Origin of the sequence: Aureibaculum flavum, from assembly GCF_016406085.1 — a bacterium.
Classification (GTDB): Bacteria; Bacteroidota; Bacteroidia; order Flavobacteriales; family Flavobacteriaceae; genus Aureibaculum; species Aureibaculum flavum.
Genome location: NZ_JAEHFJ010000003.1, coordinates 346,030 through 461,372, shown reverse-complemented (window position 1 = coordinate 461,372; position 115,343 = coordinate 346,030). Strand labels below are relative to the sequence as shown.

Here is a 115,343-nt window from a genome sequence, read left to right as displayed (position 1 = left end):
AGACTGTCCGTATAGTACTGTTTTTCTTGATTGGCAATAAAACCGTAATCATAAGTCCATTTTGAGCTATCAGGTTTCCCTTTATAATTGAACTCATCACTCCAAACCAATGAATAACCGTTACTGACAGGACTTACCTTAACTCTATCAAATAACAACTCAGGTTCGTTGGTAGTAATGTAATCGAATTCATTTGCTATCAACCAATCTAAATCTTCTTGAGAATTTACCGTCCAAGCATTCAATGTTAGCCCTAGTTCTTTGGCACTTTTTATCCACTCCGGATTTTTTTTAAATACTTTTAAATGATAATCTAATCCAGAAATACCATCATCTTTCAATTGTTGCGGTGTTTTGGTCCCGTTTAAATATTGCGTTTGGGCTTTCGGATCAAGTTCAATAATTCTAAGAAGGATATCATATCCAAAACTAATATAAGAATGAATATAGGATTCTGCTTTTAATTCTTTGACTAAAGCCAGAACTTTGTCCGTCATTTTAAGATTATATTCTTTGTCTTTATTTGGTTTTATTTCACATACTAATCCGGTAGTGGTATTGTTTTCCATTCCAGCAAGAATGTAGTTTCTTAATGTCGGTAAAGCTTCTCCGTTAGAAAGTTTAAATTTTGCTAATTCTTCGTAAGTAGACTCTTTAATGAGCAAGTCATTATAATGAGCATCATGATAGATCACCAAAATACTATCAGCGGTCATATGCACATCAAACTCTGAGCCTGTACATTTTAATTCGATAGCATGCTTTAGCGAAGCAATAGAGTTTTCTGGAAGCTGTTCTGCTTTCCAAGCTCCACGATGTGCAACAACTATATTGTCTGCAAAATGAATGTTTTCTTTCATGTTATTGCTACAAGCAAATAAACTTGCAGCTACTAAGATAATAAATAAAAAACGCATTATTTTATACTTTTTATTTTGATTTATACTTTACTTTAATGATACTTACAATTGAAAAAAATCTAAGGACACGAATTGGTCCTTAGATTTTTAAAATACTAACTTAACTCAAATATGTTCAGAACTACAATCATTAAAAAATAATAAATGTAGATTAATTATAACCTTCATTTTGAGGATAATTTGGACCTAATAAATCTAAATCTTCTTGATATATAGGATAATTAATATAATGATCTTGCCAATTAACTCTAGGATCTTTTTCACCATCATAATATTGAGGATAATACTCTCCATCTCCTGCATAGGTTCTCATTTGATAATTAAGCACATCTGAACCTAATCGTTTTAAGAAAAAGAATCGCTCTCCTTCAAATGATAATTCGCGTGCATTTTCATCCATTATTGCTTGCAAAGTTAGCTCTTCTATTGGTGTCGCATTAGCTCTTTCTCTTATTGCATTTAAATAAGGTAAACCATCTCCACCTGTTCTCATTAATGCTTCTGCAGCAATAAGATACGTTTCAGCTAACCTGTATACAATAATATTAGTTTGTTGAAAATAAGTGTCTTGTTCAACATCTGCTTGTGCAAACTTTACACAAGACGGATGCAAACGTTGATAGTATCTTTTATAATCGACACCATCTGGGTTCTCTTCACTAATCGGCTTATAAATATCAATAGTGTCACCTACACTTTTACCATCTGGTAACTTTGCAGCATCATTATAAAAAAAGTTTAATCTAAAATAGGTATTGTCATCTCTAGTATCATTTTCATCCTCTGCTAATAAATCTAACAAATATCGATTAGGCACGACACGAGAAAAACCTTTTCCTCCCTGCTCACTATCAGGTACAATACCTCCTATTTGAAAATATTGAGCAACATAATTAGCATTCATCATATGACCTTTTCCTCCTCCCAACACATTGTCTTGAGACTGTACGGTATATAATTGCTCTGAATTATTTCGTTGATCTTTAAAAACATCTGCCGTTGTTGCTACTAAACTAAACGGGCTTTCCGCGTCTTCAATTACCGATAATGCCTGAGTTTTTGCTTCTTCATAGTCGCCTTCCCACATGGCAACTTTCGCTTTTACATGTTTTGCTGTTCCTTTTGAAACACGACCGAAATCTACATTCCAATCTAAATGGTCTATGGCAAAATTTAAATCGCTGTTTAATAAAGCAAAAATTTCTTCTTTAGAGGATTTGTTTTGAATTAAATCAAAAGCATTATCAACTGTTACCGATGTAGTTGAAACATAAATGTTATTATACATTCTGTATAGGTAAAAATAAGCATGTGCTCTAAAAAATTTAGCCTCAGCAATAATCTGATTTTTAGTTTCTTCATCTACACCTTCAATTACTTCTGCAGCATTAATTAAATCTGTAGCTTTATTAGCTATTTTATAGAAGTTTTTCCAAAATAAAGGTGATGTAAATCGGGATCCAAAGTCTATAGGTGAAACACCTCTTTCATATCTGCCCATATTACCAGTATATCCAGATCTTGAGAATGTCAAATCTGCTCTAGTAGACATTAAAACTGTACCCATATAGTCTTGAATATTGGTTTCATATCGATCTCTATTAAACGTATATAAACTCACAATACCAGATTTTAAACCTTCTTCTGTATTGTAAACATAACCTAAATCAATGAGCGTACTAGGTTGTTCCTCTAAGTAGTCCTCACAAGAGGTGACTAAAAAGATAGTCACTAATAAAAGTAAAGTATTCTTCATTTTTTTATATAAACATTTCGTATTCATAATGTATTTTTTATGTGTTATAAATTAACTTTTACTCCAAATGTAAAACTTGTTGCATCTGGATAACCTGTATCTGCATTAGAAAATGTACTTCTAATATTTACCTCTGGGCTATATCCAAGGTAGTCGGTCTGTGTAAATAAATTGGTTCCTGTTACATAGAAACGAATTTGATCCATATTTACTTTAGATGTCCAAGATTCAGGCATCGTATATCCTAAACTTACTGTTCTCAATCTAATATAAGATGCATCTTTTACAGCCAAAGCACCAATATAGGTAGGAGCCGCTTCAGCGTTTGCTCTTGGGTATGTTGTAGATGGGCTTTCAGGTGTGTAATAGGGTACTTTTAAACCGTTTAATATTCCACGTAAACTACCACCATTATTATATTCACTTATAAATGGATTAACTTTTGTAGCTCCTTCTACTGCATAGAAATCAACCATTAAATCAAAACCTTTATACGATATATTTGTAGATAACGATCCAAACCAGTCTGGATTCGTATCAATAAATACACGATCATCTTCTGTTATTTTTCCATCTTTGTTAACATCACTAACTCTAATATCACCAGCTCTCAGACTTGTTTGAGGATTCGTTGATTCTGCATTGGCTTGAGGAGCATTTGCAATATCTTCACCTTCTTGCCATATACCATCAAATTCATATGTTCTTATAACACCTACGGGTTGCCCTACATAGTAATTGTAAATATCGTCTTCAAGAATTGGCTCACCTATACCATCATTATACAAGTCTATTATTTTATTCTTATTATTTGACCAATTTGTTGAAATAGACCATTTAAAATCTTCCTTATTAAAGAGATTTGCTGTTAAACTTAATTCCATACCCGTATTTTGAAGTTCACCTGCGTTAAAATAGGTGTAGTTATATCCAGTAATTGGTGGGACTCCTCTTTTTAATAATAAATCTTTCGTTCTTGAATCGTAATATTCAATACTACCTGTTAACAATCTTTTAAAGATTGAAAAATCTAAACCAAAATTCAGTGTAGTAATCGTTTCATGCTTTAAACTTAAGTTAGGTAGCACAACAGAAGGAGAATACCCAGAAGCAGTTTGATCATTAAAAACATAATTTTGACCTTCTGCTGTAAACAAAGATGTATAAGGACTCTTCAATGCATTTGCTAAAGAACCATAACTCACTCTTAATTTTAGTTCTTGTATGGCATCAACATCTTCTAAAAAACTTTCTTTATGCATTTTCCATGCAAAAGCAGCCGCTGGGTTATATGTCCATTTAAAGTCTTTTGCATTTACAGAAGCTCCATCTGCTCTATAGGTTGCGGTAAATAAATATTTATCCATCAAATTATATCTGGCTCTACCCATAAAAGAAGCTGTTCTTACTTTTGTTTTATCACGTTCAGCTGTTATAAGACCGATTGCATTGGTAATACCGTCATAACCTAAACTTTCGTTTGGAAATCCAGTTCCTTGAGTAAAAGTTCTAGAATATTTATTCTCATCTATTGCCTGAACCAATGTTATGTTGAAATTATTGTTATCGTTTATAATCTTATCATAAGTTAAAATGTTTTCAACTAAAAAAGCTTCTCTTAATTGATTATCAATTCGTGCAATCCCTCTATCTGCTTCACCACTGGAACTCAAAGAAGACAGGTATTGCCCTCTTTCAGAATTTTTACGAGTCATAGAAGCTTTTAATTGATATTGTAAATTTTTAGAAATTTGATATTTAGGCATAATCGTTACCACAAAATCATTTCCTTTTTCATCGTGATCTTGTTCGCGTAAATTCCATAATGGATTTGTAGCAGACCCTTCATCACCACTTGGAAATTCTGCAATACTACCATCAGCATTATAAGCACTTCCTAATGGTGAAGTAGTAATCACATTTACATTTGCGGCTCTTTCTATGTCATCATTAAGAATTCCAATGTCAAATGTTACCGAAAACTTATCACTAATTTTTTGATCAACATTTAAACGCAGGTTTTTTCTAGTATAACTCGATGTTGGAATGATACCGTCTTCATTAAAGTAACTTAAACTACCATAAACACTTGTGAAATCTGTACCTCCAGAAATTCCAATAGAATGACTATTAACAACCCCATTTCTCATCAATTCATCTTCCCAGTTAACAAAATTATTGTTTGCAATATTTTCTAATTCAACATCAGAAAATATATTAGCATCATCAGAATATTCATCGTTAACATCTGCAGACCTTGCTGCTTCCCTTTTATATTGTGCAAATTCTTGCCCGTTATAAACGTCAAAATTTCTCTCAATGGATTTAGTGGCAACATAGCCATGATAGGTAACACTCACTTTATCTTTTTTACCTCTCTTAGTAGTTACTAAAACCACACCATTCGCTGCTCTTGATCCATATATAGCTTGTGCAGATGCATCTTTAAGAAATTCAATTGACTCTATATCATCAGGACTAATGTCTTCTATGCCTCCATCTCTAACAACACCATCTACGACATATATACCACTTACATTACCTTCAATAGACCCTTGACCCCTAAAAATAATTTCAGAAGTACCTCCTGGTCTTAAACTACCACTTCCTACATCTACTTTCAAACCTGAGATTCTACCTCTCAACATTTCAGTTACATCAGATGTCGGAGTAACCACTGCTTTTGCTAAATCTGTTTTTGCAACGGCACTTACCAAGTCACTTTTCTTTTGAGTACCGTAACCAACTACGACAACTTCATCTAACACACTAGCGTCTGGCTCTAAAGAGACAGAAATGTTTTCTGAAACCGCTACCTCTTTAGTAACATATCCAATAAAGGATACTTGAAGTGTTGTTGCATTGTTGTTTACGTTTAAGGTAAATTTACCATCGAAATCGGTAGATGTACCGTTACTTGTTCCTTTTACAATAACCGAAGCACCTGGCAACGGAGTTCCTGTTTCGTCTAGCACCGTACCTGTTACTGTTTTCTGAGCCTGTAAAGCAGCAAAACTGCTTACTACAAAAGCTAACATGAGCAAGGCTAGGTTTGTCCTTTTTGTAATTAATTTTAACATCATAAGTAATTTGAGTTTGTTTTATTTAAGTTTCCAATATTATGAACAAGCCAATGAACTGAAATGAACCTAATATTAAGTGTTTGTTAAATATAAGTTAACTGTCAAAGTTTACCCAAAAATTGCCCATACAAAAAACATACAATAGAAATACTCAAAAAATGAGGCTTAAATATATCAAATAAGCATTATTACCACTATTAAATAACAAATAATGAATTTTGACATAAAGTGTATAAAAAACAATAAAAAATAAAAATGTAGTGGTAAAGTATGGTTAAAATAGGTCTTTTAAATCAACTTAAATATCCAAAATATGATCAGTGAGGTTAATTTCATGTTTTAGTTTCATTTTCTTTCGCAATCGATAACGTCTAACCTCAACACTTTTTACTGAAATATTCAATAATGGAGCAATCTCTTTTGAAGATAGATTTAATCTTAAATAAGCACAAAACTTTAAATCATTGTGCGTTAAATCAGGGTATAAGCTTTTTGCTCTTTTAAGAAAATCTTTATCAGCACTGTTAAAAGCATCCTTAAATAAATTCCAATCTTTCGTATTTTCTAAGTTTTTATCAATCAATTTAAATACATCATCATCTTTAGATAAGCCAATATTACTTTTCAACTCTTTCTTTACCTTTCGTAACACTTCATTTCTCTTAACAATACTCATGGTTGAAATAGCTAATTCTCTATTTTTACTTTCTATTTCTTGGTTTAATTTTTCATTTCTCAGCTTAATTACCTCTTGCTCGTTACTTATTCGATTAACTTCTATCTGACGTTGATTTTGTTCAATAAGCTCTAAGTGCTGTTTTTTATAATGCCTTTTGTACAAGCGATGCGTTATAAATCCAGAAATTAATATCAATAACAGATATCCTCCAATTGCAAAATTTGATAAATATGTGGGTCTTGCTATTTCAAAAGTATAATTAACAGTATTATCTGAAACTTGATCACCTACTTTAGACCTAACCGAAAAGGTATAACTACCAAATGGCAATTTATCAAAGATTACGTTTGGTGATGCTGTCCAATCACTCCAATCAGGTTGGTAATTATCTAATTTATATTGATAATTGACAAATTCATATTTATTATACCTAGAGGTACTATACTTAAACTGCAATACATTTTCTTTATGACTAAAACTACCATTTTCATTAATTAAAACGTTAAAAACACTATCCTTTGTCTTAACTATTATATCATTTAGAAATATTTTATGAGGTGTTTTATCATATTTATCCAAATCCACCAAAATATAACCGTTTGTTTTTCCAATAATATATAAGTTGTCTTTTAAGTGTGTAATGTTTTCAAAACTAACCGTAGTATTTCTCCAATAGTTTTGAATGGGGATTGATTTTATTTCTATTTTACCAGGAATGGGCCCTTTTTCGGCGTAATTAATATTCGATTTATTAAATGACCATAACCTTTGTTTACTATCTTTTACCAGTTTACCAGAAATATACTCGTCTCTAACTATTAATTTACTCAGTGCCGTATCTTTAACAAAGCTTTCTCCTGAACCAGATAATTTATAGACTCCTTCTTGATAGCTATACAACAAGTCGTCATCATATTTTAAAATACTTGAACCTTTACCCTTCGGCACATCAGAAAATAGAATTACTTTTTCAAAAACAGTGTAATTATTATTTAACCGTAATTTATAAACCCCTTTGTATTCATGATTAATCCATATTTCTGAATTATTTAGAATTTCGAAAAAACGGGCTGAATTTTCAAATCCCTTAATCTTATTTTTTAATATCCATTTATTATTCTTTTTTTCAAGTATGCTCATACCCGAATAATGGCCTTGCAATAATAAATCAGGACGATTTGGAACTTCTCTAAAATTCCATGTACCAGGAATATCACAAATTTGTTCAGACGTATTGTTGTTAATGAGAAAAGTGCCTGAAGTATGCCCGCAGAGCAACTGGTTTTCATACACAAAAAGCGACCAAACCTGTCCTTTTGTTCCTTCTACTAGTTTCAGAGGTTCATTCACTAATGTTGACTTATAAAACAAGCCTTGATTGGTACCTACATACAACTTATCATTATGTATAATTGAACTATAGGTTGTACCAACAGTACCTCCATTATCATTATACTCACGAATAAATGACTGCATATTTAAACAATCTATTCCATTATCTAAAGCCGACCACACGTTACCTGAAGCATCTTCAAACAAGTTTAAAATAGTATTGTTACTCAAACCATTAGACTGATTAATAGTATTAATTAATTTACCTTCTTGTGATAAATGAATAATCCCAGCAGATATTGTTCCTAACATATAGGTTTTATCTAAGAGCTGAACACCACTATAAATCTGATATTCATCTAAAATCTTATCTGCAGCGATAGACCAACCAGTAACAACACCTTTATCAACCTTAAAAAAACCCTTATTTCGTGTTAATAAAATAAGACCTTCACTATCACTTTCAAAAATATTCAAAACAAATTTCACCTCATACTTATCTGGTATATTTGCTATTAATACTTCCTTGCCTATCTCAAGTTTATATAAATTTCCATTATTTTTAAAAATATAAATGGTATTATTTATCTCAAAAATGCGATAATAATTGCCTTTATCTGTAAAATAATTGAGTTCGTTATTTTCTACATTATAAAAATATAATCGATCATAAGATTGAAAAATTATCCAATTATCAAAAGATTTAATATTCCAAATATTTTCATCTTCTAATAATTCATCCCTTATTTTATCCGAAAGCGAAGTGTAATCTAACGACCCTTTGTCATTTCTTTTCCAAAACCCAAATTCCATATATGAACCTGTAAATACTTTATCTTTTACAGCTAGTACCGATCGCATTATGGTGTTATTAGGAGACGGATAAAGCATCCATTGAGCACCATTATACTCTAACAAACCTTCATTATTTGCAATATAAATGAAGTTATCTATATTTTGAGTTACTGCCCAATTTTGATTTTCCGCTTGATAAGTGTTTGATGAAAATTTTAATATAGGAGGTATTTCTTGACCAAAACATGTCAATGATATGAATAACAATAAAAGTAATTGTGTGACTTTCATGTTTAGTGGTTAAACTGTCCTTGTAATTAAGACATTTTGTGTAAAGATAAAAAAGAAAGTCCGATATCCTGAGACTGAAGATTAGCATTTATTCTAAACAGTAGAGAAACCCAATAACAACTATAAGCTTGCTGATAGTACCAACATCAGCAAACCTGCTAATGAGGCTCCAATTATTGGTCCGACAACAGGAATCCATGCATAACCCCAATCATTAGAAGCCTTATTTTTAATCGGTAAAATGGCGTGTATAATTCTAGGTCCCAAATCACGTGCTGGGTTTATTGCATAACCTGTAGTACCACCAAGTGACAAACCAATAACCCAAACTAAAAAGGCAACAGGTAAAGCTCCAAGAGAACCCAGACCGATTGGAGTTTCTGTTTCTGTTAATGATGCATTGGTAAAATAAAGTACTACGAATACCAATACAAAAGTGCCTATGATTTCCGAAATAATATTTGATTTAGGGTTTCTAATCGCTGGAGCCGTACAAAAAATAGCTCGCTTAGCCTCTCCATCTTCAGTAACCTCAAAATGATCTTTATAAATTAACCAAACACCTAAAGCACCTAACATAGCACCGATAAACTGGCCTAAAGCGTAAAGTGGAATCAAATTCCATTCAAATTTTCCTGCAACAGCCAATCCAATACTTACAGCCGGATTCAAATGAGCCCCACTGTATGGCCCTGCTACTACAACACCTACAAAAACAGCTAAACCCCAGGCGGTTGTAATCACCATCCAACCTTGGTCATTTGATTTGGTTTTTTCTAAAACAACATTAGCTACTACACCTCCTCCTAAAAGAATAAGAAAAAAAGTTCCGATAATTTCTGCTACAAATGGCGTCATGTTAATTATTTTTTGTTTCTGAATTATTTCTAGTCCAATACTCTAATGCATCAATTGCCCTATACCACCCTTTTATTTCTTCCTTAATTTGTTTTCTATCTTCAGTAGGTTTAAAATGTTTATCTGTTTGCCAAATTTCTTGAATTTCATCAGGACTTTCCCAATACCCAACTGCCAAGCCTGCCAAGAAAGCAGCACCCATCGCTGTTGTTTCCACCACTTTCGGACGAACAGTTACAGTATTTAGAACGTCAGCTTGAAATTGCATTAACATATTGTTCACTGTTGCTCCACCATCTACACGTAATTCCTGTATAGTAATACCTGAATCGGCTTCCATCGCTTTCAAAATGTCCATAGTTTGATAGGCTATAGATTCTAGTGAGGCTCGTGCAACATGAGCATCTGTACTTCCTCTTGTTAATCCGAAAATTGTACCCTGGGCATGCTGATTCCAATGTGGAGCACCTAGCCCTGCAAATGCAGGAACAAAGTAAACCCCTTCTGAACTATCAACGGAACTTGCCAAATTTTCTACATCAGCAGACATGCGAATTATCTTTAAACCATCTCGTAACCATTGTACAACGGCACCCGCAATAAAAACACTTCCTTCAAATGCATACGTTGTTTTGCCATTGATTTTCCATGCAACAGTTGTCAATAAATTATTTTTTGAAACAATCGGTTTTTCACCAATATTCATCAACATAAAACATCCTGTGCCATACGTATTTTTAACCATGCCTGGCTTCGTACACATTTGACCAAATAAAGCCGCTTGCTGGTCACCGGCAATTCCTGCAATTGGAATTTTTGAATCATAAAAAGTAGACTGTGTGTGTCCATAAACTTCGCTCGACTGTTTTACCTCAGGTAACATGCTTTTAGGTATGGTTAACAATTCTAACAACTCATCATCCCATTCCATTGTGTTTATATTAAATAACAATGTTCTTGACGCATTGGTCACATCCGTAACATGCTTATTACCTTTAGTGAAATTCCAAATTAACCAAGTGTCTATGGTACCCATAATCAAATCACCATCTTCAGCCTTTTTTCTTGCACCCTCTACATTATCTAATATCCATTTTACCTTAGTACCCGAAAAATAAGAATCAATAACTAATCCTGTTTTTTCTCGTATCATTTCAGATTTACCCTGAAGCTTTAATTCATCACAATAATCTGAAGTACGTTTATCTTGCCAAACAATAGCATTGTAGACGGGTTGACCCGTATTCTTATCCCAAACCACAACCGTTTCACGCTGGTTTGTAATCCCTATAGCAGCAATATTTTCTATATCTAATCCTTTTTTGGCAATGGCTTCAGTAGCTACACCTGCCTGAGTTGACCATATTTCAGTTGGATCATGTTCTACCCACCCTGGTTTTGGAAAATATTGTGTAAATTCTTTTTGAGCAATTGAGATTATATTTCCTTTCTTATCAAAAACGATTGCTCTGGAGCTTGTTGTTCCTTGATCTAAAGCCAGTATGTATTTTCCCATAATTAGTGAATTTAATTAGTTAGTGTAGTGTAGTGTAAATGTTTAAAATTATTTTGAGTTATAATACGTATTGTTTGGCTATTGTTGTAAAATCATCAATTTGTTGACGCTCCCAAACCTTATCTTTTCCTAATTCTTTTGCTAATATTTCCGCAACCAATGGTGCCGAACTAATTGCAGCCCTAGCATCTAAAAACAACATACGTACCCGTCTAGCTAGTACATCTTCAATGGTTCTTGACATTTCATTTCTTACAGCCCAAACCACTTCAGCCTTTGTAAAGCCAAGTTTTGGGTGCAATTTTTCACCTAATCCAGGTTCGTTTTTAATGAGTTTCTCAATATGGACCTGATCTGTACCATAAATGTATAAGTGATTAGATCTGTCTACATTTTCTGTAGCTCCATGTATAAGTTGATCTTTTGTTTTGCACATTTCATTGGATAATTTACCAAGACTTATGGCTTTATTTACTGTGTCTTGTGCCATTCTTCTGTAGGTAGTCCACTTGCCTCCAGTAATGGTTATTAATTCTGAACTTGAAACTATAATCTTATGGCTTCTAGATATTTCTTTGGTCTTTTCAGAATTATCTTTTGGAGCAGCCAAAGGTCTTAACCCAGCAAAAATGCTCAATACATCTTTTCTACTTACTTTTTTATTCAAATACCTATTCGCAGTATCTATAATAAAATCTACTTCTTTCTCCAGTGGCTTTGGTTCTAGACTATGACTATCTAACAAGGTGTCTGTTGTACCCACCACAACTTTATCATGCCAAGGCACCAAAAACAATACCCTACCATCATCCGTTTTCGGAATCATAATGGCATCATTTCCTGGTAAAAATGATTTGTCTAAAACCAAGTGGATTCCCTGACTAGGACGGACAATATTTTTTGCCTTATTGTCATCCATTTGTAAAACTTCATCTGTAAAAACTCCAGTTGCATTTATAACAACTCTTGCATTTAATTTGTACGATTTATCCGTTTCAATATCATGAGCAATAACTCCACTTACAATGCCTTCATCATCTTTCAAAAGTCCAGTTACCTTACAATAATTTAGTATTGTAGCTCCTTTTTCAATGCTTGTTTGAGCAATATTTATAGCTAATCTAGAATCATCAAATTGCCCATCGTGATACACAACCCCTCCTTTTAATTTATCAGGTTTTATAGTGGTTAACCTTGATGTTGTTGTTGTTTTGCTAATACCAACAGATTTTCCAAAACTTAATTTACCTGCTAAAAAATCATATAGTTTTAAACCCACTGTATACTTTAATCTATCCCATAAATTATAATTTGGAATAATAAAAGACTGATTACTCACCAAATGTGAAGCATTTTTTAGCATAAGACCTCTCTCATATAATGCCTCTCTAACCAAATCTATATTTCCTTGAGCTAAATAACGCACACCTCCATGAACTAGTTTAGTACTCCGGCTCGATGTGCCTTTTGCAAAATCAATTTGCTCTAATAAAAGCGTTTTATAACCGCGAGTTACACTGTCTAATGCTATTCCTAAACCCGAAGCTCCTCCTCCAATAATAATTACATCCCAATTTTTGGTTGTCTGTAATTGCTCAATTAATGTTTCTCTTTGATATAAACTCACTGCTATATTATTTTAATTTTTTCGTATTGAATTTCAAATATACAATTTTTGTAACAAAACGAAACTAAACGAAATAAATATTTTTATATTATTCTTCATATTCATCAAATATTCTCTTCTATATTTTTCGTTTTCTTTCATTTTAATTACATTTGCAGATATACTATGGTCAGTATATCAATAATAAATTTAAAGATGAATAGACATCAAATTATTTTAGACATTCTAAACAAGGTAAAATATATAGAGGTGTTAGATCTGTGTAAACAATTAAATGTATCAGCGGTAACCATTCGAAAAGATTTAACACTTTTAGAGGCAAAAGGGCTTTTATTTAGAACACACGGTGGTGCTTCTTTAGAAAACCCTTATATCAACGAAAAAGAAGTGAATGAAAAAGAAAAAATTTCAGTTGAAGAAAAAAATGGAATTGCACAAGCTGCAGCAAAATTAATTGATGAAAATGACTCTATAATGATTGCTTCAGGAACCACAGTTCAGGCTTTGGCAAAATTCATTACACCAAAAAATAAATTAACGGCAATAACCTCTTCTTTGCATGTTGTACTTCATTTAATCAAACATAAAAATATAGAAATATTACAATTAGGGGGCTATGTCAGACACAGCTCAGCATCAGTAATTGGAAGTTATGCTGCTCAAATATTAGAGAATGTGTCTTGTAGTAAGTTATTTTTAGGCGTTGATGGTATTGATTTAGATTATGGCCTGTCTACCACAAGTTTAGAAGAAGCACAGCTTAATAAAAAAATGTTGATCTCTGCACAAAAGACAATTGTACTAGCAGACTCTTCTAAATTTGGTAAAAAAAGCTTTGCAAAAATCTGCGGTATTGAACAAGTTGATCAAATTATTACCGATAGTGGCATATCATCATCACTGGTTAAAAAGTTACAAGAAAGAGGTATTATTGTTACTATTGTTGATTAATAACGTAATAATTTTTCATTTTTTAAACAGACTCACTTTACTAAGTATACTATATTTTAATACTTAACGTTATAGTACATATTTTTAATCTATTATTTTATGAAAAAATTAATATTCTTATTCTTATTAGCTCCTTTATACATATTAGCTCAAGAGGATGATGCTACGGGCACTGAAGAAAAGCAAGAAAGTAAAGTAATCATTGAAGAATGTATTTCTGGAAATTGCAAAAACGGAAAGGGCACCATGCAATATCAAACAGGTGTTTATGAAGGATATTGGAAATCGGGACTCCGTGAAGGTGAAGGTAAATATACTTGGACCAATGGAGATGTTTATGAAGGCGAATGGATGCAAGACAAAAGACACGGATTAGGTGTATATGTTTGGCATGATGGCTCTAAATATAAAGGAAACTACAGTTACGGTATTAGAAGTGGTTATGGATTATACTACTATACAAATGGTACTTTATATGAAGGTACTTGGCAAAACAACTTAAAACATGGTATCGCTAATTTTTACAATAAAGAAAGTGTAAATATTGGTGGAAAATATATTAATAACGAATATGTTAGTGGTACTGGTATTAACCAAGACAGCTACAAATTTAAACCTGCTCAATAATTTTTGTAAGGTTTATTAAAATACAACGACATAGTTAACAGTGACTTGTCACTACTTTTCATAGCAATTTCCCGTTTTTAAGAAGTTAAGAACGGGATTTTTATTTACCTTCGCTTTAAAACAGTCCAGTTGCAAAGAATTATTGTTTCAGTTACCAATGATTTGGTTACAGACCAACGTGTACATAAAGTTTGTACAACCTTGGTTCAGATGAAGTATGATGTTATTCTTATCGGAAGAAAATTACCCAATAGCTTACCGCTCACCAGAAATTATCGAACCATTAGAATGAACCTGATTTTTAAAAAAAAGGTATGGTTTTATGCAGAATATAATTTGCGTTTATTTTTTAAACTCTTGTTTCTAAAAAAAGATATTCTTCTTTCTAATGATTTAGATACTTTACTCCCCAACTTTTTAATTAGTAAACTACTTGGTAAAAAACTGGTATATGATAGCCACGAACTTTTTACAGAAATAGGAGAATTAATTGATAGGCCACGTGTACGAAAAGCATGGCTAACCATTGAGAAATTCATCTTTCCTAAACTCAAAAATGTATATACTGTAAATCAAAGTATTGCTGATATTTATTCAAATACATACGCTGTTGATGTCAATATTATCAGAAATATTGCCCCTAAATTGCAACATAAATCTGTTGACTTTTCATTGGCAAACAAAATAAAGGGAGATAAAAAAATGCTAATTTTACAGGGGTCAGGTATCAATATCGATAGAGGAGCTGAAGAAGCTGTAAAAATGATGGCGTTTTTAGAAAATACTATTCTTTACATTATTGGTAGCGGTGATGTTTTTGAAGATTTAAAAAGATTAGTACTATCCTTACAATTGCAAGAAAAGGTAGTCATAAAAGATAAAATGTCTTATCTCGATTTGATGGAATATACAAAAATAGCTGATTTAGGTTTATCATTAGACAAAGCTACCAACCTCAACTACGAATTCAGCCTTCCTAATAAAGTATTTGATTATATACAAGCAGAAACACCTCTATTGGTTTCTAATAGAAAAGAAGTGGCCAATCTAGTTAGAGAAAACAATATTGGTTGGGTAATTGATGATGTAGAGCCCAAAAAATTAGCAGAAAAAATAAAACAAATAGTTGCGAATACTAAAGAGTATGCAACCTATAAACAAAACCTAAAAAAAGCATCAGAAAAATATACCTGGGAAAGTGAACAATCAACGTTAGTTGAAGTTTTTAAAAACTTGAAATAGAGATTACTTTTTATATTTATGAGGGTTCTCTCTAATTCCTTTTTTAAAAATTTTACGAACCCCTTTTCTTAATTGATTATCTAATCTTAATAAAACATCTATCAATTTCTGATTTGACCTCCCTCTAAACGTAGTTATATGAAACTTATCAGAATTATGAATTGGATTCTCAGAAAAATAATAATTTGAAACACAACACCGAACCCCCTCTGTCGTAACCTTATTTACAGAATGCCATGAGTTATTATGCGTAGACATAACCACAAGCCTATTAAATTTACTCGTTATCTCAATTGAAGGTGCCTTTAATCCTTTTGGCCATAACTCTAAACTACCTCCTGATGATTTTTTCCAATCTGGAGTAACATAAAATAATAAATTTAATACTCTCCAATTTTTTAAATCTGCATCATGAGAATTGTCCAAGTGAGGGTTTAAAAAATTCTCTTTACCCATCATCGAAAGCCCACCTGCATATAGATTCTCGTCTGGTAATACAGAATCTAAATCACATATTTCTTTAATTATATTTACTACTCTTTTGTCTTGAAAAGCATAAATAGTTTCTTCCAGCAATGCATCGTAGGCGTTCATTTGATACGCTATATATTTAGATTCTCTTATATTCTTTTTTTGTTTTACCTCTTTCGTAGATGGAAATTTTTCATAAATCTCATTTGTGAGGGCATTAGGTAAAAGGTTATCGAGAATAAAGTGACCAATTAATGGCTTAGAATCAATAAACTGCCTTTTTAAATCTACTTTTTGTTCTGTAAGTCTATTTAATAATAGTGTTGCGATTGTCTCTCTTCTATATTCCACAAAAAGATAAATTAATTATAATTTAAAGGTATTGAAAATATATTAAAAACAATACCTTCGTAAGGTTATTTACTTTTATGAATACGTGCTAATGAAGCAATCCTTACATATAGTTTCCTTTGATGTTCCTTTCCCCCCAAATTACGGTGGCGTAATAGATGTTTTCTACAAAATAAAGGCATTAAGCGAATTAAACGTTGATATTTATTTACACGTATTTGAGTTTGGTAGAGGTAGGCCTGAAAATTTAAAAAAGTATTGTAAACATATCTATTATTATAAACGTAATACTATTTTAAGTAGCGTTTTTTCAACAGTCCCATTCAGAGCGAAATCTAGATACAATAATGTACTGCTTAAAAATTTGAAAAATAGTAATACTCCCATATTATTTGAAGGTTTACATACTACTGTTCCATTACTAAAAAATACTTTTGCAAATAGAATAATACTTGTAAGAGCTCATAATATAGAGCATGAGTATTTAAATGGATTAGCAAAAAGTGAGAAAAACATTTTTAAAAAGATTATCTTTAAACTTGAAGCTATAAAATTTTTATACTTTGAAAAAATAGTAAATAAAACAAATTCAGTTTTAACGATTTCTCCTTTAGAACATGAATATTTTCAAAAAAAATACGTTAACAAAGCTGTCTACATTCCTGCATTTCATAAGAATAATACTATAAAACACTTATCAGAGAAAGGTGATTATATATTGTATTATGGTGACTTAAGAATAGCCGATAACATAAAATCTGCACTTTTTTTAATAGCGGCTTTTAAAGAAATTAATTATCCTATAATCTTTGCAAGCAGTTTTATCAACAAGGATATTTCTAAAAAAATTGACTTACATAGCAACATGAAATTTGTTGTTATTAAAGATGGAGGCCACCTCGATCTCTTATTAGAAAAGGCTCATATTAATGTACTACCAACCTTTCAAAAAACAGGTATTAAACTAAAATTAATCAACGCACTTTATAATGGTAGATTTTGTTTAGTAAATAGTGATATGGTAGAAGGTACAGGACTTAAAGACTTATGTGAAATTGCCAATACAAAGCAACAATTTATAGAAAAAACGAATCAATTGATGGGTGAGCGTTTTTCAATAAAAGAGTTCGAAAAACGGAAGAAATCAAATCATTTAAAAGGATTTAACAACAAGGAAAATGCTCAAAAAATAATTGATTTAATTTCCTAAACCACTTCAAAAACCTTTTCACCATCACATTTAATGGTTTTATGAGGATATTTTAAAATTAAAGCATAATCATGTGTAGCCATCAATATGGTTTTACCTTCTTTATTAATTTCCTCCAGAACGCTCATTACCTCCAAAGAGGTTTTCGGATCTAAATTACCCGTCGGCTCATCAGCTAAAATCAATTCAGGATCATTTAATAACGCTCTAGCAATTGCCACACGTTGTTGCTCACCACCAGAAAGTTGAAAAGGCATTTTAAACCCTTTGGTTCTCATCCCTACTTTTTCTAAAACCTCATCAATTTTAGATTTGCATTTAGAAGAATCTTTCCAACCCGTAGCTTTCAATACAAAAAGTAAATTATCATGTACATTTCTATCATTAAGTAGCCTAAAATCTTGAAATACAACACCCAATTTTCTTCTAAGGAAAGGTATCTCCTTTTCTTTTAATTTTATCAAATCAAAATCTACAATATCTCCCTCACCTTGTGTTAAGGGTAAGTCGCCATATAAGGTTTTCATCAAACTACTTTTACCACTCCCCGTTTTTCCAATTAAATACATAAAATCACCTCTATAAATATCTAAACTAATATCAGATAATATTAAATTTTCTTGTTGAAAAATAAAGGCATTCTTTAAATGTAATACCGGTTTTTGCTCGGACATGGATTTGTAATTATTTTGCTTGACAAATTTAGGGAATAAAATTGAATGTTTAAGGTGTGAAGTGATTTTACCAAAGTCCCTAAAATAACGATTAGAAAATATATTTATGATTTAACTTAGATCATTTTGGCTCAATTTTTGCCATTTGATAATGAATTTTAACACATTTAGTTAACAAAATGTTATATTAATTAACAATTATACAATTTAGAATAATTTGCACGTTGTTTAACTTAGAGTGTGTTATTTTTGATATTTATTACGAATTATTTTTTAAACAATTCACCACAATGAAGCATTGCCAAAATTGGCTTCTCGCCACCATAGTTTTTATTTGCTCAGCTTCTAGCTTTGCTCAAAAAACAGAAATTTATACGCACAATTTAACGGCCTACAATCATGCTGTTGACTTATATAACAACAGAGATTTTGTTGCTGCCAAGCACCAATTTAATTCTTTAAAATCTGATTTTGACGATATTTCTGAGTATAAAGCCAATTGTGCTTATTATGAAGCATTCAGTGCCATTCAAATTGGCGAACGCGATGGCGACAAAATGATGCTAAAATTTGTTGAACGTTTTCCTACAAGTACCAAACAAAATACGGCATTTTTAGAGGTTGGCGATTATTATTTTAAAAATGCCAACTATCCTTATGCCCTAAAATGGTACAAACGTGTAGAAACGCGTAACCTATCTATAAAGCAAGAAGAAGATTTTAATTTTAAATATGCTTATGGTCTATTTGCAGTGAAAAGCTATGAACAAGCCAAAGGTATTTTTCAAAAATTATTGACTTCTCAAGAATATGGCTCTCAAGCGAAATATTACTACGGATTTATCGCTTATCAAGATGATGATTATGACAACGCTGATCGTTATTTAGGCGAAGTTGCTAATGACAAAGAATTAGGTGATGATGTACCATACTACATGGCAAATATCAAATTTAAAACAGGACAGTTTCAAGAAGCTATTGATGTTGCAGAACCATTTCTTAAAAAAGCGGATGTAAACGAGCGATCAGAAATTTCAAAAATTATTGGTGAAAGTTATTTTAACCTTAATAAATATGCTGAAGCCATACCGCATCTAAAAAATTACAAAGGGAAACGTCGTAAATGGAATAATACAGATTATTATTTATTAGGTTATGCCTATTACAAACAAAACGATTATGAAAATGCAATCGCTAATTTTAATAAAATTATTGGTGGAGAAAATTCTGTATCACAAAATGCGTATTACCATTTAGCAGAGTGTTATTTGAAAACGGATCTTAAAACTGAAGCTCTAAATGCTTTTAGAAATGCCTCGCAAATGGAATTCAATGAGGATATTAAAAAAGATGCTTGGTTAAACTATGCTAAACTGAGTTATGAAATAGGTAATCCTTATAAGAGTGTACCTGATGTGTTGCAAGAATATTTAGACCTGTATCCAAAATCTACCGCCAAAGATGAAATTGGTGAATTACTAATTAGTGCTTATATTTCTTCTAAAGATTATGCTGGTGCTTTAGTTGCATTAAAGGGTAAAAACGAGGCACATCATAAAGATTTATATCAAAAAGTAGCTTTATACAGAGGAATTCAATTATTTAATGATGGAGATTATGATGATGCATTGACTTATTTTGACCTTGCTATTGATAGTCCTAGAAACACCTCAACTACAGCAAAAGCCATTTTCTGGAAAGCAGAGACTAATTATTTATCAAATAACTTTAAAGACGCATTAGCTGGTTTTCAAAAATTTCAAAAAATGAACGCTTCTGGCCTTCCAGAGAATGAATTTATTGATTACAACATTGCCTATTCTTACTTTAAATTAAAAGATTATAATCGTGCTGGTGATGAGTTTCAGTCGTTTATTGACACCAATCCGGACGACGAAAACAAACTTAACGATGCCTACTTACGCTTAGGTGATGCATTTTATGTTTCTAGTAATTATAATAAAGCCATAACAGCATATAACAATGTTATCAACAAAAAAGGTATAGATAGGGATTATGCTCATTTTCAAAGAGCGATGAGTTATGGATTTATCCGTAAAAACAATGCTAAAATTGCTGATTTTAATGCCTTTTTAAAAGCGTATCCTAAATCTACCCTTCGTGATGATGTGTATTATGAATTGGGTAATTCTTATGTTGTTGCTGATGATAATGAATCTGCCTTAGCTTCTTATAACAGTCTTTTAAGTGAATATAAAAGAAGTTCTTATGTGCCAAAAGCCTTATTAAAACAAGGGTTAATCTATTATAATATTGAAAGAGATAATGAAGCTTTAGATAAATATAGACGTGTAGTCAAAGAATTTCCTGATACCGGTGAAGCCAAACAGGCTGTTGCAAATGCACGACAAATCTATGTAGATTTAGGTCGTGTTGACGAATATGCTGCGTGGGTAAAAGACCTTGACTTTGTAACTGTAACAGATTCTGATTTGGATAATGACATGTACGAATCGGCTGAAAAACAATACCTCTTAAACAATCGTAAAAAAGCAATTTCAGCATTTAAAAGTTATCTGAAAGAATTTCCAAGTGGCGGGCACGCTTTAAACGCGAATTTCTATCTAGCAGAGGCTCTATTTAATGAAAAACAACAAACAGCCTCTATACCCTATTATAATTATGTAACAGATCAAGAACGTAATGAGTTTACTGAACAAGCTTTATCAAGGTTATCTCAAGCTTATTTAGAAGCTAATAATTGGACGAAGGCAATGCCCATTTTAAAACGTTTGGAAGAACAAGCTGATTTTCCTCAAAACATCACTTTTGCTCAAAGTAATTTGATGAAAGGATATTACGAACAAGAAAATTACGATGCTGCTGTAGCCTATGCTGAAAAAGTTTTATTAAGACCAAAATTAGAAAATAGAGTAAAATCTGATGCTAAAGTAATTATTGCTCGTTCTGCTATTAAAACTGGTGATGAACGTAAGGCTGAAGAAGCATATATCGAAGTTGGTAAAATTGCTACAGGCGAATTAAAAGCCGAGTCTATTTATTACGATGCTTATTTTAAACATCAAGAGGGTAATTACAAAGTGTCAAATACCACAGTGCAAACATTAGTGGCTGATTATTCTGCTTATAAATATTATGGAGCCAAAGGACTTATTGTAATGGCAAAAAACTTTTACGAATTACAAGATGCTTATCAAGCTACTTATATTTTAGAAAGTGTGATTAAAAACTTTTCAGATTATAAAGATGTAACCGATGAAGCCAAATCAGAACTTTCAAAAATTAAGAAGAAAGAAGCTGAAACTAACGAATCTGTCAATCCTGATAATTAGAATAGGATCAATAAATTAAGTACAAAAACAATTTTAAATCTTGAATATAAATTTCAAATTTAATTACAACATGAAAAAATACATTTCAACATTGATTATACTGTTGGTAACCACCTTAACTTTTGCTCAAGTAAGAAGTAAAGATACTATTGGTACGGAAGTTATTAATGTGGTAAAATCATATACCCCAACAGTTTCTGATGCTTTCAAAATTAAATCATCACCTCAAATAGACACCAACGACATTGATATAAAAAAGCCTATTAGTTATAGCATTTTTTCCATTCCTGTAGCTTCTACATTTACGCCCAATAAAGGAAAAGCTAAAGTGCTAAAGGTAAATCCGAGTCCACAAGTGTATGACAATTATGTTTCTGCAGGATTTGGTAATTTCTCTACCCCAGGTGTAGAGTTATTTATTCATGGAAATAGCAATCGTTATAATGACTTTGGAGCCTTTTTTAACTTTATTTCATCCAAAGGAGGTATTAATAATATTGAACTAGATGATAATTATTTTGATACACGGTTAGATCTTTTTTATAAACAAGAAGAACGCGACTTTGACTGGCAAGTAAATGCGGGTGCAAGAATGCAAAAATACAACTGGTATGGTTTACCTGAACTAATTTCTTTTAGTGAAAATACTATTGAAAGTATTGATGAACAACAAAAATATACCGAAATTTATGTAGGCGGTAAAGTGGATTATAAAGATTCCTTTTTTCAAGGTGGCACTGTTGAATCTAATCGTTTTACAGACGACCAAGGGAGTGCAGAAATTCACTTTTTAGCAAAACCAAAAATAGAATTTCCTATTGCATCAGAGTATATCAATGCTGATGTACGCTTAGAATTTTTAAGAGGTAAATTTGAAAGAAATTACGAAGATACAGACGATTTAAAATATACCTTTTTTAATATTGGTTTTAACCCTAGTTTAGAAATTTTACGTAATGACCTTACCGTGAACCTTGGTGTAAAATTATTATATAGTTCAGGTACAGGCAGTGGTAATGAAAGTAAAGGCTATTATTATCCGAACGTTACAGCCTCTTACAAGCTTATAGACGAGGTTTTGACACTTTATGGAGGTGTAACTGGAGATTTACATCAAAACTCCTTTAAAGGCTTTGCAGATGAGAATCCTTTTATTTCGCCTACCTTAACCATGAGACGTACCGATGAACAATATAATGGGTTCTTTGGTTTAAAAGGAAAATTAGCCTCGAATATTGGATATAACTTTAAAGCATCATATAGCAACGAGCGTGATAAGCCTTTATACAAGTTAAATGCTTCTAAAACCCAAGGAACTGATTTAGTTGATTATGGCTATAAAGCCGGAAATTCTTTTGGAGTGGTTTATGATACTATTAAAACTATTAGTGGTTTTGCAGAAGTCACTATAGATGTATCAAAACAGTTAAAATTAGGTGGTAATGCAGAATTCAATCAATACGACACTAAAACCGAAGATAAAGCATGGAACTTACCTGCGTTAAAAATAAGTGCCTTTGCTGATTATAATAATGATAATTGGTTTGCTGGTGCTAACATATTTTATGTGGGTAGTCGCAAAGATGAAATCTCAACACCAATTAACCCAGCAACTAGAGTTACCGTAGGTGATTATGTAGATTTAAACCTTAATGGAGGTTATAAATTTAATGAAAAACTTACTGCGTTTGCTAAGGTAAATAATTTATTAAGTAGCGATTATCAAAAATATACGAATTACTATGTGCAAGGTTTACAAGTTTTTGGTGGATTGACCTATAAATTCGATTTTTAAAAGAACTTAACAGAAGATACTAATGAACCCTTAATGAGTACCGTTTAGCTTACTCCCTTTTGCTAAATGTTACTTATTTCGGGTTTTTTTGTTAATTATCTCTTCTATTTCATTTAAGGCTAACTTACCAACACCCCGATATACTATATTGCGGTTATTATCAATTAATATAAACGTTGGATATGCTGAGATTCTTAAATCTCTTTTAATTCCCTTAGGTGAGGCATCGTTGAATGTATTCTTCCAGCTAATATCGTTTTTCTTTACATAATCCTTAACAGAGGCTATATCTCTATCCGTAGCAATGCCTACTATATTTAAATTTTCAAACGTATCAAAAAGGCTTTTCAATTGCGGAGTTAACGCTTTACAAGGCAAACACCATGTTCCCCAGAAATCTAATAGAACATAATCTTTTTCTTTTAAAGCACTATCAACTGAAAATGGAATAGTATTCAAATCTAACAACTGATAGTCTTTGAGTTTATAACCCATTTTATCACTGAAAAATTCCTTTAAAGAATCAAGTTTTTTTAATTTTAAAGCGAACATATCTTGTTTTATAGTATCTAAAACAAAGTAATCATTATTCAGCTGTATAGTATCTTTTAATTTGTAAGTGAAATTCGCATTATACTCTGAAGACGTTTTGCTAAAAGAAAATGAATCTGGTTTTATAAGAAACGTTAAATAACGAGGATGAAAACCTTGTATGGCTAAATCATATTTTTTGTCTTGGTAACTAAACTTACCTTTCCAATAATCTTTAAATTTAAAATGAATTCTAGATTTATTTATTACCTCATCATTGCTTAAAGAACCCGTATAGTAAGAATATGCACTAGGGTAAATAATAACTTTTCGTTTTTGAAAAATAATACTGTCGTTTATTTCTAATCTTAGATTAAGATTTTGAACAGGTAAATTAGTATCGATTCTCTGATCTTTATACTCTAAATAATAATTTTCATTAAAAGTTAAAACCTGGTCATCTGAAAAATCTTTATTATTATTTTCATCAAAAATAACAGTCTGTTTACCGTTAGAAAAATAGGTTACAATAGCTTGAACGTTCAAAGCTGGTTTCTTCTTTTCAATTAAGCTATCTATTCTGGGAGACAAGCTATCAAGGAAACCTAACTTATATAAGTCATACTTAAATTTATTATAGTCTTGAACTAACGTTGAAATCAATAGTGAATCTACATTAGGTATATTTTTATATTCAAATTGAGATTGGTAAAATTTTGGATTAAAATTATATAATGAAGATACCATTTTTATTGAATAAAAATTATCAAAAGCTATAGAGTCATTATCAGTTTTAGTTAATTCAATTGAAATATCATTTACGTTAGTTTTACTCATTTTACATGAAAATAACACACAAAAACATCCTAAAAGGGTTAAAAATCTATACATTATTACTCTTTTTTAATTCTCCAACAAGTTGAAATAAATTACTTATTTCGGATTTTTATATTGCTCATTACATTTAAAACTGTATCACAATAATAAGTTTCTCCATTAATCACTTTTAATATTACTTCTTGGAACAAATTATGATCAGTACGACCATCTTTTATTAAAAATCCTTCAGGATTAATATTTTTTAAAATTGAATTTATTTCAAGTTCATCGCTATGAGATGTAAAAACAATGATTTTGGTTTTTGGAGCATGCTTTCTTATTAAAACACCCAACTCTCGACCCGATTTCCGTTCTCTTTTTTTTTGCTTTCCGAGATTAATGTCTAAAATCACAGTATTTAAGTCTCCGTGATTTGGAATTTCTAAAATTTTTACCACCGCATTCTCATAGTCCATAGCTTTTTGAATATGAATCGTTGGTAATGAATCTTTTACAGGCAATAATTTTATCATCATTTCAATTGCATCTGATAACAATTGATTGTCTTCAACTATTAATATAGTATTGCAATTTTCAGGAGGATTATCTGTTAAATCATTTTTCATAGTCATCTAAAAGGCAACTTAACAAATAAGAAAGAATATAAGCGATTGGTATTGTAAAATATGTTAAGCGACTGTTACAAATATAGTTAATTATTTTTTAGTAAAAACGAGACTTCACATATATAATAACCTAAAAATTACCTAACAACGTAAAAGAAAAATTACGGCCTGGTGCACTAATACCCGAGGCGAATTCTTTGTAATGGATGTCAAAAATATTGTCAACGGCAACCATAAAATCAAGATTTTTTGTGAGCTTGTATTTTGAATTCATATTTAAGGTTGTCCAAGCTGGTGTACCATAATAAGAATCTGTTTCCGCTAAATAAGGTGTTTCATCATAACGGTCAATATCTTCCGTAATATTATAGTCTTCTGGTCTTTTTCTACCATTAAACTTGAAATCAATACTACTGCTAAACCTGCCTTTTTCATGGCTTAATTCTATCATACCAAAAAGTGGAGGAATTGAAGATAAGGGTTCTTCAGTATCATACGCTTTTCCTTTGGTATACGTTATTGAAGCTCGTGTGCTAAAATACTCAGAAAATGTGCCTTTTATATCAAAAGTTCCCCCATAAATATAGGCTTGGTCTTTATTTACATTGGCTACAATATTCGCTTCTTCTCCTTCATAAATCATCGTTGTGTTTCCGTTTAAAACAAAGCCTTCACGTGTAATATAATTATCTAACAACGTGTAATATACTGTACCACCAACATAGAATTTTTTATTATTAAAATATTTTAAAATACCCAGTTCCGCATTATAGGCAAATTCTGGTTTTAAATTAATATTTGGTACGGTTACATCACCCGACTTTTCGCGTACTTTACCAGTATCGTCTAAATTTGGTGAACGAAATCCTGAAGATAATACACCATTGAATTGCCAATCAGTAACTGGTTTAAAGACGTACCCAAATGTAGCTGTAACCGCTGAATTATCGATAGTGATATCATTATCTGGTAATGTGAAGAAAGTTTCATCTATCCAAGTAGCCGCTAAATTTGTATAGGTAAAACGAATTCCTGAATTTAACGTTGAGGTCTTACTAATATCTTGACGATAATTTACATAGGTAGCAGCTGTAGAATACGTACTTCCGCCATCCGCATACCTAGATTGTACTGCAAAAGCACCTGAATAACCTGTAATTGTATTCCCACTAACAGCCAACGTTTTTCCTTCAGGCTTAGAGCCTACATCGTTATGCGTAAGTTCACCACCATAAGATAAAATACGATCTTTTGTTTTTGTTAAGGGTACAGAAAAGTCTGCATTTAAGCTAAAAATGTCTACATTTTCTGTTTTATAAGACCTATCTAGACTGTTAAACTTTCTGTCGATACGAGATTCTTCTATATCTTGATAAGCCAATGTTATCAAACCATGGTTCATCCATTTTTTTTCTGGGTTGAGCTCCAATTGAGTTGATACCATAAATCTACTTTGCGGCCCATAATACCACTCTGCATATCGCAACTCGCCATCTCTTCTTTCTGTTAATCGATCAAAACGCGGAATATCAGAAGTAGTACTGTATTGTAAATTTAAACTCAAACTTGATTTATCAGTAAGTGGAATAAGTAATTTTTGTAAAAAATCAGTTTGATCAAATCCTGTATTCTTTTGCAAATTGGGATTAGAGTTAGCTATTGGTGTTTCACTATAATAATCATTAGTATTGTTGGAGTATTCAGTTACTTTGCCCCAATCATCAAAACCGTGATTTCTACTTTTACCCATCATTAAATCACCAAACTTACTGTGAGAAATACTCGTGTAACTCGCTAATTTTTTAAAAGAGAGTTCTACTCCCGCCTGTACAGAAAATTCATTGTTTACCGTACTATACCTCATCAAACCAGCTCCATTTATATTAGGCTTATTGCTTAACGTTGGTTTTCTAGTATAATAATGAATTACACCTCCTAAAGCATCAGACCCATAAATAACGGACGAAGGACCAAATATGACTTCAGTTCTGTCTAACATTGTTGGTGATACCGTAATAGAATTTTGTAAATGTCCTTTTCTATAAATGGCATTGTTCATACGAACACCATCAACCACCAATAACACTCTATTTGATTCCATACCTCGTAATACAGGACTTCCACCACCGAACTGTGATTTTTGAACTTTTATACCAGGCATTTCCGCTAACAAATCTGCCGAAGTCTGTGGAGAAATACGTTGAATATCTTTTATTGAAAAAACATCTATTTGTTCCGCAATTCGATTACGTGATTCCTTACTTTTTGATGAGGATAAAAAAACCTCATCTAAAGTATGTTCAGTACTTTTCAAAATAATTATATCAGTAGTAATTTGCCGCTTTAAAACTTCATATTCTATGTACGAAAAATGAGTGAAAGATAAAATATCATTAAATTCAAAAACAGAAAGATCGGCCTGTCCATCCTTATCTGAAACTACATGTTTTGTTTTATTTTCATTAAAAATGGCCACATTAGAAATTGGGAATCTGCTTTCTTCATCTAAAACAGTAATTGTTTGTGCATTTGAAGTAACATAAGAAAAGATTAAAATAAGTAATAAAAAACGCTTCATCTCTATTAATTTTACCAATCTATTTGTTTTAATTCGTTAATATAGATTGATTATAATTTTATTATAGGCCTTTAAAACACCTAGTTAAACACAGCTTTTAAAACTTCTAAAGATCTCGGTTTTCTAAATCCTGGTAAATGTAATTCAAAATATTGGATTAGAATTTCCAGTAACTCGTGTCTATTTGTTTTATTCAGTTTTAGCTCATTCTCTACATCAAAATTTGTGCCGAGTAGTGCTTTAAAATAATCTAAATTTTTACCAGAAATGTATAACTTTGATATTATGTGATTTGTGAATTTTCCTTCATTTAAATCGAAATACAAAAATTGGTTACCTTTTTCAGGATAGAACCCTAAATATTTAGTGAGATTCATCAAAAACACCAAATGAAAATTAGGGGTGTCTGAATGGCTATCTAACCATTGAAAGGCAGTTTCTAAATAACTAAACAACGACTGATTTTCTTCTTCTTCCTTTAAAGCATGAGAGAGTACTTCAGATAAAAAAACCATCATGGTTTGTTTAATAACGTTATTATGAATGGTAATATATGGCGTACTAATTTTAGCCTCCTTTATAAAATGTAACGACCTGTTATTATTGTAATTAGCTGTTATTTCCAATTGCGTTAGGGGTTGAAAAAATGCAGGAGATAACTTGCCTTTTGTTGCTTTAAAGATTCTCTTAACTAAATAAGACCGTAATCCTTGTTCTGTATAGCATTTTACAATAAGATCGTAGTCGCCATATTTAATGGCGTTAAGCACAATTGCTTTACTTGTAATTAGCATATTGTACCAATTTAATTGATTATTGCTATTTTAGTTATTGAAGTTTCTGACCTATCTGGAATTGTTAAAAGCACTATATAAATGCCTGAGGCAACTTTTCTGCCCGCTAAATTAGTTTTGTTCCAAATTACCTTTCCTCCTTTTAATTCCTGTCCTTCAACTACGTTGGTTTCATGAACCAATCGCCCCGAGGCATCTAAAATTTTCACATTAGTTCCTCTTGGTAAATGTGTACCATTTCTACCATCAATAGTAACAAAAGAATGCTCTTTTTTTACAGGATTTGGATAGGCATACACCTCACCCAATTCATCACCAAATGGAGCTACATTATTATTGAAAGCCACCATACCTTTATCCGTTGCAAAAAACACCTTACCGTTGCTATTATCCACTTTAATTTTAATAATTTTATTAGATGGTAAAGGTGAATTATTCTTATTAAAATTGAATAAAGTCTCTTGCCCCGATGAATTTGTACCAAGCACTCCACCCGTATCCGTACCAAACCATTTATTGTCAGCCCCATCTATAGCAATAGAACTTACAGACTGATCTCCTAATAATTTTTTAGCAATACCATCATCATCAATAACTATTGAAGAAGCATCGTAAATAGCATCGTCAAAAACACTACCTGCATTAAAATAAACAACCAAGCCTTTTTTTGTACCAATCCAAATTCTATTATTACGATCAACAGCCAACGTTCTAACATTAGAATCGGGCAAAGAGCCTTTATTAGTTTCTGTAACTAAAGCTCTTTTTCTATCACCTGTTTCATTATAAACTAGCACACCATTACGTCTAGAGCCGATCCAAATACTACCAGTTCTATCAACAATTAGCTCGGTTAACCCGAAAGAACCGCTGGTAATAATTGAACTTAGATCAAACTCACTCCAAGCCCCACTAGGACTTCTTTTTTTTAATCTATTATTTACCCAAGAATTGCTTACCCAAAAATTTCCACGATTATCAAATGCAGTACCATTAATTCTAACACTACTGTAATTAAGATTATCTGGAGCTAAATCTTCTAACCCACTGTTGGTTTGGTTCCAAAAAGTTGCTATTTCATCATTTTCAACTACTAAAATTCCACCCGTGGCACCGAGTTGACCTTCAGATGTTTGTCCGAACGAACTGACATACGCTTTTTCTATATTATCTGGATCTACTGTTACATGCACTAAATCTCTAACAGGAGCTATACTGCTGTAAGGTATATTAACCCAGTCTGAGCCATTAAAATGACTTATCGGACGCTCACTCTGTTGAGGCGTAAAAGCATCGTTATAGCCACCATAAACAACCCAGATGTGATCATTTTCTGAGGTAATCGAAAATATATCGTTTGAAATTGGACCTTGCGGATGGATTTCATTGTGTTCGATACCATTTGAAAAACTACGGTTTAAAATTCCAAATTCTGTTGTGCCTAGATAAATGGAATTACCTTCTGCAAAAGCAGCTTGTAAAGAATAATCATAATCTGCAGTAGCATTGGCAACAACTTCTTGTGATAATGAAGAATTATAAACATAAGCAGATTTTTGAGTTGCCACCGTAATATAATTCTCAGATGCTTTTATTTGTAAAATAGTATCAGGTAAAAAATTGATTAGCTGTAAGCCCATTCCAACAATTTTATAGAATCCACTAAACCTAGCCGTAAAAAGCTCGTTATTAAAGACCTCTATGGTTTTAAAATTGCCCATAAAGTCACCTTGTGGTTGTTGCCAATTATTAAAATCAATTAAACTATTACTATTTACATCAGCGGTATATATACCGTTTTCTGTAGCTGCATAAATCAAATCGTTATATATAGCAATTTGGTTTATATTTTCTGTTGAAGAATTATTACCAATGAAATAGGTATCTTGATATTCTAGTCTTTCAATATCATAAACTACAATTGCAAATGGCGTAGAAAAATAGAGCTTATCATCGTATTCTGTTATGTGATTTATCCCCTTTTCACCTGTAATACTTAGACGTTGAATATCTGTAGCTAGGGTAATTTTACCTTTGTCATCAACTATTTCCAATAAGCCATTTTGATAGCCTATAACCAGTTTTTTATGAATTTTACTATAATAAATACTGGACGTAGTTTCTCCAGACAACCCTTGAACAGATGATAATTTTTCAACTTCCTCAGTTACGGTATCATAAATAAATACGGCATTATCAGTTACCGCATATATTTTTGATTCAACCTTAATAAAATCTTTTACATTGTTGTACGAGTAAAAATCTTCCCAATTTGAACTAAAATCAGTTTGTGACCAACTAGACAAGTTAGACATCAACACAAATAAGAAAATTAATCTCTTTATCATTACGAATAGATTTCCGCCAAAGATATTCAATAATAACTAGAACAAAAACAATTTTGAATTCTTACAACTTTCTAAAAAAGGCATAAAAAAAACCTCAAATTAATAGCATTTTGAGGTTTTTTTGGAATAACTTTAAATCATTCCTTTTCATAGTAATTTTCCCTTATACGAATCAGTCTCTTTATTTTTTTATGGATGTGAAATCACGGCAATGGTTTCCGTTTTTTTAAAAACCCAATCAATCCCTGTTTTTATATACACAATGTTTTGTATTACTTCTTCTTCTTCCAATTTTATTTTAACTGTTCTCACGTATCGCGTCTCATCTGCATTTTGCAATACCATACCTTCATCTACAAAACCTAACATTTTTCCTTTAGTGTCTACATTGCTTAATACGTCAACATCTGATGGCTTAGAGAATGATGTTATAGACATTGGGTTTTCAAGTAATAATATTTATATCTCAAATTTACGCTATGTTTTTGTTTGCCTGAATTAAATTCAATGAATGAACTGAAAAGATTAATAAACGGTAAGATTTTAGCAGTAAATGGTAAATAAAGAATGCAAAATAAGAACAATAATATACCTGAAAACGTTAGTTTGAATTGATTAAAGCCTGTTAAAGTATCTTTTTGGGAAATTTGATGGTAACTTTTGTACCCGTATTATTATGGTCAGAAATATCTTCTATAATTACATATACTTTTTGATTTTCATGTAAGAGCTTTATTCTATCTTCTGAAGCTTTTAATCCAAAAGGTTTTCTATCCGATTTATATTTTGCACGTTTAGCTTGTGATTCCTTTATGCCTACACCATTGTCTATTATTTCACAACGTATATTGTCTTCTTCATCGTAAATGGAAAGGCTAATTCTTTTATAATTTTTTTTTGTATTAAACCCATGCCAAATAGCGTTTTCAATATAAGGTTGCATAAATAACGGTGGTACTTGAATATCTCTTAAATTGATACCCTCATCTATAGTTACAATATAGTCAAAGCCACCAATCATCCGCATTTGTTCTAATTTTATATATAAACCTAAAATGCCTAAATCATCTTCTAATGGTATCGTTAAACTGGTAGAATTTTTGAGTACTTCCCGTATTAATCTAGAAAATTTTGTAATATAATCTGATGCTTTTTCTTTATCGTGTTGTAATACAAAATTATTAATAGAATTTAATGAATTGTACAGAAAATGAGGATCCATTTGAGTTTGTAATATTGTCATTTTTAGATCATTCATTTCTTTTGTTTTTATGACCAGCTCATTCTCAATTTTTACCTTATTTTTTTCATATGTTTTTAACTTATTACCGATTAACAAAGCTGTCATTAACATTTCTATTAATGCACCTAAATACATTAATAATTTGGGTTGCAACCCCATAAAATGTTCATTGTCAAATGCCATTTTTAATAAATATGCTGCAATTGCCAATGTCAAATAAGATACAGACCCAATAATAAAATAAGTAACATGCTTACCCTCTATTTTAGTTAAAACAAAATAGGTAAGAACAGAAAACACAGCAATTATAGGCATTAAAAATATAAATGCCCTATCTTGATAATTATGTCCAAAAAAGAATTGAATTCCAATAAAAACGAATGCTATAATAAATGTAGAACGCATGGCCAAAACAATCATCCGATCCCATTCTGGGATTTTCTTTTTTGTTTCTAAAACATCTCTACCAAAGGCAATATAAGAAGCCAATCCTAAAAGTAATAAAGGGTAATTTATATAATCATAAATTAAATCGAATTTACCATAACTGATATTTTTAAGATAGTATAGAAAAAAACAAAGTAAAAATAAACTGTAATAAAGGTATTGCTTTCTTTTATTTAGAATGAAGAATAAAAAGCTATATAATGCAGCAAACAACAAACCTCCTCTTATCCATGCATATAATTCAGAACTTAATTCAAATAGCATAATGGGGTTTTTATAAATCTAATGGGAAAATTAAATGATTAGAAAAACCTTTCTAACAATTCATTTTTTTTGTTTCTACTAACGGAAGCTTCTAAATTATTAATCAACGTTAAGACATCTCCATCTTTTTTAGAAAATTCTTTAACATGATTCATATTTACCAAATAAGAGGCGTGCACTCGAAAAAACTCAGGATAATTAAATTTCTTTTCAACTTCTTTCAGCGTTTTTGTGACTAATAATGTCCTTTTATCACTTAAATGAACAGTAGTGTAGCTTTTATCTGCTTTTAACATTACAATGTCATCTCTGTCAAACAAAGAAATTTTACCATCAGCTGCAATACTAATCTTATCATTTTTCCTTTTCAAATTTGAAAATAAAGATTGTAATTTATCTTCAATTACATTTTCTTTTCTAGACACTCTTACTTTTTGAACTGAGGTAATTAATTCATCTTTATCTACAGGCTTTAGCAAATAATCAATAGCAGAGACTTTTATTGCTTTTAAAGCAAACTCGTCATGTGCGGTAGTAAATATGAGATCAAAATTGGTGTAGGATAATTGTTGTAATAGAGTAAATCCATCCATTTCTGGCATTTCAATATCTAAAAAAACCAAATCTGGTTTTTCTCTATCAATTGTATTTATGGCTTCTTTAGGATCGTTACATTTGATAATTTCTATGTCATCAATATAACGATTTAATTTCCATTCTAAAGCTTCGAGTGCATTGATTTCGTCATCAACAATTACTGTCTTTAACATGGGTTAGGGGTTGCAATTAGAGTTATTTAATGGCAAGATACTACATTTTCAGTATTTTACATAAAAGTTAATCTGTAATTTCAATTACTCGCTTAATTTCGTTGCCCAATTCATCAACAACAGTAACAATATGTTTCCCTGATTTTGGACGCAATGCCAATTCATGAAAAGTTTGGGTTGTACCCATATAGTTCTCGTCTAAATACCAGAATACTTTTATATCTGGTATATTATGAGCAAGCCTAAAAACCAACTGATTGGTATTTTCGTCAAAATCTTTTGGTAAAAATACTTTAACGGATTCCTTGGGGTAAATAAAATCCATTACCGCCTTATTACTTGATAAACAACCTGGTAAAAATGAAGGTAGGTTCTTATAAGAAGGGTTTTTACTTTGATAATAAAATGCCTCTAAAGGGGGCAAAACAAACCAGGAGGTATGTTTCATTTTATTAATAGGGTAACAAGAGGAGTTTACCTGATGTTGTTCGCTTTCATCTAAATGTACCCATACATGATAGGGACAAGCCTTGGTTTTTAATCCAGCTCGTTGTACAAAAACAGAATCTTTTTGCACACAAATTTCAGAAGCCCTATATCCACTTTGAGCACACACAGGAATTTTTTCTAACTCATCGAATGGCTTGGTAAACCATTTACTTCTAGGTAAGACATCAAAAACATCAAATAAAATTGGAGCAGCAGTTGACACACCTACTAATCCCGGTCGCCCTTCACCATCAGCATTGCCCACCCAAACACCAACAACATAATCTTTGGTTGAGCCAATAGCCCATGCATCTCTAAATCCGAAACTAGTGCCTGTTTTCCAAGCAATTTCTTTGGAGGAATCAAAAAATTCCCAGTTTTCTTCACCTTGAGGCCTGTTTACTTCCTTTAATGATTCGTAAGTCATATAAATAGACCCTGCATCAAATATCGTTTTTTCAGTAGATAATTTTCCAAAATCAACTTCTGTATCTGATAGAAAAGTCGGATTTACAAACTCATTTGTGTAATACTTACCACTGGTTGCTTCGTAATGATTAATGGTTGATGACATGCCAGCATAACTTTTACATAAATCCCATAAATTGCTTTCTGCACCACCTAAAATAAGTGACAATCCATAATGATTGGCATTGTATTTAATATCTGTTAAGCCTAATTTTTTTACGTAATGATGAAACCTGTCCAAGCCGAACTGCTGTAACATTCTAACAGCAGGGACATTTAAAGAACGCGATAGAGCTCTACTCGCAGGGACAGCACCATCATATTCTAAATTAAAGTTTTTTGGGTTATAGCTCGCTATTTGAGTGGGAACATCTGCTACTAATGTATTTGGTAAAATTTCTCCAGCATCAAGCATTGCAGCGTATAAAAATGGCTTTAAAATACTACCTGTACTTCTTGGTTTATCCACAACATCTACATCCTTTTGATGTTCATTATCTGTAGGAGCATTACCCACATATGCCATAACTTTTCTCGTTTTAACATTTAAAACCAATACTCCAATATTATAGATTTGATTTTGTTGTAAGGTATTGTAATTGTTCTTAACAATAGTATTTACCCGTTGCTGTAGGGCTTTATCTACAGATGTTTTAATTCGTTTACCTTTATTTTCTCTATTTACTACTTGCAATAAATGTGGAGCAATTTGTGGTAAGGGAAACGGTTTTTGAGGCAACGCTTCTTGAATAGCCAACTCATACGTCAGTTCATCAATGGTTTGATCTTCAAATAATTTTTTTAGTAACCGATTTCGTTTTTCTAATAACCGTTGTTGATTTTTACCTGGATAGATTAGGCTCGGAGCATTTGGTAAAACAGCTAGTGTTGCACTTTCCGCCCAAGATAAATCATTTGGGTTTCTACCAAAATAACGCCAAGCAGCAACATCTAAACCCACTACATTTCCTCCAAAAGGAGCATTTGCGGCATACAACTCTAGAATATCATCTTTACTATGGCGAAACTCCAAACGCGTCGCTAGAATGATCTCAATTAACTTTTCAAAATACGTTCTTCTTTGACCTTTTCGCGATAAACGAATTACTTGTTGCGTTAAGGTACTACCGCCACGTTTTACACTTCCTGATTTTATATTCTGCCAAAAAGCTTTTGCAATAGAAACTGGATTAAATCCAGGATGTTTATAAAAATAAGCATCTTCAAAAGCAACAATTGAAGCCGAAAATTTTGTAGGAATACTATCTGAGTTTGGAAAACGCCATTGCCCATCCGTTGCAATTTGAGCTCCTAATAGTTGGCCATCTATACTTTCAATAACTGTTGAAGTGGGCTCAGAAAAAAGCTGTTTGGGTAATGAAAAATAATACCAAATTAAAAGTATTACAATAATAACACTCTTGATTTTATGGGTTCTAATTAAGGAAATTATTTTGTTCATTGTGCATTTTCAATTGCAGAAACAAAACCTACAAAGCCAAAAGACCTTGTAGGTTATACTATTGGGTAAAAGTAAGGCAATTATTTAATTACCTGAATCCACTGTCCTTTGTCTCGCACAAAATAGTCATTGTCATACATTGCTTCCGCTTGAATACCTGGCAAGTAATATTTACCTAGATAAGAAGCGTTCAATTGTACGGTAAACGTTTTCGTTTTTTGTCTTTCTAAATCAAAATAGAAATTAACTCTATCATCTCTAATATCTGTGAAATTAGCCTGACTTGTGGTAGAATTACCATAATCAGTAAAGCGAGTATTTATAATTTCCCATCCAGAAGGGAAAATTTCCGTTAACGCGATATTAGCAACATATTCGTATTTTAAATTGCTCACGGTTACTGTAGCTGTAAAATCAGTTCCTTGAGCTAATTTTGTAACATCTATACGTCTTCCGTCAGTATCTTTATATACTACTTGCACACTTAAATTCCGTTTTTCTACCATCTCTTCGCCCAACGGCAAAATTCCAGAATTCAATACGGTAACATAAACCGTATTCGCTTTTTTATTGGTTACTTTTAAACTATTAGCACCATCTACAATTTTCAATTTTCGTTGGGCAATAGATTTTTTTGTACTCACAGCATCACTTTTATTTCCATTATTACTAAACGCTACGTTCAAATCTTTACCTCCACCAATTTCTACCATTTTTGACATTGCCAATAAACTGTACGCTGTTGTTTGCGTACTCATCCATCGATCAGCTGATAATTCTTTTGCTAAATATTCCGACATTTCTCTCGATTTTGGATTGTCAGTCAATAACATAGTTTCCATTGCCATAGCTCTATTTCTATTTGTTGAACCGTAGGTATAATAATCATAAGTATTCGATTCAAAATGGATATTTGCAGTTTGAACTATTTTTTTAGCCACTTCTTTTTGTCCTGCCAAGGCATAGGCCGCAGCCAATCGCCATTTTGCGTCGTTAGAAAGTTCGTTATATTCTCGTAACCTGTTCATTGAACCTAAATCTGCATGACCCGCTAATGCTAAGGTATATAGTCTATATGCTTGTGCTAAATCCGTATTGTATCGTCTAGAATTTGCTCTCCAATTTCTAGCCGCATCTTGCTGATACTTTAACCAATTATTCATAAAGGTTAAAGGCATTACATATCCTTTTTTCTGTGCTTCTAGCATGAAATGACCTGCATAACTTGTTCCCCAATCATTGGCATTGTTTTGTCCCATCCAATAACTTAATCCACCACTTGGAGTTTGATATCTGCCCAAACGTTCTACTGTCTTTTTAATGTTATTATCAATTTCTTGTTTTTTATCAAAAGTCAAGTCCAATATATCTGTCAAATACAATTGAGGGAAACCGCTTGATGTAGTTTGTTCTACACAACCATGCGGGTAACGAATTAAATACTGTAACCTTCTTGTAAAATCCATCGGAGGCAAGGTAGAAAACTCTACGTGAGCAAAGCTTGTTCCTGGCACTCCAAAACTAGTAAAATCAATATTTTGAGATGCATTTGGTTCTAAAACTACTTGTGTTGAACGTGAACTCACCGGGTTGGGATTAACAACATCAATTTCGACTTTATAAGATGATTTCTCTCCATTACCAGAGGCCAATACTTCAATACTACCAATTCCTTGTGCTTTGCTAACATCTAACTCAAAATAAACCATTTTCTCATCTGGTTTATCAAAAGATACTGATTGCGTTTGTTCACCAACAATAGTGATTCCATCACTTAATTTTAAACTGATGTTCGCTCTTTTTACTTTGTCTTCCATTGCAAAAATAGTAACAGGTAATGTTACTTTTTCACCAGGACTTAACTTCCTTGGTAAGGAAGATAATACCATTAATGGTTTACGAACGGGCGTTGTTTCACTAGCACTTCCATAAGCTTCTTTAGAATTGTCACCAGCAATAACCATAGTTCTAACTGAACCAATGTATTTAGGCATCTGTATTTCGTGCGATGCTGTTTTTCCTTTATCTAATGTAAAAGGTCCTAAATACGTAACCACAGGCTTAAATCTATTCGCTTTTTTAGGTTTTTTAGGTCCTGCATCTTCATCACCTCCAATAGCAAATATCTGAGCAATTGTGCCTCCATAAGCTCCAATTACATAATCAAAAATATCCCAAGTTTTTACACCTAAAGCTTCTTTACTATAAAATTCATCCCAAGCATTTGGGGTTTTAAATCGTGTTAAATCTAATAAACCATCATCAACTACGGCTAAGGTATACGTCATTGATTTACCTTGTTTTTCACTCACTTTAACTGTAAATTTTTCTTCAGGTTTCAATACTTTTGGCATTGAAATTTGAGGTTCTAAAATTGTATTCGGATCTTTAACCATCAACGGAATTACACCATACATACGAATTGGCAAGTCATTTGCCGTTGAAGCATGTGGCTGCAACAATGATATGTTTACAAACACATTTGGAGCCATTTCTTTCGTGATATCAATTTCAGTAGTTGTTTCTCCTTTCTGGGTTTTAATCCATCTTTGATCAATTACTTCCGTTCCATTTTCTATACTAATTAATGCCCTACCTACGGTTCCTGATGGGAAGGTAATCTTTGCCTTTTCACCTACATTATAATCGGTCTTATCAGATGAAAACACCAACATTGTAGCACCAGAAGCATCGCTACCAGCAGGCCTTTTCCACCAATCTTTATAAAAATAAGCTGTTCTTCCTGTTGCATGACCACTTTCTGGATCATAAATTCTGATTAAGTATCTTCCACCCTCTTCATCAGGTACATTAATTTTAAAAGTACCCTTACCATTAGCGGAAGTATTAATTACTTTAGTTAAAATTGGTTTGTGATATTGACTACCTACATATGAAGCTAAATCGTCATAAGACGAGTTCCACCACCAACGCCATTCTACTTTATATACTTTTACTTGAACTCCTTTTTTAGCAATAGGGTTTCCTTGATTATTCACGGTTACCACATCAAACTCAACATCTTCATCCGTGAAATAAGAACCATAAGCCTTAGCTTCTGGAGATTGTAAGCCCACAAAAGCATTATAAGGTGCAAAATTCTTTGAAATAACATCAATAGAGAAGTCGCCACCGTTTTCAAATGCTCTCGTTAAAAATGACGCCCTTAACATTCCTGGAGCTTTACTATTAAAACTCAGTTTTTTAGTCAAATTTGCATTCCCTTCAGCATCCAAGTTACCGTCAAATACGGTTACTTCTTCTGGAGTAAATTTCCTAGTAGGGTCAGAAAAAACATAATTTGGATACTTATCAAACGCTGTTGAAGTACTTGTAAATTTGACTTTTACATCAGCTTTCAAATTTTTTGCATCTGCACCATGAAGCCATTTAACGGAAAGCTTTCCGTCAATAGGTTTATTAGCAGTTAAAATTTCATCTTCAAAATCAATAGCAATTTTTAAACGATTTGGCTTTACCGTTTCTACTTTTAATGCTTGATAGAAATTTGCTCCCCCTACACTTATTTTAGCATTCCAATTACCTGTAGCAGCTGTTTCATCCGTGACAACGGTAAACTTATGGAAGCCATTTTTTCCATCAGTATCTATTAATTTATGCGTTAATTTACCATGAGGATCTGTAATTTCTAACTTAACAGGATGGTTTTTTGGGAGCGGATTTGCAACATCGTTTAACACAAAAGTTAAATGAATACTGTCTCCAGGTCTCCAAACACCACGCTCACCATAAATATAACCTTTTAAACCTTTTTGTAATTGTTTACCTGAAACGTCAAACTTACTTAACGACAGTGAATAACCGTCATTTAGTTTGAGATAGGTTTTTTGTCCGGAATTAGAAACCACAGCAAAATGTGCATTTTTATCTGCTTTGAACAAAGCAAAGCCTTGACTGTCTGTATTTACAGTCCCGATTTCTTGTTGTTGAAAATTGTACAATACTATTTTAGCTCCAGAAATTGGATTGGTTGTCAAAATATCGGTTACTGCAAAATGATATGATTTATCAACTCCTTTTTTAGCAATAACACCTAAGTTAGTTGCCATTACATTAGCCGTAGCAATATTATTCTCGTTAAAATAATAAGCCTCCTTACAAGGGTTTTCTCTATCCTCCCAATTATAATATCTGTGGTTTTTATAATTGTAAATCAAGTTATCCCAATATTGTTCTTCGCGTTCTTCTAGTTCATCTTCCGCTAGGTTCGTATCATTATAATCATCCTCTTCAAAATACTCATCGTAATCTTCAGTTTCAACGTTAGTAACCAATTGACTTCCATCACAAGTATTTAAAGCATACTCTTGGGTAAAACTTAATTCAATTCTATAAATAGCCCCAGGATCTGCTTTAATCATCTTAGAAAGGTCTACAGCATAGGTTTTCCATTTACCGTCATTTTCTATATCAGATTTTATCAACGTCATGGTTTGTTTTGCTACACGACGACCCACACGTCTTATACTGTAACTATTAATACCATTGAGATTTTCTTCTTGTAAGAATTGCAAAATATTGTTCTCAAAAATTTTGATTACTCTAATATCTACTGCTTTTAAATTAACGGCTTCAAAATTGAGTTGCAAATTTTTTGAATCTGGCAGAATAACGCCATTACTCATTAATTTAACCGCAGGTTTTAGCTCTTCAAAAGCGATTTGTTCCGAGAATTTTTTCTTGAATTTAAAACCGTATACATTGGTTATACCAGAAAAAACATCTACTTGTACATTACCCTTTAATCGTGTTCCAGGATAAACTTTCAATACATTTCCATCTACTACATATTTTAAATTTTGAGCTCCTGCTATTGCAACCAAACCTTTAAAATTCTGTTGCTTTTTAATTGGATCTGAAAAATTTAATGCTAAATGTTGTTCAGGTGATTGAATTACATCTGCATTCACGATCGAAAAATTGCTAATGCCAGGGATAACTCTTTTTGCTTCACCTACATTATCAATTCCAACTTCTTTACCTGACCATTTTATATCTATTTCTGAATCGTCTTTTAATCGTTGTATACTATCAATTTTAAATTGATATACCGAAGAATTCTGTGATACAGGCAACCATTTTACAGATAATGGTTTGCCATTTTGAGTAACACGAACTAATTTTTCTACCATTTCTAATGGAATTACATCAGCAGAGCGTAAAACACCTTCAATGTATTGCCATTCTTTACTATATGATTGTAAGTTATTTGTATTTAAAGCAAAATTTGGTTTAATTGTTTTAAACTTAAACGTATATTCCTTAAACTCTGATGGAACGTTTAAATACATTTCTGAAAGATTTACCGTGACGGTGTATTCAGTATCTGGTTTTAAATTTTCATCTGGGTTAAAAACAAATGTTCTTGAATTTAATGCCTTTAATTTTCCTTTTACAGCTGGTGAAATCGTAATAAGATCTTCTGAAATTTCTGTATCGGGCTCCCAACCTTCCACTTCCTTCGCCAAACCTATTTGCAAAGATTCAGTAACAGAGACAACACCTGAAGTAGTGTAATAAATATAATCTTTAAATTTAAAAAGGTTATCAGTATCTTCTTGGGGATTTTCTTTTTTACATGATATTACAATTATCAATAATAAGAATAGGCTAAAAATACGATTTAAGAACTTCATTATAAAAGGGTTAAGTTAGAATACTGCGGATACGCTACAATATGACTATATAACCACAAAATTAAATGATTATTGTACAATTTGATACATGAATAGTGGGGTTTATTGCATCCCTGAAAAATGGGGGTTTTTTTCCTTATCTTTGATTAAAACCAATAACCATGGAAAACCTATATAATACAGGTATAAAATTTGCCCCACAGCTTTTAATCTTAGTATTTATTACGATTACCTTTTTACAATCTGGTATCGAAAAAATAACAGATTGGCAAGGAAATGTATCTTTTTTAAAAGATCATTTTGCAAAAACATTTCTAAGAAATAGTGTGCCGCTATTACTAATTATCATTTTGGTAAGTGAAGTAATTGTAGGCTTTTTAAGTATCGTAGGTATTATACAAGTATATATTTCTGAAAGTACTACAATAGGTTTTTTAGCCGCTGTAATAGCCTCAAAAATATTATTAATGTTGTTGTTCGGTCAACGGGTTGCAAAGGATTACGCAGGAGCTATGACCATTGTAGTTTACTTTATGGTAACTGTATTTGGTGTTTATATTTTAAGATAGCGTTAAAACATTTTCCCCTACATCTACCCCGTCAATAAAAATATTAACAGTATATGTTCCTTTAGTGAATTTATGCACTATTTTATCAATGAACATTACGGCTTTAATACTTTGTTTATTGTAGAAAAGCGTAGTTAAATCCGTATAAGATTGATCATCACCGTTTTCTAATGTAAATACACCTTTTTCGTTTACTACTTTTCCTTGAGGAGACTTAATTACTACATAAGCATCTTTGTATCCTTTGATGGCTTTTATGTTCGGTTGAATTCTAAATATTACTCGTAAAGCATTTATCTTTTTGGCATTATAGGTTTCTACATATTTGCCTTTTTTACTTTGCATAGCTTTTACACTGACCTCGCTAGTATTTAGAACTACCTCTTTTTTAGTTGTTGGCTCAATTGCTGCTGTTACTTTTTTTTCTATTTGCTTTACTTCTGATTGATTGATGTCATTTTCCTCAGATTCTCGTTTAGCTTTTAAATCGGCCAACAATTCGTTTGGATCAGTTGTACTAATTGCACTTTTCGTTTGGGCATCTTCACGCTCAAAGTTAAACTTTTCCGCTACTTTTTCTTCAGCCTTAGCAGTGGCAATTAATTTATTAATATCTTCATCTATAGGTTCATTTTTAACTGAGGTTTTCTGATTTTCTTCCGTTATCGTTTCTATTAACTGCGGTTTTTTTTTCTCCGTTTTTTCAGTTTCAATTGAACTATAGTCTTCGTTACTTTTTTCAATTTCCTTATTTAACCATTTTGCTTCTTCACTTAAAGTCTCCTCTTCCTCGGTAGGTTCATTTAAAGGACTTGTTTTTTTTTCTATTTCATTAGTTGTAGTTACATTATTAGTTAATGATTCAGAAACTAATACTTCCTCTTTTTTTTTGTTCTCGATCGTAGATTCATTAATGACTGCATCTTCTCTTAATTTTTCAGTTATAATTGGTTTATCATTTTCGGCTAAACTATTAACTGGAGTAGAAGTTACATTTACAATTTCATTTTCTGGTTCAATTACTTCTTCTATTTCATCACTTTCCTTTATTATCGGTTCTATTTTTTGTGTCTCATTATAACCGGATGTTTCTACAACTTTTTGAATTGGCTCTTTAGCTTTCTCTACGAAAATTTCGGTTTGATCACTTACTGAATTGTTATCAAAATTTTCTATTGAAGCTTGTGGATTTATAAATGCAATTTCAGTTCTTCTATTCTTTTCATGTGCAGCTTCACTACACTCAATTCCATCTATACATTTATTAACCATTTTACTTTCTCCATATCCTTTCGCTTTTATTCTGCCTCTATCAACACCTAGAGATACTAAATAATCAGCTGATGCTCTTGCTCTGCGTTCTGATAGCTTTAAGTTGTAATCACTATTACCTCTTGAATCTGTATAAGATGATAACTCCACATGAATACTCTTATTATTCCTTAAAATATCACCTAATTTATCTAATTCTCTAGCAGCCTTAGATGTAATAATTGATTTGTCAAATCCGAAATAAACAGCTTCAATAGTTGCTTCATCTTCTTCTGCTGAAGTAGCAGTCTCAACTACCTTAGCAATCGTTTCTTCCTTCTCTTCATAAGCCTCCTCTTCTACTGCTTCTTCAATACCATTTTTAACTTCGTTGATTTCCTCAGCTACGGCGATAACTGTTTCTTCATCTTCAATTGCACCTATTAGCGTATTATCATTTTCAATTTCTTCAGCTGATTTCTTAATTAGGAACTTGTTGGCTTCCAACGTTGGTGCTTCTAAATAATTAGCTGTATTCACAATATGATCTTCCGTATTGTAATTTTTAGCTCCTGCTTTAATTGTATATGTTTTGTTACAGTCTAGGGTAATAGAATACATACCATCAGCATCTGTTCTAAACTCTTCAATTTCTGCATTTTCTCCGTCATATAAAGTAATAATTGCATCCTCAATAATTTCTTGTGTACCATTATCTTTTACGATACCTGTAATTTCTTGAACACAAGGACCATCTTCTTTTGTTTTTTCAACTAAAAAAGAATAAATATCATAATTGTTTTGACCTTGTAATCTGTTTGAAGAAAAATAACCTTTATTGTCACTACCATTAATAATAAATGCAAAGTCGTCATTTAAACTATTAATAGGAGCATCTAAATGCTCAGCGATAGCTGTTGGGTTTTTTAAGTCAATGGTATATATATCTAAATTACCTAATCCGTCTTTATGATTGTCAGATGAAAAGTATAATGTTAAATCTTCAGTAATATATGGTGTTACTTCGTTTCCAGAAGTATTAATTTTATTACCCATGTTAATAGGGTCTCCAAAACTACCATCATCATTTATGGCAACCATAAAAATATCTAACCCACCCAATGAAGAAGGCATATCAGATGTAAAATATAACTCTTCACCACTTTTACTTAAAGAAGGTTCTCCAAAAGAATAACGATCATTTGAAAATGGTAATTTTTCAACGTTAATCCAGTTTCCTTCAGCATCAACTTGAGCTTTAAATAATTGCTCTTTATCTTTTCTTTTAGGCGTCTTTCTATATTTCTTAGCTGAATAGTAAACAGTTCTTAAATCAGAACTATAAGAAGCTCCAGTTTTTGTTACCTTATTTGTTGGCAGTCCCTGGATTTGTTTTTTCTCAACAATGTCTCCTTCTTCACCTAAAGTTGCCAAAAATAAATTCGATTCCGACAGCTTCAAGCTATTCGTATTTATTTTTTCAGTGTTTGGAGATTTGTATATAAACTGATTATCACTTAAAAAAGTTACACCATAATCTGGTTGTGTAGTATTGGTTTCTAAATATTTTATTAAATATTTACTCTCAGCAGTTTGTGAAAAAACTGAAAAAGAAAAACACAATAGCGTTGTAAATAATATAAATTTCTTCATTATTAAATCTAAGTTCTGTTAGCTTATTCATAACGAAAGATTTTATAATTAAGTATTTGTTATCAACAACTTATTAACAAAAAAAAGCCTGATAAAATGAATTATCAGGCCTAACGTATTGATTATAAGTAGTTTTAAATTACTCCTTACTTTTGTAAGATTTGTTTAATTGTACTAAAACATCATCTGTAATGTCCGCTTTTTCCTCACCATACATTACTGTTCCGTTACTTCCAGTAGTACCTAATACAAAGTTGTAACCTTTACCCTCAGCATAAGTCTTTACAAAATCATTAATTTCTTTTGACAGTGATTCTAAACTTTCTTGACCTTCAGTTTGTACTTGTTGTTGTATAACTTGTTGACGTTGATTTATTTGCTGTTGCTCTTGCATTAAAGCTTGCTCTTTTTCAGCTCTTGCATTTGCAGACATTTTCTGCATACCTTCTTGATAAACTTTAGCTTTGTTTTGCCAATTAGCAATTAAACCATCTAGTTCAGCCTTTAACTTATCAGACGATACTTTCATCGTTGCTTCCGTTTCCTTGGTGCCCTTATACTCTTTCATTATCTCCTCAACATCTACATAGGCGATTTTTACAGATTGTTGACAAGAAAATAATCCAAGTGCAACAATAACTACAATTACTAAATTCTTCATTCTTTACGTATATTTTAAATTTTGGCAAATATATAAAAATAACCTCGCTCTATATCTAAAATTAATGTTATAAGTATAATTTATAACACTTTAGATACTTATAAGTACTATTTATAGAAAGTGACCTTAAAACACTGTCATTTTAAAGAGTTTCTATGGAAGTTTATAGTGTAACACCAACACTAGCTACAAAATAGCTTAAAACCCCTTAAATTTAATATTAAGCGTTTTTAATAATATAAATTAGCGATGAATACTCTTTAGAGGATCTTGCTTTTCTATTTGACTTTAATCCTACCCAGAATGCCTTTAATAAGTTAGACTTACCTGTTTTGTATTTTTCTGAAAGTAAACTAACATAAAAGGAGTCAAACTTCATTGGTAGTACTTTTTCTACTTTCATGTTTTCTTGTCCAAATAAATCTGAAATTGATTTTCTAGAAAAATGCCAAAGATGTCTTGGCACATCATAAGCCGCCCAAAATTCTTTATAATGATTTGCATCAAAACTTTTAAAATTTGGAACTGCTACAATTAGGGTTCCATTTGGTTTTAAAAGCAATTTTAATTTGGCAATATATTCTCTAAGATTTGGAACATGTTCTAACACATGCCACATGGTTATGACATCATAAGATTCCGAATTTAATTCATAGATATCAGAAAAAATTTGAACTTTAAAACTTCCTAATTTGGAATTCAATATTTCTACCGCTTTTTCGTTTGGTTCCACTCCCGTAACTTTCCATCCGTCAATTTGACAAGCAGCCAAAAAATCACCCGTTCCAGCACCAATATCTAAAATAGTTTTTTCGTCAGCATTGAAAGCGTTAATCAGTTTTACTTTTTTCTTTATGGTATAATTTCTAACTGAATGATATAATTTATCTACAACAGATTTTTTTGTATCTGAATGCGAAATGTAGGATTCACTTTCGTAATATTTACCCAATTCTTCTTCTTTGGGTTGTGGCGTTGTAACTAATAATTCAGACTCTTTATCAATAAAAATTGAAAACGTTTCACGTGAAACTGTATAGTCTTCACACGAAATATAAGGTTCTAAATTGTTATTTTTTATTGGGGATTTTAATATTTGTTTCACGTGGAACTATGATTTTAAAGTATTATATATTCTAACATTTAATAATTTTGAAAGCTCGTTCGCCTTATAAATAGCTTTTTCCTTGTTAGAAGTTTTAAAGACTGTATCTTGTTTTTTACCATGAAAAAACTTTATAACATATAATTTGTAGCGTACTTCACCCAAAACTGTAGGATACCACATCATACCTCCAGCTTCCTTATAACCCTGATGAACTATAGAAATATAAATTGGATACAACAACGTTTTCTTTTGAGAAAAAAAAGAAAAACTAAACATTCTAATTACTAATTTATTTTCAAAATTATTTTTAATTACGTACTTGTAGTTTAAACTTAAAACTGGAATGGATAGTAAACTAAACAATAAAAAATAACTATTGAAAACACTCAACGTCATAACAAAAAACAGAAATGGTAAGAGAATAAAAACCAAACTTAACTTAGATAAGTGCTGTTTTAAAAAAACTTCATTTTTTAAAATCTTAGAGTTTGAATTTGTTTTAGTATTTTGTTTCACGTGGAACCCTTTATAATTATATGGATTAAAAATGATACATCTAATCCTTAATTTTAAATGAATAAGAACAAACAAGCATGTCCATTTAACTATCTACCCATATAAACCAACAATACAGAAACATCACTTGGTTTAACACCAGAAATTCTACTTGCCTGAGAGATACTCGTTGGTTGAATTTTTGTTAATTTTTCGCGAGCCTCAAAAGACAATGATTTCAATTTATGATAATCAAAATCAGAAGGAATAGAAATGTTTTCTAGTCTATTAAGTTTATCAGCATTGTTCTTTTCCTTTTCTATATAACCAGCATATTTTACATGAATTTCTGTTTGCTCAACAATTTCATCGTCAATAATATTATCAATAATAAAATCATTAACACCAGGAAACTGTCTCACATCATCAAAATCTAATTGCGGTCTAGAAGCTAATTTAATCATCTTCATAGATTGATCAACCTCAGCCGTTTTTTTGTTTATCAATATCGGATTTACATCTTTAGGTTTAATACTTGTATCTTTAAGAAAAGCAACAAACAAATCTGTTTTTACTTGCTTTTCATGAACACGATCTAATTGTTCTTTAGACGCTAATCCTATTTCATAAGACATTGGCGTTAATCGTAAATCAGCATTATCTTGTCTTAACAAAGTTCTATACTCTGCCCTTGAGGTAAACATTCTATAAGGTTCTTCTGTGCCTTTTGTGATTAAATCATCTATTAAAACGCCTATATACGCTTCACTACGTTTTAAAATAAATGGCTCACGCTCCTGTATTTTTAAAGCCGCATTTATACCTGCCATTAATCCTTGCGAACCTGCTTCTTCATAACCCGTGGTTCCATTAATCTGACCAGCAAAATATAAATTCTCCACCAGCTTAGTTTCAAGTGTATGTTTTAATTGTGTTGGAGGAAAATAATCATACTCAATTGCATAACCAAATCTAAAAAATTTTACATGTTCGAATCCTGCAACTTTACGTAATGCTTTAGCTTGAACATCTTCAGGTAAAGAAGTTGAAAAACCATTTACATAGACCTCAACTGTATTCCATCCTTCTGGTTCAATAAACATTTGATGCCTATCTTTGGTAGCAAACCTATCTATTTTATCCTCTATAGAAGGACAATATCTTGGACCAATACTTTGTATTCTACCATTAAACATTGGAGACCTATCAAAACCAGTTCGTAACAAGTCATGCACTTCGAGACTCGTATACGTCATATGACAAGACTTTTGGTGTACCAATGGTTTTGTTAAATTTGTATAAGAGAATTTTTCTGGTTTAATATCTCCAGGCTGCTCAGTCATTTTAGAATAATCTAAAGACCTACCATCCACTCTAGGTGGTGTTCCAGTTTTCATTCTACCAGATTCGAAGCCCAACTTAACTAAGTCTTCAGTTATACCTGTTGAAGCTTTTTCACCTGCTCTACCTCCACCAAAGTTTTTTTCACCAATATGTATTAATCCATTTAAAAAAGTACCAGCTGTTAAGATAACTGACTTGCACTTTATCGTTAATCCCAAACCTGTTTTTACACCAGTAATTTTTCCGTTTTCAACAATCAAACCATTGACCATATCTTGGAAGAAATCTAAATTCTCAGTTTGCTCCAACATTTTTCTCCACTCTTCAGCAAATCGCATTCTATCACTCTGAACCCTTGGGCTCCACATTGCTGGTCCTTTTGATTTATTCAGCATTTTAAATTGAATAGCCGATTTGTCAGAAACAATTCCACTATAACCACCCAAGGCATCAATCTCTCTAACAATTTGTCCTTTTGCAATACCACCCATAGCAGGGTTACAACTCATTTGAGCGATGTTTTGTAAACTCATGGTAATCAACAACGTCTTAGAGCCCATATTAGCACTAGCTGCTGCAGCTTCACTACCTGCATGACCACCACCAACTACAATTACATCATATATGTCTTGAAAAATACTCATTGTTTTATGTGATACTAGTTATTATTTTTAATGTCCAGATCATCCCTAAATCAATCATAACTATAAACAAAGCAGATGATGGATGTTTCACGTGGAACAATCTGTTCCTATATTTCCACATGGGTTAATTAATATTACTTATATATTCTCTAATATGCTTAAAATTCATGAATAGAATAGTGTTCATTTTATTTTATACATTCCGAGTTATATTATTTAAAAGTCCGCAAAGATAAGTAATAATCCTCTTTCTCTCGCATTAGTAGTTTCTCCTCTTTTGTCTTGTCTTTATAACCACATAAATGAAGTATACCATGAATCATAACACGATTTAATTCATCATCAAAATTAACAGCATACTTAACCGAGTTTTCTAACACTCGATCAACACTTATAAAAATATCTGAACTTATCAATTTCCCGAGGTTATAATCAAAGGTTATAATATCCGTTAACGTGTTGTGTTCTAAATGTTTAACATTCAATTCTAATAAATATATATCATCGCAAAAGATATAATTAATAGCATCTTCCTTATAATTTTCATCTTTAATAGCCCCTGATAACCAACCACTTATATCATTTGAATTGTTAAATTCAAACTCCTTTTGATAATTAAATTCAATCATTCTTTTACTGTTTCTTTAAAATACTGTTGCACTTTCTTTTTATAATTATTACGTAAAGGCAACGGTTCTCTATTTAAAATTTCATCCTTACTAAAAAAGAGTTTATCACCTTTTATTTCAGGAATTGTTCTTTGTTCAAAGTTTTTTGTATTAATTTCCGACTTTCTTTTCGTATCCTTTCCTTGCTCTAACTGAGCATCCTCCAACTTAAGAAGTTCGTGTTCTAACTGCTGCATCTGTTCTAAAACATCATTACTAAACCCTTTGTCTAATAATTGTTTTTCCAATTGTTCCATTTGTTTTATTGCCTTCTGTCCGTTTACCCCGTTTTTTCCATCTTTACCCATCATTTCTTTTAAAGCCTCCTTCAAAGCATTCTGCTCTTGATAAATTTGATATTGTTCACCACTCATTTGTTCACTCCCACCTTCACCACCTTTAGGTTCACCTTCTTTTCCTTTTTCACCATCCTTACCTTTTTTCTTTTCACCTTCTCCTTTCTTCATACCTTCCTTCATCTTTTTCTGTAATTCTCCTTGCTTTTTAATGATATCTGGGAGACTAAACTCTGGTTTTCCCCCCTTACCCTTACCTTGACCCATACTCGGGTTTTGTAGGCTGTTTAACATATCACTTAACATGTCCGCTAAATTATTTGCAGCAGTCATTGTGTATTGTTGGTTTGATCTTCCCGGAACAATAAAATTTTCAGCAATATTATCTAAAGACTTATTCAAATTATAATGAGCATCAGCCAAATCCTCTTGAATTTTTGTGGTTAATTGTGGTACACGTAATGAAAGGGTATATAAACTATCATCAATATGTTCAAAGTTTTCTTTAATTATTTGTTGTTTTCTAAGCAATTTAGGAAACTCTGCATGGCTTGCATCTATACCATCAAAGGCGTCCAATAATTTTTCTTGATCAAATGAAAATGTTAATAAATTCTCCAAAATTGCCTTAAGATCATCTATGTTCTCTTGAAGCATTTCCCCTTGCATTTCCATCATTGCACCACCCATCTTTTTACTTAATTCTTTTTGTTTTTTTGCAGCTGCCTTTTGATTGGTCTTAGCATCCTTTTTATTTTGATCCTTTTGTTCTGGTTTATTATTATTATTATTTTCTTCAGCATTTTTTTCATCTAAATTTTCTTTAGCTCTTTCCATCAATTCTTCAATCGTCTTTTCTTCCTGTTTCGTATCTGGAAATTTCATAGGTTGAGCTAAATTTTGATTCTGTTTCCTCATTTCATCAAAATCCTTCTTAATCGATTCAAAATCTTTATTTAGTTTTTCTTGATCTTGAATTTTACTCTCCTCTTTTTTCGATTCTTCTTCTTGCTTACTAGACAGTGAATCTAATTTCTGTGTGATTTGAGCTGCCTTTTTCTCAACAAAAAACCGTTTAGATAGTTCCAGCAATCTTTCCAACGTCTTTTTTTCTTGTTTGTTCTGTTCCGTTAGTTTATCCAATTTATTCAACATCTCTTCTTTCTCAAGTTTCTCAGACATTTTTTTTAATTGATCTAACAAATTATTTTTCTCTTGAAGTTCTTGTGCCTCCTCAATTCGTTTTTTTAACTCTTCCTTTTTGTCTTTAATTTCAGTATTTTCATCATTACGTTCTTGCTCATCTAAATTCTCTTTCAAGTTTTCAGTATGTTTTTCTTGCATTTGTTTATACTGCTCTTGTCGCTTTAAAAATTGATCAAACTCCTTTTTATCATTCCAATTTAAGTCAGACTTCTTTCTTAACTTCTTAGAGAACGCATCTAACTCCTTATTTAGTTTTTCACTATTATTATTTATCTTATTAAGCTCTTCTAAATTCTGTTTTTGCTCCTTCAATAAATCATCCGTAATTTCTTGCTGTGTTTTATTATAATAAGTAAACGTTTGACTTATTGTTACCTTACTTCCATTTGTACCGTCATTATCATAAACCTCAAAATACATTTCATAAGCTTTACCCAAATCAATCTTTAATATTTCTGGTGAGAAAATATAGTAAAACTCCTCAAAGGTTGACTTATTAACACTAATCGGTGCTATTTGCAATGCTTTTTTGTTTTTCACATCATAATACACCAATTGAAGCTTTTTAAGTCCGTAATCATCACTCAATTGTCCTACAAATTGTACAGGACCTCTACTTATAGAATCAATATCTGATTTCACTTCAATTTTCGGGTGTTCATCACCAATTACTTGTAGTGTATACTCAAGTTTTTCATAATCTTTTAAACCACGATTGGAAGTTGTTATTTGATAATTCAAAGTATTTCTAACGCGTTTAGAAATAGAAAAATTATTATCAGACTTCAGTGTAAATGCCTTTCTTTTATCGGATACAAAATTCATTGAATCCGTCGCTTTTGTAGTAATATTCCAGGTTACTGTAGATCCTTCAGGAATAACAGCATTACCCGTATTTTTAATAAGTTCATCTTTTTTTCCTGTATATGCAGGATAGTTCATATACATTTCGAACCCCGTAACATTTGGCGTTCTTAAAACATCCAACTGATATGGCCTAGATCGAACATCATTAGCCTCTAAATAAAATTCTATTGGTTCCTTTAGGTTATTGAATTGATGCGTAAAATTACCATTCAAATCCTTCAACATATAACTCTCATTGTTAAAATGAATCGTTATATTTTCAGGAACCACACTTCCTTCGGTTGCAACAATCAAATCAAATGGTTGTCCTTCTACATCTTGCAACTTATCATTTAATACTACAAAAGTAAAAAGAGCTGGCGGTTCATAAGCCGTTTTATAATGAACTACCCTATCAAAACTTTCATTAAATATAGAATTGTTACCTGTAAGTAACATAAAAACCCATATTAAAATTGGAATGAATAAATATTTAAGATATTTAATATTTCCTTTAAAACTAATAGCATTTATAAACGGTATCGGCTCCAAACTTTTGGATTTCTGTTCAATACTAGCCAATAATAATTCTGATTGATTTTTATCCTTATTTAGTTGCAATACATTTAACAATTTATCATCAACCTCAGAAAAATGTTTACCTATTATAAAAGATGCCTCTGATAATGTTATTCCTTTTTGTAAACCAAATAACCTTGCTAAAGGAATGGCAATAAATTTAATGAATAAAGCAAGTTCTACTGCAATAAAAACAAAGAATAACACACTTCTTGCTAGTGGTGGCAACCACAAAAAGTACTCAATAAATACAGTAATTAAAAAATACAGTAAACCAAAGGATACAAATAATATGAGTCCTTTAATCAATTCATTGGTATAGTACTTTTTAATGAACTGTTGTAACTTTTGTTGTATGTTATTGAAGTTATTCAAATTTCTTTCTTCTTGTTGCTGTTTTACCTAAAGAAACGCAAATTTATTGTAATTCTAAGATGCTGCGTTCAATAATTTCATCTTTTGTCAAATCACCCCAATTAAAAAGAACTTTTATGTCAGGTGGAACTCCATTTTCATAATCCGGATTTTTATCTAATGTTAAAGCCTGTGTTACAGAAAATCGATAAAACCAACCATTAGGTAATTGTCCTCCATTAGGTAAACCTAAACCTCCTCCAGTAGTATCTCCAATGAGTATCAAATTGGGAAGTGCCTTGGTTGCAAGAGCGGTAAATGAGCCTGCACTATAGGTACCTCTATCTGTTAACACCGCTACTTTATTTTTATATCTTATTCCATTGTAAGGCGAAATATAGACAGGTTTGTCTTCTGAAAAATCGTTATGCTCCGGACCCGACTTAATTCTTGAATAATTAATTAAGGTCTTACTTTCAACAAATCTATTTAACAAATTAAATACATCACTCACTGCTCCTCCTCCATTTTCTCTTAGATCTAAAATAAGCCCTTTCGTATTTTTATATCTATTTAAAACAAACCCCAAATTAGCTCCATCAATGTTACCTGGAAAAGATGCAAAACGTACATACCCAATATCACCATTGTCTATAAAATTATGTTTAAATGGTCCAGAAGTATAATACTCTTGATTTAAATAATGATCTTCAATTATTCTCCAATCAAAATTATCCTGACCCAAATATTTTACACCAAACTTAGAAACATTAAAGTTCGAAATTAGATTCGTATGATCATCTTTTAATTCCGTTAACATGGCTCCCAAAACATTAAATAAAGAATCTTGAGACATTCCATCAAATATTTTAACCTCATATTTTGATTTTATCGCATCCCAATCGATATTTTTCAATTCAAAATATGAATATTTTTCATTGCATTCCTTCCACAAGTATTCAAAATTAACTTTAGGATCAGTAGATGCCATATCCTCGTCAAACAATGCCTTTTCACAAGAAAAGAGTGCACATAATGCTATACATATTATTAATTTTTTCATGTAATTAAAATTAATCCAACCTCCTTATTTATTATTAGTATTAAATAACAGTGTAAACTTTACCGTGTGTTGAGCCATTTCAAATATATTAATATCACCTCCCGTTTTATAAGCATCCCATAAATAAGAGAATTGAATTTTATTCTTATTTTTCAAAGCAACCGTATAATCTAAAACAGTATTCATTCTAAACCCAGAAAAAAAATCAAACTGATAATCATCAAAAGCTTTAGGATCATTTAAAACGGAAGACTGACCTGTATATACATAACCATTGCGATAAGCACTATTTATCAATCCAACATTCAGTTTAAATGCTAAATTTCTTGATGTTGGTTTTAATTTATATTTTATAAATAAAAACTTTTTGTTCTTAGCTCTTTCGCGACTTATATCTCTAGTAACTTTCAAAGAACCAAATAAAGTTGGGATTATTTCATAACCAAAATCATTATTTAAAAGTGACGGATTAAATCTAAGGTTAGCTGTAGTATTTAATAGCCCCCCAATTTTTACATTCCATTTTTCCGAACTCAGCTTATTAAGTTGAAACAACTCCGAATGGTAAAGTGAAAAAATATAAACATTACTACTTGCTGAATGATTGTTATAAATACTATTATAGTTGCCAAAAGCAAAGGAAAACAAAGATTCCGTCTCCCTTCTATTGTCCATTTTCAATGTTGACAATGATAAATAAAAAGGGTTTCCTTTATATATAAGTGGTGACGTAGCAAAATCTCTAAAGTTTCCAGCACCAAAACCCAAGGTAACTCCAATATAATTGGGTCGCCCTTTCTTCATGCTCAACTTCTCATCATTTGGTTTTTCATTTTGCGAAAAACCATGAAATGCAACCAAGAGCAACATAGAAGTTATTAGTATTTTTTTAATCATTTATCAATTTAATAGTAAACCTTAGTGCCACTACATTAGTAGATTGGAATTTTAAGTAAAAGATATTTAAACTCAAAAATAGCATTTTCATTGTCAAATACTATCTTTGCACTCTAATTTTAACGAAATGATTAACAACGTAAGGGTAAGATTTGCTCCTAGTCCAACAGGACCATTACATATTGGTGGTGTTAGAACCGCATTATTCAATTATTTATTTGCTAAAAAAAATGGTGGTACTTTTATTCTACGAATTGAAGATACTGACCAAAACCGTTATGTAGAAGGTGCTGAAAAATACATAGTAGATGCTCTTAATTGGCTTAATTTTCCTTTTGATGAAGGACCTGAAATTGGTGGAAACCACGGACCGTACCGACAATCTGAACGTAAGGAAATTTATAAAAAACATATTGATATATTAATTGCAAATGGTAATGCCTACTATGCTTTTGACACTTCTGAAAAATTAGATTTTCATAGAAAAGACCATGAAGCTAAGGGTAAAACATTTATATACAACTGGCATAACCGGTTAAAATTAGACAATTCATTATCGCTTGATGCAGATACAGTTCAAAAAAGAATTGATTCTGGTGAAAAGTATGTAATTCGTTTTAAATCGCCAGAAAATGAGACGTTGCTACTCAATGATATTATTAGAGGAGAAATAACAATTGATACCAATGTGTTGGATGATAAAATTTTGTTCAAATCGGACGGAATGCCAACCTATCATTTAGCAAATATTGTAGATGATCATTTAATGGAAATTAGTCATGTTATACGTGGTGAAGAATGGTTACCATCAATGGCATTACACATATTATTATATAGAGCTTTTGGTTGGGATGCCCCACAATTTGCTCACTTACCTCTTATTCTAAAACCAGAAGGTAAAGGTAAATTAAGTAAACGTGATGGTGACAAATTAGGCTTTCCTGTTTTTCCATTGGAATGGCGAAATAACGGTGATGTTTCACGTGGATATAAAGAAGATGGCTATTTTCCAGAAGCTGTGGTTAATATGTTAGCTTTATTAGGATGGAACGAAGGTAGCGGTTCTGAAAAAGAAATTTATTCATTAGAAGAACTTGTCCACTCTTTTAGCCTAAAACATGTAAGTAAAGCTGGTGCAAAATTTAATCCGGACAAAACGAAATGGTTTAACCAACAATACCTGCAACTAAAAAGTGATGATGAATTAGCTGATTTGTTCTCTCTTCATATTTTAGCAATGAATTCCAATCCAACTTTAATGGAATCATTTAAAAAAACAGCGAAACATTTAGAGGATAAAAACTATATCAAACAAGTAGTTTCATTGATAAAAGAGAGAGCCACTTTTGTTTCTGACCTATTAAGCTTAGGTAGTTTCTTTTTTATTGCCCCAACATCTTATGATGATAAAGCCAAAAAACAATGGAAAGAAGGTACTACTGAATTAATGAATGAATTAATTTCAGTGCTTAATCCAATACAAGATTTTAATTCAAAAAATATTGAGAACATTGTAAAAGAATGGATTACAAACAAAGAAATTGGATTTGGTAAAGTTATGCAACCGTTACGATTGAGTTTGGTTGGAGCTATGCAAGGTCCTCATATTTTTGATATAATGGACCTAATTGGTAAGAAAGACACTATTGAACGTATTGAAAAAGCAATAGAGCGTCTCTAACATCAAATTAATTAATATCAGGGAATATAATTCTGAATCTTTTAAAACCTTGTTAGGCTCTTTGATTTTGATTAAAAATTAATATTGAAATTTAATATTGTAAGAATCAAGGTGGTTTTTATAAAGATCAGGATTAAAATTTTCTAGTTTAAATTCTTGGTCTCTTTCATTGCTCGATTTTAATCTTTTAATAGATCTCAAAAACCTTCTCATTTCATTATTATTTCTAATAATTAACCCTGGAACCTTTACATTTTTTCCTTTTTCGTCCTTAGCAACCATAGAAAAGTAAGAAGAATTACAATGTTTTATCTCACCCGTTTGTATATTTTGAGATTCCACACGTATGCCAACTACCATGGATGTATTACCCACATAATTTATTTGAGCTTTCATCGTAACCAACTCACCTACTTCAATAGGATTCAAAAAATCGACTCTATTCACTGATGCCGTTACACAATATTGACCAGAGTATTTAGATGCACAGGCAAAAGCTGCTTTGTCCATTAATGACAAAATAAACCCTCCATGAATTTTACCACTAAAATTAGAATAATTGGGTTGCATTAATTCTGTTAAAATAATCTCAGAATCAGTTGATGTTTTAAATTTTGACGTCATATTATCTTTATATAATAAGCTACTCTCTAATCGTTTTCTCTACTTCTGTAACAAAATATTTGGTATCACCCAACCATGGAAAAGTGGCAAAACGTTCTTTATAAGTCAATTTTACCTGTTGCCCTTGCATATCTTTTAGTTGTTGAATTACCTTATCTTCAGAGCCTTCTACAGAAAAACTAAAATGTTGTGATTCAGATACACCTTGGCTTATTTCACCTTCCCATGTTTTAAATAATAGTCCTTTATGCGTAATTTTTATCAATTCTCCTGATCTAAAACCTTCACTGTAAGTGGCGTAATAAACAAATAGAAAATAACCAATTAATAAAACAGCTGCTATAGCAACAATAATCCCTACAACTTTTTTCATTATTTATACTTTATACATCAAAAATACAGAATTATCATTAACTTTATCAACTTAAACTTTTTAACCTTAAACAAAAAACACTATGGAAGCATATATTGGGTACATTCCCTTTATTTTTATCGGATTAATAATTTTTTTCGCCTCAATTTTTATCGTAAAACAACAGACTGTTGCTATTGTAGAAAGGTTTGGTAGATTTTTAAGTATTAGACATTCAGGATTTCAATTAAAAATACCTTTTATTGATAAAATAGCTGGTAAAGTAAGCTTAAAAATTCAGCAATTAGATGTAATTGTGGAAACAAAAACCTTAGATGATGTATTTGTAAAAATAAAGGTATCTGTGCAATATGTTATTATTAGAGAAAAGGTTTACGAAGCTTTTTATAAATTAGAATATCCTCATGACCAAATTACCAGTTATGTATTTGATGTAGTGCGTGCAGAAGTGCCAAAAATGAAATTAGATGATGTCTTTGTTAAAAAAGATGATATTGCTATTGCTGTAAAAAACGAATTAAAAGATGCCATGTTAGACTATGGTTTTGATATTATTAAAACCTTAGTAACAGATATTGATCCAGATGCACAAGTAAAAGTAGCTATGAATCGTATTAACGCAGCTGATCGTGAAAAAACTGCTGCACAATATGAAGGTGATGCTGCAAGGATTTTAATTGTTGAAAAAGCAAAAGCGGAAGCAGAAAGTAAACGATTACAAGGACAAGGTATTGCAGACCAACGTAGAGAAATTGCACGTGGTTTAGAGGAATCTGTTGAAGTACTGAATAAAGTGGGTATTAACTCGCAAGAAGCTTCTGCACTTATTGTAGTAACTCAACATTATGATACATTACAATCTATTGGTGAACATACGAACTCTAACTTAATTTTGTTACCTAATTCGCCACAAGCAGGTAGCGATATGTTAAATAATATGGTCGCTTCTTTTTCGGCAAGTAATCAAATTGGTGAGGCTATGAAAAAGGCAGAACTAGAAAAACAAAAAGGAAATCAAAATCTCTTAGAAGATTAAAAAAGGAAATCATTTATTATTGATAGCTAATATTAAGTTATCCTTTAAATATAATACATAAAAAAAGTCGCAAATTGCGACTTTTTTTTATTTTAGATTATTATTAATCTGTAATTTTTTCTTTCTTCTTATCTTCCTCTTCATCCTTTGTGGCTTTTTTAAATTCTTTTATTCCACCACCAAGGCCTTTCATTAATTCAGGTATTTTTCTTCCTCCAAAAAGTAGTAAAATTATTATCCCGATAATAATAACTTCTTGACCGCCTAGCCATCCTAAAAATATTGTTGCTGATATCATTTCTTAAAAATTTATAAAACAAAGGTAGTAATTAAACGTGAATTGTGCATAATTATTTGTTAAAAGGCAAATTTAATTGCCATTACTATTGAGTAACTAAAAATATTGATGTTTCAATTCTAAATTAGCGTTTTTTAATATGGCCATAGGTTTATTAACTAGATACTATAAACTGCTAGCAATCTAAGTCGTTAAAATATGTTGCTTTTAGTTATAAAATCAGCATGCATTTTTAAAAATTGATATTTATCATTTCAAGACCAACTACCATTCTTTAGATTTGAGTAAATCTAAATTATGATTTATGAAAAATCTCCTTCCAATTGCCGTTATGATTATAGTTACTTTGGTAAGTTGCCAAGACCAAAAATCGAAATCAGAAAAAAACGAACTTAATGCAGCTCAAAGTAATAATCTCTCTATACAAATAGAGCTAGGTGAAAAACTTTTTAACGAAAACATTTGTGATGCTTGTCATTTCAAACAGCCTTCAGAGGTTGGTCCTACAATAAAAAATATTGTAGAAACATATAATGAGCAAGAAAAAAGTATTGCAGACTTTTTACAAGGAAAAGTTAAACCTATTGTGGACACAGACGAAGACCAAATAGCTATTATGCAGATGAATATTGATACTTTTGTATCAAAATTATCTCTTTTAGAAGTTAAGGCCATTGAGGTATATATGGAAAATACTACGGAAGACTAAATTCCGTTTCTAACCTTTGATTTTAACTTCAATAAAAAAATCGGTTATATCGGTTATATATGAAAATCGGTTAGTATTTAAATACTAACCGATTTTCATAATAATTATGTTTCTTAAAACATATTTTTAATCACCATTTCCATTTATTAAGTAAAAATCTAAGTGTTTACGTTCTAAATCTGTCTTTTTCACTTTTACAGTAACTTCATCTCCCAACTGATATAGATTATTTGTAGACTGTCCAACCAAAGCGTATTGCTTTTCATCATAGATATAATAATCGTCCTTAATATCTCGAGTACGTACCATTCCTTCACACTTATTTTCTATAATTTCTATATAAATACCCCATTCCGTAACTCCTGATATCACACCTACAAATTCTTCATCTTGATGATTTTGCATGTATTTAACCTGCATGTATTTAATAGAATCACGTTCTGCTTTAGATGCTAACATTTCTCTTTCTGAAGAGTGTTCACATCTTTTCTCGTAAGGTGCTGCATCGGGCGATTTTCCTCCATCCAAATAATGTTGAAGTAATCTATGTGTCATCACATCAGGATAACGTCTAATAGGTGACGTAAAATGACTGTAATAGTCAAATGCTAATCCGTAATGTCCAATATTATCCGTAGTATAAATTGCTTTGCTCATTGAACGGATAGTTAAAGTTTCTATCATATTCTCTTCCGGCTTGCCATTTACATCACTTAACAACTTGTTTAATGAATTAGAAGTTGTTTCTTTTGTTTGGGTATTAATTTTGTATCCGAACTTACTTATAATTTCTTGTAAACCAGCTAGTTTATCAGAATTAGGTTCATCATGTATTCTATAAATAAACGTATTTTTTGTAGGTGTACCATTTTTCTTTTTTCCTACAAATTCAGCTACTTTTTTATTAGCTAAAAGCATAAATTCTTCAATTAGCTTATTCGCATCTTTAGATTCTTTAAAATAAACCCCAGTTGGTTCAGCATCTTCATTTAAATTAAACTTCACTTCTACCCTATCAAAAGTAATTGCTCCTTGTTGTAAGCGTCTTTTTCTAAGTTTTTTTGCCAGTTCGTCTAACTTTAAAGTTGCTTTTACAATATCATCAGTTACTTTATAACTTTTTCCCGTTATCGATATATCCTCAGGAATTGTATTTTCAAAAGTTTCTATTATATGCTGAGCTTCTTCATATGCAAAACGTTGGTCTGAATATGTAACCGTTCTACCAAACCATTCGTTTATAACATGTCCTTTCTGATCCATTTCAAAAACCGCTGAAAAAGTTAATTTTTCTTCATTAGGTCTTAAAGAACATACTCCATTAGACAATACTTCTGGCAACATAGGTACAACTCTATCTACTAAATATACTGAAGTTGCCCTTTCATAAGCTTCTTGATCTAAAATTGTATCTGGTTGCACATAATGCGATACATCTGCAATATGAATTCCTATTTCAAAATTTCCATTTTCTAGTTCTTTAAAAGATAAAGCATCATCAAAATCTTTGGCATCTTTAGGATCTATTGTAAAAGTTAACGTTTTACGCATATCCCTCCGTTCCGAAATATCTTTTGCACTCACTTCTGTTACTAATTTGGTGGCATCATCTTCAACTTTTTCAGGAAACTGATACGGAAGACCATATTCTAATAAAATAGAGTGAATTTCAGTATCGTGTTCTCCAGGTTTACCTAAAACCGTAATAATTTTACCAAAAGGATTCTTAGAATTATTTGGCCAATCTGTTAATTCAGCCAATACTTTATCTCCATGTTCTGCTCCGTCTATATTATTTTTAGATATAAAAATATCTGCATACATCTTATTATTGTCTGGTATTACAAATCCGAAATTTTTACTCATTTGTAAAACACCAACAAATTCGGTTTTAGCACGTTCTATAATTTCAGTTACTTCACCTTCGTACTTATCATTATTTCGCCTTCTATACACATAAACTTTTACCGTATCACCATCTAGTCCACGATTTAAATTTATCGTTGGTATAAAGGCATCGTGCTCTAAAGTATCCGAAATAAAATAGGCATTTTTATTAGATGTAACATCTAAAATACCAACATGATAATGTTCGTTTTGTATAATTTTATACTTACCCTTTTCAGTTTCTTCGATTCGTTCCTTTAGCTTTAAGGCTTCCAAATTTTGTATAATTTGTTGTCTACCATTAGCATCTGTAATATCTAAACTCGCGGCTATTTGTTTATAATTAAACGACTGTTTTGAATTTTGATTTAATGTTTTTAAAATTTTTGTAGATAAATCTTTAACTACATTACCTTTCTTTTTATATTGAAATCTCTTTTTTGACATACTTTATTTATTCTAGCCGAAATATAACAAAAAAGCCCCGATAGTCATCGAGGCTTTTAATTAAATAATTGTTATTTTTTATTCTAATACAACCTTTTGTTCTGTTGAACCTTCAGATGTTGCAATTCTAAGTACATAAATACCTCTTGGTAATTTAGCTACATTTAAAGACTTGTCTTTTAATTGCACTTTTACCTGACTACCATTAGAATCAAACATTAAAACATATTTCAATTCAACGTTATCTTTTATATCGATAGTTATTTTATCTGTACTTGGATTAGGATATACTTTTATACTTGCTTCTAATGAAACTTCATCAGTATCTGCAGAGGCTAAACCTGATATTTTTCTAATTCTATTATTACCTCTATCTACAACAAATAATTCACCAGTTTTATTAAAAGCTAAACCGGTAGGATTAGATAATTTTGCATCTTTTGCTAATTCACCATCTCCTGAAAATCCAGACTCACCATTACCAGCTACCGTTGTAATTTTACCTGTAGAAAGTGCAATTTTTCTTACCATATTATTACCTCTATCCACAACAAATAAATCACCATTATTATTAATAGCTAAACCTAATGGATTTGCTAATTGAGCTTTAGTTGCATCAATATTTTCTCCTACAAATCCTGTTTCTCCGGTTCCGGCTACAGTTGTAATAACACCCGTTGATAAATTTATTTTTCTAATACGTTCGTTACCACTATCAGAAACAAAAAGATTTCCTTTACCGTCTAAAGCTAAACCTGTTGGGTTGGCTAATTTAGCAGCAGAAGCTTGTCCTCCATCTCCAGAAAAACCTACTTCACCAGTACCTGCAATAATAGTTACCTTACCCGTTGTAAAATCAACTTTTTTAACATTACTATCACCGTTTACAGAAACAAAAAGATTTCCATGCTTGTCAAAAACAACATTAAAAGGACCTCCTAAATATTCATTAATATTAGGAAATTCTGTTTCTGATTTTTTTCCAACTAACGTAATAGAACTACCTGTATCTAAATTTATCTTTCTAATACGTAAATTAGCTAAATCAGCAACATATAGGTTATTGTAATTATCAAATGTTAATCCCGTTGGGGTTTTTAATTCGCTAACTTGTTTTTTATCAGCTGTACCAACTACTGTTGTAATGATACCTGATTCCTTATCAATTCTTCTAATACTATTATTATAAGTATCTGCAATATAAATATTATCAGACTTGTCAAAAGTTAAATTAAATGGTAAATTTAACTTTGCTGTAGTAGCTAAACCACCATCTCCAGAAAATCCCGAAGATCCAGTACCTGCTACCGTAGTAATTGTTTGACTTTGTGCAGTATACACAAGGCATAAAAATAATAAAATAATGTAATTTTTTTTCATAACATAGGGGGTTTAAGTTTTCTTAGTTCATAGTTAAGGTCGCTAATTTACAATATTTTAGATAAAAAGTGAAAAAAAGTAAAAAAACTACTTATTAGTATTAATAATAAGGTATTCACTCACAACATAAATTTACCTACTTGTGTTTGCTTAATTTTTACTTATCAACATATATAATATAATATTTTTTTTATTTTAAAATTTTAGAAAAGAAATGATTGTTATTATATGTTGTTAATAGTTACAATAAATAATGCAATATTTATTTTGATATTAAGTTGTTAAATTTTGTTTAACATTTTATGAGCTATTATTTATTAGTTAAACCAACTATAAATCAAATAAATAATCAATTCTAAACACAGGTTGTTAACAACTGTTATTAACTAGTTTATTGTAAAGAATAATTAAAATTTTAGTTGAAAACCTTGTTTTTATATGTTAATAAATTCATCTCAAATTATGATAACTAAATTAGGTTTGTATTAGTAATATTTCTCTTAACCTTTTAATTAAGAATACAAATTATTATTATAAAATTTAATTGATATTTGATTAACAATTGTAGGATTGTTTAAAGGTCTAATTCTTAAATTATTGCCAAAAGCTATTAACAATTTAAAATTTTAATGTTCATAAAGTTAAATAGTGGTAAATTTGAATTTTAAATTAAAATATATAAAAAATGAAGATTGCAATAGGTAATGACCACGCAGGTACCGATTACAAGAAAGCTATAGTAAAGCATTTAGAGGAAAACGGACATACCGTTATAAATTTTGGAACTGATACCGATGATAGTGTTGATTATCCAGATTTTGTTCATCCAGTAGCTAATGCTGTAGAAAATAAAGAGGTTGATTTTGGTATAACCATTTGTGGAAGTGGCAATGGTGCACAAATTGCGGCCAATAAACATCAAGGAATTAGAGCAGCTCTATGTTGGAATAATGAATTGGTTGCGTTAGCAAGACAACATAATGATGCAAATATATTAAGTATTCCTGCACGATTTGTTTCAGTACATCAAGCAATTAATTTTGTTGATATTTTTTTAAATATGGATTTTGAAGGTGGGCGTCATCAGACTAGAGTTGATAAAATAGCTTGTTCATAAAATGCAATGGTTTTTAAAAACATTTGATCAATTATCTTTAAATGAATTTTATTCTATTTTAAAACTTCGAATAGATATTTTTGTTGTTGAACAAAATTGTCCCTATCCAGAATTAGATAATAAAGATCAACTTGCTCATCACTTTTTTTGTATAAATAATAATGAAGTCATAGCATATACCAGAATTTTTAAACCTGGAGATTATTATGTACAAGTTGCATTTGGTAGAGTAGTAGTGCATGAAAATTTTAGAAAACAAGAACTAGGTAAGAAGCTTATAGAGCGAACAATAAATGAAACCTATAAACTATATGGAAAAACTCCTATAAAAATAGGAGCACAAGTTTACCTTAAGAATTTCTATGAATCTTTTGGTTTTCAACAAAAAGGAGAAGGATATCTAGAAGATGGAATCCCACATATATATATGATATTAGACAATGAACAATCCTAAAGTAAAAATAAAAAAGATTACTAATTTATCAAATGATTGGTACACCTTAGATAAGGTAAATTTTGATTATCAGTTAAAAAATGGTTCTTGGCAAAACCAGAATAGAGAGAGTTACGATAGAGGTGATGGGGCGTGTATTTTATTATTTAATAATATAAAAGGTACCGTTATATTAACCAAACAATTTAGAATGCCTAGTTATTTAAATGGTAATGATGATGGTATGTCAATAGAGGTTTGTGCAGGTTTATTAGATGAAGATGATCCCATTACTTGTATAAAAAAAGAGGCCGAAGAAGAAACAGGTTATCTCTTAGAAAAAGTTAAAAAAGTATTTGTAATTTATTCAACACCTGGTGCAGTTACTGAAAAGATATACTACTTTATTGGAGAATATAATGAGGATATGAAAGTAAATGAAGGCGGAGGATTAGCTTCAGAAACTGAAGAAATTGAAGTATTAGAAATGCCTTTTAAAAATGCTTTAGAAATGATTAAAACTGGTGAAATAAATGATGCAAAAACGGTTATTTTATTGCAACATGCTGCAATTGAAAAATTACTAGATTAAAAATAAACTATTTTTAATTCATAGATTTATTTAAAAGGGCTAAGTAGGTTGCAAAATCTATTTGAAGATTACCAAGTTGAAAGTTTTCGTTTGGATTGTGAATATTTTAAGGATTAGTAATTCAAATATTATTACTTTGTAAGTTATTACTCAAAGGAATAATACCTAAAGAGCAACAAAACGAAAAGAATTTTTTTTTTAATATATCATTATAATAAAAAGTATACTATTCATAGTAATTATAAACATTACTTTTTTATGGTATAAAATTTAAAGTTCTTTTTCGTATTTTAGCGACTATTATTTTAAATATACTTTTAAGTAGAATTATGGCAGAAGACAAAGAAAAAACGGCAAAACTAAAGGCTTTACAATTAACTTTAGATAAATTAGATAAAACATACGGAAAAGGTTCAGTAATGCGTTTAGGAGACGATGTTGCAGAAGATATTGAAGCAATTCCATCTGGTTCTTTAGGATTAGATATAGCTTTAGGTGTTGGTGGTTATCCAAGAGGTAGAGTAATAGAAATTTATGGACCAGAATCTTCAGGTAAAACAACATTAACGTTACACGCAATTGCAGAAGCTCAGAAAGCTGGTGGAATTGCGGCATTTATTGATGCAGAACACGCTTTTGATAGATATTATGCACAGAATTTAGGTATTGATATTGATAATTTAATCATCTCGCAACCAGATCATGGAGAACAAGCTTTGGAAATAGCTGATAATTTAATTAGATCAGGAGCTATTGATATTGTGGTAATTGATTCAGTTGCAGCACTTACACCAAAAAGTGAAATTGAAGGTGAAATGGGTGATTCTAAAATGGGTTTACATGCTCGTTTAATGTCTCAGGCTTTACGTAAACTTACTGGAACTATAAGTAAAACAAAATGTACAGTAATATTTATTAACCAATTGCGTGAAAAAATTGGTGTAATGTTTGGTAACCCAGAGACTACTACTGGTGGTAATGCCTTAAAATTTTATGCATCTGTTCGTTTAGATATTAGACGTAGAACACAAATTAAAGATGGTGATAGAGTCATAGGTAATAGTACTAAAGTAAAAGTGGTTAAGAACAAAGTAGCACCACCTTTCCGAATGGCTGAGTTTGATATTATGTATGGTGAAGGTATTTCTAAAGTTGGTGAAATACTAGATATTGGTGTAGAATTAGGAATTATTAAGAAAAGTGGTTCTTGGTTTAGTTATGGTGAGACTAAATTAGGACAAGGTAGAGATGCTGTAAAATCTTTAATTAAAGATAATCCTGATTTAGCTGAAGAATTAGAAGGTAAAATTCTTGTTGAAATCAATAAAGAAAAATAAAATATTTTGACCATAAAAAAAGCGGACATTTAATGTCCGCTTTTTTTATGGTTTTAAGTAAATGTCTATTTATTTACATTTTTAATATAATGTTCTAATGCCATTGTCATAGATGGTGTTTCTTTACTTGGTGCAGTAATATCTATACGTAATCCAGCTTCTTCTGCGGCTTTAATAGTAGTGTTTCCAAAGACTGCAATCCTAGTATCATTTTGCTTAAAATCTGGAAAATTAAGAAATAATGACTCAATACCTGAAGGACTAAAAAATACTAAAACATCATATAAAACATTCTTTAAATCAGATAAATCACTAGTTACGGTTTTATAAAGTACCGCTTTTTCCCATTTTATATCAAGTTCATTTAATAACTCTGGAACTAAGGGTTTTAATTTATCTGAAGAAGGTAATAAAAAGGATTCTGTTTTGTGTTTTTTAATTTGTTTTAATAAATCTTGAAAAGTACGCTCACCTACATAAATTTTACGTTTTCTATAGACTACATATTTTTGTAAATAATAAGCTACAGCCTCAGATTGACAGAAGTACTTCATATCATCAGGTACTGTAAAACGCATTTCTTCTGCTATTCTAAAATAGTTATTAATTGCATTTCTACTGGTAAAAATAACAGCTGTAAAATTAGATAAGTCAATTTTTTGATTTCTTACTTCTCTTGCGTCAACCGATTCAACATGAATAAAAGATCTAAAATCAATTTTTACCTTTTGCTTATCGGATAAATCGAAGTATGGAGATTGCTTCGTACTTGGAGCGGGTTGAGAAACTAAAATAGTTTTTACTTTCATCTGTATTATATAGTTTTTATTGATCATCCCGAATAGTCGGGAGGCATGCCTTAATTTTTAATTGTCAGCGTAACTGAAAATAAGGTTAAGGCGTTAAATAAACACTTTTCTCTTAATTGCCCTTATAAAATAAAATATTTGATCATTATTATAAAAGGAGCTATTTCGAGCGTGCAAAGATACAAAATAAAATAAAACGATTTTCCAAAAACTAAAGATTGATTTGTTTTGACCAATAAAACGTAATAATAAAGAAATAATGCAGCTGCTGTAAACAACAAAAAATAGGAATATATTGTAGAATTTACATAAAAATGAATAGCAATTAATGGGAGCATAATGAGACTATAATTACTTAAATAGCTTGCTTTCAAGAATGTAAAGTGTGTCTGAATCCTTTCTTTTTCAATTAAAATTCCCAGAAGTAAACCTGCAATAATTCTAATGGCAAAAAAAACACATACAACAAAAGCAATTTTGAGGTAAAATAAAAAGTCATAGGAAGCCATTTCAGGTTCTACTAAATGTACAATAATAAATAACAAGAAAGATATAATAATTACATAAACGGCTAGAAAAATTATACTAAATGAATTGAATAGTAATGGGTTGGCCTTTGAAAAACTATTTATATAAGTATTATTAAATAATAAATTTTTTAGTTTATAATATCTATCATTCGATTTTAATCGGTTTAAAATCAGTAAAGTAACAGCAATTAGAAGTACTATTGTAATCCAATCTTTTGATACAACAATACGTTCAGTAGCTTCTAACATGGTTTGAAATTATTAACACAAAATTAGTAATATTTTATTTTACCTTTGCTCTAAATTTGTAGATTAAATTATTACAATGTCAGACACTTTAGTCATTATACCCACATATAACGAAAAAGAAAATATTGAAAACATGGTTAAGACCGTATTTTCATTACAAAAGGCATTTGATGTATTGGTTGTAGATGATAATTCTCCAGACGGAACAGGAGCAATTGTAGAACGTTTACAAGCTCAGTTTCCTTCTCGTTTATTTTTAGAAAAAAGAAAAGGAAAAACAGGACTCGGCACAGCGTATATTCATGGTTTTAAATGGGCTTTGGCAAAAAAATATGATTATATCATAGAAATGGATGCCGATTTTTCTCATGACCCAAAAGATTTAATAAGATTGTACCAAGCTTGTCACGATTACGGAGCCGATGTTTCTATAGGTTCTCGTTATTCTAAAGGTGTAAATGTGGTTAATTGGCCTATGAATAGAGTTTTAATGTCCTATTTTGCGAGCAAATATGTGCAGTTTATTACTAGGATACCTATTCATGACACAACCGCGGGTTTTGTTTGTTATAAACGAAATGTGTTGGAAACTATTAAACTTGATAAGATTAAATTTGTAGGATATGCTTTTCAGATCGAAATGAAATTTAAAGCATGGAAACATGGATTTAACATTAAAGAAGTTTCCGTTATCTTTACGGATAGAGCATTAGGTAAATCTAAAATGGATAGTTCCATAATTGGTGAAGCCATTTTAGGAGTAATTAAAATGAAATTAAAAGGACTTCCAAAATAAATCAATATAATTTACTTTGATATGTAAATATCAAGGACTAGAATTTTAACAAGACTATGAACAGAACACTTATAAAAAACGTTAAAATAATAAATGAAGGTGAAATAATCACTGGAGATATTTTGATTGAAGATCAGTTGATTGCTGAAGTAGGAACCATTGATAATGTACCAACCAACACGCAAATTATTGATGGGCTGGGTAAATATGTTATGCCTGGTGTTATTGATGATCAAGTTCATTTTCGTGAGCCTGGTTTAACGCATAAAGCTAATATTGGTACAGAAAGTAAGGCTGCTGTTGCAGGAGGTATTACGTCGTTTATTGAAATGCCAAATACGGTACCTCAAGCTACAACTCAAGCTTTATTACAAGATAAATTTGATATTGCAGCAAATACTTCTTATGCCAATTATTCTTTTATGTTTGGCGGTACAAATGATAATTTAGAGGAACTTTTAAAAACAGATCCGCATAAAGTGGCAGCTATAAAATTGTTTTTAGGCTCTTCTACAGGTAATATGTTAGTAGACGATGAAAAAGTACTTGAAAAGATATTTTCATCTACTAAAATGCTTATAGCTGTGCATTGTGAGGACGAAACAACTATAAAAGATAACTTGGCAAGTGCCAAAACAATGTATGGAGATAATATTCCTATGGATTTCCATCCAAAAATAAGAAGTGAAGAAGCATGTTATATTTCTTCATCAAAAGCAGTTGCATTAGCTCAAAAAACAGGAGCTAGATTACATGTTTTTCATTTATCAACAGCGAGAGAAACGGTTTTGTTTAGAAATGATATTCCATTAGAAGAAAAGAAAATTACGGCTGAAGTTTGTGTACATCATCTTTGGTTTGACGATTCTTTTTATAAAGAAAAAGGGACTTTTATAAAATGGAACCCTGCTATTAAAACCAAAGAGGATAAAAAAGGACTATGGAAAGCTCTTTTAACTGATAAAATAGATGTGATTGCAACTGACCATGCACCACATACGTTAGAAGAAAAATCACAAATTTATACGAAAGCTCCAAGTGGCGGACCATTAGTGCAACATGGATTACTAGCAATGTTAGAAGCTACACATCATGGTATTTTATCACTAGAAAAGTTAGTTGAAAAAATGTGTCATAATCCAGCCATATTATTTCAAATAGAAAAGAGGGGGTATATAAGAAAAGGTTATTATGCCGATTTAGTTTTGGTAGATTTAGAGTCGCCTCAAACCATATCAAAAGAAGGTCTTTTATATAAATGTGGTTGGTCTCCATTTGAAGGAACAACATTTAATTCGGAAATTACTCATACGTTTGTCAATGGAAAATTAGTTTATAATCACGGTAAATTTGATGATGATAATCGAGGAATGCAATTAACTTTTACAAGACCCTCTTAGAAGATTTTGTGAAAAATAATAATAGTAAAATTCTATACTTTTTTCTCAACCCATTAGGAATACTGTTTATATAAATAATTGTAAATTAATATATCAAGTGAAAAAATTATTATATCCATTTTTGGCTTTCCTTTTTATAGTTTCTTGTACTAGTAAGACGATCTATAAGAAACCTGATAATTTGATAGAAAAAGATCAAATGATTAAGATTTGGACAGATATTTATATTGCAAGAGGAGCGAGATCAGTACAAACAATAGATAAGAGAAATAATATTAATTACTTACCGTTAGTTTTTGAAAAGTATAAAATAGACAGTACTCAATTTAGCGAAAGTAATTTGTTTTATACTTCTAAGATAGATGACTATCAAAAAATGTTTGAGGAGGTTAATAGAAGGCTTAAAGAAAAAAAGAAAATTTATCAGCCAGAAACTGAAATGGATTCAATTATTAATGAAACTAGAGAACTTGTAAAGTAAGAATAAGTCATTAGTATTATTAATTCTGATCCTTTATATAATTTTCACATACATTTTTTATGGTTTCTTCTAGTGGAATAAACTGATAATCAATAGCTTCTTTTATCTTTTTATTGGAATAATAATAACTATTATGAGCCGAATTTGCAGATTGTTTGGTTATCATGGGTGTTTTACCTGAGAATTTACTTAACAACCAATTTACACGCCAACCTATACCACTTAGAAGTTTGGTGACTTTAATTGTTGGTCTTTTTTTATTAAACGCATCTGGAATAGCATAGAAAACCTTTTTAAAAGAAGCACTTTCACTAACTAAAATAAAGCGTTGATTTTTAATATTACTATTCATTAGCTTAATCATGATATTTGCAACATCCTGTACATCAACAAAACCAGTAATTCCTTCCGTATAAAAAGGGAATCCATTATAACTTTTATCAAATAATTTTCCAGAACCTGTTTTCCAAAATCCAGCCCCTAAAATTACGCCAGGGTTTACTATAACAACATCTACTCCTTCCTGTCCTGCTCGCCAAACTTCTATTTCAGAACCGTATTTTGAAATTGCATAGCCATAATTATTATCGGCCACATTCCATTCGTTGTCTTCATCAATATTTTTACCGGTTAAGGGTTTTCCTACAGCAGCCACTGAACTTACAAAACACAATTTTTCAACTTGATTGGCAACACATAGGTTAACAATATTAGCGGTACCATCAATGTTAATTTTTCGCATTATTCGATAATCAGACGCACTAAAAGAAATCATAGCAGCACTATGATAAACTTTAGTAACTCCTTTAAAAGCAAAATCTAGAGCAGGTACGTCACTAAGATCTGCTTCTACCCAAATTATTAAATTAAAAAGTAGCTCATAATTAGACGAGAAATAAGAAAATACATTTTTAACAGCTTCTAAATTGCTGTTTTTTCTATGAATGGCCACAATTTTTTCTTCTTGCTGTGCCAATTGGTACAACAAATGAGAACCCACTAAACCTGTGCCACCTGTAACTAAAATCATGCCTCTAAAATAACTAATAATCCTTAGTATACTAAATATATATGCGAAATTGTATGTATTTCAATTTGTGGAAAGTTTTAAGGAGAAAATTGTTCCCTAGAGGGGATTATAGTGGTGTTTTGATTCAAATAAAACTTAAATTCCATTATTTACTTTACCCTTTTTATGATTAAGCATATCTTTGTCAAAAATTTACTATTATGACTAATAATTTTGTTGAAGAATTACGATGGAGAGGCCTATTGCACGATGCAATGCCGGGCACTGAAGAACAATTGAATAAAGAAGTAACTTCAGCTTATATAGGTTTTGATCCTACAGCAGACTCTTTACATATTGGCGGATTAGTGCCTATTATTATACTAAAACATTTTCAACAATTTGGTCACAAACCTATTGCGTTAGTAGGTGGAGCAACAGGTATGATAGGTGATCCTTCAGGAAAATCTAATGAAAGAAATTTGTTAGATGAAGAAGCATTAACTAAAAATGTTAATGGAATTAAAGGTCAATTATCAAAATTTTTAGATTTTACTTCTGGTGCAGATAATGCAGCGGAATTGGTAAACAATTACGATTGGATGAAAGAATTGTCCTTTTTAGATTTTGCCAGAGATATCGGTAAGCATATTACTGTAAATTACATGATGGCTAAAGATTCTGTAAAAAACAGATTAAATGCTGAATCTAATGAAGGAATGAGCTTTACTGAGTTTACCTACCAATTGATTCAAGGTTATGATTTTTTACATTTATACAATGAAAAGAACTGTCTACTCCAAATGGGTGGTTCTGATCAATGGGGTAATATTACTACAGGTACAGAGTTAATCCGTCGTAAAGTACAAGGAAAGGCGTATGCTATTACCTGTACATTAATAACGAAAGCTGATGGTACCAAGTTTGGTAAATCAGAAGGTGGAAATGTTTGGTTAGACCCAGAAAGAACTTCACCTTATAAATTTTACCAATATTGGTTAAATTCTTCTGATGAAGATGCTGAAAAGTATATTAAAATTTTTACTTTTTTAGATAAAGAAACTATAGAAAAATTAATAGAAGAGCATAAAGAACAGCCACATTTACGTTTGCTACAAAAAACCATTGGTAATGAAGTTACTACCATGGTTCATTCTAAAGAAGCATTAGAAAATGCTATAAAGGCGTCTAATATTTTGTTTGGTAAATCTACCTCAGCAGATTTAAAAGGTGTAGACGAAAAAACCTTTTTAGATGTATTTGAAGGTGTGCCACAAGCAGAAATTTCTAGAACTGATCTTGAAGAAGGAATAGATATCATTGCGGCATTAAATGAAAAATCAGGATTTTTAAAATCAAATGGAGAGGCAAGAAGAGCTTTAAAGGAAAATTCTATAGCTATTAATAAGGAAAAAGTTAAAGATGATTATACACTTTCTGTAAACGATTTAATTGCAGATAAGTTTGTGTTGTTACAACGTGGTAAGAAAAATTACTTTTTGTTGAGCGTGGTTTAGGGTTAGAGGTTAATTTTTAGGAGTTCGCTTATCGTGTTTGTGTATTATTAATTGCGTGGTTAAGCTATGAATTTAGTATATAATTACTTAACCAAGAAAGTCCGTGAGGACTTTCGTAAATACGCCCTAACCAAGCAATTAATTTTGTACGGTGTTGTAAACAGTTATTTTTTAACAAACCATTCATTAATACAATTAATTTCGTTCAGATTATTAACTTTTTCAATTTTTTCTGAATCTGTATTTGCTTTCCAAATTTTCTTAATATTCTGTATCTTTAAACTGTCAGTCTTATCAACTAATGCTATGAGATTCTCATTGTTGTCATTATTTATTTGACAATAACCAATTGTTATCAATTCTGTTTTATTTGGGTTAGGAATAATTAAAGTATCTAAAATTTTAAAAGTTGTGTTTCTAATTGAATCAAGTGAAATACTCTTAAATATCACTAAATTATTTGAGTTGTCGCGTAATTGTAGAATTCCATATTTTGGTTCTAAATTACTTTCATAAATTGTTGTGTCACTTACTTTAGTATATTTTTCAAGTTGATTTAATTGTCTGAAATTTTGAAATTGCATTCCGATTATAGAATTGTTGTTTTTATCTGTTTTGTTATCACAGCTAATTAAAGTAATTACAGTCAGAATTAATAGTATATTTCTCATAGGAATTTTTTATATGACAGTTTACGTTAAATAAATATTTCGTTTTTAATTGTTTACAACGTACTGATAAAAAACGTTTCAATTTTTATTTATCTAATGAAAAGCGAATCTAGCTAAAATAGCATTTAGAATCAAGTTAAACTATGTACTAAAACAATACATATGAACCCTATATAAATCCAAATCTTAAAAATCAAATCTAAAATCAATAGCGGGTGAAATGCCTTTCCTATTTATGCTTTTGGTTTATATGTTTTCATTTAAGATAAATAGTATTAGTACAAAGCTCTATTTTAAAAGTTATCACCAACCCATGCAAACATCTTCTCATAAGCACTTTCTCTTACAGTTTTTTCAGAAAGAAACAGATCATGCATGGCATTTTTAATTTCACATACAGTAACATTTCCTTTGAAAGTATTGGCAATTTTTGAGATATGATTTACATTTAAAACGGCATCTCCGTGTTTGAAATTATCAGACCAATTATGTTCAAAAACAGATTTATCACTATGCATTACGAGTATGGGAACATCAATAACAAAATTGTTTTTTATATTTTTTTGTGCTTTATGTATGGCTCTTATAAAACTCAGATTTACCGTTGGTATAATAAGAGGTTTCCAAGTCAGCGAATAGTTCCATTCACCATGGTAATCTATATGGAGACTTAAACCATATAACTTTGACAAACCACTTTTTATACGTTTGTCAGGATAATAGTTGGCGAGCATAGACAATATCGGAACTCCTATTTTTCGCTCAATAGTGCTTAAATTAAAATCGTAAAAGGGACTATTACATAGTATTCCATGAAACAAATTGCTTTTTAGATGCCTCTTTGCATAATTGGTTACAATAAGTCCACCATTTGAATGTCCCATTAAAAGTACCCGATTGTTATTTTCTGATTGGATAATCTTTAAAGAAATGTCTATTTCCTCATCATATTCAGTAAGCGAACGAACATTGTTTAGTTTTTGGTGAGGCAAATAAGAACGTCCATACTTTCTCAAATCTAATGCATAAAAATTATACCCTTGTTCATTAAACTTTTTAGCCAAAGCCGTTTGAAAGAAATAGTCGTTAAAACCATGGATGTATAAAATGGCTTTAAGTGAAGGTTTGTCCGTTTTATGGCATATTAGAGTTGCAACTGCTTTTCCTTCATAATCATCGGGAAGGGGCAAGGTTAATTTTTTAAAATTATCTCCGAGTACATCTGGTATGTAATTTCTATCTTCCATTTAACTTAATTTATGTTTTTCAAAAGCCACAAGAATTATCGATAATAAGGTAACTATTTAATCTGTAATTAAGGATAATTTTCCTCCCCAAAAATCAAGTTTTATTATCCTGATAAAATATTGATTATCATTAATAAACTGTCCTTCCAATGGTTATCACTAGTAAAATTAATGGGTTTGCACAATAAATTATAAAATATTACGATTTATAATAAATGAATGAACATTTATTCATAATTTTGTAGTGTAAATAATTATTCTATTTAATATGGCACGTAAAATTGACGAAGATAAAATAAATCGTATTAAAGAGGCTACAATGGAAACCATTGTTACACATGGTATTGAAGCAACTACAATAGCCATGATAGCCAAAAACGCAAATGTTAGTGGAGGTTATTTATACCGTATATATAGTGGAAAACAAGATTTAATTAATGATTTATACTCGAAGAAAGTGATGTCATTGGTTAATGAATTAGAGTTTTTATTAACACTAAATCCCACAACAATTGAACCTATTATCAACACTTTTATTAGAAATAGAATAGTGTATTCCAAAAATGAAACGATTGCTTCTAAATTCTACTATCAATTATTACACAATGAAAATTTTAATTTATCGGAAGAACTTAAAGTAAAACATTTTGGTTTAATGGAAAACATAAAACGTATAGGGATAACTTCAGGTGAAGTTTCTGATACTATTAGTTTGTTTCAATTGCATTACCACATCTTAATTTATCCGGTTGATTATATCAATTTTAAAAGAAATAAAGCCTTTGGTTTAGAACAATCAAAAGATAGTGATGACTTAAACTATTTGACAGCCAATATTTTAAAGTTTTTAAAAATGTAAATGAAAGGAAATGGAGTTTAATAAAATAAAAATAGTGTCAATATTAAAAATAACGACTTGTATTCTGGTTTTATTTGGCACTGGTGTGAACGCACAAGAACTTACGCTGAAAAAAGCACATGATTTAATGTTAACTGAAAATGGAGAAATTAAGGCTTCTAATTTTGAGGTTAAATCAATGGAAGAAGAGAATAAAGCAACCAAAGGATTACGGCTTCCTACAGTCAGTCTTTCTGGTACTTATTTAAATTTAGATAAAGATATTACGGCAGATTTAAACACAGAACGAGACATGGTTGGCGGTTTATTAAGTATTTCTGACCCAACCGCTGTTCTAGGCGATTGGAATTTTTCATTATTAGATAAAAACATAGGTTTTGCTTCTGCTGATATTTCAATGCCACTTTATGCTGGTGGAAAAATTAATGCCGCTAATAAAGCTTCAGATATTAAATTACAACTTTCAGAAAATAATCATCGGTTAAAAGAAGATGAATTAACGGTTAATCTAATTACCTATTTCTTTAGATTAAAGCTGGCTAAGGAAGCTGAAGTTTTACGAAAGGAAGTTTATGAAACAGTATTATTACATAGTAACCAAGCTGACAAGTTTTTTGAAAACGGAATGATTCCAGAAGTAGAAACCTTAAATGCAAAAGTTGCTTTATCTAATGCCAACAGAGAATTATTAGCAGCAAAAAAAGATGTTGCTCTAGCAACAACGGCATTAAAGAATTTAATTGGTACTGATAACCTTGAAACTATTTCTACCACGTTTACAGATCCATCTATTTTGAAACCGTTAAACGAATTTCAAAACGATATGTTAAAAGAAAATAAGCAACTTAAAACAATTGAGAAGAATCGTGAATTGGCAAAAGTTGGGGTCAAAGTAGAGAACAGTGATTATTTTCCAAAGGTTGGTGTTTTCGGAAAATATTTATTTTGGAAAGACAATTTACCTTTAGCTGATACAAAATGGCTTGCGGGTCTTAGTGTAGAATGGGAATTGTTCAATGGCTTTCAACGCGAACATAAAATAAAAGCTTCTAAATACAAAGTATCTCAAATAGAAGCTTTAGACAAACAAGCTCGACTGAATTTAACGACCTACACGGAAAAATTATACAATGAAATTGAAAAGCAATTGGAACAATTTGAAAGTCTTAAAACCGATGAAACTTTTGCTGAAAAATTAAAATTTATGCGAACACGTGCTTTTGAAGAAGGTACGGGAACTTCATTAGAAGTTGTAGACGCAACATTAAAATTAACTGAAATAAAATTACATAAAATAAAAGCTTTATACCTGTACAATGTAGCTTATGGTGAGCTTATGGTACGTATTGGCGAAACAGAATCATTCTTAAATGAAAAATAAAATGAAAAATGCAAAATTTATAAAATCACTTTTTAGCATTGTACTTATTGCCATTTTAGTGTTAATTGGTATTTGGTTTTTAAATAAACCTAAGTCGATTGTATTACAAGGTAGAATTGAAGCGAAAGAAATTTATCTATCTGCTAAAATACCCACAAGGATTAACACTTTTGAGGTAAAAGAAGGTGCAAGTGTTAAAAAAGGACAATTACTGGCTACTCTTAAAAGTCCTGAAATTATGGCAAAAGAGCAACAAGCATTGGCTTTAAAAGACGCAGCAAATGCTCAAAAAAATAAAGCTCTAAACGGTGCTCGTAAAGAAGAAATACAAGCCGCAAAAAGTATCTACGGAAAAGCAACGGCTGCAGCTAATGTGATGAAAAAAACATTTGAAAGAATGGAGAACCTGTTTAAAGATGGTGTTATTTCTGAACAACAACGCGATGAAATTTTTGCGAAAAAAGAAGCCGCATTAAAAGATCAAGAAACGGCTTTAAGTGGTTATCAAATGGCCTTAAAAGGTGCTAGAAATGAAGATATTGAAGCTGCTTCTGCATTGGTGAAACAGGCTGACGGTGCTTTAATAGAATTAGAAAGCTATAAAAACGAACGCAATATCATTGCTCCTATTGATGCTGAGGTCCTTAACTTTTTACCGGAAGAAGGGGAGCTGGTTGGAGCTGGTTATCCTGTAGCTCACTTAATTGATTTATCGAATAGTTATGCTATTGTAAATGTAAAAGAAACGAGCTTAATGAATTTTAAAAAAGAATCAGAGTTTGAAGCTACTATTCCTGCGTTAAACAACAAAAAAGTAAAATTTAAAATATACTATGTGGCTCCATTAGGTGACTATGCAACATGGAATGCAACAAAGGCTACTGGTGATTTTGATGTTAGAACATTTGAAATAAAAGCATCTCCGGTTTCTGAAGAGACAGAATTACGTCCTGGAATGAGTATTTTAATTGATTATTCTCAATTTAAGGAATAAAATGAAACCATCAGTACAAATAGCGAAGCGAGAAATAGCACAATTATTTAGTTCAAAAACGACATTCATTTTTGCTATACTACTTCCTTTTGTCTCAATTTTATTCTTTAATACACTTTTAAGTGATGGTGTTGCACGAAATTTACCTATTGCAATTATAGATTTAGATCATTCATCAATTTCAAGAAATGTAATTTCCCAATTAGAATCATCTCCAGAATTGGAAGTAAGCTATTTCCCATTAAATGAGCAAAAAGGTGAAGAACTCATAAGGCTAGGGAAAGTATATGGACTTATAACTATTCCTCAAGATTTTGAAGTAAACTTAAAAAAAGGCAAGCAAGTAAATATCATAAACCAATACAACAGTGATTTAATTTTAGCTGGAGGGTTAGAATACAAAGCTTTTAGAAAAGTAATAGGAACTATTTCGGCTGGAATTAACATTGAAAAACAACGTAAACAAGGAATTTCTACCCAACAGGCCATTGTTAATTTTCAACCGTTAACAACTAACAATCATGTGCTATCGAATCCGTTCACCAATTACTCCTATTATCTTAATACAGGGTTTTTGGCTATGTTTTTCCAATTGTTTGTCATTCTTACCACTACGTACTGTTTCGGGACTGATTTAAAGTATAATAAAGGGAATAAATTGTTAAGCATTGCAAATGGAAATCTATGGTCAATTATTGTAGGAAAAGTGTTACCCTATACGCTTTGGTTTATGTTGGTAGGTGTAATTATGCTAATCAGTATGTACGTATGGCAAGATTTCCCTTTTCATGGAAGTAAAATTGGAGTATTGGTAGGCCTTCTTTTGTTAATAATTGCCAATCAATCTTTTGCATTATTAATTATTGCATTAACCAATAGTTTTAGAGAAGCATTAACAATAGCATCTGGTTTTGCAGCGGTTAGTTTATCCTTTTCAGGAATTACATTTCCAATTTTTGGAATGCCAAAATTTATGCAATGGGTAAGCCAAATTTTTCCATTTACTCATTTTTTCGAATTGTTATTAGACCAGTCTCAACGTGGTTTTCCAATGTATTATTCTTTAAAATCTTTAGCCATATTAATTGTATTATGTATTGTACCGCTTACACTGGGTTGGTTTAAATTAAAAAGGCTATTTATTAAAGGAAAATTTAAGCATCATATTTAAAATGAAGGTATCTTTTAAAACATATTATAAAGCGAAAACCTCCTTTTGGAATACCATTTCTACGGAATGGAATGCTATTAAATCTGATAAAGCAGTTATAAGCACTTTTATATTAATGACTGTTGTTATTTTGATTGCTTACACCTATATATATTCCAATCAAGTAGTCGAAGAAGTTCCTGTGGCTGTTATTAATCAAGACGGCTCAAAAATGAGTAGAGATTACATCAATATGTTAGATGCTACAGAGGGCTTAAAAACCGTCTCAAATTACACTGATGTGCAAGCAGCCAAAGTGGCTTACTATTCAAAAGATATCATGGGAATTGTTATTATTCCTAAAAACTTTGAAAAAAACATTCGTAGCGGAAAACAAACGACCATTACTACTTTTTCTGATGCTGCTAATATGATTTTTTACAAAAAAGTTTTGGGAGATGTCACTACAATTAACGGTTACTTTTCTGCAGGAATTGTTATTAAAAAACAAATGGCCTTAGGTAAAACGATTGATGAAGCACAACAAAATTACACACCTATAAAAGCAATTTCTACGAGTTTATTTAATTCTTCTGCAGGTTATGCAAATTATTTAATTCCAATGCTAACGGCTTTACTTGTACAATTAGTGTTGCTTATGGGTATTGGTATTTTAAGTGGTTCAAGACAAGAATACATATCTACGCATACAAATTTTCCCAGATTATTACACCCAGGTGGAACCATTCCTATTTTGTTGGCAAAAGCATGTTTATATACAGCTATTTTTATGGTGGTTATCCCCATTCAAGTTGGTATTGTTTATACACTATTTTCAATTCCCGTTAGGTCTTCGTTACTGACCATATATCTATTTTTGGTACCCTATGTCTTTTCTACCGTATTTTTGGGTATCTCCATCAGTTCCTTTTTCAAAAGACGTGAAGAAGCTATTGTCTTTTTGGTACTTATTTCGGTTCCATCACTAATGTTGAGCGGATTATCTTTTCCTGTAGAAGGGTTTTCTGAATTTTATAAAGGCTTGGCAAAATTAATTCCTTCAACTCCTGGTATCAATGGTTTTGTACGATTAACACAAATGAAGGCCAGCTTCTTCGAAGTTCTAAACGAATGGAATCATTTATGGATATTAAGTCTAATTTATTTTGTGTTGGCTTCCATTTCGTTAAAAAGAAGAGCTTTTAAAGAATCTCAAATGATGAAATCTCAAGATTGAATACCATTATCTAGATTTTACCTTGTTGCATAAATATTTACCTTTATTTAAAAGAATTACCATTAAGAATTACTGAAAATAGCATTTATCTAATTTTAAGATGCGTGAATAAATGTTGTATCTAGATTTTACCTTGTTGCATAAATATTTACCTTTATTTAAAAGAATTACCACTAAGAATTACTGAAAATAGCATTTATCTAATTTTAAGATGCGTGAATAAATGTTGTTTGTAGATGTATAAAATGTTTGGATATTTTTAGATGATGAAAATTACAAAAGGACCATTCATTACCAAACTTAATAGTACAACTAGCGAATATATATTTAATAAAAATGCAAACTAAACAGTATTAAAATGATTGTTAGCCCCTGTTTTTATTAAGTTTTATATTAATAATAATATTTATAACAAACTAGTTAGTATTTAACCTTTCAGAAAATTATAAAATTAAAAAGTAGGAATTCACTCTTCAAAATTGTTTTATCAATGTAATAACATATTACTGTACCGAGGTTTCGGGAGCATCAGTATTTAAAATAAGTGGAAAAATGACTCAAGAAATAAAACGAAGATTGACCAGGCAGAAATTAATTGATAAAGGCTATGAATTAATTAAAATGTATGGGTATCATGCTGTAAGTATAGATACTATTATAAAAGATGTTAGCTTAACCAAAGGTGCATTTTACTATCATTTTGATAATAAACATCATTTTGTTCAGTCTGTAATTCAAGAACGAGTAAGTAAGGAAATTCATAGCGATTTTATTGAACCTTTATCAGAACGCGGTAATCCGATATTTATACTTTCAGACTTGTTGCAAGACAAATTAATAAATGACAAATCATTAAATCAAAATTTAGGAAGTCCGTTAGTGAATTTTATTGTAGATCTGAGTCATGAAGAAAACGATTATGAATTACAATTGCAATTGAAGGATATAATGAATGAATGGAAAGTTGCTTTGATTAATTTTTTATATCGAGGAATTGATGATGGCTATTTGGATAGGCACATTAATACGGAACCAGCCGCAGAATTTATTATAAATTCTTTAGAAGGAGTGAGAACAATGAAGCGAATTACAAATGATAAAAGCATCTTTTATAACTATATAGAACAATTTAAAAATTATTTAGATTCTTTAAAGATTTCTGAGCAAGATAGTAGTGTAAGGCGTTATCAGTTGGTAAGTTAAACAGGCAATTTAAAAAATAATAATCAATTTGAGCTAATTAGTGCACCTTATATCAGGTTAAATTAGCTCAATTTTTTAGGTTCTAATTTAAACTTTTTCTCAAACTAGTAAATTACATCCTCTTACATCTGAATGGTCAAAACGACCTAAGATTTCGAAACTACCATTTGTATAGTTTTTACCTAAATCTTGCGTAGCAATAAACGAACACGAATTAATATTTGCCAAGTCAATAACATTAAGTCCACCTGTTTTTTCATGAGATAAAAGTTGTAGGGGATCTTCTGTGTCACGTATCAAAATTTTCATCCAAGGCGGTGTATTAAAAATACCATGACCCTTAGAATAGCCCTGGCTTAATAATTCTGTCATTCCGTATTCTGAGTGAATTTTATCAACACCGAAACCGTCAATTAATAAGTTGTGCAGTTCATTTCTAATTAACTCTTTACGTCTTCCTTTCATACCTCCTGTTTCCATAATAATGGTGTTTTTGAGATTGAAAGTATAGTTTTCAACTAGATCTAATAAAGCAAAAGAAACTCCAATAAGTAACACTTTTTCCCCTTTCTCATCTAATTTAACAAGGGTGTCTTTTAGTGTAGATAAATTGTCTAAATAAAATCCACTCTCTGGTTTTTTAGATTTTTTAATCAAATCATCAACCATATAAATTAATGAAGATCCTTCTCTTTCTAAATAGGAGGGTAGCAGTGCTAAAACGGTATATTCTTCTATATTTCCATAAAAATACTTAAAGGCGTTGAGGTAACTTTGTTCATAGGTAGAAAGATCAGTTACATAATGTTTACTGGTTGCCGTTCCTGTCGTTCCGGAACTGGTAAAAATTTGTTGAACAGCATCTCTAGACGATACTACATGATGCGATTTAAAAAACTGAATAGGTAAAAAAGGAATTTCTTCAATACTTTTTATGTCACTGGGATAAACATTTAATAGCGTACAAAAAGAACGATACACTTTATTATTCTTAAATTGATATTTAAAAATAGTCAAAGCCAGTTTGGTAAAATCCTCTTCAGATTGTATTTCGAAAATAGTATCTAGGTTCATAATAAAAGGACAAAATTAAGCAACCTTTACTTATATTAAGCATCTTTAGACAAAATTCAAACCAATTTCAAATGAAGAACTTCTATTTATGCTTGTCTCTGATCTTGTCTAACCTTTTACTATCATGTGAATCAGATATAAAAACTCCTATACCTGATTTTGAGTCAATAGCTAAAAGTGGCGAAATTGTAAAGGCAAATAATAAGTTTGCGTTTTCGCTTTTTAAAGAAATAGCAAAAGAAGAATCTTCACAAAATTATATGATTTCACCGGTTAGTGCCTCATTGGCGTTAGGTATGGTTTACAATGGAGCCGAAAACCAAACTAAAGAGGCCTTTAATAGTGTTTTTAATTATGGAAATGCCACTTTAGAAGAAGTTAATTTAGTCAACCAAAACCTCATAGCTCAGTTATCAGATAATAATTCTGGAGCTATATTTAATATCGCCAATTCATTATGGATTAAAAACTCTTTTCCTGTGAAGGATGCATTTATCGATTTGAATAAACAATTTTATGATGCTAAGGTGCAAAACTTAGATTTTCAAGACCCGAAATCTGTAGATATTATCAATAATTGGGTTGCTGATAAGACGCAACAGAAAATACCAACTGTTATTGATAATATTTCGCCAAATATGGTTTTGTTTGCAATCAATGCTTTGTATTTTAAAAGCGACTGGAAATATCAATTTAAAGAAGAAAACACAAATGATCAGTCTTTTTATCCCGAAGAAGGAAATACTAAAAGTGTTGCCATGATGAATATGGAACAAGATTTATCATTTCTATCGAACAGCCTATTTTCATCGGTTATATTGCCGTACAAAAATGATAAATATAGTATGATCGTGCTTTTACCAAATGAAGATAAAAACGTTACAGATATTATTGCAGAAATGAATGATGAAAGTTGGTACAATTGGCTTAGTCAATACAATGAAACCAGGATGTCTTTAAGTATGCCAAAATTTACTTTCGCCTACGAAAAAATGTTTAATGAAGCACTTGATAATTTAGGGTTGGATATTGCTTTTACCGACGCTGCTGATTTTAGCGGAATTAGCGAGATAGCTACGCAAATAGCTTTTGTAAAGCAAAAAACATTTATAGAAGTAAATGAAAAAGGAACAGAAGCAGCTGCTGTAACAACTATCGGAATTGGAACAACCTCAACAGGCTCAAGTACTAGAATGACTTTAAATAAGCCTTTTCTGTTCTTAATTACGGAAAAGAAAACCAATGCCATCTGCTTTATAGGAAAAATTGGTATGCCTGTAGTTGAATAAATTAAAATCTACGCAACCTTATTGCAATCGATACATCTTTAATATACAATTTAAAAAAAAATTAGAATTATGATTAAAAAAGTTTTATTAACCTTTTTGGTTGCTGTTACATTAGTTTCATGTAGTTTAAATGATGATAATGACACAAATTTGGTCCTTAAAACATTGCCGATTAAATCGTATGTTGTTCCAGATGAATTTGAATTAGGAATGTCATATACAATTAAAGTTGAATATGATTTGCCTGATGCATGTCATTCTTTTTATGATTTGTATTATAAACAAGTGGATACAACTAGAGAAATTGCAATTGTATCAATTGTTGATGAAAATGATCAATGCTCAGATGTTCCGGTAACAATGGAATATGAATTTGTGGTAAATGTTGAACAATCAGAAGATTATACCTTTAAATTTTGGAAAGGAGAAGATAGTGATGGTAACGATACTTTTGAAGATGTGGTTGTACCTGTAATTAATTAGTTTGTTAATTAATATATTTGTTGACTACTATTTTGCTATTTTTTAGACATGGTAAAATACATGAGCACAGTCTGTGTTACGGTCAATATTTTGAAAGTGGTATAAAGAAATAAGGCAGTGAAATAAGTTAATGAGTTTAACAATTAACACATAATATAAAGTATGAGTTTAAAAAAGCTCATAAATAGCTGTAAGCAAAAAGATATAAAAGCCCAATCTCAAATTTACCAGCTATATGCTGGTAAATTGTTTGGGCTATGTCTGAAATATTCAAAAAATTACGAAGAAGCACAAGACAATTTACATAACGGTTTTATTACCATCTTTGAAAAAATTGAACAATATGAACATAAAGGTTCATTTGAGGGGTGGTTAAAAAGAATCATTATTAACACTTCTTTACAGACGTATCGAAAAAAAAATGTTTTAAGCCTTGTCAATGAAGAAATACCAGATGTTGAGGTTGAGGTAGAATTAGATGAAGAAGATATTCAATTAGATTTTTTACTTAATTTAATTCAAGAGTTACCAGAAAGGTATCAAATGGTCTTTAATTTGTATGTTTTAGACGGCTATCCGCACAAAGAAATTGCCAAAATGTTAAATATTTCTGAAGGAACCTCTAAATCAAACCTATCAAGGGCAAGAGTAATATTGAGAGATAAAATAGAAGCCAACCAACTAATGAAGAACGAAGCACTTTAATAAATGAGTGATCATAAAAATATAGATAGATTGTTTCAGGAAAAATTCAAAGACTATGAAGTTTTTCCTGAACCCAATGTTTGGAAAGGCATTGAAAAAGAACTTGTGAAAAAGAAGAAGAGAAGAATTATACCGCTGTGGTTGCGTTTAGCAGGTGCAGCGGCAATTCTGTTATTTTTAATTCCCGTGGGTTATAGAATTTATAATAGTCAGAACATAAAACCAGATGTTCCAGGTACAAATGTTATCACTAATACTAATACAGATGATAATGTATCTAAAGAAAATCAATCTTCTGAAGATGGCATCAGTTCTGAAAAAAATAGCGGAGATAAGAATCTTATAAATACTGAGGTTAAAGAAAGTTTAATAACAACGACCGAAGCGTCAAGCCAAAAAAATAGAGCTACTAAAAACATTGTTACTAATCAGAAAAACCAATCCACAGAAAACAATGTTAAAAATGTTCAAACTGAAGTATCTCAAGAAAAAGCTGTTGCTCTGCAAGAAGATAACGTTGTAAACCAATTTAAAAATAGTGAACTGTCGCAAGATAGTTTAAAGACCAAGGTTGCCCTATTAGAAAAATTAGATGAAGAAGTAAAGAATAATAATGATGATTTATTAGAAGAAGTAATAAAACAGAATACATTAGAAAATATAGTTGTTGATACTGATAAAAAGTGGTCTATTGGTTCTACTATTGGTCCCGTTTATTTGAATTCTTCAAGCAAAGGTTCTCCAATTGATCCTTCATTATCTAATAATACTAAAAATAGTACTAACTCTATTTCTTATGGATTAAAAGTTAATTATAAGATAACAGATAAGTTTAGTTTACAATCAGGTATTCAGAATGTTGATTTAGGATATTCTACTGAAAATGTATCTGTTATAACATCTTCAGCATTGTTAAATAATTCTAAAACGAACATTAATTCAGACATTGGTGCAATTGTAGAGGTGTCATCAACAGCATCTCAACGTTCAGAAACGTATAGTCAAAGATCTCCATTTGATAGTAATGGAAGTTTAGATCAATCTTATAGTTATGTGGAAGTACCTTTAGAGGCTAAATATGCTCTTGTACAGAAAAAGGTAGGTGTAAATCTTGTGGGTGGAGTAAGTACTTATTTTTTGTACGATAACGACGTGTCAATTACATCTTTTGGTAAAAAGACATCCTTGGGTGAAGCTTCTAACCTTAACAACATGAATTTTAGTGGTAATGTAGGGCTCGATTTGAATTACAATCTTAGTCCTAATTTATTTTTAAACGCATCCCCGATGTTAAAATATCAATTGAATACTTTTTCTGAAGATTCAGGAGGATTTAAACCCTATTTCTTTGGTGTTTACGGAGGGTTAAACTTTAGGTTTTAGTTGGTTAATTATATTTGGTTGGTTGCCAAATATAGCTAGAAAGCCATGCTTTATGCGTGGCTTTTTTGTTTTATAAACTTTGATTTGTAATGTTTATTACTATTATTAAAGGGGTATAAATCAATTTTTCATAATTTTTATTTCGTAAATTAGCTGTCAAATAATAAAACTATAATAATGGCATTAGCAACAGATTTTGGTATAAAAGAAGCCTTAGAACAATTAGGAGTTAAAGACATAAATAATGGTACCTCAACGGGAAACAATAGTTTTTCAAATGGAGATTTTATTGAATCCTATTCACCAGTTGATGGCCAGTTGATTGGAAAAGTTAAAACTACCACAGCTGCAGATTTTGAAAAAGTAATGGAAACTGCAACTGCTGCGTTTAAAACTTGGCGTACAAAACCTGCCCCATTGCGTGGAGAGGTTGTTAGACAATTTGGAGATAAATTAAGAGAGAAAAAAGAAGCTTTGGGTAAACTGGTTTCGTATGAAATGGGTAAAAGCTATCAAGAAGGCTTAGGCGAAGTTCAAGAAATGATTGATATCTGTGATTTTGCAGTTGGATTATCGCGTCAATTGCATGGTTTTACCATGCATAGTGAGCGTCCCGGACATAGAATGTACGAACAATACCATCCTTTAGGTGTTGTAGGTATAATTTCTGCATTTAATTTCCCTGTAGCAGTTTGGGCTTGGAATACTGCGTTAGCTTGGATTTGTGGTGATGTTTGTGTTTGGAAACCTTCTGAAAAAGCACCTTTATGCGGAATTGCATGTCAGAATATTGCAGCTGAGGTTTTTAAAGCTAATGATTTACCAGAAGGAATTTGCAATCTTATTAATGGTGATTATACAGTGGGTGAAATGATGACTAAAGACAAACGCATTCCTCTAATTTCTGCAACAGGTTCTACCAGAATGGGTAAAATTGTTGCTCAAGAAGTAGCAGGACGTTTAGGAAGGTCTTTATTAGAATTGGGGGGTAATAACGCTATTATTATTACACCAGATGCTGATATTAAAATGACCGTTATTGGAGCGGTGTTTGGTGCAGTTGGTACCTGTGGACAACGTTGTACTTCTACCAGAAGGCTGATTATTCACGAATCTGTTTATGATAAAGTTGTAAATGCTGTTACAGATGCTTATGGCCAGTTAAGAATAGGAAATCCATTAGATGAAAATAATCATGTTGGTCCATTAATCGATAAAGATGCTGTAAAAATGTATCAACACGCTCTTAAAAAAGTAGTTGAAGAAGGTGGTAAAATTGTTGTTGAAGGTGGTGTACTTTCAGGAGATGGTTATGAAAGCGGGTGCTATGTAAAACCTGCTATTGCTGAAGGAGAACCTCAATTTGAAATTATACAACATGAAACTTTTGCACCTGTATTGTATTTATTAAAATATTCAGGGGGAGTTGAAAACGGTATTGCTATTCAAAATGAAGTAGCTCAAGGCTTATCTTCTGCTATTATGACTAATAATTTACGTGAAGCGGAAAAGTTTTTATCTCAAGCAGGTTCTGATTGTGGTATTGCCAACGTTAATATCGGTACTTCGGGTGCAGAAATAGGTGGTGCTTTTGGAGGTGAAAAAGAAACTGGTGGTGGACGCGAATCTGGTTCTGATGCTTGGAAAGTATATATGCGACGACAAACCAATACTATTAATTATACCGAAAGTTTGCCATTGGCTCAGGGTATTAAGTTTGATTTGTAACAAAAATAAAACCTTGTTTCAGCACCATAAATTTTATGGGTAGAAACAAGGTTTTTCTCAAATTGATTTAAAGTAGAATACAAACATCGTTCATTTCAAATGACTAGTCAAGGGGAAAAACCCTAGAATTTAAAGGGGATTTTTCCTATTATAAGTCCTTATTAACAATAGTACTACTTGCTTGTGCTGTACAAAAAACCAATATGTCGGCTATATTAACATGTGGAGGTCTAGAAATTGCAAAATAAATAATTTCAGCTAGGTCTTCGGGTTGTAAGGCTTTAAATCCTTTATAGACGTTATCTGCAATTGAATCACCTTTAAAGCGAACTTTAGAAAATTCAGTTTCTACCAAACCTGGATTTACTGCTCCAACTTTTATCCCGAAGGGGTTAAGGTCAATTCGCATACCTTCAGTTATTGCTAATACGGCATGTTTACTTCCGCAATATACATTTCCTTTGGGGTAGACTTCTTTACCAGCAGAGGAACCAATATTAATGATATGTCCACTTTTTCGCACAGTCATTTGAGGAATAATAGCTTTACTAACATAGAGTAATCCTTTTACATTAATATCCATCATAGCATCCCAATCATCTAAACTACCAGTTTGAATTGGGTCTAAACCATGAGCGTTTCCTGCATTATTTATGAGGATATCAATTTGATTAAATTCATCTGGAAGTGAATTAATAGCTTCTGAAACTGCTCTTTTGTCAGCAACATCAAAATTCAAGGTATAAACCTCTGTTTTTTGTTCTAATTCTCTTTTTATAGTTTCTAAACGTTCTTTCCGTCTACCACAAAGAATCAATTTTATGTTGTGTTTGGCAAGTTCTTGTGCGGTTGCAAGGCCTATTCCACTAGTAGCTCCCGTAATAAATGCTGTTTTCTTCATGCCTTAAAATTAACCATTTAACTACAATTTTAGAATAATTATTGTCAAAATTCGTTCTTGTTTGGAAGGGGTTTTATACATTTAACATTCATTTTGGTATAGAATTTGCCTTATGTAGTATGATAAAATTATAAAAATCAATTAGTTAATACATAAATTATGCAAAAAACACTACTATATATATTAGGCTTATCTGTTTTAGTGGGCTTTATGAGCTTTACACTACAAGAAGACAGATGGAAAGCCCCTGAAGGTTCGAAAGCCCTTAAAAACCCTATTAGTTCAGCTGATAAAGCGGAATCTGCTGCTCGTGGAGCCAAGATTTTTAAAACAAGGTGTATGATTTGCCATGGTACCACTGGAAAAGGAGACGGAATTGGTGGAAAAGCCTTAAGTCCTAAACCTCAAAACTTGACGTCTAGCATGGTTCAAGCACAAGTTGATGGTGAACTTTTTTGGAAAGTTACCAATGGAAGAAATGATATGATAAAATGGGGACCAATTCTTACTGAAGATCAACGTTGGGATGTGGTTAATTATGTAAGAACCTTAAAATAGTTATTGAGCTATTTGTAGTATCTTATTTTCCGTAATACACGTAATGCCTCTTTTATTTTAATATATGCTGACTTGTCTGCAAGCTCGCGTAAAAAGGGTTTGGCTTGCTCTAATTTCTTTTTAGCATCTTTAAATCCGTTTAATGAACAAATTAAATAGGTAGTGGGTAAACGTTCTAAATCTAATCTGTTATTTTTAGAAAGGGTTATTCCTTTCTGTAATTTGTCTAGAATAGCATTGTTGTTATTGTAAATATGCCTTAATACTATTGGATCAAATGTTGGGGGATTGAAAAGAAGTTCAGTCGCAATATCATAGGAACCATTTTCTTTAAAATTAATTATTGTTTTTTCTAACGGATAAAGACCATCAATATCTTTTGATGTAGGCTTTTCAGTGTTTGATAAGTGAATATATTCAGTAATGATAAATGATTGTTGATTATAGTCAATTTCCACTTCATCGAAAGTAGAATAGAATAATCTAATTTGTTCATTTACCAACTCAATATCAACTCTAGAATACAATATTTTACCTTTGGTTTCTTTTTTAATACCCGCCCAGCATAAAACAAAATGATCTTTAAATACAATATAACTAGGGTTTAATTCTTGTTGATGCTCCTTCATAAAGTCAAAAACACCATCTAAAGTGAGTTTGATATTATTAGCTGCATTTTTTTCTATTGATTCAACTATTGGCTTATTAGTATTTTTTAAAATTACATCATCTACAGGAATTGAATTACTGCCCAAACGAAAAAAAATACTGTCTTTAGGATATTTCCAGAGTCCTTTTTTAAGGGATGTTATCTTTTCTATGGGATTGATAGTAACCAATCCAATTACTTTATAGCGTGGTAATCTCGGAAAAGCAATATTTTCATATTGTATTTTTGGAGGATTATTGAAATAGGCATTAATTAAGTTTTGTATTTTACTGTCATCATAAAAATCGACACCAACAATTTTATTGCTTTCATCTTCAACACCGACAACGATATATGAATTATTTTGTGGGTTTGAATTTGCCAAAGCACAAACATGCTTTAAAAACTTAGCTTTGCCTTCTTTTGAATCTAAGTTTAACTGTATCTTTTTGTCATAAAAACTATTCTCATCATTATAAGCGAGTAAGTTTTTAATTAAGAGACGTTTGTTAAGCATTTTTTTAGATGTGAGCTATAAGATTTTAGACTTCTAGTATTACACATTGAGAGGTGTTAACTATATGAAACATGAAAGATAAAAAAATAATACTAAGTTTAAAAACCTAAAATTTATTCAAAAAAAAACCGCCCCGAATAATCGGGGCGGGTATGGTTGAACTTAATCAACCAAAATCAACTAACCAAACCTTATCTTTATACTTTTGTATTTCTCTTTTTAGTTTTACGATTTGTTTTAAATCGTTTTCTTGTTTCAGGAATTTGTCCTTTTGCTTTTGCGTTTTTATAAACAATATTGCTTCTTCCATTAAAAGTATATGTAGTTCCTGATGCTACATGATACAAATCTACTTCACCATCATTTATAACGCTCAATTCAAACTCTTCATTGCCTGACGAATCATAATCTAATGTTAAAATCTTTAGATCATCATATCCTTCAACATCATACACTTCATAACCACCAACATAATCCCAATATATATAATCAACATCCGTGCCAAACGGGTCTTGAGAAGACCTAAAAGTAGTGTTTTGTTCTGGTGTAAATTTTAGAAAATTCTCGTTATCAAACTCATTTATAGCACCTTGAACGCTTGTATTCGTTTTTTCCCAAGCAACATACTCTTGTAAAAAATATTCTATATTGTCATAAAAAACAAAATCATAATCAAAATTATTCTTTTGGTATCCTTCTAAATAATAAGTGGCATTCGTATAACTATCTCTTACTTTAATTTCATTACCTGCTAATTGTATTACTTCCAAATCAATAAAACCATCTTCATCATGATCTATTTCTAACACACCATTAATAGTTTCGTAATAACCAATTTGATCGCCATATCCGTTACCAACACTTCCTAAACCTACCATATTATTATTTGCTAATAAAATGCCATTTTGAAATGAAACGGTAAATGCTTTTGATAAAAAGGGTATATCTACATTACCTGTAGTCCTGTTATAATCTACATACCATAAATCATAAGAAGTTACCAATTGCTCCAATGTAATTGAATCATCATAAGGATCATCATTAATTACACATGAGGTAAATAATACGGTACTTAGAAAAAATATACTGAGTAATTTTAAGATTTTCATAATTCAATGTTTTAAATATAGTAGGGCTATTCCAAAAGTTGTGCCAAAGATGGCATCATTTATGCTCAAGAAGATTTGATTAGCAAATATTTACGATATTTGCTCGCTATAAAATTATAAATTAAGTATGAATAAAACTATAACTTTATTATTATTATTTAGTGTTAGCATGCTATTTTCCCAATCTAATTATTATGTAGGTATTGATGGAGATAATAGTAATGAAGGTAGTAAAAAAAGACCGTGGAAAACAGTTCAGTTTGGTATAGATCAACTATTTCCTGGAGATACATTGAATATATACGTAGGTGTTTATAATGAAAAGTTAACCGTTAATAGAAGTGGATCGAAGGACAACCGAATCGTTATTAGAGGAGAAAAGAACGCTGTTATCGATGCCACAGGTATTGATAATTCTCAAAATGCTATTCTTAAAATAGAAAATCAGTCTTTTATAACAGTTACGAATTTAGAACTGGCTAATAATATTCACAATTATGCTCAAGGAATTTTTATCAATGGTGCCTCTACAGACATTACGATAAGCCATTGCAATATACACGACATCCACTTTTCTAATAATCCAAAGAAAAAGGCAAATCCGGAAAGAAATGCTCAAGGTATAATAGTTCATGGCTCTAATAGTGAAATATCTATTACGAATTTATTGATAGAATCTAATGAGCTTTATGATTGTAGGTTAGGTTACAGTGAAGGTATTGCTGTTAGCGGAAATGTTGATGGCTTTGTCGTTAAAAACAATAAGGTTCATGACCTTACTAATATTGGTATTGATATTGTTGGTCATGAAAAAGTTTGTAATGAGCCCTTAAAAGATCAAGCTAGAAATGGTGTTATATCAAACAATGTAGTCTATAACTGTGTATCACCGTATGCTAATTCAGCTGGAATTTATGTTGACGGAGGTCAAAATTTGGAAATATCTAATAATACGACTTTTGGTAACGGTTATGGTATAGAGATAGGTTGTGAGAATAAAGATAAATCTGCAGATAGCATTACCGTTAGAAATAATGTAATTTATAAAAACGAAATTGCTGGAATTTCAGTTGGAGGTTTTAATTATCCCGAATCAGGTAAAGTAACAAAGAGTAGTTTTTATAACAATACTTTATTTCATAATACAATGAGTTCAAAAAGCATTGCCGAAGTATATATCTCCTATAATGAAGGTTTAGATTTTGAAAACAACATTATTTATTCTGATAAAAGCGGTAAAACTATTTTTGGTAACCTTAGTTCTACCAATGTTGTAATTGATTATAATTTATATTATTCAGCATCTAAAAACATTTTTTTTGATTGGAATACTAAATGGTGTGTAGATCTGTTAAGTTTTCAAGAAGAAACAGGTTTAGATAAATTTTCAAACTATCAAAACCCTAACTTTTTAAATGGAGATGAATTTGATTTTCATTTAAAAGATACCTCCCCTGCCATAAATAGGGGTAATTCTGAGCATGTTATTTTAAAAGAAGAAAAAGATATTGATGGTCAATTAAGAATTATTGATGCCATAATAGATATTGGTGCAGACGAGTATAATTAGATGTAATACAATTATTTATTGGTGAAATTAATTAAACTATAAAGTAGTAACTTTATGGTTTAAGTTGTTATAGTTATGAAAATAATACTATTTTAAATTTGAAAAAACATAGCTATGATACTAAACTCTAAAAAGAACTCATTATCTAAATTTATAACCCAATCTTTTTCTTTGTAATTGCTATAAAAAGAACCCTAATTAATGTCTTTAACCCCAAAAATTAAAGTATTGTTGGTGTTAGAAGGATCTTATCCGTTTGCCGGAGGAGGTATTTCTACATGGACACATCAACTAACACATGAAGTATCTAATGCCTCATTTGTAATTTATTCTATTAATGCCCATTTGGAAACGAAATCTAAATATGAGCTTAGTGAGAATGTAGATGAAGTTATTCAAGTACCAATTTGGGCTCCAAATGAACCTCATGATTATATTAATTATGGAAAAAAATACTACAAGTTAGCTCTTCAGAAAGAATTAACGACGGAAAAGAAAATTCAGAAAAAATTTATTCCAGTTTTTAAAGACCTAATGAGTTCTATTTTTAATAGTGATTCGGTGGAAGCCGCTGAATTAGATAAAGTATTTTTTAACATGTGGAAATTTTTTAATAAGCATGACTTTAAAAAGACAATGACTAGCGTATCTGTATGGGAGACCTATAAGGAAGCTATAACAACTCATGTGGCAAATGAAAAATTTTCATATAAGATCTCTCTTTTAGATTTAACTATTGGTTTACGGTGGATTTATCGGTTTTTAATTCCATTTTCAATAGATATTCCGAAAGCAGATATTTCTCATATTACGCTATCAGGATTTCCCGTAGTACCCGCACTTACCTTAAAATATAAATATAAAACACCTATCATGATTACGGAACATGGTGTTTTTATTAGAGAGCGTCTTATTGCAATTAATTCTTCAGAATATTCATTTTTCCTTAAAAATTTTTTAATTAAATTTTCTGAGTGTATTACCAAAATAGCCTATTATAATGCCGATTCCATTCTTTCGGTTAATACTTTTAATACAACATGGGAAGAAGTTTATGGTGCCGCAAAAGATAAAATTAAAATTATTTACAACGGTGTTGATCATAATTTGTTTAAACCGAGACCTAAACCTGACCATTTAAAAAATGTTCCAACAGTTGTAGCTGCAGCTAGAATTTTTGAGTTAAAAGACATTCTTACAATGATAAGAACTTGCAATGTGGTCAGAAAAACAATACCAAATGTAAAATTCTTGGTCTATGGAAGTAAAAATGCAGTGCCTGATTATACTAAGAAATGCGAAAACTTAATAGATGAGTTAGATTTAAGAGCTAATTTTGAATTGGCAGGTTTTCATTCTGATCCACATTTAATATACAATGAAGGAGATATCTCAATACTTACATCAATTTCTGAAGGTTTTCCATTTACGGTAATAGAGTCAATGAGTAGTGGCGTACCAGTTGTATCAACAGATGTTGGAGGTGTTTACGAAGCATTAGACGAAAATTCTGGGTTTATTTGTAAGCCAAGAGATTATGATGAAATTGCTAGCAGAGTAGTAGAGCTTTTGTCAGATGATAAATTGAGAAAAGAAATGAGTGTTTATGGAAGACAACGAGTTATTGATTATTTTACTATAGGAAAGTTTATTAATGGTTATGAAGAAGCTTATAAAGAGCTATATGAAAGTGATAAATCTAAAAAAATTGAAGAAATAAAGAAAACTCAATTAATAACAGAAATTACTAATTGATGCAAGAAAAAGAAAACGACGATAAAACGGAATTATTAATAGCATCAATTAAAGAAAAAATAGGTTTTCCCGTAAATCAATTTGTGGTGCAAGCAATAATTGAATCATTCGGTATCAGAAATATTGATGTAAAAACCGATTATGGTAAAAATTCTATAAAAGAGCTTGGAAATTATATATATAACCAATTAATAACGGAAAGTCCTGATACACTCAAAAATGAAAATGAGAAAAATCTTTTAGAAGAAGAAGCTACCATTAGTATCTCAAATTATACAGTTATAAAAACGAAACTCTTTTTAAAATACTTTCCTTCTGGATTGTTCCATTTATTTCCTGTTTTTTTACAAATAGCAGCAATTGTTATTTTTGGTTACTCTTTGTGGACCTACCTTGGGTTTAATGAACTGCAATCTACAGCAGTAGTTTTTGGTGTAATTCTAGGGCTAGTTTTAACAGGTGGTTTTGTTCAAGTAATTGGGCGTCAAGCCTCTTTTTATTGGTATCATGATGATCTTACAATGGTTAAAAAAACCATTTATAAAATAATAATTGATGGTATAAAAGCAATGCTTGCTGTTTTTATTTTCATTGCGATAATAAACTTTATGGTTTATTTATATCCTTTTCAGTTCTTATTAATCGTTTTTTCTTATGCTTTTTTAATAGGTGTATTATTACTTTTTTTGGCTCCGATGCATACCATTAAAAAACGATGGGTTGTATCTGTTGCAATTTTACTCGGTACCATTTTAGCAATTACTCTGAAAACGTATACGATACTAAACATTTACCTTACACATTGGATAGGGATTGCAGTGGCGGTATCTATTATGTTTTTTTATTTAAAATTCTTTTTTAGAAAAATAGAAGTAAATAAAGATAATACTATTGATTCGGGACTGGCAATTATCTATAAGAACTATAGCTACTTTATTTATGGTACTTTAGTGTATGTATTTGTTTTTACTGACAGAATAATAGCTTGGTCAACCTCGGCGAGAGAAGTGCCCTATATTGTTTACTATGAAAAGAATTATGAAATAGGTATGGATATAGCTATACTTGTATTTTTACTATTGGCAGGTATTTTAGAATATAATATTGCAGCTTTTACAAAATTTTTAAATCTTTTAATAAAATCAACACCATTTAATGAATATCGTAAATTCAACAAAAGATTTTATAATGCTTATTGGAGACAAGTAGGTCTATTGTTTCTTTGTAGTTTTATTATATTCTTTATAATTTACCTAGCAATAGTTGAACCATGGGGATATGAAGCTTATTTTAAAGAACCTTTAAGTAAACTTAGTGTGAAGGTTACAATACTAGGAGCGGTTGGATATACTTTTTTTACTTGGGGAATGTTAAATGCTCTATATTTATTTACGCTAAATCAACCTAACTCTGCCGTAAAAGCAATCACAATAGCTATTTGTGTTAATATCGTTGTTGGCATTCTTGCAAGTAGGATATTTTCTTATGAAAATAGTACTTGGGGAATGTTAATTGGTTCTGTCATATTTATGCTTATTACATTAAAAGCATGTCTTAATTTTTTTAAAAATTTAGATTATTACTACAATGCATCACATTAAAATTATATTAATAGTAACGCTTATGCTATCGTTTATCAATACTAAATCCATAGCTCAAAACAAACCAAAATCTCTGGTTTGTTATGGTAAAATAGATCACAATAAAATAAAGGGTTATAATTTATTGGTTTTAGAAGAATCTCATTATACTAAAGAGGAGGTTGACACACTTAAAAGTAATAACTTAAAAGTAATAGCTTATTTAAGCTTAGCAGAGATTAATGCTCATTCTAAATACTATAATTACCTAAAAGATTATACATTAGGTAAAAATTCTATTTGGAATAGTTTCCATTTAGACCTAACATCATTAGACCTAAGGAATAGGTTACATGTAATAATAGGTGAAATTTTAGAAAAGGGGTTTGATGGTTTATTTTTAGATAATATTGACAACGTTTGTAATTTTGGGCCAAACCCTAATTTTAAGGAGTATTTAATTGAACTATTAGAAGAAATTAGAAATAGAAATGAGGACATCTTTTTAATACAAAATTCTGGCTTAGAAATAATTGAGAAAACATATATGTATGTAAATATGGTAGCTCTTGAATCTGTTATAACTAATTACAATTTTGAAACCAAGACTTATGGATTAAGAAAGAAGTCAGAGACTGCTAATCGCTTATCAGACCTAGAGGTTCTTATTGATAAATATACTTTAAAAATCTTATTAATTGAATATGCAAACAAATCAGTATTGTATAATAAAACGAAAAAATTACTTTTAAAAACGGGTCATGATTACTTTATTGGAAATATAAACCTTCAAACAATTCCTAAATTTTAAAAGTTGCTATTTAGATATTTAAGTGTATTCAGATATTTAGGTGAAAATAAAATAACTAAAAGTTAAAATATCAAAAATAAAAAGACGTTCAAGCATAGGAGTTATTAACACTTAATTGTTAATAAGATGTAGAGTGCTTATAATCAATTTCAATTGAACTATATTTTCAATATTGTTATTGTGTTTTTTAATTAGTATGTAAATTGTGTTTTTTAGGAAAATTACATAATACTACTGTTGAAATAATCATTTTACTTTCTTGTGGAAATTTGTAAAATGATTTTTACGTTGTTTAGATTATTAACCAATACCTCTTAAAATAAAGTCAGGTATAAGATAGAAATGCTCCACAATCAATAGAATTTAGATTATTTATTAATCTTAAAGATTGCTGTGAAAGACAAAAGTTATGCTATTAATTACTGCGATAATTACCGGTTTCATAAGATTGACCCTACTAGGGCTATTTTTGTTTTTCTTAAATAAGAAAATATTTAACTATCATTATCCAGATGATATATTAAACTACGTTGTAAATAGATGGGTAAGGTACGCTAGCGTTTTACTTATTCTAATATTTATTTTAACTCTCATAAACGCATATGATTTATTTACCATTATTTTATTTCTGGTATTATTTCTCTCAATATATTTTTTTGATATAAAAAGTGTAAGAGGTTTTTTTAGTGACATAAAAAATAAACTAACCTTTTTTCTAATATTCATTTTAAAAAATAGAGAGACAAAGGGTAAAATATTTAAACTAAACACGAACATAAAGCATAAGGGAGATAAAAAAGGAAAATACAATATAATCATCTTAGGATTAATTATCGTTGGTGTAATTATTAGTAGACTAAGTTTTTTTGACAATGACATATATTTATTTTCAGATCTTTGGGAGAGAGACCTAGAAAAAGTAAAAATACTGACTACCAATACATGGTTTGCTGAAAATTTAACCATGACAGGTGAATATGCTTTAATTAACTTTTATAGTAAACTTGTAGGTGTTAGCCCAGAAATTGCTTTGCAATCCTTTGGTATATTAGAAACGGTACTAATTACAATCATTTTGTTTTGGTTTACTTCTAAAATTACCAAGTCTAAAACAATTGCACCTATATTAACTGCAATATTTTTTGTTATTTCACCATTATTACTTCCTAGGAGTATTGATATTATAACACAACATAAACCAATTTTTTTAGCATTATCATTGGCTCTTCCAATGATGATTTTTACTGTTTTACCTAAAAATTTAAGTAAATATTATAGGAAGTATTTAATCTATTCTATTATAATATTTACGGCTATTGCATTAATAGACTTATTTACTTTTGTTATTCTATTGAGTCCTTTTTTAGTGTTGGCCTTCTTTTTCTATCAAAAAAAATATAGACAGTTTTATTACTTAGTAGTACTAGCGTATTTTGTTTCATTAGTGTTTGTAATGTCTATTTATGGTTTTACAGGTTTACATTACAATTTAGGTTTTAATTCAATTATTACAAGTAATCTATTATCGTTAAATGTATTTACTCATTTACCCGATTTAATTTTACCTTATGATGAGTTAATTAATATTTATCAATATATTTCTCTATTTAACGTGGTGTTAATACTATTTCTAATTAAGCATAAAAAGCATTGGTTAAACTCCTTTTTATTTATACTTTATTTTAATGCACTTATTTTTATAAACACATTAAATATTTCTTGGATTGATGAAGATTTACTTAGATTATCTCTTACCATATTTATTCCTGTAGTCATAGGTATTTCTATTGCGTTGCTTTTTAAAGTAATTTTCAGTTTTTCAGAAAAAGTAATTACCAATCTTAGAATTAAATATAATTATGGTGTACTTGCAATATTTAGTATAGCAGCAGTAGTTTTTTATCTCTACAAGCCTGCAATTTATGATACAGAGCGTAAAGATAATACTGATCATCATGCAATGTTAGTATTAGAAGCTTATGAAAAAATATCACAAGATTATTTACCTTTTTCTTATACAATAGTAAATGATTATAGAAGTTATGTGCTAAGTATAAACAAGCATTTTTATATGCCCTATTCAACTTTTAAAGATTTTTATTTACGCAGAGATTCTATTTATCATACTAATATCAATGATAAACTGTTTTTTAAACAGAACCCAGAAAGCATATTATCTAAAAGTATTTTAGTTTTTGTGCACAAAGCAAATAATAATAAAACACCAAATTTGCCATTTTATCATGATAATGAAATGGAATACGTTGCCGAAACAATAAATATTCTAAAATCTAGAGGGAGAAAAGTTAATATTATTTATGAAAACGAATCACTATCAGTAATGGAAATAGTTAACAAACCCAATTCTAGTAAAATAAATGATCTTTTATTTTGAGAAATAAATTAAATATAAATATTAGACTTTATTTGACTTTACTGTTATTATTTATAATAATGATAGTTGTTGGAAACAAGTTTATTAATAAATACAATCAGAACCCTGATAGTACATCCTCAATTATAAGAAATATAGATCTTAAAAATATTACCCTGATTGAATTAATAACTGATTCTAATGATTCTATTAGTATAGATTTTGCACGGCATTTGAAAAAAATTGGTGATTATAGTAAGTTTCCTATTAAGGAAATAGATATAAATGAATGGAATTCACCATCCTATACAATAGGAGAAACGACTCGCGTTATTGTAGTTCAAAATACTTTAAAACTTAAAGGGAACACTTTAGAAAAGCTATTAACATTTGTTTCGCAAGGTGGTGTACTTTTTGTGCCTAATTTTATTGAAGATGAACGAATGGCATACTTTTATGGATTAGTTAAAAACGGTACTAGACAAAAAGTAGATGTGCCCGTAGGATATTATTTTGACACTAACTTTTTACCCAATGTCAAAGGAACGAGTTATGGTGAACACATTTATCATGGAGGTTTAGATAAATTCAGTTTCAAAGATGACGTTACTATTTTAGCATCAGCAAAAAATGATAAGAACTATCCTGCCATAATAGAGAATAATATAGGTATAGGAAAAGTAATTTTGTTTAACACCTATGAAGTTCTTCGAAAACAAGATAGGGGGCTTTTTCATGCTGCATTGTTAAAAGGTTTAGAGAATATACCCTATCCTATTGCTAATGTTAGTACAATATTTTTAGATGATTTTCCTTCACCATTGTATAATACAAAGGAAGAACCTATCAAATCAGAAATGGATTTAACAGTACTAGATTTTGTTAAAAATGTTTGGTGGCCAGATATGAAAAAATTATCAGATACTTTTAATATAAAATATACGGCGTTAACGGCTTTTGACTATCGTAATAGTATTAAACCACCTTTCTTATTTGATCAATGGGATAGGCATACATTGATTGAAAATGAGCGAAAAATATCAGTTACTGATTGGATGGCTAAAGATATAATTAAACATGGGCATGATTTAGGTTTACATGGTTACAATCATACTTCTCTTCAAATAGAGGAATGGAAAGAACCAGATTATATGAGAATAGCCCTAGCCTCAGCTAAGAAAAAGTGGACTATTAGTGGCTTGGGTAATTTTCCAGTTTCATATGTTCCGCCTTCAAATTATATAGACAGTATTGGTATGTCAGAATTGGGTAAAGTATTTCCATCAATAAAATATATGAGTAGCCTTTATTTAGGTGATTATAATGACGGTGGAAGTAGAGAATTTGATGAAGAAAAATGGAATCCCAACTTTTTTGATTATCCTAGAATTAGTAGTGGCTATGATTTAAATGAAGAACATAAATTTGTACAACAATCTCTTTATATTTATTCAGGAATATGGACGCATTTTGTTCATCCTGATGATGTATATCAAATACCTGGTGGTGATGAAAGTTCAGCTGGACATTTTTCATTGAGAAATAAACAAAGTTTAGGGTGGCGTAAATCAAAGGATGGTAAACCAGGATTGTTAAGTGTATTTGCAAATTATTTACATGAAATGGAAGAGATATTTCCTTTGTCGAGATATGTATCAGCTGAACAAGGAGCAATTATTACTAAAGATTGGAGAAAATCTCAATATTCTTTTTCAAAAAATGAAAGTGAGTATTTTGTAGAGCGTATAGACAATGATAAAAAAGGAGCGTATTATTGGTTCTTATATTCAAGTCATAAAAACGTTAAAAAAATAGAGGCAGAGTTACTTCAAAAAACAGAAAAATTTGAAAAAACCCCATTTTTAGATGGATTTCTATATTCAATAAAAACAACACATCCCTCTTTACGTATTAACAGTGGAAGCTTAAATACGATGCTTACAAATACGGTTGCTAGAAAAGTAATAGATGATTATAGACTCTATAAAGACCATAATTATAAAATAACAAATCTATTAAGTACTTATGTTAAGTCTGAGCCAAGTGAAAATGCATCTGTACAAGAATGGACTAAGCATTATGTGGCAACAGAAAATTTAGATAAAGCGAGCTTATTACTAAAAGATAAAATTGATACTGAAAAACTTATAGATACAAGTGTTTTTAATGAGTATTATAAATATATGGCATGGCAAAATAAATCAAAAGAGGCTTGGTTAACTTTACAAAACCATATTGAAGAATATCCATTGACAGAAAATATTAAATACTCTAGAAGTTTAGGTTTAAAAAATGGTTATCCAAATGAAATTATTAGAAAACAGTTTTTGGAAAAGCAAATTAAAAGTTTCAATGATAAAGAAATTTTAAGGGAATATTATAGAACATTTAATACTCCAGAAAATAAGAAAGAAGTTACGGAAGTATTAAAAAAGTTGAAAGAAGTTGACCCTAGTTTGGAAAATGAAAAATTTTACTTAAAACATTTAATTGCATATGATCCAAAACAAGCAATTACGGAACTTAATAAATATATACCAAGTGAAAGTTCTAGCTTATGGAATATGTCGGAAGAAATAAGTTGGTTATATGCAAATAACAAAAGATATAAAAAAGCTTATGATTGGTCTAAATACACTCAAAAGATTTCTATAGTTAATAAATTGTATTGGCTTTCTGAAATCAAAGATTTTAAAACACTTAGAAAAGAATACATACATTTTATAGCCAATAATCCAAACGATTTAAAGACTAAAGGAGAAATAAGTAAAATTTTATTGAAGAACAACCAACAAATAGAGTCTTGGGGTATCGTATCGGCATTGCCTGAAACCGTACAAAAAGATACTTTAAAACGAGCTCTCAATGAACAGGTAATTTACCTTAATAAGATTACACAAAAAGACTTAATAAATAGATATGCAAACCTTTTTGAGGTAGATGTTAAAAAGCAAATCGAGAAAGATATTCGTTTATCTGAAAATAATTCAATAGAAGCAGAAACAGAAATTATAGGAGATAATAATAGTAGTACTTCATTTGAAAAGAAAATAACATACACTATTAAAACCGATAAGTTAAATTCTCATAGTATATCTGTTACTAACAATGATCTATATGATGTTGAAAATACTAGTTTTTCTGATATTGATAATGTAAATAAAAATGTAACGGGATTAGAATATAAATTTAGTAACAAGCCAACAGAAAAAATTAATTATTGGGTTAGAGGTAGAGTTGAAAAAGATAAACAAGAGAATATATATTATCAAGCTGGCGTTGGAGCTTCACTACCCAAAGAAAAAAGTTTTACTTCTTTAAGTGCAAATATTTACCCTGTAAAAACAGGTCCAGGATATCAAAAGAAAATATATCAATCTAGATTGGCAATTTATCAAGAAAACAATGTTAAAAATGTATTTAAAACTATTGTTTATGCTGAAGGAAATCATTATTCAAACAGTGATTTAGAAGGTTCAATTACCACTAGAGTGGTACTTGATAATGGTAAAGATAAGATGTTTAAGGTTTTACCGCAAGTTGAGGCATCATTTTCTAAGAGTAATAAAGAAGAAACTAAAGACTATCCATATTACTTAGTTGACAAACGTTTTTTTGCTGGAGGAGGAGTTGGACTAAAGTTTGGCACTGAAAAAAGCAAGTTAAATATTCGGGTGGAAGGATCTACATTTATTGATAATGATTTGGGCGACTTTAACCGATTTACAGGTCAAGCATCCCTTAAAATTGGAAACTTCACTAAAATTTCTGCGGCTGCAGAGCTTTCCACGCAATCTCAAGCATATTCTAATTCTTTTAAATTGGGATTAAAACATACTTTTTAAAAGCTCATTGTAGATGTTTTATTTTACTAAAACCCCTTTTACATCCATTAATGGAAGAGGTTGTAATGCATTTAAGTTAATTGTGTTTTTCTTAAAGATATAGGTTTTATCAAACATTTTATTACCTTCAAGAAAAGACACTTTAAAGCTGTTGTTTAATGCAAACAAATCTTCTTGCATTAACTCTAGTTTCGCATAACTTTTTTTAGGAAGCGTGTCTATTTTTTTTCTAATTGTGGAAGTTATTTTATTTTCAGAATATCCTGTTATTACTGCAATAACCATTTCTAAATCAACATTTTGATCATTAATTATATAAGCGTTCCAATCTTGTGTTTTATAAATGTGATTGTATTCGTTTACTACGGCAATATATACACCTTCAACTTTTGGGATATTAATATCTTTTTTCATGTGGTAAAAATACGAATCTATTCAAAAATAGGATTAGAATAGTTTCTTGTAATTATTCCTTTTAAATTATAAACTACCATGTGCTTAAAAAGCTCTTCTTTTTGGTGTAACTTAAACAAGTTGTTGTTATTAAACAAAACAGTATCAATTCTTAAAAAATAAATCTTTACAACTAATTTTAAGTTCACCTCTTGTTTAATATTACCAGCTTCTTGTGCTTGTTTTAGTAAATTATAAATTCTGTTGTTGGCTAAATCTTCATTAAATTTTTCAAAAAAATTGCTTGCTTTGGGGTAGTATTTTTTTAAACCAAAAATATAAGAGGGTTTAAAGTATTTTAAATACTCAAACCCTCTTTTATAAATTAAAATAACACTTATTATTGGGTCTTCTCTATTATCAGAAATTATCTTATCAATTTCTTCAGAGAGCTTATTTAATAATTGTTCTAAACTACTAGTAACTAAGTCTTCTTTGTTCTTAAAGAAGGTGTAAATTGTTTTTTTAGAAATACCAAGTGTACCTGCAATTTCATCTAAAGAAACATGTTTACTTCCAAATTGTGTAAACTTGGTTATAGAACATGTTAACAACTCTTCTTTTGTAATCATTTTACTTACTTTTTAATTCCGAAAAATTTATTTCTAGTTAGAAAAAGATTAATCTAGCGGAATTGATAGTAGTGGAATGTTTAACCCCGAAGCCATAACTCTTGTTTTACTTTTATGAACTATAGATTCCCAAAAACCATACTTTTTTGGAACCATTACTAACAAATCAAAATTTGATTTTACAATCTCTTTTTCTATTTCTTTTATTACAGCATCGGAATTTACTTTCTTATAGAAATAGGTTACATTTTCTAGTCCTTTTTCAATATTTTCATGAGCTTTGTTTTCTAATATAAGTTCGTTTATTTTATTCTCCACATAAAATACAGTAACCTCAGACTGAAGCTCAAAGGCTATTTGTCTTAATTTTGCTAATACTCTTAAGGGGAGGTCTTGCATTACATCACAGGCAAAAATAATTTTATGTATTCCTGAAAATTTAGCACATACTGGAATTGCCAATACAGGAAATTTTTTCATACTAATTAAGGTTGTAGTCGGATTTCCAAGTAAATTCTGTTCCATAGATTTATCCGACATTCCGATAACTAAAAATTTTGATTTATTTAATTTCATTAAAGAATCAATTTCATCTTCTAAATTCACATAACTACAGTGATATTCAACCTCAATGTTAAATTTTTCGGATAACATTATAGCTTTCTTCTTTAACTTTTCTTTATTTTTATCGATCAATTCGTCCATAGAAGACGCTGATATCCATGTGTTTGCAGCATGAACAGGTAACTTGAAAGCATTAAAAAGTATAAGTTTTGAATTAAATAGTTGAGCTAATGACGCCGAATATAATACAGCATTATTCGATGTTTTAGAAAAATGTGTTGCAACTAAAATTGAGTCCATGATATTAATTTTATGATATAATCAAATATATTATTTCCATCCACCACCTAGAGCTTCGTACAAGTCTACAACAGACACTAATTGTTGTAACTGACTATCTATAATATTAAGCTCTGCACTTAGGGCACTTTGTCTTGCTGTTAATAAATCTAAATAGTTTGCGTAACCATTTTTAAGTAATTCTTCTGAGTTTGATTCTGCAGCACGTAAGGCCTCCACTTCATTCTTTCTAAACTCATATTTTTTAGTTTCAGATTCATATGAAAATAATGCATTAGAAACTTCGCTACCTGCAATTAATAATGATTTTTTGAATTGAAGTAATGCTTGTTCTTGTTGAGCAATGGCAACTTCTTTTTGTGTTTTAAGCTTTCGCTGATTAAAAAGAGGTTGAGTTAAACCACCTATTATATTGGCAAATAATGAATTTGCATTAAGTAATTGGTCCAATTCTAAACTTTGAAACCCACCAGAAGCTGTTAATGTTAAAGAAGGATAAAAGTTACTTCTAGCAACATTAGTTAACTCAAAAGACTGAATTAAACCATACTCTGCTGCCATAACATCAGGTCTATTACTAAGTAATGTTGCTGGCACACCCAATTGAATTTCTTGGTCTATTTTCTGAACGGTTAAAGTATTTCTTTCAAAATGTTGAGGTGCTTTACCCAATAAAATACTAAGCGTATTTTCTGTTTTAAAAATAGCTGTTTCAATATCGACTTGCAATGCTTTTGCACTATTGAATTGTGCAATATTTTGGTCAACAGCAACTTGCGTTACTTGTCCCGCTTCTTTTAGAGCTTTGATTGTGGTAACACTACTATCTCTAGTTGCAATGGTTTCTTTAGTAACTTCCAATTGAGCATCAAGAGCTAATAAGTTATAATAGGTATTTGCAATACTAGAAATCAACTGTGTTTTAACTGCTTGATGACCCGACACGCTTTGTAAATAAGCTGCTTGAGTTGCTCTTTTATTACTTCTTATTTTTCCCCAAATATCTGCTTCCCAAGAAAGGTTCGCTGTAAGATCATATTGATCAGTAGAAGTATTCGTTAAAAATGCACCAAACTGACTGTTTTTAGAAAGTTCTTGATGCGTTACATTTGCACCAATATCAACTGAAGGTAAATACCCTGCCTTACCTTGTTTTGCATAGGCTTGAGCCATAGCCATTTGTTGAATGGCTATTCTAACATCCATATTATTTTGTAGACCTTCTTTTATATATTCTTTCAAATAACTGTCTGTAAATAAGGTCTCCCATGATACATCTGCTATAGACAAACTATCAGTTGGTAAATTTTCTGTTCGATAAAGTGCCTCGGTTTCTGGCAATTCTGATCTGGTATAATCTTTTGCTACAAAACAACTTTGTAGTGTTAGTAAAACGAGTCCAAATAGAATTGTTTTACCTAAATTTTTATATTTTAAAATAGATTTCATAGTTTTTATTCTTCAATAGTTTGTACTGCTGGTTTACTCGACACTTTTTCTTGTAACCACTGAAATAGTATAAATAGGATAGGAATTACAAAGACACCTAAAAGGGTTCCTATAAGCATTCCGCCGGCGGCACCTGTACCAATAGATTTATTTCCTTCTGCTCCTACACCTTGTGCTAACACTAATGGCATCAATCCTAAAATAAAGGCAAATGAGGTCATTAAAATTGGTCTTAATCGGGCTTTTGCTCCATGGATGGCCGCATCTACAATACTTTCTCCGTTTTTACGCCTTTGAACTGCAAACTCTACAATTAATATGGCATTTTTGGCAAGTAACCCAATAAGCATGATTAATGCAATTTGGAAGTAAATGTTATTTTCGAGTCCAAATAGATTTGTACTAATATAGGCTCCAAATACACCAAACGGAATAGAAAGGACCACCGCAAATGGTAATAAATAACTTTCGTATTGTGCACTTAACAAGAAGTATACAAAGAGTATACTCAATACAAAAATGAAAGTGGTTTGGTTACCCGCATTTACTTCTTCTCGTGTTAAACCAGAATAAGCAACCGTATAATTACTTGGTAATTTTGCAACCTCTTCTTCAATAACTCTAATGGCATCTCCTGTACTAAACCCTGCGTTTGTTGCACCTGTTATCGTTGTAGAATTAAATAAGTTGAATCGTGTTACAGATTGAGGGCCATATACTCGTTTTAAGGTAATAAACTGAGTAATAGGAGTCATTTCGCCAGAATCTGTTCTTACATACATACTATTTAAAGCATTTACATCAGCTCTATCTTCGGGTAAAGATTGAACGTAAACTCTAAATTGTTTTCCAAATTTTGAAAAGTCAGAGGCATAAACACCTCCAATATACCCTTGCAACGTTGAGAAAATACTATTAATGGGTACGCCTTTTTCTTTTGCTAAAGGCACATTAATTTCCATTTCGTATTGTGGATAATTTGTACTGAAAGAAGATTGAGCATATTTAATTTCGGGATGACTCATTAAAGCCATCGCAAATTCTTTATTTGTTTTATCTAAATCAGTAAACTCTCCACCAAATTTATCTAATAAATTTACCTCAAAACCTGACGAGTTACCGAAACCACGAATACTTGGTGGCGAGAAGAAAATAATATTTGCTTCTGGAATTCCTGCTACAACGCCAAATAACTTACCAGTAATAGCCTGTACAGACGTTGACGGATCTTTACGTTCTCCCCAATCAGCTAATTTAATAATACCGAAACCATAATTACTACCAGCTCCACTAATTAAACTTCTACCTTTAATAAAGTTGACTCCAACAATACCATCGATACCATTTATTTTACTATACAGATCTTTGGCAACAGCATTTGTTCTATCTAAAGATGCTCCTGCAGGCAATTCTATATTTGCAAAAATAATTCCTCTATCTTCATTAGGCACAAAGCCCGTAGGTGTTGTTTTAGCTGCCCAGAAAATACCAGCTATTGCTAAAAGTAATAGTAATACCGGTATCCATTTTCTTTTGTATAAAAACTGAAGTGATTTTCCGTATCTTTCTGTAGTAGCGTTAAATCCACGATTAAAAAGTGTATAGAAACGTTTTAATGGACCTTTACCTTTTAACTCTTCATCATCTTTATGCGTTTTTAGTAGTAATGCACATAAAGCAGGACTTAAGGTTAATGCATTTACAGCAGAAATAAGAATTGCAATAATTAATGTAACGCCAAACTGTTCATAAAATACACCTGTTGGTCCGGTTACAAAGGTTACAGGAATAAATACGGCTGCCATTACCAAAGTAATCGAGATAATAGCTCCAGAGATTTCATTCATGGCCGTTAATGTTGCCTTTTTCGGGTTCTTTTCACCATAATCCATTTTGGCATGAACAGCTTCAACAACAACAATGGCATCATCTACCACAATGCCAATGGCGAGTACTAACGCGAATAGTGTCAATAAGTTAATAGAGTAGCCAAAAACACTTAAGAAGAAAAACGTTCCTATTATCGAAACCGGAACTGCAATTGCAGGAATTAATGTAGAACGGAAATCTTGCAAGAAGATAAATACTACTAAGAACACCAATAAAAAGGCCTCTAATAAGGTACTCACTACTTTTTCTATCGATGCATTTAAAAATAAACTTGTGTCATATGGCACAAAAATACTTAATCCATCTGGAAGGTCTTTTTCTACTGATTCTAACGTTGTTTTTATATTTTCAATAATCTCTTGTGCATTAGAACCTTTAGTTTGAAAAATCCCCATAAAAACTGCTGGATGGCCTAAACTCATTGCATTAGAAGAATATGATTGTGCGTCTAACTCTATAGTTGCTATATCATTTAAACGAAGAAACTCTCCATTACCCAAAGCTTTTATAATAATATCTCCATATTGCTTTTGGTCTTTAAAACGTCCACTATAGGTTAGTGTATAAGAAAATGCCTCACCATTATTTTGGCCTAAAGAACCTGCTGCTGCTTCTAAATTTTGTTCCGCTAAGGCAGCTGTAACATCAGAAGGTATTAAACTGTATGCTGCTAATTTTTCCGGTTTTAACCAGATTCGCATTGCATAGTCTTGTTGAGAAAATACACTAACATCTCCTACACCACTAATACGTTGCATAGCAGGAATAACGTTTATTTTTAAGTAATTCTGAATAAATGTAGCATCATAATCTTCACTGTCAGAATACATTGAGATAAACATCAATGCACTCGTTTCTTGCTTTTGCGTTGTTACCCCAGTTTGAATAACTTCTTGTGGTAATAAAGGATTTGCTCGTGCTACACGGTTTTGAACATTAACGGCAGCAATATCTGCATCTATTTCCTGATTAAAATAAACTGTAATCTCTGCTGTACCAGTGTTAGATGCTGTAGAAGTGATATAATTCATTCCCTCTACACCATTAATTTGTTCTTCGATAGGTATGATTACACTTTCTAAGACTGTTTCTGCGTTTGCTCCGGGATAAGATGCGGTTACCTTAATTGTTGGTGGTGCAATATCTGGATACTCCTCTATTGGTAGGCTTGATATACTAATAACACCAAGCATAACTATAATAATAGAGATAACTGTTGAAAGCACAGGTCTTTCAATAAATGTTTTTAACATGACTAATATGTTGTTTGTTAGTTAACTAGTTTTTAAATAATGTTGGTACTTGTTTAATGGCATCTTCAAAAGAAGTCTCTTGCGGTGAGATTGCCATTCCGTTTCTTAATTTGCCAACGCCAGAAACTATAATTTTATCTTTTGCATCTAAACCTGATTCTACAACATATAAATTATCTACTGTTCCTTTTACTTTTATAATGGAAGTTTCTACTTTATTGTCTTCACCAAGTTTGAAAATCATAATATTTCCTTGTTGCTCAAAAGTTGCTGTTTGAGGTACAATTAAAGCGTCTTTATATTCTATAGGAAATCTTATTTTTCCACTATTTCCATTCGTTAAAATTTCGTCTGGATTTTTAAAAGCAGCTCTTATTTTTATGGTTCCTGTATTTTGATTTATTTGACCTGTACTGGTTTGAATGCGTCCTTTTTGAGAATACACTTTACCATTAGCCAAAATCAAACTTAAATCTGGAGAATTTTTAATGCGTTCTGCTTTTGTTTTTCCCTCAGATCTTTGTAAGAGATCTATGTATTGTGCTTCGTTAAAACTAAAAAAGGCATATACTTGATCAATTTCACTTACAGTAGTTAAAGGTGTTGCGTCACTTGGGCTAATTAAAGCTCCTTCTCTAAAATTTATAGAACCAACATAACCATCTATTGGACTTTTAATGGTTGCATAGCCAATATTAGCAGTAACACTACTATAATTTGCTTTTGCTTGTGCTAAATTAGCTTTAGCAGTTTCTAGCTGTACTTCACTAATAATGTTTTTTGCTACAAGTGGTATCAGTTTATCTACCTCTACTTGGGCTACATTAATACGTGCTTGAGCTGCTCCTGCATCTTGACTTAAAGACTGTGTTTCTAATTTAAATAACACTTGTCCCTTTCTTACCTTTTGTCCTTCATCTACAAATACTTTCTCAATATATCCTGATGCTTTCGCTCTTACATCACTATTTACAATTCCTTCAATAGTTGTAGGATATTCGGTATATCCTGTAACTGTTTTTTGTTGTAATTGAGTTACTGGAAACGAGGGTGGAGGAGCCTGTTGTCCAGTTGTATTGGTTTGATTCTTATTGCCACAACTTAATGTTAGTATGAGAACACTTATTGATAATATGGAGTATAACTTATTCATTTTAGTCTAATGTGTAATTGGGTTATTTATTAATTTTATTCTTAATTCTTCAATAGATGAGGTTGCCCCATCAATAAATTTGATATAGTCGCTATGAAAGTTTAAATCGAATTTTTCTTCATCATTTTCCAATTTTTCATTATTTATGGTTTCTTTATAGTCTTTAATTTCTGAATGTAGTTCACGTATTTCATTCCAATCATGCATCATTTTATCTATATGTTGCATTATGATGTCGGTATTAATGACAAAATATTTTTTACGGTCACCAGTTTTGGTGAAATAGTGAATTTTATTTAAATCTTGTAAATGATTGAGATGATTAGAGATGGTACTTTTACTGGCACATAATACTTTTACCATGTCTTCAAATGTGGTTCCTGTTTTTCCGGTAAGTATAATATATGATAGTATACGTGCGGCAACAGGTGCTAGCTGTTCTCTTTTCTCTAAATGCACTCCTAGTTTTTCTACTAAGGACATTTTTTCGTTACATAGTGAATTACTCATTTGTCTTAATTTTTTATACTATAAGGGAAACAAAGTGTTTTTTATAGTAAATCGAGTGCAAATATATAATTGGTTCTGAACAAACCGAACCAAACGAAGTTAAAGAAATGTTAAATAAAAAAAGCCGATAGAATTATCAGCTTAATAGCGTATTAAAAGTTTGTTTTTTTAGTCTAAGGATAAATTATAGTCTTTCCTTTTTTAAGTGTATTCAACTTAAAATAATGTTTTTTATTTTTAATGTTATAGCTAATAACACATTCATTTTTAGATAATTGGAAAGTTGATTTCTTTTTAATTTTTGGTACTTCATTACCAAATTCTTTTTTTGGATCTTTATCCATTATAATAATTTTATCAAAAGAATTTGATGTGCTAAAATTACCTGTGATCATCTTTTTTTCGTTAAAAGAATCAATACTTAATTTTGCAGATGTATCATTAAAGAAGATTGAATCAAACTGAATATGATCTTCAACGGGCTCTGCAAATGCTATGGTAACCAACGTTCCTTTAGCTCCTGGTTTTCCACCAATCCAGTCCTGATATTTTGCTTCTGTAATAATAAAAGAAGGATTTTTATCAAATTGACTAGTAGCACAATTGGAAAATAAAATGAGTATTAAACTACAAATTAGAAATGTTATTGGCGTTTTCATAAGGTACTTTTTAAGCAATAAATGCAATTTAGATGCCAGAAATAATTAGATACTAGAAAACGGATAACTACGCTATGCTTTTTCGCTAATATCCAACCAATATCAAACAACTCCTAAATTAATACGCTCTTTTATTATTTCCTTCATAAAAGTTAATAAATGCTCTATTCACCACTTTTGTACCTCCAGTAGTAGGATAATCTCCACTAAAATACCAATCACCAGCATTTTTAGGACACGCTTTATGCAGATTTTTTATAGGTTGAAAAATAACTCTTATTTCAGCATTAATGGTTTTAGTTTTTAACATTTGAGCAACCTTGTCTGAAATTTGTTCCACTGTAAAAGGATTGTATATCTCTTTTACATAATTTTCAACTTCACCCACTGGTAGCTCGTCTTGCTTAAGACATTTTTTATAAACCCTCTCAATTATTTCATCGTATTGATTGGTTTCTTTAAGTAATTCAATAGTGGCTTTAAAAGCGATAAACTCTTCTAATTTTGCCATATCGATACCGTAACAATCAGGATATCTTATTTGAGGTGCTGATGAAACGATAACAATTTTCTTTGGGTTTAGTCTGTCTAAAATTTTGATGATACTCTTTTTTAGAGTTGTTCCTCTTACAATACTATCATCAATAATCACCAGGTTATCAGTAGGTTTTACAACACCGTAGGTAACATCATAAACGTGAGCAACTAAATCGTCTCTACTATTATCATCAGCAATAAATGTTCTTAATTTTGCATCTTTAATTGCAATTTTTTCGATTCGTGGTCTTTCAGATAAAATTTCAGTTACTTTTCTTAACGATAAATTTCGCTGTCCTTCTAATATTCGCTTTAATTTATATTTGTTTAAATAGTCTTCTGCCGCTTCTGAAATACCAAAAAATGATGTTTCTGCTGTATTAGGAATGTATGAGAATACCGTATTGTTTATATCACTATCAATATGTTCAAGAATTGTAGGGAAGATAAGTTTTCCTAAGTTTTTACGTTCATTATAAATTTCGGCATCACTTCCTCTAGAAAAATAGATACGTTCAAAAGAACATGATTTTTGTTCACGTTGCTCTAAAATTGGGTCTACAGAAATGGCTCCACTTTTTTTAATAATAAGAGCATGTCCTC

Annotated in this window: 87 protein-coding genes (2 of these 87 only partly in view); 36 read left to right on the top strand and 51 right to left on the bottom strand. The window is 30.8% G+C overall.

The window, feature by feature from the left end:
• From JBL43_RS07915 to JBL43_RS07885, 7 genes are all read right to left on the bottom strand, one after another.
• On the bottom strand, positions 1-917 hold the 5' portion of the coding sequence (locus JBL43_RS07915; protein ID WP_198840910.1) for a family 16 glycosylhydrolase. It extends 661 nt beyond the left edge of the window; 917 of the gene's 1,578 nt are visible here — the first part of the coding sequence; the start codon lies at positions 915-917; its stop codon lies beyond the left edge, outside the window.
• Between the two features lie 154 nt (positions 918-1,071).
• The gene (locus JBL43_RS07910) at positions 1,072-2,676 is read right to left on the bottom strand and encodes a RagB/SusD family nutrient uptake outer membrane protein (RefSeq protein ID WP_198840909.1); all 1,605 of its coding nucleotides are present in this window, start codon (positions 2,674-2,676) and stop codon (positions 1,072-1,074) included.
• Between the two features lie 44 nt (positions 2,677-2,720).
• Entirely contained in the window at positions 2,721-5,759 is a 3,039-nt protein-coding gene (locus tag JBL43_RS07905) for a SusC/RagA family TonB-linked outer membrane protein (RefSeq protein WP_198840908.1), read from the bottom strand.
• 298 nt (positions 5,760-6,057) lie between these two features.
• Positions 6,058-8,856, bottom strand: a complete 2,799-nt coding sequence (locus tag JBL43_RS07900) for a helix-turn-helix and ligand-binding sensor domain-containing protein (protein ID WP_198840907.1) — start codon at positions 8,854-8,856, stop codon at positions 6,058-6,060.
• A 120-nt stretch (positions 8,857-8,976) separates the two neighbouring features.
• The gene (locus tag JBL43_RS07895) at positions 8,977-9,714 is read right to left on the bottom strand and encodes an MIP/aquaporin family protein (RefSeq protein WP_138947855.1); all 738 of its coding nucleotides are present in this window, start codon (positions 9,712-9,714) and stop codon (positions 8,977-8,979) included.
• 1 nt (position 9,715) lies between these two features.
• Entirely contained in the window at positions 9,716-11,230 is a 1,515-nt protein-coding gene (glpK, locus tag JBL43_RS07890) for a glycerol kinase GlpK (RefSeq protein WP_198840906.1), read from the bottom strand.
• 58 nt (positions 11,231-11,288) lie between these two features.
• Positions 11,289-12,863: a glycerol-3-phosphate dehydrogenase/oxidase gene (locus tag JBL43_RS07885; RefSeq protein WP_198841081.1), complete on the bottom strand. Its 1,575-nt coding sequence runs from the start codon at positions 12,861-12,863 to the stop codon at positions 11,289-11,291.
• Positions 12,864-13,052: 189 nt separating this feature from the next.
• Here JBL43_RS07885 and JBL43_RS07880 point away from each other — a divergent pair, with 189 nt between their 5' ends.
• From JBL43_RS07880 to JBL43_RS07870, 3 genes are all read left to right on the top strand, one after another.
• Positions 13,053-13,808, top strand: coding sequence for a DeoR/GlpR family DNA-binding transcription regulator (locus JBL43_RS07880; RefSeq protein WP_198840905.1), 756 nt, complete (start codon positions 13,053-13,055; stop codon positions 13,806-13,808).
• Between the two features lie 99 nt (positions 13,809-13,907).
• Positions 13,908-14,435, top strand: a complete 528-nt coding sequence (locus JBL43_RS07875) for a hypothetical protein (RefSeq protein ID WP_198840904.1) — start codon at positions 13,908-13,910, stop codon at positions 14,433-14,435.
• 129 nt (positions 14,436-14,564) lie between these two features.
• Positions 14,565-15,677, top strand: a complete 1,113-nt coding sequence (locus JBL43_RS07870; protein WP_198840903.1) for a glycosyltransferase — start codon at positions 14,565-14,567, stop codon at positions 15,675-15,677.
• A 3-nt stretch (positions 15,678-15,680) separates the two neighbouring features.
• Here the strand turns inward: JBL43_RS07870 and JBL43_RS20395 are convergent, their stop codons facing one another.
• A complete protein-coding gene (locus JBL43_RS20395; protein WP_198840902.1) occupies positions 15,681-16,499 on the bottom strand; it encodes a 2OG-Fe(II) oxygenase in 819 nt (272 codons plus the stop codon).
• A gap of 91 nt (positions 16,500-16,590) precedes the next feature.
• Between JBL43_RS20395 and JBL43_RS07860 the strand changes: the two genes are divergently transcribed.
• On the top strand, positions 16,591-17,709 hold the full coding sequence (locus tag JBL43_RS07860) for a hypothetical protein (protein ID WP_198840901.1): 1,119 nt from the start codon (positions 16,591-16,593) through the stop codon (positions 17,707-17,709).
• On the opposite strand, the gene JBL43_RS07855 is transcribed toward JBL43_RS07860, so the two are convergent.
• Positions 17,706-18,383: a cell division ATP-binding protein FtsE gene (locus JBL43_RS07855; protein WP_117880172.1), complete on the bottom strand. Its 678-nt coding sequence runs from the start codon at positions 18,381-18,383 to the stop codon at positions 17,706-17,708. The two genes, JBL43_RS07860 and JBL43_RS07855, sit on opposite strands and share 4 nt — an antisense overlap.
• A gap of 290 nt (positions 18,384-18,673) precedes the next feature.
• Between JBL43_RS07855 and JBL43_RS07850 the strand changes: the two genes are divergently transcribed.
• Both JBL43_RS07850 and JBL43_RS07845 read left to right on the top strand, forming a co-directional pair.
• The gene (locus JBL43_RS07850) at positions 18,674-21,697 is read left to right on the top strand and encodes a tetratricopeptide repeat protein (RefSeq protein WP_198840900.1); all 3,024 of its coding nucleotides are present in this window, start codon (positions 18,674-18,676) and stop codon (positions 21,695-21,697) included.
• Positions 21,698-21,767: 70 nt separating this feature from the next.
• Positions 21,768-23,492 carry a porin family protein gene (locus JBL43_RS07845; protein ID WP_198840899.1) on the top strand — a complete coding sequence of 575 codons (1,725 nt, stop codon included), beginning with the start codon at positions 21,768-21,770 and terminating at the stop codon, positions 23,490-23,492.
• 69 nt (positions 23,493-23,561) lie between these two features.
• On the opposite strand, the gene JBL43_RS07840 is transcribed toward JBL43_RS07845, so the two are convergent.
• From JBL43_RS07840 to JBL43_RS07795, 10 genes are all read right to left on the bottom strand, one after another.
• Entirely contained in the window at positions 23,562-24,860 is a 1,299-nt protein-coding gene (locus tag JBL43_RS07840; protein ID WP_198840898.1) for a TlpA family protein disulfide reductase, read from the bottom strand.
• Between the two features lie 92 nt (positions 24,861-24,952).
• The gene (locus tag JBL43_RS07835; protein ID WP_198840897.1) at positions 24,953-25,468 is read right to left on the bottom strand and encodes a response regulator; all 516 of its coding nucleotides are present in this window, start codon (positions 25,466-25,468) and stop codon (positions 24,953-24,955) included.
• A 130-nt stretch (positions 25,469-25,598) separates the two neighbouring features.
• Positions 25,599-28,046, bottom strand: coding sequence for a TonB-dependent receptor (locus tag JBL43_RS07830; RefSeq protein ID WP_198840896.1), 2,448 nt, complete (start codon positions 28,044-28,046; stop codon positions 25,599-25,601).
• An 80-nt stretch (positions 28,047-28,126) separates the two neighbouring features.
• Positions 28,127-28,840 (bottom strand): DNA repair protein RecO, encoded by a 714-nt coding sequence (recO, locus tag JBL43_RS07825; RefSeq protein WP_198840895.1) that lies wholly within the window; start codon positions 28,838-28,840, stop codon positions 28,127-28,129.
• 11 nt (positions 28,841-28,851) lie between these two features.
• A complete protein-coding gene (gene porZ / locus JBL43_RS07820; protein WP_233098717.1) occupies positions 28,852-31,188 on the bottom strand; it encodes a type IX secretion system anionic LPS delivery protein PorZ in 2,337 nt (778 codons plus the stop codon).
• A 189-nt stretch (positions 31,189-31,377) separates the two neighbouring features.
• Entirely contained in the window at positions 31,378-31,626 is a 249-nt protein-coding gene (locus JBL43_RS07815; RefSeq protein ID WP_198840894.1) for a hypothetical protein, read from the bottom strand.
• A gap of 187 nt (positions 31,627-31,813) precedes the next feature.
• Entirely contained in the window at positions 31,814-33,142 is a 1,329-nt protein-coding gene (locus tag JBL43_RS07810) for a sensor histidine kinase (RefSeq protein WP_198840893.1), read from the bottom strand.
• 38 nt (positions 33,143-33,180) lie between these two features.
• Positions 33,181-33,912, bottom strand: coding sequence for a LytR/AlgR family response regulator transcription factor (locus tag JBL43_RS07805; RefSeq protein ID WP_117880162.1), 732 nt, complete (start codon positions 33,910-33,912; stop codon positions 33,181-33,183).
• A gap of 67 nt (positions 33,913-33,979) precedes the next feature.
• A complete protein-coding gene (gene pbpC, locus JBL43_RS07800; RefSeq protein WP_198840892.1) occupies positions 33,980-36,331 on the bottom strand; it encodes a penicillin-binding protein 1C in 2,352 nt (783 codons plus the stop codon).
• Positions 36,332-36,411: 80 nt separating this feature from the next.
• Positions 36,412-41,988: an alpha-2-macroglobulin family protein gene (locus JBL43_RS07795; protein WP_198840891.1), complete on the bottom strand. Its 5,577-nt coding sequence runs from the start codon at positions 41,986-41,988 to the stop codon at positions 36,412-36,414.
• Positions 41,989-42,149: 161 nt separating this feature from the next.
• Here JBL43_RS07795 and JBL43_RS07790 point away from each other — a divergent pair, with 161 nt between their 5' ends.
• Entirely contained in the window at positions 42,150-42,557 is a 408-nt protein-coding gene (locus JBL43_RS07790; protein WP_198840890.1) for a DoxX family protein, read from the top strand.
• Here the strand turns inward: JBL43_RS07790 and JBL43_RS07785 are convergent.
• From JBL43_RS07785 to JBL43_RS07745, 9 genes are all read right to left on the bottom strand, one after another.
• Positions 42,549-45,461, bottom strand: a complete 2,913-nt coding sequence (locus JBL43_RS07785; protein ID WP_198840889.1) for an OmpA family protein — start codon at positions 45,459-45,461, stop codon at positions 42,549-42,551. The genes JBL43_RS07790 and JBL43_RS07785 overlap by 9 nt on opposite strands.
• 139 nt (positions 45,462-45,600) lie before the next feature.
• Positions 45,601-46,122: an OmpH/Skp family outer membrane protein gene (locus tag JBL43_RS07780; protein ID WP_198840888.1), complete on the bottom strand. Its 522-nt coding sequence runs from the start codon at positions 46,120-46,122 to the stop codon at positions 45,601-45,603.
• A gap of 220 nt (positions 46,123-46,342) precedes the next feature.
• Entirely contained in the window at positions 46,343-47,227 is an 885-nt protein-coding gene (locus JBL43_RS07775) for a class I SAM-dependent methyltransferase (RefSeq protein ID WP_317193439.1), read from the bottom strand.
• A 6-nt stretch (positions 47,228-47,233) separates the two neighbouring features.
• Entirely contained in the window at positions 47,234-47,746 is a 513-nt protein-coding gene (locus JBL43_RS07770) for a hypothetical protein (protein WP_198840887.1), read from the bottom strand.
• Positions 47,747-47,835: 89 nt separating this feature from the next.
• On the bottom strand, positions 47,836-49,707 hold the full coding sequence (mnmG, locus tag JBL43_RS07765) for a tRNA uridine-5-carboxymethylaminomethyl(34) synthesis enzyme MnmG (protein WP_317193446.1): 1,872 nt from the start codon (positions 49,705-49,707) through the stop codon (positions 47,836-47,838).
• 218 nt (positions 49,708-49,925) lie between these two features.
• Positions 49,926-50,342, bottom strand: coding sequence for an rRNA maturation RNase YbeY (gene ybeY / locus JBL43_RS07760; protein ID WP_198840885.1), 417 nt, complete (start codon positions 50,340-50,342; stop codon positions 49,926-49,928).
• Positions 50,339-53,683 carry a DUF4175 family protein gene (locus JBL43_RS07755; RefSeq protein ID WP_198840884.1) on the bottom strand — a complete coding sequence of 1,115 codons (3,345 nt, stop codon included), beginning with the start codon at positions 53,681-53,683 and terminating at the stop codon, positions 50,339-50,341. The genes ybeY and JBL43_RS07755 overlap by 4 nt, the downstream gene beginning before the upstream one ends.
• A 43-nt stretch (positions 53,684-53,726) precedes the next feature.
• On the bottom strand, positions 53,727-54,725 hold the full coding sequence (locus JBL43_RS07750; protein ID WP_198840883.1) for a S41 family peptidase: 999 nt from the start codon (positions 54,723-54,725) through the stop codon (positions 53,727-53,729).
• A gap of 24 nt (positions 54,726-54,749) precedes the next feature.
• The gene (locus JBL43_RS07745; protein ID WP_198840882.1) at positions 54,750-55,622 is read right to left on the bottom strand and encodes a hypothetical protein; all 873 of its coding nucleotides are present in this window, start codon (positions 55,620-55,622) and stop codon (positions 54,750-54,752) included.
• Positions 55,623-55,749: 127 nt separating this feature from the next.
• On the opposite strand from JBL43_RS07745, the gene gltX reads away from it, so the two are divergent.
• Complete coding sequence (gene gltX, locus JBL43_RS07740) at positions 55,750-57,303, top strand: glutamate--tRNA ligase (protein ID WP_198840881.1); 1,554 nt, start codon at positions 55,750-55,752, stop codon at positions 57,301-57,303.
• A 78-nt stretch (positions 57,304-57,381) separates the two neighbouring features.
• Here the strand turns inward: gltX and JBL43_RS07735 are convergent, their stop codons facing one another.
• Both JBL43_RS07735 and JBL43_RS07730 read right to left on the bottom strand, forming a co-directional pair.
• Positions 57,382-57,927, bottom strand: a complete 546-nt coding sequence (locus JBL43_RS07735) for an acyl-CoA thioesterase (RefSeq protein ID WP_198840880.1) — start codon at positions 57,925-57,927, stop codon at positions 57,382-57,384.
• Positions 57,928-57,946: 19 nt separating this feature from the next.
• Positions 57,947-58,300, bottom strand: coding sequence for a DUF8785 domain-containing protein (locus JBL43_RS07730; RefSeq protein WP_198840879.1), 354 nt, complete (start codon positions 58,298-58,300; stop codon positions 57,947-57,949).
• Positions 58,301-58,382: 82 nt separating this feature from the next.
• Between JBL43_RS07730 and JBL43_RS07725 the strand changes: the two genes are divergently transcribed.
• Entirely contained in the window at positions 58,383-59,336 is a 954-nt protein-coding gene (locus JBL43_RS07725) for an SPFH domain-containing protein (RefSeq protein WP_198840878.1), read from the top strand.
• A 103-nt stretch (positions 59,337-59,439) separates the two neighbouring features.
• Here JBL43_RS07725 and tatA read toward each other — a convergent pair whose 3' ends face one another.
• Positions 59,440-59,634 (bottom strand): twin-arginine translocase TatA/TatE family subunit, encoded by a 195-nt coding sequence (gene tatA, locus JBL43_RS07720; protein ID WP_198840877.1) that lies wholly within the window; start codon positions 59,632-59,634, stop codon positions 59,440-59,442.
• A gap of 304 nt (positions 59,635-59,938) precedes the next feature.
• Here tatA and JBL43_RS07715 point away from each other — a divergent pair, with 304 nt between their 5' ends.
• A complete protein-coding gene (locus JBL43_RS07715; protein WP_198840876.1) occupies positions 59,939-60,343 on the top strand; it encodes a c-type cytochrome in 405 nt (134 codons plus the stop codon).
• A gap of 126 nt (positions 60,344-60,469) precedes the next feature.
• On the opposite strand, the gene rnr is transcribed toward JBL43_RS07715, so the two are convergent.
• Positions 60,470-62,677, bottom strand: coding sequence for a ribonuclease R (rnr, locus tag JBL43_RS07710; protein WP_198840875.1), 2,208 nt, complete (start codon positions 62,675-62,677; stop codon positions 60,470-60,472).
• A gap of 78 nt (positions 62,678-62,755) precedes the next feature.
• The gene (locus tag JBL43_RS07705; protein ID WP_198840874.1) at positions 62,756-64,057 is read right to left on the bottom strand and encodes an NHL domain-containing protein; all 1,302 of its coding nucleotides are present in this window, start codon (positions 64,055-64,057) and stop codon (positions 62,756-62,758) included.
• A 685-nt stretch (positions 64,058-64,742) separates the two neighbouring features.
• On the opposite strand from JBL43_RS07705, the gene rpiB reads away from it, so the two are divergent.
• From rpiB to recA, 4 genes are all read left to right on the top strand, one after another.
• Positions 64,743-65,174: a ribose 5-phosphate isomerase B gene (rpiB, locus tag JBL43_RS07700; RefSeq protein WP_138952278.1), complete on the top strand. Its 432-nt coding sequence runs from the start codon at positions 64,743-64,745 to the stop codon at positions 65,172-65,174.
• A gap of 1 nt (position 65,175) precedes the next feature.
• Positions 65,176-65,628, top strand: coding sequence for a GNAT family N-acetyltransferase (locus JBL43_RS07695; protein WP_198840873.1), 453 nt, complete (start codon positions 65,176-65,178; stop codon positions 65,626-65,628).
• Entirely contained in the window at positions 65,615-66,199 is a 585-nt protein-coding gene (locus JBL43_RS07690; protein ID WP_198840872.1) for an NUDIX domain-containing protein, read from the top strand. Before JBL43_RS07695 ends, JBL43_RS07690 begins: the two co-directional genes overlap by 14 nt.
• Positions 66,200-66,528: 329 nt before the next feature.
• Entirely contained in the window at positions 66,529-67,536 is a 1,008-nt protein-coding gene (gene recA, locus JBL43_RS07685; protein ID WP_198840871.1) for a recombinase RecA, read from the top strand.
• A gap of 65 nt (positions 67,537-67,601) precedes the next feature.
• Here recA and JBL43_RS07680 read toward each other — a convergent pair whose 3' ends face one another.
• Together JBL43_RS07680 and JBL43_RS07675 are read right to left on the bottom strand one after the other, a co-directional pair.
• A complete protein-coding gene (locus tag JBL43_RS07680) occupies positions 67,602-68,345 on the bottom strand; it encodes a uroporphyrinogen-III synthase (protein ID WP_138952272.1) in 744 nt (247 codons plus the stop codon).
• A gap of 122 nt (positions 68,346-68,467) precedes the next feature.
• On the bottom strand, positions 68,468-69,124 hold the full coding sequence (locus tag JBL43_RS07675; protein ID WP_198840870.1) for a DUF4271 domain-containing protein: 657 nt from the start codon (positions 69,122-69,124) through the stop codon (positions 68,468-68,470).
• Between the two features lie 76 nt (positions 69,125-69,200).
• Between JBL43_RS07675 and JBL43_RS07670 the strand changes: the two genes are divergently transcribed.
• The 3 genes from JBL43_RS07670 to JBL43_RS07660 all read left to right on the top strand — a co-directional run bounded on the left by JBL43_RS07670 (position 69,201) and on the right by JBL43_RS07660 (position 71,801).
• The gene (locus JBL43_RS07670) at positions 69,201-69,920 is read left to right on the top strand and encodes a polyprenol monophosphomannose synthase (protein WP_198840869.1); all 720 of its coding nucleotides are present in this window, start codon (positions 69,201-69,203) and stop codon (positions 69,918-69,920) included.
• A gap of 56 nt (positions 69,921-69,976) precedes the next feature.
• Positions 69,977-71,320, top strand: a complete 1,344-nt coding sequence (locus tag JBL43_RS07665; protein WP_198840868.1) for a dihydroorotase — start codon at positions 69,977-69,979, stop codon at positions 71,318-71,320.
• A 97-nt stretch (positions 71,321-71,417) separates the two neighbouring features.
• Positions 71,418-71,801 (top strand): DUF4296 domain-containing protein, encoded by a 384-nt coding sequence (locus JBL43_RS07660; RefSeq protein ID WP_198840867.1) that lies wholly within the window; start codon positions 71,418-71,420, stop codon positions 71,799-71,801.
• Between the two features lie 19 nt (positions 71,802-71,820).
• Here JBL43_RS07660 and JBL43_RS07655 read toward each other — a convergent pair whose 3' ends face one another.
• Positions 71,821-72,831 (bottom strand): NAD-dependent epimerase/dehydratase family protein, encoded by a 1,011-nt coding sequence (locus tag JBL43_RS07655; protein WP_198840866.1) that lies wholly within the window; start codon positions 72,829-72,831, stop codon positions 71,821-71,823.
• A gap of 200 nt (positions 72,832-73,031) precedes the next feature.
• On the opposite strand from JBL43_RS07655, the gene tyrS reads away from it, so the two are divergent.
• On the top strand, positions 73,032-74,327 hold the full coding sequence (gene tyrS, locus JBL43_RS07650; RefSeq protein ID WP_198840865.1) for a tyrosine--tRNA ligase: 1,296 nt from the start codon (positions 73,032-73,034) through the stop codon (positions 74,325-74,327).
• 164 nt (positions 74,328-74,491) lie between these two features.
• Here the strand turns inward: tyrS and JBL43_RS07645 are convergent, their stop codons facing one another.
• Together JBL43_RS07645 and JBL43_RS07640 are read right to left on the bottom strand one after the other, a co-directional pair.
• Positions 74,492-74,998, bottom strand: a complete 507-nt coding sequence (locus JBL43_RS07645) for a hypothetical protein (protein ID WP_198840864.1) — start codon at positions 74,996-74,998, stop codon at positions 74,492-74,494.
• Between the two features lie 293 nt (positions 74,999-75,291).
• On the bottom strand, positions 75,292-76,245 hold the full coding sequence (locus tag JBL43_RS07640) for an alpha/beta hydrolase (protein ID WP_198840863.1): 954 nt from the start codon (positions 76,243-76,245) through the stop codon (positions 75,292-75,294).
• Positions 76,246-76,513: 268 nt separating this feature from the next.
• Here JBL43_RS07640 and JBL43_RS07635 point away from each other — a divergent pair, with 268 nt between their 5' ends.
• From JBL43_RS07635 to JBL43_RS07610, 6 genes are all read left to right on the top strand, one after another.
• A complete protein-coding gene (locus JBL43_RS07635) occupies positions 76,514-77,104 on the top strand; it encodes a TetR/AcrR family transcriptional regulator (protein WP_198840862.1) in 591 nt (196 codons plus the stop codon).
• Between the two features lie 10 nt (positions 77,105-77,114).
• Positions 77,115-78,485, top strand: coding sequence for a TolC family protein (locus JBL43_RS07630; protein WP_198840861.1), 1,371 nt, complete (start codon positions 77,115-77,117; stop codon positions 78,483-78,485).
• Between the two features lies 1 nt (position 78,486).
• Positions 78,487-79,479, top strand: a complete 993-nt coding sequence (locus JBL43_RS07625; protein ID WP_198840860.1) for an HlyD family secretion protein — start codon at positions 78,487-78,489, stop codon at positions 79,477-79,479.
• A 1-nt stretch (position 79,480) separates the two neighbouring features.
• Positions 79,481-80,650, top strand: coding sequence for an ABC transporter permease (locus tag JBL43_RS07620; protein WP_198840859.1), 1,170 nt, complete (start codon positions 79,481-79,483; stop codon positions 80,648-80,650).
• 1 nt (position 80,651) lies between these two features.
• Positions 80,652-81,866 (top strand): ABC transporter permease, encoded by a 1,215-nt coding sequence (locus JBL43_RS07615; protein WP_198840858.1) that lies wholly within the window; start codon positions 80,652-80,654, stop codon positions 81,864-81,866.
• 552 nt (positions 81,867-82,418) lie between these two features.
• The gene (locus JBL43_RS07610) at positions 82,419-83,069 is read left to right on the top strand and encodes a TetR/AcrR family transcriptional regulator (RefSeq protein ID WP_198840857.1); all 651 of its coding nucleotides are present in this window, start codon (positions 82,419-82,421) and stop codon (positions 83,067-83,069) included.
• Positions 83,070-83,168: 99 nt separating this feature from the next.
• On the opposite strand, the gene JBL43_RS07605 is transcribed toward JBL43_RS07610, so the two are convergent.
• A complete protein-coding gene (locus tag JBL43_RS07605) occupies positions 83,169-84,143 on the bottom strand; it encodes a LuxE/PaaK family acyltransferase (protein ID WP_198840856.1) in 975 nt (324 codons plus the stop codon).
• Between the two features lie 71 nt (positions 84,144-84,214).
• On the opposite strand from JBL43_RS07605, the gene JBL43_RS07600 reads away from it, so the two are divergent.
• The 5 genes from JBL43_RS07600 to amaB all read left to right on the top strand — a co-directional run bounded on the left by JBL43_RS07600 (position 84,215) and on the right by amaB (position 89,731).
• A complete protein-coding gene (locus JBL43_RS07600) occupies positions 84,215-85,432 on the top strand; it encodes a serpin family protein (protein WP_198840855.1) in 1,218 nt (405 codons plus the stop codon).
• Between the two features lie 69 nt (positions 85,433-85,501).
• Positions 85,502-85,915, top strand: a complete 414-nt coding sequence (locus JBL43_RS07595; RefSeq protein WP_198840854.1) for a hypothetical protein — start codon at positions 85,502-85,504, stop codon at positions 85,913-85,915.
• A 162-nt stretch (positions 85,916-86,077) separates the two neighbouring features.
• Positions 86,078-86,620, top strand: coding sequence for an RNA polymerase sigma factor (locus JBL43_RS07590; protein WP_198840853.1), 543 nt, complete (start codon positions 86,078-86,080; stop codon positions 86,618-86,620).
• A gap of 3 nt (positions 86,621-86,623) precedes the next feature.
• Entirely contained in the window at positions 86,624-88,003 is a 1,380-nt protein-coding gene (locus JBL43_RS07585) for a TonB-dependent receptor (protein ID WP_198840852.1), read from the top strand.
• A gap of 177 nt (positions 88,004-88,180) precedes the next feature.
• Positions 88,181-89,731, top strand: a complete 1,551-nt coding sequence (amaB, locus tag JBL43_RS07580; RefSeq protein ID WP_233098716.1) for an L-piperidine-6-carboxylate dehydrogenase — start codon at positions 88,181-88,183, stop codon at positions 89,729-89,731.
• Between the two features lie 148 nt (positions 89,732-89,879).
• Here the strand turns inward: amaB and JBL43_RS07575 are convergent, their stop codons facing one another.
• A complete protein-coding gene (locus JBL43_RS07575) occupies positions 89,880-90,632 on the bottom strand; it encodes an SDR family NAD(P)-dependent oxidoreductase (RefSeq protein ID WP_198840851.1) in 753 nt (250 codons plus the stop codon).
• 159 nt (positions 90,633-90,791) lie between these two features.
• Between JBL43_RS07575 and JBL43_RS07570 the strand changes: the two genes are divergently transcribed.
• Positions 90,792-91,190, top strand: coding sequence for a c-type cytochrome (locus JBL43_RS07570; protein WP_198840850.1), 399 nt, complete (start codon positions 90,792-90,794; stop codon positions 91,188-91,190).
• Between the two features lie 8 nt (positions 91,191-91,198).
• On the opposite strand, the gene JBL43_RS07565 is transcribed toward JBL43_RS07570, so the two are convergent.
• Both JBL43_RS07565 and JBL43_RS07560 read right to left on the bottom strand, forming a co-directional pair.
• Positions 91,199-92,356 (bottom strand): ATP-binding protein, encoded by a 1,158-nt coding sequence (locus tag JBL43_RS07565; protein WP_198840849.1) that lies wholly within the window; start codon positions 92,354-92,356, stop codon positions 91,199-91,201.
• Between the two features lie 197 nt (positions 92,357-92,553).
• Positions 92,554-93,465, bottom strand: a complete 912-nt coding sequence (locus JBL43_RS07560; protein ID WP_198840848.1) for a hypothetical protein — start codon at positions 93,463-93,465, stop codon at positions 92,554-92,556.
• Between the two features lie 127 nt (positions 93,466-93,592).
• On the opposite strand from JBL43_RS07560, the gene JBL43_RS07555 reads away from it, so the two are divergent.
• The 6 genes from JBL43_RS07555 to JBL43_RS07530 all read left to right on the top strand — a co-directional run bounded on the left by JBL43_RS07555 (position 93,593) and on the right by JBL43_RS07530 (position 105,400).
• The gene (locus tag JBL43_RS07555) at positions 93,593-95,035 is read left to right on the top strand and encodes a right-handed parallel beta-helix repeat-containing protein (protein WP_198840847.1); all 1,443 of its coding nucleotides are present in this window, start codon (positions 93,593-93,595) and stop codon (positions 95,033-95,035) included.
• A 201-nt stretch (positions 95,036-95,236) separates the two neighbouring features.
• On the top strand, positions 95,237-96,790 hold the full coding sequence (gene pelF, locus JBL43_RS07550) for a GT4 family glycosyltransferase PelF (protein ID WP_198840846.1): 1,554 nt from the start codon (positions 95,237-95,239) through the stop codon (positions 96,788-96,790).
• Positions 96,790-98,391 (top strand): exopolysaccharide Pel transporter PelG, encoded by a 1,602-nt coding sequence (gene pelG / locus JBL43_RS07545; protein ID WP_198840845.1) that lies wholly within the window; start codon positions 96,790-96,792, stop codon positions 98,389-98,391. Before pelF ends, pelG begins: the two co-directional genes overlap by 1 nt.
• 22 nt (positions 98,392-98,413) lie before the next feature.
• On the top strand, positions 98,414-99,181 hold the full coding sequence (locus tag JBL43_RS07540; RefSeq protein ID WP_198840844.1) for an endo alpha-1,4 polygalactosaminidase: 768 nt from the start codon (positions 98,414-98,416) through the stop codon (positions 99,179-99,181).
• A 964-nt stretch (positions 99,182-100,145) separates the two neighbouring features.
• Complete coding sequence (locus JBL43_RS07535) at positions 100,146-101,576, top strand: hypothetical protein (protein WP_198840843.1); 1,431 nt, start codon at positions 100,146-100,148, stop codon at positions 101,574-101,576.
• Positions 101,577-101,635: 59 nt separating this feature from the next.
• Positions 101,636-105,400 (top strand): DUF2194 domain-containing protein, encoded by a 3,765-nt coding sequence (locus JBL43_RS07530; RefSeq protein ID WP_198840842.1) that lies wholly within the window; start codon positions 101,636-101,638, stop codon positions 105,398-105,400.
• 18 nt (positions 105,401-105,418) lie between these two features.
• Here JBL43_RS07530 and JBL43_RS07525 read toward each other — a convergent pair whose 3' ends face one another.
• The 9 genes from JBL43_RS07525 to JBL43_RS07485 all read right to left on the bottom strand — a co-directional run.
• Positions 105,419-105,814: a hypothetical protein gene (locus JBL43_RS07525; RefSeq protein WP_198840841.1), complete on the bottom strand. Its 396-nt coding sequence runs from the start codon at positions 105,812-105,814 to the stop codon at positions 105,419-105,421.
• Between the two features lie 17 nt (positions 105,815-105,831).
• The gene (locus tag JBL43_RS07520) at positions 105,832-106,425 is read right to left on the bottom strand and encodes a TetR/AcrR family transcriptional regulator (RefSeq protein ID WP_198840840.1); all 594 of its coding nucleotides are present in this window, start codon (positions 106,423-106,425) and stop codon (positions 105,832-105,834) included.
• Between the two features lie 48 nt (positions 106,426-106,473).
• Positions 106,474-107,289, bottom strand: a complete 816-nt coding sequence (locus tag JBL43_RS07515; RefSeq protein WP_198840839.1) for a universal stress protein — start codon at positions 107,287-107,289, stop codon at positions 106,474-106,476.
• Positions 107,290-107,319: 30 nt separating this feature from the next.
• Positions 107,320-108,738: an efflux transporter outer membrane subunit gene (locus JBL43_RS07510; protein WP_198840838.1), complete on the bottom strand. Its 1,419-nt coding sequence runs from the start codon at positions 108,736-108,738 to the stop codon at positions 107,320-107,322.
• A 5-nt stretch (positions 108,739-108,743) separates the two neighbouring features.
• Complete coding sequence (locus JBL43_RS07505) at positions 108,744-111,881, bottom strand: efflux RND transporter permease subunit (RefSeq protein WP_198840837.1); 3,138 nt, start codon at positions 111,879-111,881, stop codon at positions 108,744-108,746.
• Positions 111,882-111,906: 25 nt separating this feature from the next.
• Positions 111,907-113,034, bottom strand: coding sequence for an efflux RND transporter periplasmic adaptor subunit (locus JBL43_RS07500; RefSeq protein ID WP_198840836.1), 1,128 nt, complete (start codon positions 113,032-113,034; stop codon positions 111,907-111,909).
• 6 nt (positions 113,035-113,040) lie between these two features.
• On the bottom strand, positions 113,041-113,544 hold the full coding sequence (locus tag JBL43_RS07495; protein ID WP_198840835.1) for a GbsR/MarR family transcriptional regulator: 504 nt from the start codon (positions 113,542-113,544) through the stop codon (positions 113,041-113,043).
• 173 nt (positions 113,545-113,717) lie between these two features.
• Positions 113,718-114,203 (bottom strand): hypothetical protein, encoded by a 486-nt coding sequence (locus tag JBL43_RS07490; protein WP_198840834.1) that lies wholly within the window; start codon positions 114,201-114,203, stop codon positions 113,718-113,720.
• Between the two features lie 118 nt (positions 114,204-114,321).
• On the bottom strand, positions 114,322-115,343 hold the 3' portion of the coding sequence (locus JBL43_RS07485; protein WP_198840833.1) for an amidophosphoribosyltransferase. 880 nt of this gene lie beyond the right edge of the window; 1,022 of the gene's 1,902 nt are visible here — the last part of the coding sequence; the start codon falls outside the window, past its right edge; its stop codon occupies positions 114,322-114,324.

What these genes read in the sequence shown, in the direction of transcription:
- JBL43_RS07910 (WP_198840909.1), bottom strand. Translation starts at nt 2,676, where the DNA reads ATGAAGAATACTTTACTTTTATTAGTGACTATCTTTTTAGTCACCTCT.
- JBL43_RS07905 (WP_198840908.1), bottom strand. Translation starts at nt 5,759, where the DNA reads ATGATGTTAAAATTAATTACAAAAAGGACAAACCTAGCCTTGCTCATG.
- JBL43_RS07900 (WP_198840907.1), bottom strand. Translation starts at nt 8,856, where the DNA reads ATGAAAGTCACACAATTACTTTTATTGTTATTCATATCATTGACATGT.
- JBL43_RS07895 (WP_138947855.1), bottom strand. Translation starts at nt 9,714, where the DNA reads ATGACGCCATTTGTAGCAGAAATTATCGGAACTTTTTTTCTTATTCTT.
- glpK (WP_198840906.1), bottom strand. Translation starts at nt 11,230, where the DNA reads ATGGGAAAATACATACTGGCTTTAGATCAAGGAACAACAAGCTCCAGA.
- JBL43_RS07880 (WP_198840905.1), top strand. Translation starts at nt 13,053, where the DNA reads ATGAATAGACATCAAATTATTTTAGACATTCTAAACAAGGTAAAATAT.
- JBL43_RS07875 (WP_198840904.1), top strand. Translation starts at nt 13,908, where the DNA reads ATGAAAAAATTAATATTCTTATTCTTATTAGCTCCTTTATACATATTA.
- JBL43_RS07860 (WP_198840901.1), top strand. Translation starts at nt 16,591, where the DNA reads ATGAAGCAATCCTTACATATAGTTTCCTTTGATGTTCCTTTCCCCCCA.
- JBL43_RS07855 (WP_117880172.1), bottom strand. Translation starts at nt 18,383, where the DNA reads ATGTCCGAGCAAAAACCGGTATTACATTTAAAGAATGCCTTTATTTTT.
- JBL43_RS07850 (WP_198840900.1), top strand. Translation starts at nt 18,674, where the DNA reads ATGAAGCATTGCCAAAATTGGCTTCTCGCCACCATAGTTTTTATTTGC.
- JBL43_RS07845 (WP_198840899.1), top strand. Translation starts at nt 21,768, where the DNA reads ATGAAAAAATACATTTCAACATTGATTATACTGTTGGTAACCACCTTA.
- JBL43_RS07840 (WP_198840898.1), bottom strand. Translation starts at nt 24,860, where the DNA reads ATGAGTAAAACTAACGTAAATGATATTTCAATTGAATTAACTAAAACT.
- JBL43_RS07835 (WP_198840897.1), bottom strand. Translation starts at nt 25,468, where the DNA reads ATGAAAAATGATTTAACAGATAATCCTCCTGAAAATTGCAATACTATA.
- JBL43_RS07830 (WP_198840896.1), bottom strand. Translation starts at nt 28,046, where the DNA reads ATGAAGCGTTTTTTATTACTTATTTTAATCTTTTCTTATGTTACTTCA.
- recO (WP_198840895.1), bottom strand. Translation starts at nt 28,840, where the DNA reads ATGCTAATTACAAGTAAAGCAATTGTGCTTAACGCCATTAAATATGGC.
- porZ (WP_233098717.1), bottom strand. Translation starts at nt 31,188, where the DNA reads ATGATAAAGAGATTAATTTTCTTATTTGTGTTGATGTCTAACTTGTCT.
- JBL43_RS07815 (WP_198840894.1), bottom strand. Translation starts at nt 31,626, where the DNA reads ATGTCTATAACATCATTCTCTAAGCCATCAGATGTTGACGTATTAAGC.
- JBL43_RS07810 (WP_198840893.1), bottom strand. Translation starts at nt 33,142, where the DNA reads ATGCTATTTGAATTAAGTTCTGAATTATATGCATGGATAAGAGGAGGT.
- JBL43_RS07805 (WP_117880162.1), bottom strand. Translation starts at nt 33,912, where the DNA reads ATGTTAAAGACAGTAATTGTTGATGACGAAATCAATGCACTCGAAGCT.
- pbpC (WP_198840892.1), bottom strand. Translation starts at nt 36,331, where the DNA reads ATGAACAAAATAATTTCCTTAATTAGAACCCATAAAATCAAGAGTGTT.
- JBL43_RS07795 (WP_198840891.1), bottom strand. Translation starts at nt 41,988, where the DNA reads ATGAAGTTCTTAAATCGTATTTTTAGCCTATTCTTATTATTGATAATT.
- JBL43_RS07790 (WP_198840890.1), top strand. Translation starts at nt 42,150, where the DNA reads ATGGAAAACCTATATAATACAGGTATAAAATTTGCCCCACAGCTTTTA.
- JBL43_RS07785 (WP_198840889.1), bottom strand. Translation starts at nt 45,461, where the DNA reads ATGAAGAAATTTATATTATTTACAACGCTATTGTGTTTTTCTTTTTCA.
- JBL43_RS07780 (WP_198840888.1), bottom strand. Translation starts at nt 46,122, where the DNA reads ATGAAGAATTTAGTAATTGTAGTTATTGTTGCACTTGGATTATTTTCT.
- ybeY (WP_198840885.1), bottom strand. Translation starts at nt 50,342, where the DNA reads ATGATTGAATTTAATTATCAAAAGGAGTTTGAATTTAACAATTCAAAT.
- JBL43_RS07750 (WP_198840883.1), bottom strand. Translation starts at nt 54,725, where the DNA reads ATGAAAAAATTAATAATATGTATAGCATTATGTGCACTCTTTTCTTGT.
- JBL43_RS07745 (WP_198840882.1), bottom strand. Translation starts at nt 55,622, where the DNA reads ATGATTAAAAAAATACTAATAACTTCTATGTTGCTCTTGGTTGCATTT.
- gltX (WP_198840881.1), top strand. Translation starts at nt 55,750, where the DNA reads ATGATTAACAACGTAAGGGTAAGATTTGCTCCTAGTCCAACAGGACCA.
- JBL43_RS07735 (WP_198840880.1), bottom strand. Translation starts at nt 57,927, where the DNA reads ATGACGTCAAAATTTAAAACATCAACTGATTCTGAGATTATTTTAACA.
- JBL43_RS07730 (WP_198840879.1), bottom strand. Translation starts at nt 58,300, where the DNA reads ATGAAAAAAGTTGTAGGGATTATTGTTGCTATAGCAGCTGTTTTATTA.
- JBL43_RS07725 (WP_198840878.1), top strand. Translation starts at nt 58,383, where the DNA reads ATGGAAGCATATATTGGGTACATTCCCTTTATTTTTATCGGATTAATA.
- tatA (WP_198840877.1), bottom strand. Translation starts at nt 59,634, where the DNA reads ATGATATCAGCAACAATATTTTTAGGATGGCTAGGCGGTCAAGAAGTT.
- JBL43_RS07715 (WP_198840876.1), top strand. Translation starts at nt 59,939, where the DNA reads ATGAAAAATCTCCTTCCAATTGCCGTTATGATTATAGTTACTTTGGTA.
- rnr (WP_198840875.1), bottom strand. Translation starts at nt 62,677, where the DNA reads ATGTCAAAAAAGAGATTTCAATATAAAAAGAAAGGTAATGTAGTTAAA.
- JBL43_RS07705 (WP_198840874.1), bottom strand. Translation starts at nt 64,057, where the DNA reads ATGAAAAAAAATTACATTATTTTATTATTTTTATGCCTTGTGTATACT.
- rpiB (WP_138952278.1), top strand. Translation starts at nt 64,743, where the DNA reads ATGAAGATTGCAATAGGTAATGACCACGCAGGTACCGATTACAAGAAA.
- JBL43_RS07695 (WP_198840873.1), top strand. Translation starts at nt 65,176, where the DNA reads ATGCAATGGTTTTTAAAAACATTTGATCAATTATCTTTAAATGAATTT.
- JBL43_RS07690 (WP_198840872.1), top strand. Translation starts at nt 65,615, where the DNA reads ATGAACAATCCTAAAGTAAAAATAAAAAAGATTACTAATTTATCAAAT.
- recA (WP_198840871.1), top strand. Translation starts at nt 66,529, where the DNA reads ATGGCAGAAGACAAAGAAAAAACGGCAAAACTAAAGGCTTTACAATTA.
- JBL43_RS07680 (WP_138952272.1), bottom strand. Translation starts at nt 68,345, where the DNA reads ATGAAAGTAAAAACTATTTTAGTTTCTCAACCCGCTCCAAGTACGAAG.
- JBL43_RS07675 (WP_198840870.1), bottom strand. Translation starts at nt 69,124, where the DNA reads ATGTTAGAAGCTACTGAACGTATTGTTGTATCAAAAGATTGGATTACA.
- JBL43_RS07670 (WP_198840869.1), top strand. Translation starts at nt 69,201, where the DNA reads ATGTCAGACACTTTAGTCATTATACCCACATATAACGAAAAAGAAAAT.
- JBL43_RS07665 (WP_198840868.1), top strand. Translation starts at nt 69,977, where the DNA reads ATGAACAGAACACTTATAAAAAACGTTAAAATAATAAATGAAGGTGAA.
- JBL43_RS07655 (WP_198840866.1), bottom strand. Translation starts at nt 72,831, where the DNA reads ATGATTTTAGTTACAGGTGGCACAGGTTTAGTGGGTTCTCATTTGTTG.
- tyrS (WP_198840865.1), top strand. Translation starts at nt 73,032, where the DNA reads ATGACTAATAATTTTGTTGAAGAATTACGATGGAGAGGCCTATTGCAC.
- JBL43_RS07645 (WP_198840864.1), bottom strand. Translation starts at nt 74,998, where the DNA reads ATGAGAAATATACTATTAATTCTGACTGTAATTACTTTAATTAGCTGT.
- JBL43_RS07640 (WP_198840863.1), bottom strand. Translation starts at nt 76,245, where the DNA reads ATGGAAGATAGAAATTACATACCAGATGTACTCGGAGATAATTTTAAA.
- JBL43_RS07635 (WP_198840862.1), top strand. Translation starts at nt 76,514, where the DNA reads ATGGCACGTAAAATTGACGAAGATAAAATAAATCGTATTAAAGAGGCT.
- JBL43_RS07630 (WP_198840861.1), top strand. Translation starts at nt 77,115, where the DNA reads ATGGAGTTTAATAAAATAAAAATAGTGTCAATATTAAAAATAACGACT.
- JBL43_RS07625 (WP_198840860.1), top strand. Translation starts at nt 78,487, where the DNA reads ATGAAAAATGCAAAATTTATAAAATCACTTTTTAGCATTGTACTTATT.
- JBL43_RS07620 (WP_198840859.1), top strand. Translation starts at nt 79,481, where the DNA reads ATGAAACCATCAGTACAAATAGCGAAGCGAGAAATAGCACAATTATTT.
- JBL43_RS07615 (WP_198840858.1), top strand. Translation starts at nt 80,652, where the DNA reads ATGAAGGTATCTTTTAAAACATATTATAAAGCGAAAACCTCCTTTTGG.
- JBL43_RS07610 (WP_198840857.1), top strand. Translation starts at nt 82,419, where the DNA reads ATGACTCAAGAAATAAAACGAAGATTGACCAGGCAGAAATTAATTGAT.
- JBL43_RS07605 (WP_198840856.1), bottom strand. Translation starts at nt 84,143, where the DNA reads ATGAACCTAGATACTATTTTCGAAATACAATCTGAAGAGGATTTTACC.
- JBL43_RS07600 (WP_198840855.1), top strand. Translation starts at nt 84,215, where the DNA reads ATGAAGAACTTCTATTTATGCTTGTCTCTGATCTTGTCTAACCTTTTA.
- JBL43_RS07595 (WP_198840854.1), top strand. Translation starts at nt 85,502, where the DNA reads ATGATTAAAAAAGTTTTATTAACCTTTTTGGTTGCTGTTACATTAGTT.
- JBL43_RS07590 (WP_198840853.1), top strand. Translation starts at nt 86,078, where the DNA reads ATGAGTTTAAAAAAGCTCATAAATAGCTGTAAGCAAAAAGATATAAAA.
- JBL43_RS07585 (WP_198840852.1), top strand. Translation starts at nt 86,624, where the DNA reads ATGAGTGATCATAAAAATATAGATAGATTGTTTCAGGAAAAATTCAAA.
- amaB (WP_233098716.1), top strand. Translation starts at nt 88,181, where the DNA reads ATGGCATTAGCAACAGATTTTGGTATAAAAGAAGCCTTAGAACAATTA.
- JBL43_RS07575 (WP_198840851.1), bottom strand. Translation starts at nt 90,632, where the DNA reads ATGAAGAAAACAGCATTTATTACGGGAGCTACTAGTGGAATAGGCCTT.
- JBL43_RS07570 (WP_198840850.1), top strand. Translation starts at nt 90,792, where the DNA reads ATGCAAAAAACACTACTATATATATTAGGCTTATCTGTTTTAGTGGGC.
- JBL43_RS07565 (WP_198840849.1), bottom strand. Translation starts at nt 92,356, where the DNA reads ATGCTTAACAAACGTCTCTTAATTAAAAACTTACTCGCTTATAATGAT.
- JBL43_RS07560 (WP_198840848.1), bottom strand. Translation starts at nt 93,465, where the DNA reads ATGAAAATCTTAAAATTACTCAGTATATTTTTTCTAAGTACCGTATTA.
- JBL43_RS07555 (WP_198840847.1), top strand. Translation starts at nt 93,593, where the DNA reads ATGAATAAAACTATAACTTTATTATTATTATTTAGTGTTAGCATGCTA.
- pelF (WP_198840846.1), top strand. Translation starts at nt 95,237, where the DNA reads ATGTCTTTAACCCCAAAAATTAAAGTATTGTTGGTGTTAGAAGGATCT.
- pelG (WP_198840845.1), top strand. Translation starts at nt 96,790, where the DNA reads ATGCAAGAAAAAGAAAACGACGATAAAACGGAATTATTAATAGCATCA.
- JBL43_RS07540 (WP_198840844.1), top strand. Translation starts at nt 98,414, where the DNA reads ATGCTATCGTTTATCAATACTAAATCCATAGCTCAAAACAAACCAAAA.
- JBL43_RS07535 (WP_198840843.1), top strand. Translation starts at nt 100,146, where the DNA reads ATGACAGGTGAATATGCTTTAATTAACTTTTATAGTAAACTTGTAGGT.
- JBL43_RS07530 (WP_198840842.1), top strand. Translation starts at nt 101,636, where the DNA reads ATGATAGTTGTTGGAAACAAGTTTATTAATAAATACAATCAGAACCCT.
- JBL43_RS07525 (WP_198840841.1), bottom strand. Translation starts at nt 105,814, where the DNA reads ATGAAAAAAGATATTAATATCCCAAAAGTTGAAGGTGTATATATTGCC.
- JBL43_RS07520 (WP_198840840.1), bottom strand. Translation starts at nt 106,425, where the DNA reads ATGATTACAAAAGAAGAGTTGTTAACATGTTCTATAACCAAGTTTACA.
- JBL43_RS07515 (WP_198840839.1), bottom strand. Translation starts at nt 107,289, where the DNA reads ATGGACTCAATTTTAGTTGCAACACATTTTTCTAAAACATCGAATAAT.
- JBL43_RS07510 (WP_198840838.1), bottom strand. Translation starts at nt 108,738, where the DNA reads ATGAAATCTATTTTAAAATATAAAAATTTAGGTAAAACAATTCTATTT.
- JBL43_RS07505 (WP_198840837.1), bottom strand. Translation starts at nt 111,881, where the DNA reads ATGTTAAAAACATTTATTGAAAGACCTGTGCTTTCAACAGTTATCTCT.
- JBL43_RS07500 (WP_198840836.1), bottom strand. Translation starts at nt 113,034, where the DNA reads ATGAATAAGTTATACTCCATATTATCAATAAGTGTTCTCATACTAACA.
- JBL43_RS07495 (WP_198840835.1), bottom strand. Translation starts at nt 113,544, where the DNA reads ATGAGTAATTCACTATGTAACGAAAAAATGTCCTTAGTAGAAAAACTA.
- JBL43_RS07490 (WP_198840834.1), bottom strand. Translation starts at nt 114,203, where the DNA reads ATGAAAACGCCAATAACATTTCTAATTTGTAGTTTAATACTCATTTTA.